Annotated in this window: 100 protein-coding genes and 2 pseudogenes (2 of these 102 running past the window's edge); 38 read left to right on the forward strand and 64 right to left on the reverse strand. The window is 69.6% G+C overall.

Annotation, left to right across the window (positions count from 1 at the left end; genetic code table 11):
- The 3 genes in view from CBM2588_RS21255 to CBM2588_RS21265 are tightly spaced (at most 16 nt apart) and all read left to right on the forward strand, a layout consistent with a single transcriptional unit that may run on beyond the window.
- Positions 1-780, forward strand: partial view of a Bug family tripartite tricarboxylate transporter substrate binding protein gene (locus CBM2588_RS21255; RefSeq protein ID WP_115682347.1) — the 3' portion only. 207 nt of this gene lie to the left of the window's left edge; 780 of the gene's 987 nt are visible here — the last part of the coding sequence; its start codon lies beyond the left edge, outside the window; it ends in the stop codon at positions 778-780.
- 16 nt (positions 781-796) lie between these two features.
- The gene (locus tag CBM2588_RS21260; RefSeq protein WP_115682348.1) at positions 797-1,678 is read left to right on the forward strand and encodes a PhzF family phenazine biosynthesis protein; all 882 of its coding nucleotides are present in this window, start codon (positions 797-799) and stop codon (positions 1,676-1,678) included.
- On the forward strand, positions 1,675-2,142 hold the full coding sequence (locus CBM2588_RS21265; RefSeq protein ID WP_115682349.1) for a RidA family protein: 468 nt from the start codon (positions 1,675-1,677) through the stop codon (positions 2,140-2,142). The genes CBM2588_RS21260 and CBM2588_RS21265 overlap by 4 nt, the downstream gene beginning before the upstream one ends.
- A 26-nt stretch (positions 2,143-2,168) precedes the next feature.
- On the opposite strand, the gene CBM2588_RS21270 is transcribed toward CBM2588_RS21265, so the two are convergent.
- The 14 genes from CBM2588_RS21270 to CBM2588_RS21335 all read right to left on the reverse strand — a co-directional run bounded on the left by CBM2588_RS21270 (position 2,169) and on the right by CBM2588_RS21335 (position 15,349).
- Positions 2,169-2,942, reverse strand: coding sequence for an AraC family transcriptional regulator (locus CBM2588_RS21270; RefSeq protein WP_115682350.1), 774 nt, complete (start codon positions 2,940-2,942; stop codon positions 2,169-2,171).
- Positions 2,943-3,024: 82 nt separating this feature from the next.
- Positions 3,025-3,786: a uroporphyrinogen-III C-methyltransferase gene (cobA, locus tag CBM2588_RS21275; RefSeq protein WP_115682351.1), complete on the reverse strand. Its 762-nt coding sequence runs from the start codon at positions 3,784-3,786 to the stop codon at positions 3,025-3,027.
- Between the two features lie 33 nt (positions 3,787-3,819).
- Entirely contained in the window at positions 3,820-5,319 is a 1,500-nt protein-coding gene (locus CBM2588_RS21280) for a nitrite reductase (protein WP_172583648.1), read from the reverse strand.
- A complete protein-coding gene (nirJ, locus tag CBM2588_RS21285) occupies positions 5,316-6,479 on the reverse strand; it encodes a heme d1 biosynthesis radical SAM protein NirJ (RefSeq protein ID WP_115682353.1) in 1,164 nt (387 codons plus the stop codon). Before nirJ ends, CBM2588_RS21280 begins: the two co-directional genes overlap by 4 nt.
- Complete coding sequence (ahbB, locus tag CBM2588_RS21290) at positions 6,479-7,000, reverse strand: siroheme decarboxylase subunit beta (protein WP_115682354.1); 522 nt, start codon at positions 6,998-7,000, stop codon at positions 6,479-6,481. The genes nirJ and ahbB (CBM2588_RS21290) overlap by 1 nt, the downstream gene beginning before the upstream one ends.
- Positions 7,000-7,488 carry an Lrp/AsnC family transcriptional regulator gene (locus tag CBM2588_RS21295; RefSeq protein WP_115682355.1) on the reverse strand — a complete coding sequence of 163 codons (489 nt, stop codon included), beginning with the start codon at positions 7,486-7,488 and terminating at the stop codon, positions 7,000-7,002. Before CBM2588_RS21295 ends, ahbB (CBM2588_RS21290) begins: the two co-directional genes overlap by 1 nt.
- Complete coding sequence (gene ahbB / locus CBM2588_RS21300; protein WP_115682356.1) at positions 7,485-8,471, reverse strand: siroheme decarboxylase subunit beta; 987 nt, start codon at positions 8,469-8,471, stop codon at positions 7,485-7,487. Before ahbB (CBM2588_RS21300) ends, CBM2588_RS21295 begins: the two co-directional genes overlap by 4 nt.
- A 9-nt stretch (positions 8,472-8,480) precedes the next feature.
- Entirely contained in the window at positions 8,481-9,656 is a 1,176-nt protein-coding gene (locus CBM2588_RS21305; RefSeq protein ID WP_115682357.1) for a cytochrome D1 domain-containing protein, read from the reverse strand.
- Positions 9,656-10,033: a c-type cytochrome gene (locus CBM2588_RS21310; protein WP_115682358.1), complete on the reverse strand. Its 378-nt coding sequence runs from the start codon at positions 10,031-10,033 to the stop codon at positions 9,656-9,658. The genes CBM2588_RS21305 and CBM2588_RS21310 overlap by 1 nt, the downstream gene beginning before the upstream one ends.
- On the reverse strand, positions 10,015-10,338 hold the full coding sequence (locus CBM2588_RS21315) for a c-type cytochrome (RefSeq protein ID WP_439897456.1): 324 nt from the start codon (positions 10,336-10,338) through the stop codon (positions 10,015-10,017). Before CBM2588_RS21315 ends, CBM2588_RS21310 begins: the two co-directional genes overlap by 19 nt.
- Positions 10,339-10,412: 74 nt before the next feature.
- On the reverse strand, positions 10,413-12,089 hold the full coding sequence (locus CBM2588_RS21320) for a nitrite reductase (protein ID WP_115682359.1): 1,677 nt from the start codon (positions 12,087-12,089) through the stop codon (positions 10,413-10,415).
- A 221-nt stretch (positions 12,090-12,310) separates the two neighbouring features.
- Entirely contained in the window at positions 12,311-12,955 is a 645-nt protein-coding gene (gene leuD / locus CBM2588_RS21325) for a 3-isopropylmalate dehydratase small subunit (RefSeq protein WP_115682360.1), read from the reverse strand.
- Positions 12,948-14,366, reverse strand: a complete 1,419-nt coding sequence (gene leuC, locus CBM2588_RS21330; protein ID WP_115682361.1) for a 3-isopropylmalate dehydratase large subunit — start codon at positions 14,364-14,366, stop codon at positions 12,948-12,950. Before leuC ends, leuD begins: the two co-directional genes overlap by 8 nt.
- 20 nt (positions 14,367-14,386) lie before the next feature.
- Entirely contained in the window at positions 14,387-15,349 is a 963-nt protein-coding gene (locus CBM2588_RS21335; protein WP_115682362.1) for a tripartite tricarboxylate transporter substrate binding protein, read from the reverse strand.
- Positions 15,350-15,452: 103 nt separating this feature from the next.
- Between CBM2588_RS21335 and CBM2588_RS21340 the strand changes: the two genes are divergently transcribed.
- The gene (locus CBM2588_RS21340) at positions 15,453-16,379 is read left to right on the forward strand and encodes a LysR family transcriptional regulator (RefSeq protein ID WP_115682363.1); all 927 of its coding nucleotides are present in this window, start codon (positions 15,453-15,455) and stop codon (positions 16,377-16,379) included.
- Positions 16,380-16,400: 21 nt separating this feature from the next.
- Here CBM2588_RS21340 and mobB read toward each other — a convergent pair whose 3' ends face one another.
- The 11 genes and pseudogenes from mobB to CBM2588_RS21395 form a co-directional block, all read right to left on the reverse strand.
- Positions 16,401-16,955, reverse strand: coding sequence for a molybdopterin-guanine dinucleotide biosynthesis protein B (gene mobB, locus CBM2588_RS21345; protein WP_115682364.1), 555 nt, complete (start codon positions 16,953-16,955; stop codon positions 16,401-16,403).
- A gap of 4 nt (positions 16,956-16,959) precedes the next feature.
- Positions 16,960-17,667, reverse strand: coding sequence for a carbonic anhydrase (locus tag CBM2588_RS21350; RefSeq protein WP_115682365.1), 708 nt, complete (start codon positions 17,665-17,667; stop codon positions 16,960-16,962).
- Between the two features lie 15 nt (positions 17,668-17,682).
- A complete protein-coding gene (locus CBM2588_RS21355) occupies positions 17,683-18,435 on the reverse strand; it encodes a peptidylprolyl isomerase (RefSeq protein WP_115682366.1) in 753 nt (250 codons plus the stop codon).
- A gap of 27 nt (positions 18,436-18,462) precedes the next feature.
- Positions 18,463-19,146 (reverse strand): respiratory nitrate reductase subunit gamma, encoded by a 684-nt coding sequence (gene narI, locus CBM2588_RS21360; RefSeq protein ID WP_115682367.1) that lies wholly within the window; start codon positions 19,144-19,146, stop codon positions 18,463-18,465.
- A 46-nt stretch (positions 19,147-19,192) separates the two neighbouring features.
- On the reverse strand, positions 19,193-19,858 hold the full coding sequence (narJ, locus tag CBM2588_RS21365) for a nitrate reductase molybdenum cofactor assembly chaperone (RefSeq protein ID WP_115682368.1): 666 nt from the start codon (positions 19,856-19,858) through the stop codon (positions 19,193-19,195).
- Positions 19,859-19,885: 27 nt separating this feature from the next.
- Positions 19,886-21,436, reverse strand: coding sequence for a nitrate reductase subunit beta (gene narH / locus CBM2588_RS21370; protein WP_115682369.1), 1,551 nt, complete (start codon positions 21,434-21,436; stop codon positions 19,886-19,888).
- Positions 21,433-21,792, reverse strand: a pseudogene (locus CBM2588_RS21375) (molybdopterin dinucleotide binding domain-containing protein); the annotation flags it as partial. The gene narH (CBM2588_RS21370) and the pseudogene CBM2588_RS21375, both read right to left, overlap by 4 nt.
- A 1-nt stretch (position 21,793) precedes the next feature.
- Positions 21,794-22,021, reverse strand: a pseudogene (gene narH, locus CBM2588_RS21380) (nitrate reductase subunit beta); the annotation flags it as partial.
- Positions 22,018-25,758: a nitrate reductase subunit alpha gene (locus CBM2588_RS21385; RefSeq protein ID WP_115682371.1), complete on the reverse strand. Its 3,741-nt coding sequence runs from the start codon at positions 25,756-25,758 to the stop codon at positions 22,018-22,020. The gene CBM2588_RS21385 and the pseudogene narH (CBM2588_RS21380), both read right to left, overlap by 4 nt.
- A 189-nt stretch (positions 25,759-25,947) precedes the next feature.
- On the reverse strand, positions 25,948-27,333 hold the full coding sequence (locus CBM2588_RS21390; RefSeq protein WP_115682372.1) for a NarK family nitrate/nitrite MFS transporter: 1,386 nt from the start codon (positions 27,331-27,333) through the stop codon (positions 25,948-25,950).
- A gap of 53 nt (positions 27,334-27,386) precedes the next feature.
- On the reverse strand, positions 27,387-28,667 hold the full coding sequence (locus CBM2588_RS21395) for an MFS transporter (protein ID WP_115682373.1): 1,281 nt from the start codon (positions 28,665-28,667) through the stop codon (positions 27,387-27,389).
- A gap of 225 nt (positions 28,668-28,892) precedes the next feature.
- Here CBM2588_RS21395 and CBM2588_RS21400 point away from each other — a divergent pair, with 225 nt between their 5' ends.
- Positions 28,893-30,119: an NnrS family protein gene (locus CBM2588_RS21400; RefSeq protein WP_115683681.1), complete on the forward strand. Its 1,227-nt coding sequence runs from the start codon at positions 28,893-28,895 to the stop codon at positions 30,117-30,119.
- Between the two features lie 17 nt (positions 30,120-30,136).
- Here CBM2588_RS21400 and CBM2588_RS21405 read toward each other — a convergent pair whose 3' ends face one another.
- The gene (locus CBM2588_RS21405; protein ID WP_115682374.1) at positions 30,137-31,366 is read right to left on the reverse strand and encodes an MFS transporter; all 1,230 of its coding nucleotides are present in this window, start codon (positions 31,364-31,366) and stop codon (positions 30,137-30,139) included.
- A 106-nt stretch (positions 31,367-31,472) separates the two neighbouring features.
- Here CBM2588_RS21405 and CBM2588_RS21410 point away from each other — a divergent pair, with 106 nt between their 5' ends.
- Positions 31,473-32,393, forward strand: a complete 921-nt coding sequence (locus tag CBM2588_RS21410; protein WP_115682375.1) for a LysR family transcriptional regulator — start codon at positions 31,473-31,475, stop codon at positions 32,391-32,393.
- Between the two features lie 12 nt (positions 32,394-32,405).
- Here the strand turns inward: CBM2588_RS21410 and CBM2588_RS21415 are convergent, their stop codons facing one another.
- Positions 32,406-33,434, reverse strand: a complete 1,029-nt coding sequence (locus CBM2588_RS21415; protein WP_231942227.1) for an AraC family transcriptional regulator — start codon at positions 33,432-33,434, stop codon at positions 32,406-32,408.
- A gap of 529 nt (positions 33,435-33,963) precedes the next feature.
- Here CBM2588_RS21415 and CBM2588_RS21420 point away from each other — a divergent pair.
- On the forward strand, positions 33,964-34,548 hold the full coding sequence (locus tag CBM2588_RS21420) for a hypothetical protein (protein WP_115682377.1): 585 nt from the start codon (positions 33,964-33,966) through the stop codon (positions 34,546-34,548).
- 87 nt (positions 34,549-34,635) lie between these two features.
- Here the strand turns inward: CBM2588_RS21420 and CBM2588_RS21425 are convergent, their stop codons facing one another.
- The gene (locus tag CBM2588_RS21425) at positions 34,636-34,944 is read right to left on the reverse strand and encodes an H-NS histone family protein (protein ID WP_111516681.1); all 309 of its coding nucleotides are present in this window, start codon (positions 34,942-34,944) and stop codon (positions 34,636-34,638) included.
- A 325-nt stretch (positions 34,945-35,269) separates the two neighbouring features.
- Between CBM2588_RS21425 and CBM2588_RS21430 the strand changes: the two genes are divergently transcribed.
- The gene (locus CBM2588_RS21430; RefSeq protein WP_115682378.1) at positions 35,270-35,680 is read left to right on the forward strand and encodes a VOC family protein; all 411 of its coding nucleotides are present in this window, start codon (positions 35,270-35,272) and stop codon (positions 35,678-35,680) included.
- 146 nt (positions 35,681-35,826) lie between these two features.
- Here the strand turns inward: CBM2588_RS21430 and CBM2588_RS21435 are convergent, their stop codons facing one another.
- Complete coding sequence (locus CBM2588_RS21435) at positions 35,827-37,230, reverse strand: NCS2 family permease (RefSeq protein ID WP_115682379.1); 1,404 nt, start codon at positions 37,228-37,230, stop codon at positions 35,827-35,829.
- 468 nt (positions 37,231-37,698) lie between these two features.
- Between CBM2588_RS21435 and CBM2588_RS21440 the strand changes: the two genes are divergently transcribed.
- On the forward strand, positions 37,699-37,920 hold the full coding sequence (locus CBM2588_RS21440) for a hypothetical protein (protein WP_115682380.1): 222 nt from the start codon (positions 37,699-37,701) through the stop codon (positions 37,918-37,920).
- 16 nt (positions 37,921-37,936) lie between these two features.
- Here CBM2588_RS21440 and CBM2588_RS21445 read toward each other — a convergent pair whose 3' ends face one another.
- Positions 37,937-38,560 (reverse strand): N-acetyltransferase, encoded by a 624-nt coding sequence (locus CBM2588_RS21445; protein ID WP_115682381.1) that lies wholly within the window; start codon positions 38,558-38,560, stop codon positions 37,937-37,939.
- Between the two features lie 579 nt (positions 38,561-39,139).
- Here CBM2588_RS21445 and CBM2588_RS21450 point away from each other — a divergent pair.
- The gene (locus CBM2588_RS21450; protein ID WP_115682383.1) at positions 39,140-40,297 is read left to right on the forward strand and encodes a sialidase family protein; all 1,158 of its coding nucleotides are present in this window, start codon (positions 39,140-39,142) and stop codon (positions 40,295-40,297) included.
- 29 nt (positions 40,298-40,326) lie between these two features.
- The gene (locus CBM2588_RS21455) at positions 40,327-40,587 is read left to right on the forward strand and encodes a MoaD/ThiS family protein (RefSeq protein ID WP_115682384.1); all 261 of its coding nucleotides are present in this window, start codon (positions 40,327-40,329) and stop codon (positions 40,585-40,587) included.
- A gap of 7 nt (positions 40,588-40,594) precedes the next feature.
- Here CBM2588_RS21455 and CBM2588_RS21460 read toward each other — a convergent pair whose 3' ends face one another.
- Genes CBM2588_RS21460 through CBM2588_RS21495 form a run of 8 tightly spaced genes read right to left on the reverse strand, consistent with a single transcriptional unit; the run spans position 40,595 to position 47,854 of the window.
- On the reverse strand, positions 40,595-40,858 hold the full coding sequence (locus CBM2588_RS21460) for a gamma-butyrobetaine hydroxylase-like domain-containing protein (protein ID WP_231942228.1): 264 nt from the start codon (positions 40,856-40,858) through the stop codon (positions 40,595-40,597).
- Between the two features lie 8 nt (positions 40,859-40,866).
- On the reverse strand, positions 40,867-41,865 hold the full coding sequence (locus CBM2588_RS21465) for a HEAT repeat domain-containing protein (RefSeq protein ID WP_115682386.1): 999 nt from the start codon (positions 41,863-41,865) through the stop codon (positions 40,867-40,869).
- 26 nt (positions 41,866-41,891) lie between these two features.
- Complete coding sequence (locus tag CBM2588_RS21470) at positions 41,892-42,698, reverse strand: ABC transporter ATP-binding protein (protein ID WP_115682387.1); 807 nt, start codon at positions 42,696-42,698, stop codon at positions 41,892-41,894.
- Complete coding sequence (locus CBM2588_RS21475; protein ID WP_115682388.1) at positions 42,695-43,540, reverse strand: ABC transporter permease; 846 nt, start codon at positions 43,538-43,540, stop codon at positions 42,695-42,697. Before CBM2588_RS21475 ends, CBM2588_RS21470 begins: the two co-directional genes overlap by 4 nt.
- A gap of 14 nt (positions 43,541-43,554) precedes the next feature.
- Positions 43,555-44,976 (reverse strand): ABC transporter substrate-binding protein, encoded by a 1,422-nt coding sequence (locus CBM2588_RS21480; protein WP_115682389.1) that lies wholly within the window; start codon positions 44,974-44,976, stop codon positions 43,555-43,557.
- Positions 44,977-45,016: 40 nt separating this feature from the next.
- Positions 45,017-45,262 carry a 4Fe-4S dicluster domain-containing protein gene (locus CBM2588_RS21485; protein WP_115682390.1) on the reverse strand — a complete coding sequence of 82 codons (246 nt, stop codon included), beginning with the start codon at positions 45,260-45,262 and terminating at the stop codon, positions 45,017-45,019.
- A gap of 13 nt (positions 45,263-45,275) precedes the next feature.
- A complete protein-coding gene (locus CBM2588_RS21490; protein ID WP_115682391.1) occupies positions 45,276-47,054 on the reverse strand; it encodes a fumarate reductase/succinate dehydrogenase flavoprotein subunit in 1,779 nt (592 codons plus the stop codon).
- On the reverse strand, positions 47,051-47,854 hold the full coding sequence (locus CBM2588_RS21495) for a GntR family transcriptional regulator (RefSeq protein ID WP_115683682.1): 804 nt from the start codon (positions 47,852-47,854) through the stop codon (positions 47,051-47,053). Before CBM2588_RS21495 ends, CBM2588_RS21490 begins: the two co-directional genes overlap by 4 nt.
- A 297-nt stretch (positions 47,855-48,151) precedes the next feature.
- Here CBM2588_RS21495 and CBM2588_RS21500 point away from each other — a divergent pair, with 297 nt between their 5' ends.
- Positions 48,152-49,129: a chemotaxis protein gene (locus CBM2588_RS21500; RefSeq protein WP_115682392.1), complete on the forward strand. Its 978-nt coding sequence runs from the start codon at positions 48,152-48,154 to the stop codon at positions 49,127-49,129.
- A gap of 324 nt (positions 49,130-49,453) precedes the next feature.
- Here the strand turns inward: CBM2588_RS21500 and CBM2588_RS21505 are convergent, their stop codons facing one another.
- The gene (locus CBM2588_RS21505; RefSeq protein WP_115682393.1) at positions 49,454-50,110 is read right to left on the reverse strand and encodes a peroxiredoxin; all 657 of its coding nucleotides are present in this window, start codon (positions 50,108-50,110) and stop codon (positions 49,454-49,456) included.
- A 121-nt stretch (positions 50,111-50,231) separates the two neighbouring features.
- Positions 50,232-50,669, reverse strand: a complete 438-nt coding sequence (locus tag CBM2588_RS21510) for a universal stress protein (protein WP_115682394.1) — start codon at positions 50,667-50,669, stop codon at positions 50,232-50,234.
- Positions 50,670-50,885: 216 nt separating this feature from the next.
- On the opposite strand from CBM2588_RS21510, the gene CBM2588_RS21515 reads away from it, so the two are divergent.
- Positions 50,886-52,571: a SulP family inorganic anion transporter gene (locus tag CBM2588_RS21515; protein WP_115682395.1), complete on the forward strand. Its 1,686-nt coding sequence runs from the start codon at positions 50,886-50,888 to the stop codon at positions 52,569-52,571.
- A 2-nt stretch (positions 52,572-52,573) separates the two neighbouring features.
- Here CBM2588_RS21515 and CBM2588_RS21520 read toward each other — a convergent pair whose 3' ends face one another.
- The 7 genes from CBM2588_RS21520 to CBM2588_RS21550 all read right to left on the reverse strand — a co-directional run bounded on the left by CBM2588_RS21520 (position 52,574) and on the right by CBM2588_RS21550 (position 59,225).
- Entirely contained in the window at positions 52,574-52,768 is a 195-nt protein-coding gene (locus CBM2588_RS21520; RefSeq protein ID WP_018006421.1) for a ribbon-helix-helix domain-containing protein, read from the reverse strand.
- 169 nt (positions 52,769-52,937) lie between these two features.
- On the reverse strand, positions 52,938-54,056 hold the full coding sequence (locus tag CBM2588_RS21525) for a dihydrolipoamide acetyltransferase family protein (protein ID WP_115682396.1): 1,119 nt from the start codon (positions 54,054-54,056) through the stop codon (positions 52,938-52,940).
- Positions 54,057-54,101: 45 nt separating this feature from the next.
- Entirely contained in the window at positions 54,102-55,079 is a 978-nt protein-coding gene (locus tag CBM2588_RS21530; protein WP_115682397.1) for an alpha-ketoacid dehydrogenase subunit beta, read from the reverse strand.
- Between the two features lie 67 nt (positions 55,080-55,146).
- Complete coding sequence (gene pdhA / locus CBM2588_RS21535; protein WP_115682398.1) at positions 55,147-56,232, reverse strand: pyruvate dehydrogenase (acetyl-transferring) E1 component subunit alpha; 1,086 nt, start codon at positions 56,230-56,232, stop codon at positions 55,147-55,149.
- 211 nt (positions 56,233-56,443) lie between these two features.
- A complete protein-coding gene (locus CBM2588_RS21540) occupies positions 56,444-57,352 on the reverse strand; it encodes a LysR family transcriptional regulator (protein WP_115682399.1) in 909 nt (302 codons plus the stop codon).
- 75 nt (positions 57,353-57,427) lie between these two features.
- The gene (locus tag CBM2588_RS21545; protein WP_115682400.1) at positions 57,428-58,201 is read right to left on the reverse strand and encodes an SDR family oxidoreductase; all 774 of its coding nucleotides are present in this window, start codon (positions 58,199-58,201) and stop codon (positions 57,428-57,430) included.
- Between the two features lie 202 nt (positions 58,202-58,403).
- Complete coding sequence (locus tag CBM2588_RS21550; protein ID WP_115682401.1) at positions 58,404-59,225, reverse strand: MetQ/NlpA family ABC transporter substrate-binding protein; 822 nt, start codon at positions 59,223-59,225, stop codon at positions 58,404-58,406.
- A gap of 176 nt (positions 59,226-59,401) precedes the next feature.
- On the opposite strand from CBM2588_RS21550, the gene CBM2588_RS21555 reads away from it, so the two are divergent.
- Genes CBM2588_RS21555 through CBM2588_RS21565 form a run of 3 tightly spaced genes read left to right on the forward strand, consistent with a single transcriptional unit; the run spans position 59,402 to position 62,013 of the window.
- Positions 59,402-59,758: a hypothetical protein gene (locus CBM2588_RS21555; protein ID WP_115682402.1), complete on the forward strand. Its 357-nt coding sequence runs from the start codon at positions 59,402-59,404 to the stop codon at positions 59,756-59,758.
- Positions 59,759-59,812: 54 nt separating this feature from the next.
- Entirely contained in the window at positions 59,813-61,045 is a 1,233-nt protein-coding gene (gene clsB / locus CBM2588_RS21560) for a cardiolipin synthase ClsB (protein ID WP_115682403.1), read from the forward strand.
- The gene (locus CBM2588_RS21565) at positions 61,042-62,013 is read left to right on the forward strand and encodes a lysylphosphatidylglycerol synthase domain-containing protein (protein WP_115682404.1); all 972 of its coding nucleotides are present in this window, start codon (positions 61,042-61,044) and stop codon (positions 62,011-62,013) included. The genes clsB and CBM2588_RS21565 overlap by 4 nt, the downstream gene beginning before the upstream one ends.
- 80 nt (positions 62,014-62,093) lie before the next feature.
- On the opposite strand, the gene CBM2588_RS21570 is transcribed toward CBM2588_RS21565, so the two are convergent.
- The 7 genes from CBM2588_RS21570 to CBM2588_RS21600 form a co-directional block, all read right to left on the reverse strand.
- On the reverse strand, positions 62,094-63,368 hold the full coding sequence (locus CBM2588_RS21570; protein ID WP_115682405.1) for an O-acetylhomoserine aminocarboxypropyltransferase/cysteine synthase family protein: 1,275 nt from the start codon (positions 63,366-63,368) through the stop codon (positions 62,094-62,096).
- Between the two features lie 230 nt (positions 63,369-63,598).
- Entirely contained in the window at positions 63,599-64,972 is a 1,374-nt protein-coding gene (locus CBM2588_RS21575) for an LLM class flavin-dependent oxidoreductase (RefSeq protein ID WP_115682406.1), read from the reverse strand.
- 31 nt (positions 64,973-65,003) lie between these two features.
- On the reverse strand, positions 65,004-65,966 hold the full coding sequence (locus CBM2588_RS21580; protein WP_025584257.1) for a TauD/TfdA dioxygenase family protein: 963 nt from the start codon (positions 65,964-65,966) through the stop codon (positions 65,004-65,006).
- Positions 65,967-65,992: 26 nt separating this feature from the next.
- Entirely contained in the window at positions 65,993-66,787 is a 795-nt protein-coding gene (locus CBM2588_RS21585; RefSeq protein ID WP_115682407.1) for an ABC transporter ATP-binding protein, read from the reverse strand.
- 33 nt (positions 66,788-66,820) lie between these two features.
- A complete protein-coding gene (locus tag CBM2588_RS21590) occupies positions 66,821-67,618 on the reverse strand; it encodes an ABC transporter permease (protein WP_115682408.1) in 798 nt (265 codons plus the stop codon).
- Positions 67,619-67,630: 12 nt separating this feature from the next.
- The gene (locus CBM2588_RS21595; protein WP_115682409.1) at positions 67,631-68,467 is read right to left on the reverse strand and encodes an ABC transporter permease; all 837 of its coding nucleotides are present in this window, start codon (positions 68,465-68,467) and stop codon (positions 67,631-67,633) included.
- 4 nt (positions 68,468-68,471) lie between these two features.
- Positions 68,472-69,602 carry an ABC transporter substrate-binding protein gene (locus CBM2588_RS21600; RefSeq protein WP_111516707.1) on the reverse strand — a complete coding sequence of 377 codons (1,131 nt, stop codon included), beginning with the start codon at positions 69,600-69,602 and terminating at the stop codon, positions 68,472-68,474.
- 215 nt (positions 69,603-69,817) lie between these two features.
- Between CBM2588_RS21600 and soxC the strand changes: the two genes are divergently transcribed.
- From soxC to CBM2588_RS21635, 7 genes are all read left to right on the forward strand, one after another.
- Positions 69,818-71,059 carry a sulfite dehydrogenase gene (gene soxC, locus CBM2588_RS21605; RefSeq protein ID WP_115682410.1) on the forward strand — a complete coding sequence of 414 codons (1,242 nt, stop codon included), beginning with the start codon at positions 69,818-69,820 and terminating at the stop codon, positions 71,057-71,059.
- Positions 71,046-71,633, forward strand: a complete 588-nt coding sequence (locus CBM2588_RS21610) for a c-type cytochrome (RefSeq protein WP_025584263.1) — start codon at positions 71,046-71,048, stop codon at positions 71,631-71,633. The genes soxC and CBM2588_RS21610 overlap by 14 nt, the downstream gene beginning before the upstream one ends.
- 153 nt (positions 71,634-71,786) lie before the next feature.
- Complete coding sequence (locus CBM2588_RS21615) at positions 71,787-72,716, forward strand: TauD/TfdA dioxygenase family protein (RefSeq protein WP_172583650.1); 930 nt, start codon at positions 71,787-71,789, stop codon at positions 72,714-72,716.
- Positions 72,717-72,797: 81 nt separating this feature from the next.
- The gene (locus CBM2588_RS21620; RefSeq protein WP_115682412.1) at positions 72,798-73,808 is read left to right on the forward strand and encodes an ABC transporter substrate-binding protein; all 1,011 of its coding nucleotides are present in this window, start codon (positions 72,798-72,800) and stop codon (positions 73,806-73,808) included.
- 2 nt (positions 73,809-73,810) lie between these two features.
- Positions 73,811-74,647 (forward strand): ABC transporter ATP-binding protein, encoded by an 837-nt coding sequence (locus tag CBM2588_RS21625; protein ID WP_115682413.1) that lies wholly within the window; start codon positions 73,811-73,813, stop codon positions 74,645-74,647.
- Between the two features lie 15 nt (positions 74,648-74,662).
- Positions 74,663-75,544: an ABC transporter permease gene (locus tag CBM2588_RS21630; protein WP_115682414.1), complete on the forward strand. Its 882-nt coding sequence runs from the start codon at positions 74,663-74,665 to the stop codon at positions 75,542-75,544.
- Between the two features lie 61 nt (positions 75,545-75,605).
- Complete coding sequence (locus CBM2588_RS21635; RefSeq protein WP_115682415.1) at positions 75,606-76,376, forward strand: class I SAM-dependent methyltransferase; 771 nt, start codon at positions 75,606-75,608, stop codon at positions 76,374-76,376.
- 2 nt (positions 76,377-76,378) lie between these two features.
- Here CBM2588_RS21635 and CBM2588_RS21640 read toward each other — a convergent pair whose 3' ends face one another.
- The gene (locus CBM2588_RS21640) at positions 76,379-76,744 is read right to left on the reverse strand and encodes a helix-turn-helix domain-containing protein (RefSeq protein WP_115683683.1); all 366 of its coding nucleotides are present in this window, start codon (positions 76,742-76,744) and stop codon (positions 76,379-76,381) included.
- 162 nt (positions 76,745-76,906) lie between these two features.
- Positions 76,907-77,140, reverse strand: coding sequence for an IclR family transcriptional regulator (locus tag CBM2588_RS21645; RefSeq protein WP_231942229.1), 234 nt, complete (start codon positions 77,138-77,140; stop codon positions 76,907-76,909).
- A gap of 419 nt (positions 77,141-77,559) precedes the next feature.
- Between CBM2588_RS21645 and CBM2588_RS21650 the strand changes: the two genes are divergently transcribed.
- The gene (locus tag CBM2588_RS21650) at positions 77,560-78,309 is read left to right on the forward strand and encodes an IclR family transcriptional regulator (protein ID WP_115682417.1); all 750 of its coding nucleotides are present in this window, start codon (positions 77,560-77,562) and stop codon (positions 78,307-78,309) included.
- Between the two features lie 207 nt (positions 78,310-78,516).
- Positions 78,517-79,764, forward strand: coding sequence for a GGDEF domain-containing protein (locus tag CBM2588_RS21655; RefSeq protein WP_115682418.1), 1,248 nt, complete (start codon positions 78,517-78,519; stop codon positions 79,762-79,764).
- A 46-nt stretch (positions 79,765-79,810) separates the two neighbouring features.
- Here CBM2588_RS21655 and CBM2588_RS21660 read toward each other — a convergent pair whose 3' ends face one another.
- On the reverse strand, positions 79,811-80,674 hold the full coding sequence (locus CBM2588_RS21660; RefSeq protein WP_115682419.1) for a citryl-CoA lyase: 864 nt from the start codon (positions 80,672-80,674) through the stop codon (positions 79,811-79,813).
- Positions 80,671-81,870, reverse strand: a complete 1,200-nt coding sequence (locus tag CBM2588_RS21665) for a CaiB/BaiF CoA transferase family protein (RefSeq protein ID WP_115682420.1) — start codon at positions 81,868-81,870, stop codon at positions 80,671-80,673. Before CBM2588_RS21665 ends, CBM2588_RS21660 begins: the two co-directional genes overlap by 4 nt.
- Positions 81,871-82,088: 218 nt before the next feature.
- On the opposite strand from CBM2588_RS21665, the gene CBM2588_RS21670 reads away from it, so the two are divergent.
- A complete protein-coding gene (locus tag CBM2588_RS21670; protein ID WP_115682421.1) occupies positions 82,089-83,354 on the forward strand; it encodes an Hsp70 family protein in 1,266 nt (421 codons plus the stop codon).
- A 79-nt stretch (positions 83,355-83,433) separates the two neighbouring features.
- On the opposite strand, the gene CBM2588_RS21675 is transcribed toward CBM2588_RS21670, so the two are convergent.
- The 4 genes from CBM2588_RS21675 to CBM2588_RS21690 form a co-directional block, all read right to left on the reverse strand.
- Complete coding sequence (locus CBM2588_RS21675; protein WP_115682422.1) at positions 83,434-84,126, reverse strand: phosphorylase; 693 nt, start codon at positions 84,124-84,126, stop codon at positions 83,434-83,436.
- Positions 84,123-86,174 carry a squalene--hopene cyclase gene (gene shc / locus CBM2588_RS21680; RefSeq protein WP_115682423.1) on the reverse strand — a complete coding sequence of 684 codons (2,052 nt, stop codon included), beginning with the start codon at positions 86,172-86,174 and terminating at the stop codon, positions 84,123-84,125. Before shc ends, CBM2588_RS21675 begins: the two co-directional genes overlap by 4 nt.
- Before the next feature lie 59 nt (positions 86,175-86,233).
- The gene (gene hpnD, locus CBM2588_RS21685; protein ID WP_115682424.1) at positions 86,234-87,097 is read right to left on the reverse strand and encodes a presqualene diphosphate synthase HpnD; all 864 of its coding nucleotides are present in this window, start codon (positions 87,095-87,097) and stop codon (positions 86,234-86,236) included.
- A 222-nt stretch (positions 87,098-87,319) separates the two neighbouring features.
- Positions 87,320-87,523 carry a cold-shock protein gene (locus CBM2588_RS21690; RefSeq protein ID WP_012356773.1) on the reverse strand — a complete coding sequence of 68 codons (204 nt, stop codon included), beginning with the start codon at positions 87,521-87,523 and terminating at the stop codon, positions 87,320-87,322.
- A gap of 1,103 nt (positions 87,524-88,626) precedes the next feature.
- Here CBM2588_RS21690 and CBM2588_RS21695 point away from each other — a divergent pair.
- The 10 genes from CBM2588_RS21695 to CBM2588_RS21740 all read left to right on the forward strand — a co-directional run bounded on the left by CBM2588_RS21695 (position 88,627) and on the right by CBM2588_RS21740 (position 106,634).
- Positions 88,627-91,392, forward strand: coding sequence for a bifunctional glycoside hydrolase 114/ polysaccharide deacetylase family protein (locus tag CBM2588_RS21695; protein WP_231942319.1), 2,766 nt, complete (start codon positions 88,627-88,629; stop codon positions 91,390-91,392).
- Positions 91,355-95,434 carry a tetratricopeptide repeat protein gene (locus CBM2588_RS21700; protein WP_115682425.1) on the forward strand — a complete coding sequence of 1,360 codons (4,080 nt, stop codon included), beginning with the start codon at positions 91,355-91,357 and terminating at the stop codon, positions 95,432-95,434. The genes CBM2588_RS21695 and CBM2588_RS21700 overlap by 38 nt, the downstream gene beginning before the upstream one ends.
- Before the next feature lie 61 nt (positions 95,435-95,495).
- Positions 95,496-96,068, forward strand: a complete 573-nt coding sequence (locus tag CBM2588_RS21705; RefSeq protein ID WP_439897457.1) for a penicillin-binding protein activator LpoB — start codon at positions 95,496-95,498, stop codon at positions 96,066-96,068.
- Positions 96,069-96,133: 65 nt separating this feature from the next.
- Complete coding sequence (locus CBM2588_RS21710) at positions 96,134-97,573, forward strand: PelD GGDEF domain-containing protein (RefSeq protein ID WP_115682426.1); 1,440 nt, start codon at positions 96,134-96,136, stop codon at positions 97,571-97,573.
- Entirely contained in the window at positions 97,566-98,552 is a 987-nt protein-coding gene (locus tag CBM2588_RS21715; protein WP_115682427.1) for a tetratricopeptide repeat protein, read from the forward strand. Before CBM2588_RS21710 ends, CBM2588_RS21715 begins: the two co-directional genes overlap by 8 nt.
- Positions 98,549-100,144 carry a GT4 family glycosyltransferase PelF gene (gene pelF, locus CBM2588_RS21720; RefSeq protein ID WP_115682428.1) on the forward strand — a complete coding sequence of 532 codons (1,596 nt, stop codon included), beginning with the start codon at positions 98,549-98,551 and terminating at the stop codon, positions 100,142-100,144. The genes CBM2588_RS21715 and pelF overlap by 4 nt, the downstream gene beginning before the upstream one ends.
- Positions 100,145-100,146: 2 nt before the next feature.
- Positions 100,147-101,517, forward strand: a complete 1,371-nt coding sequence (pelG, locus tag CBM2588_RS21725) for an exopolysaccharide Pel transporter PelG (protein WP_115682429.1) — start codon at positions 100,147-100,149, stop codon at positions 101,515-101,517.
- Positions 101,518-101,766: 249 nt separating this feature from the next.
- Entirely contained in the window at positions 101,767-102,492 is a 726-nt protein-coding gene (locus CBM2588_RS21730) for a response regulator transcription factor (protein WP_115682430.1), read from the forward strand.
- Positions 102,485-104,188 carry a FecR domain-containing protein gene (locus CBM2588_RS21735; protein ID WP_439897458.1) on the forward strand — a complete coding sequence of 568 codons (1,704 nt, stop codon included), beginning with the start codon at positions 102,485-102,487 and terminating at the stop codon, positions 104,186-104,188. The genes CBM2588_RS21730 and CBM2588_RS21735 overlap by 8 nt, the downstream gene beginning before the upstream one ends.
- On the forward strand, positions 104,166-106,634 hold the full coding sequence (locus tag CBM2588_RS21740; RefSeq protein ID WP_115682431.1) for a CHASE2 domain-containing protein: 2,469 nt from the start codon (positions 104,166-104,168) through the stop codon (positions 106,632-106,634). The genes CBM2588_RS21735 and CBM2588_RS21740 overlap by 23 nt, the downstream gene beginning before the upstream one ends.
- A 216-nt stretch (positions 106,635-106,850) precedes the next feature.
- Here the strand turns inward: CBM2588_RS21740 and CBM2588_RS21745 are convergent, their stop codons facing one another.
- The gene (locus CBM2588_RS21745; protein ID WP_115682432.1) at positions 106,851-108,248 is read right to left on the reverse strand and encodes a heavy metal sensor histidine kinase; all 1,398 of its coding nucleotides are present in this window, start codon (positions 108,246-108,248) and stop codon (positions 106,851-106,853) included.
- Positions 108,245-108,970, reverse strand: a complete 726-nt coding sequence (locus tag CBM2588_RS21750) for a heavy metal response regulator transcription factor (RefSeq protein ID WP_115682433.1) — start codon at positions 108,968-108,970, stop codon at positions 108,245-108,247. The genes CBM2588_RS21745 and CBM2588_RS21750 overlap by 4 nt, the downstream gene beginning before the upstream one ends.
- A gap of 179 nt (positions 108,971-109,149) precedes the next feature.
- On the opposite strand from CBM2588_RS21750, the gene CBM2588_RS21755 reads away from it, so the two are divergent.
- Positions 109,150-111,045: a copper resistance system multicopper oxidase gene (locus tag CBM2588_RS21755; RefSeq protein WP_231942230.1), complete on the forward strand. Its 1,896-nt coding sequence runs from the start codon at positions 109,150-109,152 to the stop codon at positions 111,043-111,045.
- Positions 111,046-111,071: 26 nt separating this feature from the next.
- Positions 111,072-111,686, forward strand: the 5' portion of a protein-coding gene (locus CBM2588_RS21760) for a copper resistance protein B (protein WP_115682435.1). The gene runs 438 nt beyond the window's last position; 615 of the gene's 1,053 nt are visible here — the first part of the coding sequence; it begins with the start codon at positions 111,072-111,074; its stop codon lies beyond the right edge, outside the window.

A 111,686-nucleotide genomic window follows, 5' to 3' on the forward strand; every position in this document is an offset into this window, starting at 1 on the left:
ATCGACAACCGCAGCGGTGCGGGCGGCACCATCGGCGCTGCGTTTGTGGCGCGTGCCGCGCCGGATGGCTACGTGGTGGGCGTGGCGACCACCAGCACGCATGCGGTCAGCGCCAGCGTCTATCCCAAGCTGCCGTACAAGCCCGCCGCCGACTTTGCCTACGCTGGCTTTATCGGCACGTCGCCATATGTGCTCGCGGTCAATCGCGCACTGCAGGCAGCTGACGTGAAGGCGCTGCTCGACCGGTTGCGCCACGACAAACCTGCGCAGCACAGCTTTGCCTCGGTCGGCGTGGGCACGGTCTCGCACCTGATCGGCGTGCAGTTCCAGGCGTTGGCCAGAGTGCCGCTGACGCATGTGCCGTATCGCGGCGCCGCGCCCGCTTATACCGACCTCATCGGTGGCCAGGTACAGCTGATGTTCGACAACCCCGCGGGACTGGTGCCGTATCTCCGCGCCGGCAAGCTGGCTGCGGTCGCCACGACCGCGCCGACGCCGCTACTGCCCGGCGTGCCGACCTTCGCCAGCCAGGGCGTGCCGGGCTTCGCGCAGCAGCTCTGGTATGGACTGGCGTTTCCGCGCGGGACGCCGGCACCGATCGTTGCGCGCATGAACCAGGCGCTCAACCAGGTGCTGGCGGACAAGGACACCATCCGCGAACTCGCCGACAAGGGCGTGACGGCACGCCCGGGCACGCCTGCGGAGATGCTCGCCACCGTGCAGCACGACTTGTCTTACTGGGGCGAGATTGCCCGGTCCGTGGGAGCGACGATTGAATAAGCCACAGCTGCACACCATGCCCGCGCGCGGCGGCGCGGCGCTAATCGACGTGTTCGTGCGGGGCTCCGGCGGCGGCAACCCGGTACCGCTGGTGGCCGATGCACAAGGCATGTCCGAGGCGGAGATGCAGCAGGTCGCGGCGCGGCATGGCCATGAATCGGCCTTTGTGCTGCCGCCGTCGGCCGATGGGGCGGACCTGCGCCTGCGCTTCTTCGTGCCACGGCACGAGATGGAGATGTGCGGCCATGCCACGGTGGGCGCGTTGTGGGCGCTGCGCCAATGGGGCCGCTGGACCGCGCCGGCCGCGCGCGTCGAGACGCTGAGCGGCATCGTGACGGCGCGCTGGGACGACGCGGCGCAGCGGGTGTGGATTTCGCAGCCGCCGGTGCAGGCAAGCGCGCTGGATGCGGCCTGCCGCCGGTCGGTCGCCGCGGTGCTGGGCCTGCCTGGCGATGGCGGCGGTTATGCCATGACCAACGCCTGCACCAGCCGCGTCAAGACGCTGGTGGCGATGCCGGATGTGGCGGCGCTGGCCGCGCTGCGGCCGGACTTCGCACGGATGGCGGCGTTGTGCGATGCGATCGGGTCCACCGGGCTGTACCCGTATGCGGATGCGGCAACCGACGATCCCCCGGCTCCGCCAGCCACGCGGGCGGTGCATGCTCGGCAGTTTCCGCGTGCTTCCGGCTACCCGGAAGACGCCGCCACCGGCATTGCCGCCGCCGCGCTGTGGGGACACCTTGCCGGCAATGCCGGAGAAAGCGCGCCAGTACTCGCGGTACGGCAGGGCGAAACCATGGGCCGGCCGTCGGAAATCCTGGTGGCGCCGCGCGTGGCGGCCGACGGCACGGCGCAGGGTTGCTGGCTTACCGGCGCGGTCCATTGGAGCCAGCCATGAGCGCCACCACGCCGGAAGCGCGGCTCGCGGCCGCGGGCTTTGCGCTGCCGGACGCGCCCGTCCCGCGCGGCAACTACGCGCCGGCCTGCGCGATCGACGGACGCGTCAGCATCAGCGGCCAGACGCCCCGGCGTGACGGCATTGCCATGGCCGGCTGCTGCGCCACCGAAGCCGATCTGCCGGCCGCTCGCCTTGCCGCCGAGGTGGCGATGCTGAATGCGCTGGCTGTATTGCGGGCAGCCGCCGGTGGCGAACTGGCGGCGGTGCGGCAGGTCACGCGGCTGCGCGGCTTCGTGCGGGCGCACGGCGATTTCACCCGGCATTCGCTGGTGGTGGACAGTGCCTCCGCGCTGCTGACACTGGCTTTCCCGGATCAGGCGCTGCCGGCCCGCACCGCGGTGGGGGTGGCGAGCCTGCCGGACCGTGCCTGGATCGAGATCGAGCTGGAGGCCTACCTGGCGTGACCGGCAGGAATGCCCGGCCGGTGCGCTCAGCGCGCTGGCGGGACCTCGCGCAGCAGGCGCGCGAGATGGCCGCTGCTGGCAAAGCCAAGGCGCTCGCTGACGCGGGACAGCGGCAGCCCTTCTGCCAGCAGGCTGCGCGCATGCGCCGCGAGCACGCGCCGGCGGACCGCGACCGGGCTCGCGCCGAACTCGAGCTGGCAGGCGCGCTGCAGCTGCCGCGCCGAAACGCCCAGGGTGCAGGCCGCGGCATCGATCGACGGCAGCGCCTGGTCGCGCTCCAGCGCCGCGCTGAAGCATCGCACCAGCCGGAGCGCGAGCGAGGCCGGCTCCTGCGGCAGCGCCAGCAGCGGGCTGGCCATGATCTGGCCGACGACGGCGCGCACCAGCAGCTCCGCGCTGGCGGGCGCAAGCCCGGGCGTCAGCAGTGCTTCGAGCATTGCCAGCGCGGCGCCGTCGAGCCGCAGCGCACCGTAAGGCGCGGCGCTGCGCAGCCTGTCGGGAGGCAGGTAGAGTTCGCCGTGATGCTGTCGTCCGGCTTCCGCCGCGGTGAAATGGCGCGTCGACGCCGGCAGCAGCACCGCCCCGCCGCGTACCAGCGTGGCCGCGACCGGGCCGGGCTGCTGCGTGTCGGGCTGGCTTTCCCACACGCTGCGCAGCCGGCCGGCGCGCGTCCACAGCAGCATGCTGCAGTCGTGCGTATGCCATTCGCGCCGGAATCCCGCGTGGCGGCTTTCATGCAGGGCAAAGCCACGCTCGGCGGTCAGGTGCAGCTTGGGGGAGTGATGTGTCAGGGCAGCCACTTTCGGGACGCGTGCGGGTTGATTGGCGCGTGCCGACGATGGTGCCATATCCCGGGCGGGACCGGGGAGTCCCGAGCCAGGACTACGGCGCAGCGCACGACAAGGCCATCACCCGCGGCATCGCCTCGGCCACCACGCCGCCCGCCAGCACCACCGCCGGACTGGCCATCCCGGCGGCCAGCGCATCGGCCAGCGCTTGCACCGTGCCGGCCCAGCAGCACTCTTGCGCGCCGCCCGCATGCATCACTACTGCCGCCGGCGTATCGGCGCGCATGCCGGCCGCCAGCAGCCCGTCGCGGATCGCCGCGAGCCGGCTCATGCCCATGTAGATGACCAGCGTGGTGCCGCCGCGCACCAGCGCGTCCCAGTCCGGCGAGCCGTGTTCGCTGGTGTGCGCGGTGACGAAGGTGACGCCGTGGCAGTGGGCGCGGTGGGTCAGCGCGATGCCCAGGGCCTGCGCCGCCGCGACGCCGCTGCTGATGCCGTTGACCACTTCCACCGGCACGCCGTGCGCGCGCAGGAACGCGGCCTCTTCGCCGCCGCGGCCGAACAGCAGCGGATCGCCACCCTTGACGCGCGCCACGGTGCGGCCGGCCAGCGCGTGCTGCAGCGTCAGCTGCTGGATGCGCGCCTGCGTGACCGAGCAGCGCCCGCCGCGCTTGCCGACCCACTCGACATGCGTGCCGGGCCGGGCATAGCAGGACATCTCCGGCGAGACCAGGTCATCGACCAGCCATACGTCGGCGCAAGAGAGCGCGCGCACCGCGCGCACCGTGACCAGGTCGGGGCTGCCGGGGCCGGCGCCGACCAGCCAGACCTTGCCGGGCTTGAGGGGAGAGTTCATGCGAGGGACTCCTGCGTGCGCGGCGGCCAGGCATCAGTGACTGGTGCCCGCCGAACGCGTGGTCTTGTTGAAGACGTTGTACTTGCCGATGGGCTTGTCCATCGGGATGCGCTTCACTTCCTGCAGTGTGGCGGCGTCGTAGACGACGATCGCGCCGTCGCGCTCCATCAGGCTGACCAACGCATAGCGCCCGTCGCGCGTGAATTCCACATGCGCGGCGGTGCGGCCCGGGCTGGGCGTGACACTGCCGGCGACTTGCAGGGTCTGCTTGTCGATCACCTGCAGCGTGTCGCGCCGCGGGCTCATCATGGCGTCGGCCCACGCGTAGCGGCTGTTCTCGTGGCTGCGCAGGAAGAAGCCGGGCCCGTTGGTGGGGATGGCTGCGACCGTACGCCAGTCCTGCATGTCGATCACCGGGATGCGGCCCTGGCCGAGGTCGGGCGACGCCATCACTGCATGGCCGCCCATCTCCCACGTGATGCCGCTGCCGAGGTGAGGCATGCCGCCAAGGGCCAGCGAGGCCACCTTGCGACCCTGGTCGAGGTCGATCACCTGGCCGCCGCCGTTGCGCGATGCGCCAAGGATGTGGCGGTAAGGCTGGTCGAAGAAGAAATCGTCGAGCACATCGTCCAGCACGATCGCGCGCGGCGCCAGCGACGCCAGTGGCTTGCCGGCGGCGTCGGCATACGGGATCTCCCAGACTTCGGCGATGTCCTTCAGCGCCGCGACAAAGCTGTGGCGCGGCGCCGCGTCATAGACCGCCGATACCCGCGATACGTCGCCATTGCGGCCCCTGACATCGATCACCCGCGCCAGCGACAGGTCGTCGGCGCGCAGCAGCACCAGCGTGCGCGGCAGCGTATTGCCGGCCAGCACCCAGCGCCCGTCATCGCTGACGGCAACGTTGCGTGTGTTGATGCCGACGCGGATCTCGGCGACATAGGCCAGGTTCCACAAGTCGTACTTGCTGACCCAGCCGTCGCGGCTTGCCATGAAGACATAGCGGCCATCGCGGCTGAACTTGGGGCCGCCGTGCAAGGCGAAGCGGGTGGCAAGGCGATGGATCGGCGCCAGCTTGTCGCCGTCGAGCACGGTCATGTGATGGCTGCCTGCCTCGACCACCACGAACAGGTTCTGCGGATCGGCGCTGAACACAGGGCGCGCCGGCAGCGCGCCGGGCGCATGCATGACCACGTGGCTGGCCCGGATCGCTTCGGCGCTCCATTGCGGCGCGGCGGCCGGTGCCGTGCGCAGCCAGCGCGCCAGCGCCTGCAGTTCCGGAGCCGCCAGCGTGGGGCCGAACGCCGGCATCTGCGTCGCGGCGCGGCCGTCGCGCAGCACGCTGTCGAGTTCGCTGGCGCGCAGCCGCTCCAGGCTTTCCGGCAGCAGCGCGGGGCCCATGCCGCCGAGGCGGTCGGTACCGTGGCAGGCGGCGCAGTGCTGGGCGTAGCGCGCAGCAGGATCGACCGACAATGCGGATTGCATTCCGCACGCCAACGCCAGGGACAGCAGCCATCGGGCAATGCGTGTCATGCCGTTACCTCCGGCTGGAGCAGGCTGGCGATTTCGCCGTCGCTGAGGTAGCAGCCCGGATCTTCCGCCCATGCGTTGCCGGTCAGCGCGAGGGCACGTACTCTCGTATTGCCGTTGCAGATGGCACGGTGCGCGCAGTCCGCGCAGCGTCCTTGCAACGGGCGCGGCCGGCTGGCCAGTCCCGCCATCAGCGGATCGGCGCGGCTGGCCCAGATCTCGCCAAAGGGCCGGTCGCGCACGTTGCCCAGCGTGACATGCCACCACATCGTGTCGGGGTGCACATTGCCGAGGTTGTCGATATTGGCAACCCCCACGCCGGTCGCGTTGCCACCCCACTGTTCCAGCCGCTGGCGCATGTCGCCGACGCGGTGCGGGAAGCGCTGCGCAATCCAGTGCAGCAGGTAAACGCCGTCGGCGTCGTTGTTGCCGGTGACGAAGTCGCCGGCATGTCCCGCGCGCGTGCGCTGCCAGACATGGTCGAACAGCCAGTCCAGCGCTGCGCGCGTGCGCGCGTGCCGCGCGTCGTCGGCGCGATGGCTGCGCGCGCGCCCGGCGTAGTTGAAGTGGGACAGGTAGAACTTGTCGATGCCTTCGCGTTCGGCCAGCGCGACGAGCTCGGGAAGCTGTGCGGCGTTGGCTTCGGTCAGCGTCATGCGCACGCCGACGCGCAGGCCGGCGGCGCGCGCCGTGCGCAGGCCGGCCAGCGCCTGTGCGAAGGCGCCGTCGCTGCGGCGGAAGCGGTCGTGCGTGGCGGGCAGGCCGTCCAGGCTGACGCCTACATAGTCGAAGCCCGCCGCGGCCAGTCGCGCGGCATGGCCGGCATCGAGCAGCGTGCCGTTGGACGACAGCGACAGGTGGAACCCAAGCGCGCGCGCATGCGCGGCAATGTCATACAGGTCCGGCCGCAGCAGCGGCTCGCCACCGGACAGAATCAGCGCAGGCACGTGCGCGTCGCGCAATTGCGCCAGCACACGCAGGGCCTCGGCGGTATCCAGTTCGCCCTTGAAGTCGGTATCGGCCGAGGTGGCGTAGCAATGCCGGCAGTTGAGGTTGCAGCGGCGGATCAGATTCCAGATCACGACCGGCCCGGCAGCCTTGCGGGCAGGCGGCACCGGCCCGGCATCGCGCAGGGCTTCCATGAAACGGGACAGGCGGAACATCAGCGTGGCTCCTGTGAGGCAGTGCTGGCCGGCGGCAGGCGCAGGCCGGCTTTCTTCAGGATGCGGGTGGACCACAGCACATCATGCGCGCGGCAGGCGTCGCCCAGCAGTGCGGCGATTCGCTCGATCTGCGGCGCCGCTTCGGCGCGCGTATGCGCGTGGACCATCGCGAACAGGTTGTAGGGCCAGTGCGGCAGGCGGCGCGGGCGCAGGTAGCAGTGGCTGACGAAGGGCAGCGCACCCACGCGTTCGCCGAGCGCCTCGACGCGGGCATCGTTCACGTCCCACACCGTCATGCCATTGGCGCGCCAGCCCAGCCGGTAGTGGTTTGGCACCGCGCCGATGCGGCGCAGCGTGCCGCGCGCCTGCATCGCCGCCAGGCGTGCAATGACTTCGGTCTCGGTCAGGCCAAGCGCGGCGGCGACCGCGGCGAACGGGGCCGATACCAGCGGCAGGCCGGCCTGGGTGGCGCGGATCAGCGCCAGGTCAGTGGGATCGGCAGCGTCGGCAGCGTATGGCATCAGGCGGGCAGATAGAGGTTGACGAAGAACTCGCGTTCCTTGGGAAACGGCAACACCTCGACCCCGGCCGCGGCGGCGATGCGTGCGAGCGCCGGCGCGACCTGCTCCGGCCGCGCCACCGCCAGCACGAACCACAGGTTCAGGTGGTGGGTGCGCGCGTAGTGGTGCGCGACCTCGGGATGGGCGTTGATGGCGGCGATGACTGCTTCCAGCCGCGCCGCCGGCGCATGGCAGGCGCACAGCACGAAGCGGCCGCCCGCGCGCTCGACCTGGTACAGCGGGCCGAAGCGCGTCAGCACACCGGCGGCCAGCAGCGCGCGCAGCCGCTCCAGCAGCACGGCCTCGGTGATGCCGAGCGCCGCGGCGGCTGCGGCGTACGGACGCGGCACCAGTGGCAGGCCGCGCTGCAGGGCGTTGATGATGCGGCGGTCGAGGGCATCGAGCGGTTCGTGCGGATCGGTGGCGTCGCAGGACGCGGTGCCGTTCATGCCGGCACCTGGATGGCATAGCGCGTGCCGCGCTGCTTGTAGCAATGCGTGCCGACCAGGACCGTGCCGGGCACCTGCTCCAGGCCGGCGGCGGCCCGGACCTGGGCCAGCGCGGTCTGCAGGTCCGGCGCGCTGCGGGCGTGGATCATGGCAAACAGGTTGTAGGGCCAGTCCGGCAGCCGCCGCGCGCGGCGGTAGCACAGGGTCACGCGCGGCTGCCGCGCCAGCCGCATGCCGACGGCGTCGACGCGGCCGTCGGGCACGTCCCACACGCACATGGCGTTGTGGCGGTAGCCAAAGCGCCCGTGGCGCAGCACCACCCCCAGGCGCCGGATCACGCCTTGCGCCGACCATTGCGCCAGCCGCTCGAGCACCTGCGGCACGGCCAGGCGCGCCTGCCTGGCCAGCGCATGAAAGGGGCGCGGTGTCAGCGGCAGGCCCGCTTCCAGCGCGGCGACCAGGCGCCAGTCATCGTCGTCCAGCGCCACCGCGGCTGCGGGCACCGCCAGCGCGGACCGGCGCGGGCGGGCGCCGTGCTGGCGCGCCAGCGGAAAACCCAGGTCGATGTGGTACTCGCGCGCCATCGGCAGGTCCAGCGGCGGCAGGCCGGTGAGGTTGCCGATCGACGCGAGCGTGGCATCAAGCATGCCGCGCTCGCGCGCGCCCGCGACAAACCACAGGTTGTAGCGATGGCCGCTGCGCGCGTAGTTGTGACTGACCGCCGCGCAGGCGCTGACGCGCGCCGCCACGCGGTCCAGCTGCGCCGGCGGCACCGACAAGGCGCCCAGCGTGCTGACGCCGATCACGTTCGGCGCGAACACCGCGCCGACGCGGCTGATGCGTCCGCTGCCGAGATCGCGCGCCAGCAAGCTCAGCAGTGCGTGCTCGCACAGCCCCGCTTTCGCCGCCAGCGCCTGGTAGGGGCGCGGCTGCAGCGGGAAGCCGCGCTGCAGCTGGTCATAGAGGGTTTGCTCGTTGAACATGGCGGGGCCCTACATGCCAAAGCGCTGGGCGCGCGCGGTGAAGAAGATGCCGCTGGGATTGTCGGCCGGCAGCGTGGCCAGGCGTTCCAGGGTGGCGGTGTCGTAGACCTCGACGCGGTTGTCGTCGCGGCAGGACAGCCACAGCGCCTCGCCCTTGGGCGTGAATTCCATGTGCAGCACGCCGCGGCACGGGCGCAGCGTGCGCAGCACCTGGCGCGTGGCGGTGTCGATCACCTGCACGGTGTCGTTGTGCGGGAAGGCGAAATTGACCCAGACCTGGCGCCCGTCGGGCCGCGCCATGGCGAACACCGGCTGGCCCGCCAGCGCCACGCGTGCCGCCTCGTGCCATCCGTTGGCAGGATCGGCCACCAGCACTTCATGGCGCCCGACCGCCGGCAGCCACGCCATGCCCTGCGCCATGGCCCAGCCGCGCAGGTGGGGCATCTTGTAGACCGGCAGCGGCGCATTGCCCCGGCCATGGCCGGACAGGATGCGGCGCGCCTGCGGCGGCGCCTGCCACAGGTCGACCAGCGCCAGGCCGTCTTCGCCGAACAGGCCGGCCAGGTACCAGCGGCCGTCCGGCGTGACCAGCCCGTCGTAAGGCTCGCGCCCCGCGGGCAGGCGCGTTACCTGCGGCCGGCGCGGATCGCTGGCGTCGATGATCCAGATTTCGCCGGATTCGAACAGGCTCGCGGCGAAGCGGCGGCCGGGCAGGTCGGCCAGCCCGACCACCTTGGCGCGGCGCCCGTCGCTGCCGATCGCCGGCAGCTCTGCCAGCGGCGCCAGCGTGTGCGCGTCGAACAGCCGGATGCCGCCCGGCGCATAGTTCTGCGCGGCGACCACGCGGCCGTCCTGCGAGATCGCGCCGCCGATGCTGTTGCCGGCCTGCAGCACGCGGTGGGTGATGCGCGCGCCAAGCAGGTCCACACGCGTTAGCCCGCCGTCGCGGCCGAACACATAGGCGTAGCGCGCATCGCGCGAGAACACCACGCTGGCATGGGACAGGTCGCCCAGTCCTTCGACCGTGGCCAGGCGGGTCATGCCGGTGGTTTCCACGATCTGCAGCCGGCCCGCCGCGCGCTCCACCACCACGCCCAGGTCGCCGGTGCCGCGCACGGTGCCGGCGCAACCGGCAGCGAGCATGGCGACGAGCGCGGCGCATGCCGCCGCGGCCAGCCCGCGCATCAGTTGTCTTGCGGCGTGACGGCCGGCGGCTGGCCGGCCTGCAGTCGATCGATCAGCCATCGGGCTTCATCCTGCGTCATGAATGGTTGCCAGGGCGGCATCGCCGTGCCGGGCCGGCCGTACAGCACGGTGGCAACGAGGCCGTCAGGCGGCTTGCCTGCAAGGCTGGCGGGCGTCAGCGGCGGACCCAGCCCGCCGCGCAGGGTCATGCCGTGGCAGGCGCCGCAGTCATCGCGCAGCCAGTGCGCCAGTTGCGCCTGCCGCGCCGGGGCGGGCGGGTCCGCCGCGGCGAGTGCGCCGGCGCAGCCTGTGGTGACGACCAGCGCCGCGGCCGCGGCGCGGCGCCACGCCATGCGGTTCAGAGGGAAAGGATCCATTTCGCCAGCGTGTTGGCGTCGGCCGCGCTGACGGCGTTGGCCGGCATCGGCACCGGGCCCCAGCGGCCGCTGCTGCCTTTCAGGATGGACTGGACCATCTGCGCCTGCGCGTCCTTCCTGCCGGTGTACTTGCCCTTGATGTCCTGGAACGCGGGGCCGACCATCTTCTTGTCGATGGCATGGCACGCCAGGCAGGCCTTGCTCGATGCCAGGGCCTGGCTGGCGTGTGCCGGCATGGCTGTGCCGATCGCCAGCGCGCAGCCGAACGATGCCAGCAGCGCAGTTTGCGCGGATGTTGTTCGCATGATGAATTGCTCCATGGAAGTCACGCGGAGGACTGGCGACCCTCGCCGCGCCCGGGCGCAGCGAGGGTGCCGGCTCAGTAGACGTCGTGCTGCGTGTTGTAGGCGTTGAACTTGCCAGTCGGCGTGATCAGTCGTTTGTCCTTGATCACGGTCTTGAGCGTGCGGGTCTTGTCGTCGACCACCACCAGCGCGGACTCACCGTCCTTGGTGCCCCACACCGAGAACCAGACCTCGTCGCCGGCCTTGTTGTATTCGGCCTGCACCACGCGCCTGGCGCCGCTGCCCTTCAGGTCGGCCCACTCGGCGATGGGAAGCACCTTGAAGCCGGCGTCGAGATTGCGCGTGTCGAACACCGCGACCGACTGGTTGAGCTTGGCATCCGGGTTCAGCGGCGTATCGACCCACAGGTTTGACGACTTGGGATGGGTCTTGATGAAGAGCGAGCCGCCGCCCTGGCCCTTGACCGTCTGCACCACCTTCCACGCTTGCGCGGGGTGCCCGGCGGGGTCGGTGCCGATCAGGCTGATGGTCTCGTCGCCGAGGTGGCTGGTGGCCCAGACCGGGCCGAACTGCGGATGCGTGAAATTGGCGCCGCGGCCAGGGTGCGGGGTCTTGCCGACGTTGACCAGCGCAGCCAGCTTGTCTTCCTTGGTATCGACCACGGCGATCTTGTCGGAGGCGTTGGCGGCGACCAGGAAGTAGCGTCCGGTCGAATCGAAGCCGCCGTCGTGCAGGAACTTGGCCGAATCGATGGTGGTGGTCTTCAGGTTGGCCAGGTCCGAGTAGTTGACCATCAGGATCTTGCCGGTCTCCTTGGCGTTGATCACGAACTCCGGATGGAAATGGCTGGCCACGATCGACGCCACGCGCGGCTCGGGGTGGTATTCGTTGTCGACGGTCATGCCGCGCGTGGACACTACCTTGAGCGGCTTGAGCGTGTCGCCCTCCATGATCACGTACTGCGGCGGCCAGTACGAGCCGGCCACGGCGTACTTGTCCTCGTAGCCCTTGTACTTGGAGGTCTCGACCGAGCGCGCCTCCATGCCGATCTTCACTTCGGCGACGATATCGGGCTTGGGCAGCCACAGGTCGATCAGGTCCAGTCGCGCGTCGCGGCCGATCACGTAGAGGTAGCGTCCCGACGCCGACATGCGCGAGATATGCACCGCATAGCCGGTCTTGACGATATTGATGATCTGCTTGCTGTCGCCGTCGATCAGCGCGACTTCGCCGGCGTCGCGCAGCGTGACCGAGAACAGGTTGTCCAGGTTGTACTGGTTCATCTTCTGCGTCGGGCGCTTGGCCACCGGTACGATGTCCTTGCGGCTTTTCTCGATATCGGCGAGCGAGAACTCGGGCGGCGTCGGCGGGTCGAGCTGGATGTAGCGCGCCATCAGGTCGACTTCCTTGTCGGTGAGGTCGCCCGAGGTGCCCCAGTTGGGCATGCCGGCGGGGCTGCCGTACTTGATGAAGGTCTTCAGGTACTCGGTGCCGCGCGCGCGGGTGATGTCCGGCGTCAGCGCCTTGCCGGTGGCGCCCTTGCGCAGCACGCCGTGGCAGCCGGCGCAGCGTTCGAAGTAGATCTGCCGTGCGTGGTCGAATTCAGCGGTGGTCAGGGTGGGGATGGCGGCCTTCTGTTCAGCCTTCGGCGCGGTCTTGGAGTCGGCCTTGGTGGCGGCGTGAGGCAGGCCAGGCCAGAGCGAGAGCGGCAATGCCGCGATTGCCGGATACAGCCAGTTTTTTGCTTTCATGGGGTGCCGTGGATCAGCGGTGGGAAAGCGATTTAGCGGTACGCAGGCGGGTGTGGCCTGGACCTGTCGTCATGTGGCGATCATGCGCACACACTGCCGACATGGGATTGACTGGCATCAAACGAAGCTGGGAGGTTGGGAACGAAATGCGGAAGGGGGTGACCTTCGTTCCCGGCGGGCAGCGTGTCGCCGTGGCGGCGACACGCTCGAGGTGGTGTGGCTCAGGTGCGGCCGAGGCGCTCGCGCGTGCGCGCGGCCACGTTCTGCGTCCACGGGAACGCGGACCAGTACTGCGCCATGAACTGCTCGATCTCGCCGCGCTGCCGCAGCGACAGGCCGATCATGTCGAGCCCTTCGATAAACATGCGGCGATGGCGTGCCGACAGTTCGAAAGCGTGATCGCCGGCAGGCGTGCGCACGCGCATGGCGTCGAGGTCGATGCTGACGGTGTTGCGGCTGTCCGCGTCCACGGCGTCCATCAGGCGCTCGATGACGTCGCGCGGCAGCATCACCAGCAGCAGCCGGTTGTTCATCGCGTTGGAGTAGAAGATCTCGCCGAAGCTCGGCGCGATCACGGCGCGGATGCCGAACTGCTGCAGGCCCCAGACGGCATGCTCGCGGCTGGAGCCGCAGCCGAAGTTGGCGCCGCCCACCAGGATGCCGGTGCCGGCGTACTCGGGCCGGTTCAGCACGAAGTCCGCGCGCGGCGCGCCGCTGGCGTCGAAGCGATGGTCGTACAGGATGCCTTGCGCCAGCCCGGACTTGTCGATACCGCGCAAAAACTGCTTGGGAATGATCTGGTCCGTATCGAGGTTCTCGAAGCGGATCGCCGCCGCCTTGCCGGCGATGCAGGTCGTTTCAGGCATGGGAAATCTCCATCTGGCGCACGTCGGTGATGGCGCCGGTCACGGCCGCGGCTGCCGCCATGGCCGGGCTCATCAGGTGGGTGATGGCGCCGCGTCCCTGCCGGCCCTCGAAGTTGCGGTTGGTGGTGGAGGCGCAGCGCACGCCGTCGCCGAGCACGTCGTCGTTCATGGCCAGGCACATCGAGCAGCCCGGCTGCCGCCATTCGAAGCCGGCCTCGATCAGGATGCCGGCCAGCCCTTCACGTTCGGCCTGCGCCCTGACCGCACCCGAGCCGGGCACCACCATGGCCCTGACTCCCGCGGCCACCTTGCGGCCACGCGCCACCGCCGCCACCGCGCGCAGGTCTTCGATGCGGCCGTTGGTGCAAGAGCCGATGAAGACATGCTGGATCGCGGTGCCAGCCAGCGCCGCCCCCGGCTGCAGGCGCGTGTACGCCAGTGCCCGCTCGACCGAGCGCTGCCCGGCCTCGTCGATCTGGTCCTCGGCAAACGGGATCGTGCCCGACACCGGCAGCACCTGGTCCGGGCTGGTGCCCCAGGTCACGTACGGTTCGACCTCGCCGGCATCGAAGGCGAACTCCAGGTCGAACGCCGCATCGGCGTCGCTGTGCAGCGTGGCCCAGTGGGCGAGCGCGGCGTCGCGCTGCGGGCCCGCGATGTCCGGCGCGCGGCGCAGCACGTAATCGGTCGCCGCCGCGTCCGGTGCGATCAGCGCGCCGCGCGCGGCCGCCTCGACCGTCATGTTGCAGAGCGTGAAGCGGGCCTCGATGCTCAGCGCGCGAATCGCCGAGCCGCAGTACTCCACCACATAGCCGCGCGCGCCTTGCGCGCCGATCGCGCCGATGATCTTCAGGATCAGGTCCTTGGCGGTGGTGCCGGCGGGCAGCGTGCCGTCGACGCGGATGCGCATGGTGCGCGCCATGCGGTAGACCAGCGTCTGCGTGGCCAGCACGTGTTCGACCTCGGAGGTGCCGATGCCGAAGCCCAGCGCGCCCAGCGCGCCGTAGGTGGTGGTGTGGCTGTCGCCGCAGATCACCACCATGCCGGGACGGATCATGCCGTGCTCGGGGCCGACCACGTGCTCGATGCCCTGCAACGCATCGTTGGTGTCGAACAGCGGGATGCCATGGCGCGCGCAGTTGGCGTGCAGGTTGGTCGCCTGCAACGCCGAGGCCGGATCCGCGATCACGCGGATCGCGCCGGGATGGGTGGGGATGATATGGCTGACCACCGCGACGTTCTGGCCGGGCGCCATCACGCCGCGCTGCTGTTCGTGCAGCCCCGCGAAGGCCTGCGGGCTGGTGTACTCGTTCATCAGGTGCAGGTCGCAGTACAGCAGCACGTTGTCGTCGTCGATCCTGGCGACGGTGTGCGCGTCGACCAGCTTCTGGTATAGCGTTTTCGGGGGCATGGGGCCTGCCTTGTCAGGGGTTACTCGGCGGTGATGCCGCGTTGCTTGATCAGCCTGGCCCACACCGGCATTTCCTTTTCCAGGCGCTGGCGTGCCGCTTCGGGCGTGGTCGGCGTGGGCTCGAAGCCTTCCCTGACCATGCGGTCGCGCGTGGCCGGCGTTGCCAGCGCGATATTCAGGGCGGCGTTGAGCTTGTCGATCACGGGCCGCGGCGTGCCGGCCGGGGCGAACACCATGAACCAGGTCTCGAAGGCATAGCCGGGCAGGCCCGCTTCGGCCGCGGTAGGCACGTTCGGCAGCTGCGCCGAGCGCCGCGGGCCGGTGACGGCGAGCGCCTTGAGCTTGCCGCCCTGCACATGCTGCTGGGCGGCGGAGATGACCGGGAAGCTCATGTCGACCTGGCCCGCGATGGTGTCGACCAGCGCGGGGCCGCCGCCGCGGTACGGCACGTGGACGATGGCGACGTTGGCCACCGACTTGAACAGTTCGGCCGACATATGAAAGGTGCTGCCGTTGCCGGCGGAGCCATAGGTCAGCTTGCCGGGCGCGGCCTTGGCCGCCGCGATCAGTTCCTGCAGGTTGGTGGCGGGCACATTGTTGTTGACCACCAGCACATGCTGCGAACTGGCCACCATGCCGATCGGCGCGAGGTCCTTGAGGGTGTCGTACGGCATGCGCGGGAACAAGCCCGGGTTGATCGCCAGCGACACGGTCTGCAGGCCGATGGTGTAGCCGTCGGCGGCGGCCTTGGCGACGGCGTCGACGCCGATATTGCCGCCGGCGCCGGCGCGGTTCTCGACCACGATGGTGCCGCCCAGGCTTCTGGCCCACGCCTCCGAGACCAGCCGCGCGGCGATGTCGGCGCTGCCGCCCGGGGCGTAGGGCACGACCAGGCGCACCGGGCGTTGGGGATAGTTCTGCGCTGCGGCGGTGCCGATCGACGCGGCGCACAGCAGCAAGGCGGCGAGGCGGGCAACTTTCATGGGTGTCTCCTGTGGTGACGACTTGTTATGGAAGCCATCGTATCATTCACCTGGAGGCACATAATTTAAACTCGGTTACTTCTTTATTTCCTTTATTTCATCAATGGACCAGCTCTCCGACGTCGCGTTCTTTGCCTGTATCAACCAGCACGGCAGCCTCGCCGGCGCGGCGCAGCAGCTGGGCGTGACGCCGCCCGCGGTCAGCAAGCGACTGGCCGCGCTGGAAGCGCGGCTGCGCGTGCGCCTGCTGCACCGGACCACGCGCCGCATTAGCCTGACGCCGGAAGGCGAAAGTTACCTGGTGGAAGGCGCCCGAATCCTGGCCGAGATGGAAGCGCTGGAACGCGCGATTGCGGGCACCGGCAGCACCCCGCACGGCTTGCTGAAGATCGGCGCCACGCTTGGTTTCGGACGCCGGCATATCGCGCCGGCGCTGGCCCGGTTCGCGCGCCGCTACCCAAACATCGAGGTGCAGCTGTACCTCAGCGACCGGCCGCTGAACCTGGTCGAGCAGGGGCTCGACGCGATGATCCACTTCGGCGAGATGCCGGACGTGCGGCTGAGCGCGCGCCTGCTCGCCAACAACCGCCGGCTGCTGTGCGCGGCGCCGTCGTACCTGGCGGCGCATGGCGAGCCGTCAAGCCCGCGTGAACTGGCGCGGCACAACTGCATCTTTATCCGCGAGGCCGACGAGACCTTCGGCACCTGGCACCTGCGCTACGGCGCGCAGCAGGAGACCGTCAAGGTGCGCGGCACCATGAGCACCAATGACGGCGAGTCGGCGCTGGCGTGGGCGCTCGACGGCCAGGGACTGATCGTGCGCTCGGAGTGGGACGTGGCGGAGCACCTGCGCAGCGGTGCGCTGCGCCAGGTATTGCCGCAGTGGCAGTTCGCGCCGGCGGACATCCACCTGGTGTTCCCGGCGCGCAATCATCGTCCCGACAAGGTGCGGGCGCTGGTGGATTTCCTGCTGGAGCACTTTGCCGGCCACCGCGCCGCGGGCAGCGGCAGGGGCGCCAGCGCGTGGTAGGCCGCGGCCAGCTTCAGGCGGCTACAGCGCCAGTTCCGGGACACGCGCAGCGCCGGCGCCCGCGCCGGGCATGGCGGCGGCCCGGTCGCGCAGGGCCAGGATAAAGCCGCCAACCTGCACGATATCGTCCAGCGCCATGCATGGCAGCACGGTGTCCATGCGCGAGTCGGTGACCAGCGCGATGATCGACGGATCGCCCGGATAGTAGGGTGCGCGCCCGTGCGCGGGCCGGTAGACCTCGATGCGCGGGATGGCCTCGCGGCGGAAGCCTTCGACCAGCGTGATGTCGGCCGGGCGCAGGCGCGCGACCTGTTCCACCAGCGTCGGCTCGGCCTCGTCGGCCAGTTCGCGCACGATGGCATAGCGATAGGGCGAGGCCACCATCACCTCGGCCGCGCCGGCGGCGCGAAAGCGTGCGCTGTCCTTGCCCGGTGGCTCGAGTTCGAGCGGATGGTGGCTGTGCTTGACCACGTTGACGGTCAGGCCCTGGGCGCGGAACCAGGGCAGCAGTGCCGTGATCAGAGTGGTCTTGCCGCTGCCGGAGGTGCCGGTGATGCCAAGGATGAAGGGATGCATGGGGTTAGCGTTCGCAGGGTTCGCAGGTTTCTGATTGGGCGGGCAGCGGGCACACCAGCGGCAGGAAGCTGTCGGCGCGCTGCGAATAGGCCAGCAGCGCGCCGGCCTGGAGATCGAAATACCAGCCGTGCAGCGTCAGCGCGCCGGCTTCCAGCGCACGCCGCACGAACGGGAAGGTCTGCAGGTTGCGCAGCGATACCAGGATCGCCGCCTGCTCGCAGGCGCGCTCGCGCTGCGCGGCGCTGGCTGCTGCCAGGGTCTCTTCCACCTGGCGCCGCGCCGGCGCGGCGATACGCACCCAGGCGCCAAGGTAGTCCGGATCGTGGCTGTCGTCGGGTGGATGGTCGCCGGCGTCGGCCGGCTGCGCCAGCAGCGCGCGGATGCCGCCGCAGCCGCCGTGGCCCATCACGATGATGCGGGCCACGCGCAACTGCTGCACCGCGAACTGGATCGCCGCGGACACGCCGTGCAGGCTGCCCTCGTGGCGGCCGGTGCAGGGCGGTACCAGGTTGCCGATATTGCGCACGGTAAACAGCTCGCCCGGATCGCAGCCGAGCAGCAGGCCGGGATCGACGCGCGAGTCGCTGCAGCCGATCAGCAGCGTCGGCGGGCGCTGGCCGGTGCGCAGGGTGTCGAACAGCCCGGGCTCGTCGTCGAAATAGCGTTGCTGGAAGCGCTCGAAACCCTTGAGCAGATGTTCGATGTGATGCACGGCGGCCTCCGCTCGCTACTGCACCAGCGGGCTGTCGGCGCCCTCCAGCTCGATGCCTTCGATGCGCGCGCGGCCGATCAGCAGGCTGGCGTACTGCTTCCAGGCGCGATCGCGCGCGGCGCCGCCCAGCGCGCGGGCAATCTCGTCCCGCACCGCCTCGAACGGCAGGCGCGTGCCCGGGCAACGCTCGAGGATGCGCACGATATGCAGGCCGTAGCGGGACTCAAGCAACTGCGGCAGCACGCCGTCCTGCTGCGCGGCGAACAGTGCGCGCTCGAACTCCGGTGCGGTCTCGCCGCGGAACACGCGGCCCAGCCGGCCGCCGTTGGCGCCGCTGGGGCAGTTCGACAGCGCGCGGGCATGTTGAGCAAAGCTGGTGGGATCGCCGCGCACCAGTGCCAGCGTCTGCGCCGCGACCTCGCGCAGCGCGTCCAGCGGTACGCGCGGCGTGACCTGGAACAGGATATGGTCGGCTTCCACCCATTCGCCTTCGCGGAAGCGCCCGGGGTGGCTGTCGTAGTGGCGGCGGCAGCTGGCTTCGTCGGCTTCGGGCGTGGCCGCCTCGCGCGCCAGCAGCGCCTGCGCCAGCGCGTCGTCGTCCATGGCGTCGGCGTCCAGGCCGATGCGAGAGGCTTCGGCCCGCATCAGCAGCCGCAGGATCGCCGAGATGGTGGCCAGCCGCGCCGGGTTGGCGGCGTCGTGATGATGGTCCAGCTCGCGTTCGATATCGGCGTCGCGCAGTTCCACGCCGTTGACGGTGACAGGCATCGGATTCTCCTTGTGCGGTGATGGCGTTCAGCGGCTGCGCACTAGCTGCCAGGCGCGGCCCAGGTAGCCGAGCGAGGCAAAGCCGCTCCACACATGGACCAGCCGCGTGAACGGGAAGATCACGAACAGGGTCATGCCCATGAACAGGTGCGCCTTGAACAGCAGCGGGGCGTCGGCGATAAAGCCGGCGGCGTCGCCGCGCAGCGTGACGATGTGCTGGGCCCAGTTCATCAGCTGCACCATCATGTGGCCGTCCATATGGCTGGCCGATTCGAAGATGGTGGACAGGCCCAGCAGCAGCGTCGCCAGCAGCCACAGCAGCAGCACCTTGTCGCCGGTGCGGGTCACCGCGGACACGCGCGCGTTGGTCAGGCGGCGGTGCAGCAGGATCAGCAGGCCGGCCAGGCACATGGTGCCCATCACGCCGCCGGCGGCCATCGCCACGCCCTGCTTGAAGCCGTGCGAGACGCCCAGCGCGTCCCACACCGCCACCGGGGTCAGCAGGCCCACCAGGTGGCCGAAGAACAGGCCCAGGATGCCGATATGGAACAGGATGTTGCCGGTGCGCAGGTTGCCGCGGTACAGCACCTGCGAGCTGTCGCTCTTCCAGGTGTATTGCTCGCGCTCGAAGCGGGCCAGGCTGCCGAACAGGAAGATGGCAAGCGCGATGTACGGGTAGATGCCGAAGAGGAATTGGTGGAGGGTTGCCATGGTGTTAGCCCAATGTCTGGTGTTCGGGTTGCCGTGCCAAGTGTTGTCAGCAATGCGTCGGAACCGGCGCCGTGCCCCGCGGATAGAACTTCACCGCCTGCGGCCCGGCCTGAGGTGCCAGCAGCGGTTCCACGCCATCGGCGCCCGGACCGAAGGTCTCCAGCGCCTCGTCCATGTCCCGCACCGGCGGCTCCTGCTGCGGCTGCGGCTGCACGTCGGTCAGTGTGCGCAGCACGGCGAACACGCCGGCATACGGGCTGTGGTTGCGCGCGAGCCGGTCGCCGATCGCGGCCAGCACGTGGATAGCTTCGCCGAGCAGCTGTTCGGCGCGTGCCTCCTTGCCGTCGGCCACGAGCGCGCCGAGGAATTCCAGAAACAACGGCACGTAGTCGGGCAGCTCCGACGCCGCGGGCTCGAAGCCGTCGCGCCGGTACTCGTCGATCAGGTCGACCATGGCCTGGCCGCGGTCGCGGCTTTCGCCGTGCACATGCTCGAACAGGTGCAGCGAGTGCGACGGGTTGCGGTCGAAGGTGGCGACATAGTTCTCCTGCAGCGTGATCAGCGCTTCGCCGCGCAGCATGTCGGTCAACGGCGCCAGCAGGTGTCGCGCCTGCGGCCACTCGGCCAGCGCGGCGTCGATCTCGGGCAGCGCGTCGACCAGTTCCTGCTCGGGATAGCCGAGCAGCGCGCTGAGGATGGGATAGAGGGGCATGTTGTTCTCCGGTTCGTTCGCGGTCGCTCAGCTCATCACTTCCTTCTTGCGCGACCTGGGCATGTCGACGAAATGCACGCTGCCCTGCGGCTTCTTGCCGAACAGCGCGCCATCCGAGGTGCCCCCCGAGCAGCCGTTGCCGAAGGTGAAGCCGCAGCTGGCCTTGTCGTTGAAGCTGTCCTCGACCATTTCCTTGTGCGAGGACGGGATCACGAAGCGGTCTTCGTAGTTGGCGATGGCCATGGTCTGGTACATGTCCTCGACTTGCGCGGGCGTCAGCCCCACCTGCCTGAGCACGTCCAGGTCCTGCACGCCGTCCACCACCTGCGAGCGCTTGTAGGCACGCATCGCCAGCATGCGGTCCAGTGCCGACAGCACCGGCATCACGTCGCCCGCGGTCAGCAGGTTGGCCAGGTACTTGACCGGGATGCGCAGGCTCTTGACGTCGGGGATGATGCCGTTCATGCCCATGTGGCCCGCTTCGGCCGCCGACTGGATCGGCGACAGCGGCGGGATGTACCAGACCATCGGCAGCGTGCGGTATTCAGGGTGCAGCGGGAAGGCGACCTTCCACTCGCACGCCATCTTGTAGACCGGCGACTTGCGCGCGGCGTCGAGCCAGCCTTGCGGAATCCCCTGGCGCAGCGCCTCGGCCTGCACCGCCGGGTCGTGCGGATCGAGGAAGACGTCGAGCTGCGACTGGTACAGGTCGCGCTCATCGGCCACCGACGCGGCCTGCTCGATGCGGTCGGCGTCGTACAGCATCACGCCGAGGTAGCGGATGCGGCCGACACAGGTCTCTGAGCAGACCGTGGGCTGGCCAGCCTCGATGCGCGGATAGCAGAACAGGCATTTCTCGGCCTTGCCGCTCTGCCAGTTGAAGTAGATCTTCTTGTACGGGCAGCCCGAGATGCACATGCGCCAGCCGCGGCATTTGTCCTGGTCGACCAGCACGATGCCGTCGTCCTCGCGCTTGTAGATCGAGCCCGACGGGCACGAGGCCACGCAGGCCGGGTTCAGGCAGTGCTCGCACAGGCGCGGCAGGTACATCATGAAGGTGTTTTCGAAGGTCGAGTACATCTCCTTCTGCACGTCGTCGAAGAGCTTGTCGCGGCCGCGCGAGCTGAACTCGCCGCCGAGGTCGTCTTCCCAGTTCGGGCCCCACTCGATCTTTTCCATCTTGCGGCCGGTCAGCACCGAGACCGGACGCGCGGTGGGCGGGGTCTGCGACAGCGGCGCCTTCTGCAGGTGCTCGTAGTCGTAGGTGAAGGGCTCGTAGTACTCGTCGATCGCCGGCAGGTTGGGATTGGCGAACAGGTTCGCCAGGATCTTCAGCTTGCCGCCCTGGCGCGGCTCCAGCGTGCCGTCGGCATTGCGCTTCCAGCCGCCCTGCCACTTGTCCTGGTTCTCCCATTCCTTGGGATAGCCGATGCCGGGCTTGGTCTCGACGTTGTTGAACCACGCGTACTCGACGCCGTCGCGGCTGGTCCAGACGTTCTTGCAGGTCACGGAGCAGGTATGGCAGCCGATGCACTTGTCGAGGTTCAGCACCATGGCCACCTGGGCGCGGATCTTCATTGCGTTGCTCCTTCCTTCTCAGTCTTTTCCACGAGCGGGCCTTCCAGCCAGTCGACCCTCTTCATCTTGCGCAGGATCACGAACTCGTCGCGGTTGCTGCCCACGGTGCCGTAGTAGTTGAAGCCGTAGGCCAGCTGCGCGTAGCCGCCGATCATGTGCGTGGGCTTGGTCACGGCGCGCGTGACCGAGTTATGGATGCCGCCGCGCATGCCGCTGGTCTCGGCACCCGGCACGTTCACGATCTTTTCCTGGGCGTGGTACATCAGGCACATGCCCTTGGGCACGCGCTGCGACACCACCACGCGCGCCGTCAGCGTGCCGTTGACGTTGAACACCTCGACCCAGTCGTTGTCGCGNCGGCTCCAGCGTGCCGTCGGCATTGCGCTTCCAGCCGCCCTGCCACTTGTCCTGGTTCTCCCATTCCTTGGGATAGCCGATGCCGGGCTTGGTCTCGACGTTGTTGAACCACGCGTACTCGACGCCGTCGCGGCTGGTCCAGACGTTCTTGCAGGTCACGGAGCAGGTATGGCAGCCGATGCACTTGTCGAGGTTCAGCACCATGGCCACCTGGGCGCGGATCTTCATTGCGTTGCTCCTTCCTTCTCAGTCTTTTCCACGAGCGGGCCTTCCAGCCAGTCGACCCTCTTCATCTTGCGCAGGATCACGAACTCGTCGCGGTTGCTGCCCACGGTGCCGTAGTAGTTGAAGCCGTAGGCCAGCTGCGCGTAGCCGCCGATCATGTGCGTGGGCTTGGTCACGGCGCGCGTGACCGAGTTATGGATGCCGCCGCGCATGCCGCTGGTCTCGGCACCCGGCACGTTCACGATCTTTTCCTGGGCGTGGTACATCAGGCACATGCCCTTGGGCACGCGCTGCGACACCACCACGCGCGCCGTCAGCGTGCCGTTGACGTTGAACACCTCGACCCAGTCGTTGTCGCGAATGCCGTTGGCCTTGGCCTCGGCTTCCGAGATCCACACGTGCGGGCCGCCGCGCGACAGCGTCAGCATGCGCAGGTTGTCCGAATACGTGGAGTGGATGCCCCACTTCTGGTGCGGCGTGATCCAGTTCAGCACCAGCTCCGGGTTGCCGTTGGGCTTCCTGCCCAGCATCGGCGCCACGGTCTTGGTGTCGATGGCCGGCTTGTACACGCACGCGCCTTCGCCGAAGTCCAGCATCCAGCGATGGTCCTGGTAGAACTGCTGGCGGCCGGTCAGCGTGCGCCAGGGGATCAGTTCGTGCACGTTGGTGTAGCCGGCGTTGTAGCTGACCTCTTCCGATTCCAGGCCCGACCACGTCGGTGCGGAAATGATCTTGCGCGGTTGCGCCTGCACGTCGCGGAAGCGGATCTTGTCGTGCTCGCGCCCTTCGGCCAGGTGGGTGTGGTCGCGGCCGGTGATCTTCGACAGCGCTTCCCATGCCTTGACGGCGACGTGGCCGTTGGTTTCGGGCGCGAAGGTCAGGATCATCTCGGCGGCGTCGATCGCCGTTTCGAGCTTCGGTCGGCCCTGGCTTACGCCGGGTTCCGTCACCGTGTGGCTCAGGTCACCGATTTCCTTCACCTCATGCTGGGTGTTCCAGTTGATGCCCTTGCCGCCATTGCCGAGCTTGTCGAGCAGCGGGCCGATCGAGGTGAATTTCTTGTAGATGTCGGCGTAGTTGCGCTCGACCACCGTCATCGACGGCGCGGTCTTGCCGGGAATCAGGTCGCACTCGCCGGCCTTCCAGTCCTTCGGCTCGAACGGCTGGCCCAGTTCGCCCGGGGTGTCGTGCAGCAGCGGCGTGCACACCAGGTCCTTGCGCGTGCCGAGGTACGGGCCGGCGATCTCGCTGAACTTCTTTGCGATGGCCTTGTAGATTTCCCAGTCGGTTTTGCTTTCCCACAGCGGCTGCACGGCCTCGGACAGCGGGTGGATAAAGGGGTGCATGTCGGACGTGTTGAGGTCGTCCTTCTCGTACCAGGTTGCCGTCGGCAGCACGATGTCGCCGTACAGGCAGGTGGTGCTCATGCGGAAGTCGAGCACGGTCAGCAGGTCGAGCTTGCCTTCGGCGGCCGGCCGCACCTTGACTTCGCTCGGCGTGATCGCGTCGTTCTCGTCGCCGAATACGGCGTTCTGCGTGCCCAGCAGGTACTTCAGGAAATACTCATGCCCCTTGCCCGAACTGCCCAGGATATTGGAGCGCCACACGAACATATTGCGCGGGAAGTTGGCCGGGTTGTCGGGATCGTCGCAGGCAAACTGCAGGGCGCCCGACTTCAGCTGCTCGACGGTGTAGGCCACCGGATCCTTGCCGGATTGTTCGGCTGCATCGACCACGTCGAGCGGGTTCGCGCCCAGTTGCGGCGCCGACGGCAGCCAGCCCATGCGCTCGGATTTAGCGTTCAGGTCCAGCAGCGACATTCCGTCATAGCGCTTGCGATCGGCGGTCGGCGACAGGATCTCGTCGACGCCCAGCTTCTCGTGGCGCCACTGGCTGGTGTGGTTGTAGAAGAACGAGGTGCCGTTCATCTGGCGCGGCGGTCGCGACCAGTCCAGGCCGAACGCCAGCGGGGCCCAGCCGAACTGCGGGCGCAGCTTTTCCTGGCCGACATAGTGGGCCCAGCCGCCGCCGCTCTTGCCGATGCAGCCGCACATCATCAGCAGGTTGATGATGCCGCGGTAGATCATGTCGTTGTGGTACCAGTGGTTCAGCGCGGCACCGACGATCACCATGCTCTTGCCTTGCGTGCGGTCGGCGTTGTCGGCGAACTCGCGCGCAACCTGGGTCACCAGGCGCGCCGGCACCGAGGTGTGCTTCTCCTGCCAGGCGGGGGTGTAGGGCACGTCGTCTTCATACGACGCCGCCACGTTGGGGCCGCCCAGGCCCTGGTCGACACCGTAGTTGGCCATCTGCAGGTCGTACACGGTCGCCACCAGCGCGCTGCTGCCGTCGGCCAGCGTGATGCGGCGCGCCGGCACGCGGCGGCGCAGCAGTTCGTCATGCTCGCCGCCGAAGTAGGGGAAGCCGACTTCCACCACTTCATCGTGCTGGCTGACCAACGACAGGCGCGGCGCGATTGTGCGGCCGCTGCCGCCGTCCTTCATTTCCAGGTTCCAGCGCCCCATCTTCTCGCCGCCGTTGTGGGCGCCTTCGCCCCAGCGGAAGCCGATCGAGCCGTTGGGCGCGACGATCTCGCCTGTGGCGTCGTCAATCTGCAGGGTTTTCCATTCGGGATGGTTGGCTTCGCCCAGGTTGTCGGCCAGGTGCGACGCGCGCAGGAAGTGGTCGGGCACCAGCGTGCCCTGGTTGTCACGCAGCAGCACCAGCATCGGCATGTCGGTGTACTGCTTCACGTAGTCGCGGAAGTAGGCGGACTTGCCGCTGGCGTGGAATTCCTTCAGCACTACATGGCCCATGGCCATCGCCAGCGCGGCATCGGTGCCTTGCTTCGGCGCCAGCCAGATATCGCCGAACTTGACCATCTCGCCGAAGTCGGACGACACCGCGACGGTCTTGGTGCCCTTGTAGCGCACCTCGGTGTAGAAGTGCGCGTCGGGCGTGCGCGTCTGCGGCACGTTGGAGCCCCACACCATCAGGTAGGTGGAGTTGTACCAGTCGGCCGATTCGGGCACGTCGGTCTGTTCCCCCCAGATCTGCGGGCTGGCCGGCGGCAGGTCGCAGTACCAGTCGTAGAACGACAGGCAGGCGCCGCCGAGCAGGCTCAGGTAGCGCGCACCGGCGGCGTACGAAACCATCGACATCGCCGGGATCGGCGAGAAGCCGATCACGCGGTCCGGGCCGAACTTCTTCACGGTAAAGGCGTTGGCCGCGGCGATCATCTCGGTGGCGGTGTTCCAGTCGGCACGGACGAAGCCGCCCTGGCCGCGCACGCTCTTGTAGCGCGCCGCCTTCTTCGGATCCTGGCTGATCGATTCCCAGGCGGCAATGGGATCCATGGTCTTGCGGGCCTCGCGCCACATCTCCATCAGGCGGCCGCGGATCATCGGGTATTTGACGCGCTGCGCGGAGTAGACGTACCAGCTGTACGAGGCGCCGCGCGGGCAGCCGCGCGGCTCGTGGTTGGGCAGGTCCGGGCGCGTGCGCGGATAGTCGGTCTGCTGCGTTTCCCAGGTGATCAGGCCGTTCTTGACGTAGACCTTCCAGGAGCACGAACCGGTGCAGTTCACGCCGTGGGTGGAGCGCACGATCTTGTCGTGCTGCCAGCGGCTGCGGTAGCCGTCTTCCCACTTGCGGTCTTCGTTCACCACCGCGCCGTGGCCGTCCGCATAGGTGGACTTGACGCGCGACATGAACTTCAGTCGATCCAGGAAATGACTCATTTGCTTGTTCTCCGCGAGGCTATTCTGCGGGGCTCCGGCGGTTGCCCGGGAGCATTTGCAGGGACACCTCGAGCTTATGGGGGAGCGGGGCGGCGGCCAATTCGCTGGTGGAACAGCCGCCGGATGGCGATCGGGGGAGGTGCCCGGCGCGGGCCTAGTTCCGAAGAACTAGGCCGGCCGGCAAGGCGTTCAGCAGGGCATGGGGGCGTTGCGGCGCGCGTAGTACCACCACGTCACCAGCACGCAGCTGACATAGAAGGCGATAAAGCAATACAGCGCGGCGTCGGGCGCACCGGTCAGCTCCAGCGAGGTGCCGAAGCTCTTGGGGATGAAGAAGCCGCCGTAGGCGCCGATCGCACCGGAGAAGCCCAGCACCGCGGCGGATTCCTTGCCGGCGTCCTGCAGCGCCTGGCGCTGCGCGGCGTCGCCCTGGCCCTTGGCGGCGCGCTGGCGCTCGGTCAGGAAGATCACCGGGATCATGCGGAAGGTCGAGCCATTGCCGATGCCGGTCAGCGCGAACAGCGCGATGAAGGCCGCGAGGAAGTACGTGAAGTTGCCGCCGGCGCCGTCATGCGGCAGCGCCGCCAGCACGGCGAACACCGCCACGATCATGCCGACGAAGGTCCACAGCGTGACGCGCGCGCCGCCGAGCTTGTCGGAGATCCAGCCGCCCACGGGACGCGTCAGGGCACCGACCAGCGGCCCCAGGAAGGCATAGGCGGTGGGGTTCACGCCCGGGAACTGCGACTTGGTCAGCAGCGCCAGCCCGGCCGAGAATCCGATGAACGAGCCGAAGGTGCCCACGTACAGCCAGCACATCAGCCAGTTGTGCTTGCGCTTGAAGATCACGGCCTGCTCGGCGAACGACGCCTTCGCATCGGCGATGTCATGCATGCCGAACCACGCGGCCAGCGCCGACACCACGATGAACGGCACCCAGATAAAGCCGGCGTTCTGCAGCCACAGGTCCTGCGTGGCGCCGTCGGCCTGGTACTGCTGCGGCTCGCCGCCGAGCGCGCCGAACACCGCCAGCGACACCACCAGCGGCGTGACGAACTGCACCACCGACACGCCCAGGTTGCCGATGCCGGCATTCAGCCCGGTGGCCAGCCCCTTCTTCGCCTTGGGGAAGAAGAAGCTGATATTGGCCATCGACGAACTGAAGTTGGCGCCGCCCAGGCCGCACAGCAGCGCCAGCACCAGCAGCGTGGGATAGCCTGTGGACGGGTCGCGCAGCGCGAAGCCCATGCCCAGCGCCGGGATCAGCAGCAGCGCGGTGGAGATTGCGGTGAAGCGGCGCCCGCCGAACACCGGCACCAGGAAGGAATAGAAGATGCGCAGCGTGGCCCCCGACAGTGCCGGCAGCGCGGTCAGCCAGAACAGCTGGTTCTTGGTGAACTGGAAGCCGGCGCGGTCGAGGTTGACCGCGACCACGCTCCACAGCATCCAGACCACGAATGCCAGCATCAGCGCCGGGATCGAGATCCACAGGTTGCGGTAGGCGATGCGCTCGCCCTCGCTTTGCCAGAATGCCGCGTTCTCGGGCTCCCAGCGGGTGAGTACGGATGAGGTCATGATTGGTATGCCTTGGTTGAGAGAGCGCGGAGGCGCGCTTGTGAGGTGAGCAATCAGGCTGCCTGCGTGAGACCGACGGCCTGCGCCTTGCGCTGGCGTTCGGCGCGGTGGCTGTAGTGCATCCACACCAGGCTCACGCACACGGTGCCGTACATCAGCATGAAGCAGCTGCTGCGGATGCCGGTCAGGTCGGCCAGCATGCCGAACAGGATCGGCAGCACGAAGCCGCCCAGTCCGCCGGCCAGTCCGACCACGCCGGAAACCGCGCCGATGTTGTGCGTGAAATCGTTGGAGATGAACTTGAAGACCGAGGCCTTGCCGATGGCGAAGGCAATGCCGACCACGAACAGCAGGACGGTGAATACCGTGGGCGTCAGCGCGATGCGGAAGCCTTGCGGGCCGCTGGTGGTCTGGATGATGAAATCGGTCTGCGGATAGCTCAGCAGGAAGAAGCCGACCCAGCTCACCCACATCACCCACCAGGTGGTGCGATGGGCGCCGTAGCGGTCCGAGATCCAGCCGCCGATGGCGCGCAGCACGCCGCCGGGCAGCGAGAAGCAGGCGGCCAGGAAGGCGGCGGTCTTGATGTCGAAGCCGTATTCGCCGATGTAGTACTTGGTCATCCACAGCGACAGGCCGACATAGCCGCCGAACACCACCGAGTAGTACTGCGAGTAGCGCCACACGCGCGGATCGCGCATCACCGCCAGCTGCTCGCGCCAGCCCACGCTGGACTTGACCATGTGCGCCGGATCGCTGCGCGAGAACACCCAGAACAGCAGCGCGGTGGCGAGCATCGCCACCGAATAGACGCGCGGCACGATGGTCCAGGTGCCTGCCGCCAGGATCAGCGCTGGCGCGACGAACTTGGTCAGCGCTGCGCCCGAGTTGCCGGCGCCGAAGATGCCCATCGCCAGCCCCTGGCGCGAGCGCGGGAACCAGCGCGCCACGTAGGGCGTGCCGACCGAGAACGAGCCGCCCGCCAGGCCGACGAACAGCCCCAGCACCAGCAGCTGCCACAGCGTGGTCGCGTACGAGATCAGCCAGATCGGGACCACGGTGGCCAGCATCAGCACGAAGAACACGATGCGGCCGCCGAAGCGGTCGGTCCACAGCCCCAGCGGCACGCGGATCAGCGAGCCGCTCAGCACCGGGGTAGCGGCGAGCAGGCCGAATTCGGTGTCGTTCAGGCCGAGCTGTTGCTTGAGGGGAATGCCGAGGACCGCGAACAGCATCCACACGGCAAAACAGATGGTGAAGGCAAAAGTACTGGACGCCAGTGTCATTGCGGCGCCGGGCGGGATCGGCTCCGGCGCGCGGGGTTGGGTGGCCATGGCCATGCTCCTGTGTCAACTTTGGCGGGGGTGATGCCAGAGTAGGGGCGGGCGCTGGTGCTGCCTATTCGCCGGCCGCACAGCGCAGGCGCGGCGCTGACTGCCTTTGGAAGTAGTTCTACCGGGGGAGGTCGCCGGCGCGGTGGCGGTGCTATCGTGGGGACGACTTGCGGCGCAGTGTTGGCGCCGCCGCGCCCGCTGCGCATCCTCATTGCCCTTGCTGACATGGACACCATCCCCATCCTTCCCGCGCGGCGCACGCCGCCCTCCGGCAAGGCCCCGCCGGGCCCGCCGCCACGTGGCTTTGCCCTGTTTGCGCTGGGCTTCCGGCCGTTCTATCTGGGCGGCGCGGTGTTTGCCGCACTGGCGATCGCGGCCTGGTCGGCAATGCTGGCGGGCATGCAATCGGTCGGTCCGGCACCAGTGCTGCCCGGGATGTTCTGGCATGCGCACGAGATGGTGTTCGGCTTTGCCGCCGCGATCGTGGTGGGATTCCTGTTCACGGCGGGACGTGCCTGGACCGGGCAGCCCACGCCGACCGGCGCGGCGCTGGCTGTGCTGTTCGGGCTGTGGCTGGCCGGACGCGTGGGCCTGTGGGTGGCGCCGGGCACCGTGGCCTTCGCCATCGAAGCCGCGTTCCTGCCGCTGGCGGCGCTGGCCTTCACGCGCACGCTGGTGCGCGGCGGCAATCGCCGCAACTATCCGCTGGCGCTCGCGCTATGGCTGCTGGCGCTGGCCGATATCGCCAGCCTGTGGCTGCAGGCGCGCGGCCATGACGCCGGCGCGATGCTGGCGTGCCGCGCCGGCGTGGCGCTGGTGACGCTGTTCGTGGTGGTGATCGGCGGGCGCGTGATTCCGATGTTCACCACCAATGCGATTCCCGGCTTCCGGTTGCGCCAGTACCGGCAGGTGGATCGGCTGGTGATTCCCGCTGCGGTGCTCGGCCTGGCGGCCGGGCTCCTGCCCGTGCCGGCATGGCTGGCGGCGGCGCTGTCATTGCTGGCGGCGCTGGTGCTGGGCGCGCGCGTGGCGGGGTGGCGCGGTTACGCGGTCGGCAACCGGCCGATCCTGTGGGTGCTGCACCTGGCCTACGCGTGGCTGCCGCTGGCGCTGCTGCTGCAGGCGCTCGGCGCGCTCGGACTGGTGATGGCCGGGCTGGCGACGCACGCGTTCACGGTGGGCGTGCTCGGTGTGGCGATCATTGCCATGATTACCCGCACCGCGCTGGGCCACACCGGCCGCATGCTGGTGGCCGGCCGCGCCGAGACCGCGGCGTACTGGCTGGTGGCCGCGGCGGCGGTGTTGCGCGTGTTCGGGCCGATGGCCTGGCCCGCCGGCTACCTGCATTGGGTGTGGGGCGCGGGGGCGTGCTGGGTGGCGGGCTTTGGCCTTTATGCGCTGACGTATGCGCCGCGGCTGGCGCGCCCGCGCGTGGACGGCAAGCCGGGCTGACGAGACCGCGCTGGCGCTCAGGGGCAGGCCTGCGCCATTGGCGCGCGGTTGCGCGCGCCTTGCTCCAGCTTCACGCTCAGCCAGGCCACCGCCAGCGCCGCCATCGGCGCCAGTGCCGCCACCCAGGGCAGTGCCGTCAGCCCCGGGCCGTGATCGACCACCACCCCGCCCATCCACGCGCCCAGGCCGTTGCCCAGGTTGAATGCGGCGATATTGAAGCTCGATGCCAGGTTCTCGCCGGCGCCGTGGGCGTGGCGCAGCACGCGCAGTTGCAGCGGCGACACCGTGGCAAAGGCCGCGACGCCGAGGATGCCGACGAAGGCCACCACCAGCACCTGGCTGTGGATGGCCAGCGTCATCGCCGCCAGCACCACCGTCAGCGCCGCCAGCGTGGCCAGCACCGCGCGTGTCGGGGCGCGGTCGGCAAAGCGGCCGCCCAGCACGTTGCCGACGATCATGCCGGCGCCGAACAACAGCAGGATCGGCGATACCGCCGCCTCGCCAAAGCCGGACACGCGCGTCAGCAGCGGCTGGACGTAGGTGATCACGGCGAAGATCCCCATCGACTGCAGCACCGTCATCAACAGCCCCAGCAGCACCTGCGGGCGGCCGATGGTGGCCAGCTCGTCGCGCAGCGCCACGCGTGCGCCGTGGTCCTGGCTCTTCTGCACCAGCAGCGCGATCACCGCCAGCGACAGCAGCCCGACCAGCGTCATGGCCCAGAAGGTCGAGCGCCAGCCCAGGTGCAGGCCCAGCCAGGCGCCGGCGGGCATGCCCAGCAGCGTGGCCAGGGTCAGGCCCGAGAACATCACCGAAATCGCCGAGGCACGGCGGTCTTGCGGCACCAGCCCGGTGGCGACCACCGCGCCGACGCCGAAGAAGGTGCCATGGGTGAGCGAGGTCAGCACGCGCGCGATCATCAGCGTGGTGTAGTCGGGCGCCAGCGCGCAGGCGGCGTTGCCCACGGTATAGATCACCATCAGCGCCAGTAGCACCGCCTTGCGCGGCATGCGGCGCGTCAGCAGCGTCAGCACCGGCGCGCCGGCGAACACGCCGAGCGCGTAGCCGGACACCAGCATGCCGGCCGCGGCGATGGTCACCTGCAGGTCGGCGGCGACCTGCAGCAGCAGGCCCATGATCACGAATTCGGCGCAGCCGATGCCGAACGAGCCGGCCGTCAGCGCGTACAACGCCAGCGGCAGCCGGGCCCGGGCGGGAGCGGCGAGGGTGGAAGGGGAGGAAGCCATGGTCGGAGAGGGGCGCAAGGGAGGACGAAGCCCGCAGTCTGGCCCTTTGCGGCTTCAGCAAAAACCGGCATGATCCATAATCAGTTTCAATAAATCATTGAAAATCATGGACCGGATCGGCGATATCGGCCTGTTTCTGCGCGTGCTCGACCTGGGCTCGATCAGTGCCGCGGCGCGCAGCCTGGACCTGTCGGTGGCGGTGGCCAGCCAGCGCCTGCAGCGGCTGGAGCGCGAGCTTGGGGTGCGCCTGCTGCATCGCACCACGCGGCGGCTGCACGCCACACCGGAGGGCGCGGTGCTGGCCGAGCAGGGGCGCGCGCTGGTGGACGATCTGGAGGCGCTGGGGGCGTCGTTGCGGCAGGCCGGCACCGGCATCACCGGCACCTTGCGGGTGACGACGTCGTCGTCGTTCGGGCGGCTTTACGTCTCGCCGCTGCTGCCGGAATTCCTGGCGAGGCATCCGGGGGTATCGCTCAGCGTCAACCTGAGCGACCACGTGCTGGACCTGGTCAGCGCCGGCTTCGACCTGGCGATCCGGATCGGTGCGCTCGACGACTCGGCGCTGGTCGCGCGCCGCTTGGCCAACAACCGGCGGCTGCTGTGCGCGTCGCCCGACTACCTGCGCCGGCGCGGCACGCCGCGCACGCCGCAGGACCTGGCGCGGCACGATTGCCTGCTGCTGGTGGGCAGCCAGGGACGGCAGGATGTATGGCGGCTTGGCGATGGCGCCGGCGGCGAGATTGCCGTGCGCGTGCGCGGCCGGATCGAGGCCAATACCGGCGAGCTGCTGTCCGACGCGGCGCTGGCGGGCTTCGGCATCGCGCTGCATTCGGCCTGGCATGTGTGCGCCGCCCTGCAGGCCGGCCGGCTGGTGCAGGTGCTGCCCGATTACCCGGTGGCCGACACCGGCATCTACGCGGTGATGCCGCAGCGGCGCCTGGTGCCGCCGCGCGTGCGCGCCTTTGTCGATTTCCTGGCTGAACGCTTTGGCGAACACCCGCCGTGGGAACGGCTCCACGGCGGGTGAGCCGGGCCCGCGCTACGCCGCCGGCTGCGGCGCGGCCGTGGCGTGGCGCCGGTAGTCGCCCGGCGTCATGCCGGTCCAGCGGCGGAACGCGCGGAAGAACGAGTTGGCATCGTCAAAGCCGAGCCGGAACGCGATCTCGCCCAGCGACATCGCGCCTTCGCTCAGGTAGTGGCCGGCCAGGTCGCGCCGCGCGTCTTCGCACAGCGTGCGGAAGCTGGTGCCGGCGGCCATCAGCCGGCGCTGCAGCGTGCGCTCGCTGATGTCGAGGTGGCGCGCCACCGCGGCCAGGCTCAGGGCGCGGTCGCCCGCCAGCTGCTGCAGGGCGCTGCGCACATCGCCCAGCGATGCCGCGGCGGGCCGCAGGTCGCGGCTGGCGGCGGGCGCCGAGGGGCCGGAGCGGTCGCGGGCCATCAGCCGCAGCGCCAGGTCGCGGCGGCCGAACACGATCGCGTCTTCGGGCTCGCCAAAGCGCACCGGGCAGTCGAAGGCCTCGGTATAGCGCAGGTGCCAGGCCGGCCGGCCAATGCGCAGCGACACCCGCAGCGGATGCAGCGGCTTGCGCGTAAAGCGCCGGCCGAAGGCCAGCAGCGAGCACAGCTCCATGTCGATGCGCGGCCGGCTGTCGGGCGCCTCGGGATCGCTCGGGCGGATGCAGACCCAGGCTTCGTCGCCCTGGCGTCGCAGCTCGACACGATCGCCGGCCAGCAGCTTCTGGTAGCGCGCGATGCGCCGCAAGGCGGTGCCCAATGATGGGCCGGCCATCGCGGGCAGGCCGGCCAGGCCGAGCAGGTCGGGCGGCATCCGGCTGCCCAGCCACAAGCCGATGGCGGGGTCGCCGGTGGCGTGATAGACGGCCAGCAGCAGGTGGATGGCCTGTTGCGGGTCGGCCGCATGCGCGGCGGGTTGGTGGTCGCAGGAGTCGGAGTCGGAGTCGGATTCCGGGGCAGGCGCGAGTGCCGATACGTCGTAACCGCCTTCACGCAGCGCGTGCAGCAGGTCACGAGGCAACGGCCCGGCCTGGATAGGCTCTTGTTGTGGCATCGTCGTTTTCTGGCTGGCAAGGTGGCGCAAGTGCGCCCGTGCAGCCCCCGGTACGAAAGAGATTACGCGGTGACGATGGCCCCTTCAAGGGCGCGGGGCGGCCGGAAGTGTGTGCCAGGCAGCTTAACGGACGCTCAGGAAGGCATCCATGGATGCCAGGCGACAGGGAGGGCCGCGCCGCTGCTGGCCTGGCGGGTCGCTGCAACCCGTTGCTTAAATTTTGGGCAGTCCGGTGCGGTGGCGCACAGACCGGGGTTTTCGGACAGGGCACGGCAGGATATCCACAGATTCTGTGGATATCACGTCGAAGTTTTCAACATGGGTTTGTGCGGCTGCCGGCGGACGTCGGAAGCGGGTATGCTGGGCCGGTTTGACTGCATGGCGGGGCTCCTGCGGCGCCAGCGGCCACCGGCGGTGGGGGTCGGCCTCGGCGCGATCGGGTCGCATCCATGCGCCATTTCGCATCATCGTGCCGCCAACGCCGCACCAGGCCCGGCATCCCCTTTCGCGAGTCAACCTGCCCGCTGCCATGCGCCATGACCGGTCGTTCGCCTTCCCGCCCCGCCTTGCCGTGTTGCCGCTGCTTGCCGCCGCCGTGGCGCTGTCTGGCTGCGTGGCGCAATACCGGGTACCTGCCGGTGCGCCGTCCGCCAGCGTGCGGCTGGTGACCAGCACCGATGAAAACACCTCGTTCACTGTGGTCGATCCGGCCAGATGCCCGGATCCGGCCCGGCCGCTGGTGCTGGCGGGGATGGGCAGGCAGTTGTCGGCGATGGGAAGGGAGCGCGGCCTGGACATGGCCGGGCGTTCGCCGGAGCCGGCCGCGCGCACGCGTGAGCGGCTGGTCGAGGCGGGAAGGCGCATCTATGTGGCGGTGACGTCGGCGGCAGCGCCGCCGCTGCCCGAGATGCGCTGCGCCGCGGGCGTGTCGTTCGTGCCGGTGGCCGGCGCGCAGTACGAGATCCGCTACCAGCGGGACGAGACCGCCAGCCAGTGTTCGGCGCGGATCCTGCGCCTGCAGCCGCTGGCCGACGGCGGCGCGCGCCTGACGGCCGAGCCGACGCAGCAGGGTTTCAGGGCGCTGCGAAAGGATTATGTCTGCCAGGCGTTGTGAAACCCGTCCGGGCCCCCCGGCTGCGGACGGGTTGGCGGGGCAGCGGGCAACCGGCGCGGCCCGCTGAGGCCCGACGGCAGGACTGGCTTACTGCTCGATCAGGAAGCGCTCCGGACGCTTGCCCAGCCAGGCCGGCGCTCGGCCGCGGCCCGACCAGGTCTTGCCGGTCTTGGGATCCATGTACTTCGGGGGCAGGGCGGCGGCAGTCTTGCGCGCGCTGCTGCCGGCGGGACGGCCGCGCTTGCGCCGGGGCAGGATGTCTTCCGCGGTCAGGCCATATTCGGTCATCAGTTCGCGGATTTTATCGATCACGCCCGCCACTTCGTTCGCGCGCACTTCATTCAGCTTGGCTTCCAGCGCTTCCTTCTCAGCCAGGAGTTGCTTGTATGTCGCCATTTATATCCCCTTTCTGCAATTAGGCCGCTGCATGGTACTAGAAATTCAGGTGTCAGGGCACCTGAAAAAATTTTACAAAAAATAACGCAGATTGCACGGACAGATTGTCGGGGCGCTGGTCGGCATCATTGTCTCGCCGAATGCGGGAACCATTGCCGCTTCCATGGCTGCGACATTGCCCCAGCCAATGGTCGTTTTGCAGTGCGGGTTTCCATTTTCTTGCCCTCATTCCGGGCCAATCGAAATACGCGCGCCGCCCGGCTTTAGCGCCTAGACTGTTTGTCTGCGCCCGCGCAGTGCCACGCCACGACTACCGGAGCCCCCCATGAGTCAGCAGATCTTTGTCAATTTACCCGTGCGCGACCTGCAAAAGTCGATTGCCTTCTTTACCCAGCTGGGCTTTTCCTTCAATCCGCAATTTACCGACGATACCGCGACCTGCATGATCGTCGGCGAGAACATTTTTGTGATGCTGCTCACTGAAGCCAAGTTCCGCAGCTTCTCGCCCAATGACATCTGCGATGCGCGCAAAGCCACCGAAGTGCTGGTTTGCCTGTCGATGGAAACCCGCGCCCGCGTCGATGAAATGGTCAATGCCGCGGTGCTGGCGGGTGGCAATACCTACAAGCCGCCAATGGATCTGGGCTTTATGTATGGCCACGGCTTCCAGGACCTGGATGGCCATGTCTGGGAACTGGTGTACATGGATGTGGCGGCAATGCAGGCGTCGCAGTGAACGCGCCATCGCGCCGGGCCCGCGCCAAAAAAAACAGCCCGGGAAAGCAGGAAGCCCGGGCTTGAAATCCACCTGGATCGCGGTGGAGGAGACATCTGGTTGTCAGCGTCCCGGCAACGTCCGGGACGCGCTCATGCGCAGCGTGGTCAGATCGCCCAGCCGCCGGCGTAGAACGCAGCCAGCACCACCGCGATGGCCACGGTGCCGAGATTGAGCTTGCGCCATTCGCCGGCCACGACGCGGCCCACCACCAGGGTGCAGAAGCCCAGCATGATGCCGGTCACGATATTGCAGGTCAGCACGATGAACACGGCGCAGACCAGGCCGGCCAGCGCATCGACCAGGTCATCCATGTGCAGGCGGCTGACGCTCGACAGCATCAGCAGGCCGACGTACATCAGCGCAGGCGCGGTGGCGTAGGACGGCACCAGCGCGGCCAGCGGCGAGAAGAACATCACCGCCACGAACAGCAGGCCCACCACCACCGCGGTCAGGCCGGTCTTGGCGCCGGCGGCGACGCCGACGGTCGATTCGATATAGGCCGCGGCCGGGGCGCCGCCGAACATGCCCGAGAAGATCGAGCTGACCGAATCGGCGGTCAGCGCGCGCCCGCCATTGTGGATATGGCCGGCGGCATTGAGCTGCCCGGCCTGCCCGGCGACGGCGCGGATGGTGCCGGTGGCGTCGAACACCGCGGTCATCACCAGTGCCAGCACGCTCGGCAGCACGGCGGCGGTCAGCGCGCCGCGCACGTCCATGGCGCCGATCAGCGACTCGTGGCCCGGTGCGCTCAGCGACGGCAGCGCGAACACGCCGGTGAACTTCACCGCCGGATCGAAGGCCAGGCCCAGCGCCGAGATGGCGATGATGACCAGCAGGATCCCGCCCGGCACCTTGCGGCGCTCGAGCCCGAAGATCGCGGCCAGGCCCAGCACCGACATCACCACCGGGAACGAGGTGATCTTGCCCAGCGCCACCGGCAGGCCGGCATGCGTGTTCTTGACCACCAGCCCGACCTCATTCGACGCGATCAGCAGCAGGAACAGGCCGATGCCGATGCCGGTGCCGTGCGCGACGCCGGCCGGCAGGTTGCGCAGGATCCAGGAGCGCACGCCGGTGACCGAGATCGCGGTGAAGATCAGGCCCATCAGGAACACCGCGCCGAGCGCCACCGCCGGCGACAGGCCCTGGCCCAGCACCAGGCCAAAGGCCATGAACGCGGTCAGCGAGATGGCGCAGCCGATGGCGATCGGCAGCTTGGCCCACAGGCCCATCAGCAGCGAGCCGAAGGCCGTGGTCAGGCACACCGCGACGAAGACCGCGCTGGTATCGAAGCCGGCCTTGCCCAGCATGCCCGGCACGACGAAGACGGCGTAGACCATCGCCATGAAGGTGGTGACCCCGGCCACCACTTCCTGGCGCTGCGTGCTGCCGCGCGCGGTGATCTCGAAGAAGGCATCGAGCCGGCCTTTGACTTCCGGCACATGGGGAGCGTGGGGGCGTGCGGGATCGGCCTCCGCCGCGGACGACGGATAGGGTTGTTCGATCATGATGGGCTGTCTCCTTGCGGGCGCTGCAACGTCCGTCGTGCGGAACGTCGTCAGGCGGTCTCACGTGGTTCTGGTCTGGGCTGGAGGCGGAAATCCTGGCCAACCCCGCTGTTATCGGTGTGCCGCTTGTCGGTGCCTTCTGTGGGCGTGATCCGGGCAAGGCTGAAGGCTAGGTGAGGCGGCGCCGGCCATCATCACCGGCGCTCAATGCGCGGCATGTGCGACCGAGAATATCGAATGTGATGCATGCGTATCTCTTGACGGTGAAGCCCCTTCAGGTGGCGTTTTCGGCGGCTGCCATTATCAGGCGGTGAATATACGGCCTATAGGGAATGACCCGAATGCCCGGCAGTCGACTTCTCTATACTAGGGATAACCCTGAATCGTCTCGAGATCCGGGCCGAATCCCGGCCATAAGTGCTTCACGAGACACTAAACCTGTTTCCGAACCGGAAAGGAAGAATCGCCATGCAAGCACTCGCCGACACCCTCTATCGCCAGCCCGCCCAGCCCAAGGCCGCGCAGCCGAAGTCCGCGCAGCCCGCCGCGGAGCCGGCGCGCGATGTCGCCTATTACGCCCGCATGGGCGGCGGCCAGTCGCTGGCCGCGCGCGTGCGCGCCTACTTTGCGCAGGGCTGGGCGCTGTACGCCGCCAATGCCCGCGAAGCCGCGCCGATCCGCTGGCTGTAAAGTCCCACACGCCGCGTCAGTACATGCCGGTGCGGGCCATGAACGCCTCCAGCGTCCAGCCGCGCCCGAGCAGCAGCATGCGCGTATGCAGGCCGTCGCGCGTGGCGGCATCGACATCACCGCCGAGCCACGTCAGCGTCTTGCTGCGCAAATCCACATAGCCCATGGCGTAGTCAGGGGCCAGTGCCTGCCATAGCGCGTGGGCACCCGCCGACTGCCGCGCGCCGCTCAGCAGGCATAGCCCGCCGTCCAGCGCCCAGCGATAGAGCGCCCGCGCCAGGCCGCGGCGCTGGTAAGCGGGCGCAAACTTGGTATGCGGCGCCCGCACCCACGGATCGGCCCGGCGGCCGACTTCGACCAGGCGGTTGAAGACGGTATAACCGGCCAGCCGGCGCTGCATCACGTCTTCCACATACACGTAGTACTCGCCGTCGGCCTCGCGGTAGCGCAGGCGCAGGCCCTGCGCGCCCGCCGGCAGGGCGGGCATCGCATGGAGGCGGTCGCCCGGCCGGCCGATGCGGCCGTGCAGGGCGTCGAGTTCGCGCTCGATCTCGGCGGGGGTCAGTTCAACGTCGATGCGCAGTTCGAGCGCGCGCGGCAGCGCCGGCGCCGGCAGGCGCAGGGCATGGAAAGTCGCCATGGCAGTCTCCGACCCGCTCAGGGATTGAGGAGCAGGTAAAGGGCGGCGAGCGCCACCATGGCGCAGAAGGTATGGCGATAGAGCGGTGACATGTCTGGCTTTCTCCTGGCTGCATGATCGAGCGGGTGCCGGATGGCATCCGCGACATGGGCCGTGCGGGAAAGCTCAGGGCTGGAGGGTGGCGCCCCGAACTGCCCGCACGGCCAGGAAAAGCACGGCGCGGCGGACCGGGTTGCAGGCGGGGAAGTGCCTGGCCAGGTCAGGGGCAAGGCCTTGCTGCGCGGCGCGCGCGCGCACGCCTGCCGCCGGCTGGGCCGGGCGGTTCAGGGTGGCGAAACGGGCGAAGCAAGGCATGGGGGCGGGAGGCGATATGGTTCGGAGGCACATTGCTTATGCCACACTTCATATGGAATGTCCAGCCAAGTCGCCGGCTTCCGCCGTGAACTCCGTTCTACTTCGTACGCCCGCCGGCGGCTGACAGCGCGCGGGGAGGGGCTGTCGCCATCGTTCATTGTGAACACTGTCTACATGTACTAGACTCGGAAACATCGTTCACCCGGCCTTCTTGCAGGAGCCAAGATGACGACTTCCCCCACCCCCGAAACGGATACCGGCCCGGTCCGCCTGCTGGTGGCCACCACCAAGGGTGCCTGGTTCCTGACCAGCGACGCCGCGCGCCGCGGCTGGCAGATCGACGGTCCGACCTTCCTCGGCCATACCATCCACCACATCGTGCAGGACCCGCGCGACCCGTCGCGCCTGCTGATGGCGGCCCGCACCGGCCACCTCGGCCCGACCGTGTTCCGCTCCACCGACGGCGGCCGCAACTGGACCGAGGCGGCGCGCCCGCCCGCCTTCGACAAGGTGCCCGAGGGCGAGGCCGGGCGCGTGGTCGACCACGTGTTCTGGCTCACCCCCGGCCATGCCAGCGAGCCCGGCACCTGGTACGCCGGCACCTCGCCGCAGGGCCTGTTCCGCAGTGCCGACCATGGCGCGACCTGGGAACCGGTGCGCGGCTTCAACGATCATCCGATGTGGCGCGCCTGGACCGGCGGCGAGCAGGACGGCACCCCCGACGGTCCCAAGCTGCATTCCGTGCTGGTCGATCCGCGCGATGCGCGCCACCTGTATATCGGCATGTCCAGCGGCGGCGTGTTCGAGAGCACCGACGCCGGCGCCGACTGGAAGCCGCTGAACCGCGGCAGCATCGCCAATTTCCTGCCCGACCCCAACCCGGAATACGGCCAGGACCCGCACTGCATGCTGCAGCATCCCGCCAACCCGGACATCCTGTACCAGCAGAACCATTGCGGCATCTACCGGATGGACCGCCGCGAAGGCGTGTGGAAGCGGATCGGCGAGGCGATGCCGGCGGAGGTCGGCGACATCGGCTTCCCGATCGTGGCGCACCGCCGCGACCCGCGCACGGTGTGGGTGTTCCCGATGGATGGCAGCGACGTGTGGCCGCGCGTGAGCCCGGGCGGCCGGCCCGCCGCCTATGTCACGCGCGATGGCGGCGAGACCTGGCAGCGCCAGGACCGCGGCCTGCCCGCCGAACAGGGCTGGTTCACGGTCAAGCGGCAGGCCATGGCCACCGACGGCCATGCTCCGGTGGGCGTGTACTTCGGCACCACCGGCGGCGAGCTGTGGGCCAGCGCGGACGAAGGCGAGGCCTGGCAATGCATCGCCCGCAACCTGCCGCAGATCTACGCGGTCAGCGTGGCACGTCCGGCCTGAGCGCCGGCCGCCGCGCCGGAGGATTTAACATGCAGGTCCGTATCGCGACGCCGCTGTTTTCCTATACCGGACAGCGCGAATATGTCGAGGGCCGCGGCGCCAGCATTGCCGAGCTGCTCGACGACCTTGACCGCCAGTTTCCCGGCATGCGTTTTCGCATCGTCGACGAGCAGGGCAAGCTGCGGCCGTATATCCGCGTCTTCGTCAATCGCGCACAGCTGATGCGGCTGGATGCGCCGTTGCGGGAGACCGACGAGGTGCATATCCTGCAGGCGCTGGCAGGCGGGTGAGACCCGGCTATAGCGCCTGCAGGTACTGCCATGGGTAGATGCCGCGGTCGTGCCCGTCGCTGAACACGATCTGAACGCCGTAGCCCATGTCCCCGAGGGCGACGATTTGCAGGTCGCGCATGCCGCCCTCAGCCGGCTTGCCGCGGCAGGCGGCGCAGCGGCATGCCGCGCGCAAGCGGGCCGGGTCCAGCGACTGGCGCTTTCCGTCCGGCCAGCAGATGCGCAGCGCGCCTTCGCTGCGCGACAGCTCCAGGCGCGTGGGGATGACCATGCCGCGGCTCATGCCGGTCCCGGCGGCGAGCCGATCTGCGCCAGCGCGATGCGCGCGGCCTTGCGTACCTCCGGATCGGCATCGTCCGCCGCAACGGTCAGGGCCGGCAGCGCCGCCGTATCCTGCAGGCTGCCCAGCGACAGCGCGGCCTCCTTGCGCAGGTTGCTGATGGCGTGGGTCAGTTGCACTGTCAGCGGCGCCGTCGCGGCGCGATCGCGCAGCTTGCCGAGGGCCCTGGCGGCCTGCAGGCGGACTTGCCAGTAGGGGTCTTCCAGCGCGTCGATCAACGGGCGCACGGCGTCGGGGAACTTCAGTTTTCCCATGGTCCGCGCAGCTTCTTCCCGCACCTGCCAGGCCCTGTCGCGCAGCGCCGCAAGCAAGGCGTCGCATGCCGACGGGTCGGCTGCCAGGCCGAGGGCCCCGGCGGCGGCGCGCCGCACGTCGGTGTCGGTGTCGCCGGTGGCGGCCTGGGCCAGCGCCGGCAGGGCTTCGTTGCGCTTGAGCCAGCCCAGCACGGCCACGGCTTCGCGCCGCACCGGCGCGGCCGCATCGGACAGCGCGGCCATGGCCGCATCGAAGCCTGGCGCATGGCGCAACTCGCGCAGGCCGCGCCACGCGGACGCCCGGACAAAGGGGTCTTGGTGCGTGACCCACGGCAGCAGGGCGGCGCCGGAAGCCGGGTCTTTCAACTCTGACAGCCCTTGCGCCGCGGCGTCCGCCACTTCGCGGCTGGGATCGGCCAGGGCGGCGGCCAGGGCCGGCACGACCTCTGCCTGTTCCCAGCTGGCCAGCGTGCGCGCGGCTTCGGCGCGCACGGTCTCGGCAGGGTCGGATTGCAGCCGCTGCAGCAGCAGCGGCACGCCGTCCTCGTCCTCCAGGTCGGCTAGTTGCAGCACGGCCACGCGGCGCACGGCGGGGTCGGGGTCGGCCAGGCGGAGCGCCAGCGCGCGGATGGCGGGATCGAGGCCAGGCTGGGCGTGGTCAGGCAAAGCGGAAGCGTGCGGCATGGATGGCAGTCGGGTCGATATGGCAGTCAGGCGGCAGTCGCGAGCGCGCCGGCCTGGGTGTGGTCATGGAGCAGGTCGCGGCAGCGGCGCTTGAGCCGGATGAAATCGTCGTCGGTCATCAGCTCGGCGCGGCGTGGCCGCTCGAAGGGGATGGCGATGTCTTCCAGGATGCGTCCGGGCCGCTGCGACATCACCAGCACCCGGTCTGCCAGGAACAACGCCTCGTCGATGTCATGGGTGACAAAGACCACCGTGGTGCGCATCTGCGTCCAGATGTCGAGCAGCAGCGCCTGCATGTGGGCGCGGGTCTGCGCGTCGAGCGCGCCGAAGGGCTCGTCCATCAGCAGCACGCGAGGCCGGTTGATCAGCACGCGCGCGATCTCCACGCGCTGCTGCATGCCGCCGGAGAGCTCGGCTGGATATCGCCGCGCGAAACTGCCCAGCCCGACCAGGTCCAGCAGGGCCTGCGCCTCGCGCTTGCGCTCGGCGGCGGCAACGCCCTGCATCTTCAGGCCGAAGCCGACGTTGTCGAGCACGCGCTTCCACGGGAACAGCGAGTGCTGCTGGAACACCAGCCCGCGCTCCGGGGCGGGGCCGCGCACGGGTGCCCCGTCGAGCAGGATCTCGCCCGCCGCCGCCGGCAGGTGGCCGGCGATAGCGCCCAGCAGCGTGGATTTGCCGCAGCCCGACGGCCCCAGGATGCAGACGAACTGCCCGGCGGGAATGTCGATGGAAAGCTGGTGCACGGCGGTAAAGCCGGACTCGCCGTGGCCCAGCGCCACGTCCAGGCCGCGCACCTGCAGGCGGCCCGCGCGGATCGGTTGGCTGGTCATGCGCGCACCTGCTGCAGGCGGGTCCATGGCATCAGCCATGCGCCGGTTCGCTTGATCAGTGCGCTGCTGCCCATGCCGAAGGCGCCGATCAGCAGCATGCCGACGACGATGTCGGCATAGTTCTGCAGGTTGTAGGCCTCCCACGTGTAGTAGCCAATGCCGTACTGGCCCGCGATCATCTCGGCGGTGACCAGGCAGAACCACGACGTGCCCATGCCGATCGCAAGGCCCGTGACGATGCTGGGCAGCGCCGCGGGCAGCAGCACTTCGGGGAAGAGCGTCCAGCGGCGCGCGCCCAGGCTGCGGGCCGTGGCGATCAGCCGGGGATCGGTACGCTCCACGCCGTGGATGGTGTTGAGCAGGATCGGAAAGAGCGCCCCGATGAAGGTGATGAAGATCATGCTCAGCTCCGACGAGGGGAACATCAGGATTGCCAGCGGAATCCACGCCACGCCCGGGATCGGGCGCAGCACCTCCAGCGGCGGCAGCAGCAGGTCTTCCAGCCAGCGCGAGCGGCCGATCGCCATGCCGAGCACGATGCCCGCCACGGCCGCCGCGCCGAAGCCGGCAAACACGCGGTAAAGGCTGTTGCCCAGGTGCAGCACCAGCTTGGGCGACTGCAGCAACTGCCAGGCCGCGGGCACCACGTCGCTGGGCGCCGGCACGTTGGCGAACGTGACAATGCCAAGATGGGCCCGGTGCGACGAAGCCAGTTGCCACAGCACGATGCAGGCCGCCAGCGCGGCCAGGCGCACCAGCCAGTGCGCCAGCCGCCCGCGTGCCGCGCCCGACGCGGCCGGCGCCACCGGGGACGGCCCGGCTTCAAGCGTGATTGCGGTCATCGCTGCGCTCCGCGTCAGTTGCTGGCGACGGCAACGGCTGCGCCGCTGACCGCGGCGAAGTCGCGCACATTGCCACCATTGGCCTTGGCCCAGCCATCGGCGGAGCCCTTGAGCAGGAAGGCGCTGACCTGTCCCTTGCCGTCCTGCACGTACCACGCCTTGTTCGCGAGCAGCTTCAGGCCGGTATTGCGGTCATGCACATACAGCACGCGCGCCTGCCTGCCCTCCTTTGCAGCCTGCCTGAGCGCGGCGAACGCTGCCGCCGGCGAGGCATAGGCGCGCACCCTGGGCTCGCCGCGCAGCCAAAGTTGCGCGGCCAGCTTCGGTTCCGCGATGGGCTTGCCGCTGGCCGCATCCCTGGCGGCGAGGGGCTGCTTGTCGTAGGCCTTCAGGCGCGCCTCGTAGTCCAGGCCCTCGAGCCTGAAGGCTTCGCGGATGTAGCGGTCGTCGATCACGGTGTCGGCGCTCAGCTCGGCATCGGTACGCTTGAGCAGCTTCAAAGTCTCGATCGAGGTCCGCAGCGCCTGGCGGTATTCCGGCTTCCAGGTGTAGTCGCGGTTCTGCAGGCCGAGCGGGCCGTGGAACAGGTAGTCCACCTCGGCGTCGATGCCGGTCACCTTGGCAATCAGTTCGCTGTATTTCTCGGGCTCGGCCGCCATCAGCCGGTCGGCCTCGATGGCGGCGCGCAGGTACGCCACCACGATCTCCGGATATTTCTGCGCATAGTCCGCGCTCACCAGCGCGCCGTGGAAGGTGGGCGCCTCGGCCTGCGAGCCGTCATAGATCTTGCGGGCAAAGCCGCGGAAGGCGAACAACTCGGGGAACGGCACGAAGTTGGCATGGCCGTCGACCTTGTGCGCCTGCAGCGCCGAGCCGCCGACCTCGGGCGACTGCGACACCAGCGTCACGTCCTTGTCCGGGTCCCAGCCCTGGCGCTTGATCGCGCGCAGCAGCATGCCGTGCGCGGTCGAGCCGAACGGTACCGAGATGGTCTTGCCCTTGAGCTCCGCCAGCGACTGGACCGGGGAATCGGCGGGGACCACGATGCCGTTGCCGGTGCCGATCGCATTGCCCGACAGGGGCGCGATAAACAGGCTCTTCTTGCCGGCCTTCTGGAAGGCCGCGGCATTGAGCGAGCCGGGGAAATCCGCCATGGCGCCGATATCGAGCTTGTCCGCCACCATCTCGTTGGTCAGCGGCGGGCCGGAGGTGAAGTTCTTCCATTGCACGTCGTAAGTGACGTCCTTGTACTTGCCGGTGCGTGGCAGGTATTTGTCGAGCAGCTTCAGTTCGCGAATCAGCAGGCCGCCGGTGGCGCAGTTGATGGTGGTGTCCTGCGTGCCGATGGCGACACGGATGGTTTCGGCGCTGGCTGCGCCGCCGAGGCTGGCGGCGGCCAGCGCCAGGAACAGGTGGAGGCTGGTGGAGGCTTTCATGGGGCTATCTCTGTGGTGCTGTGGTCATGAAGCGGGGCCATCAACGCAGCAGGTACGGGATCTCGACCCGGACCGCGCCCGTCGGGCAATCCTTCTCGCAAGGCATGCAGTACCAGCACTCGTCGAACTGCATATAGGCCTTGCCCTTGGCCAGGTCGATAGCCAGCAGGTCCATCGGGCAGACATCGACGCAGACCGTGCAGCCCTTGTCGGCAATGCATTTGTCTTCGTCGATGGTGACGGGTGCGCTGCTGCGCTGGGTGATTTCATGCGGGGTGTAGGCCATGGCGTGGGTTCCTTCAGACGGCAGCCAGGGTGGCCGGTCCGGACATTGCGGCCGTGGCGGCCGGGGCGGGAGCGTGGCCGCGGCCGACGCGCAGCCGCTGGTAGGCGGTGGCGTCGTCGCCTTCCACCGGCACGATGTACGGTTCGATCTCGCGCTTGTGGCTGACCATGCGCCCGGCGTGATCCTTGCTGAGGTGCGTATGGCAGAACCATTCGGCGTCATTGCGCTGCGGATAGTCGACGCGATGGTGGTAGAGGCCCCAGCGGCTCTCGGTGCGGAACAGCGAGGCGCGGGCCGCCATCTCCGCGCAGTCGCGGATCGCCATCACCTCGACCGCGCGCATCAGCTCGTGCGGATTGGCGGCGCGGATCTGGCCGATGTCCTCGGCGATGGCATCGAAGCGCTGCAGGCCGATTTCCATCTTGCGCGTGACCTTGGGCGGCTGCAGGTAGTCGTTGACCATGCGGCGCAGCTTGTATTCCACCTGCGCGGGCGGCAGGCCGCTCGCGCGTGCCAGCGGCGCGAACACGCGCGCGCGCTCCGCCCCGACCTGGGCCGCATCGGCTTCGGGCAGGGCGCGGCCCGCAACGTAATCGGCGGCGTTCTGCCCGGCAAACCAGCCATAGGTGAAGGCGCCCAGCATGTAGTTGTGAGGCACCGCGGCCATGTCGCCGGCGGCATAGAGGCCCGGCACCGTGGTTTCGGCGCGCTCGTTCACATGCACGCCGGAAGCACTGTGGCCGCTGCAGAAGCCGATCTCGGAGATATGCATCTCGACCATCTGCTTGCGGTAGTCGGTGCCGCGCCCGGCGTGGAACTGTCCGCGGCTGGGGCGTTCGTTGGTGTGCAGGATGGTCTCGATGGTCTGGATGGTTTCTTCGGCCAGGTGGTCCAGCTTCAGGAACACCGGGCCGTTGCCGCCTTGCAACTCCTGGTAGAACTCCCACATCATCTGGCCGCTCCAGTAGTCGCATTCGATAAAGCGCTCGCCCTTGCCGTTGGCGGTATAGCCGCCCAGCGGGCCGGTTACGTAGGCGCAGGCCGGTCCGTTGTAGTCCTTGATCAGCGGATTGATCTGGAAGCACTCGAGGTTGGCCAGCGCCGCGCCGGCGTGATAGGCCATGGCGTAGCCGTCGCCGGCATTGGTGGGGTTCTCGTAGGTGCCCATCAGGTAGCCGGACGCGGGCAGGCCCAGGCGGCCGGCCGCGCCGCAGCACAGGATCACGGCGCGGGCGCGGATCACGTGGAAGTCCGCGGTGCGGCAGTCGAAGCCCATCACGCCGCTGGCGGCACCGGTGGCGTCGGTCAGCACGCGCGTGGCGACGATGCGGTTGGTGATCTCAACCCGCGCGCGCTTGAGCTGGCGGTACAACACCTTCTTGACGTTATGTCCTTCCGGCATCGGCAGCACGTAAGAGCCCATGTGATGGACCTTTTTCACTGCGTAGTCGCCGGTCTCGTCCTTCTCGAACCGCACGCCCCAACGGTCCAGTTGCTCGATGGTGGCGAAGCTGTGGCGCGCGTAGGCATAGACGGTGGACTGGTCGACGATGCCGTCGTTGGCCACGGTGATCTCGCGCGTGTACTGCTCGGGCGTGGCGTGGCCGGGGATCACGGCGTTGTTGAGCCCGTCCATGCCCATCGAGATGGCGCCGCTGCGCTTGACGTGCGCCTTGTCGAGCAGCAGCACGCGCAGCGCGGGGTTGCGTTCCTTGGCCTTGATCGCGGCCATCGGGCCGGCGGTGCCGCCGCCGACGACAACGATGTCGTATTCGTGAGTCAGGGTGTTCATGCGGAGGGCTTCCCCTTGCTGGCTGGTTTGCGGGGCCGCGCGCGGCCTGCGGTGTGGTTGACGTGGGTGGCAGGCGCCGCCTTGTGCCGGTCTGCACGCAGCCGGTACTGGAACGCGTCGCCGCGGAAGTAGAGAAACTCGTAGTCGATCGGCGTGCCTTGCGCGTCGTGGGTCAGGCGTTCGATGCGCAGCACCGGCGCACCGTCCTGGATGCGCAGCGCCCGGGTCAGGTCGTCGTCGGCGAGGATCGCGTCGACGCTCAGGTCGGCATGGCCGAGCTTTACGCCGCAGTCGTTTTCCAGGATCAGGAAGATGTCGCGCGTGGCGAGGTCGGCATTGAGCAGGCGGCGGCCGACGGCCGCCGGCACCCAGGTCAGCTCCAGCGACACCGGTTCGCGGTTGAGCAGGCGCACGCGCCGGATCTCCACCACCGGGTCGCCTTCGCGCAGATGCAGTTGCGCGGCAACGTGACGGCTGGCGGGCACGCGTTTGCAGCTGCGCACCTGGTTCAGGATTTCATAGCCCATGCTCGACATCGCTTCGGCAAAGCCTTGCAGCGAGGTCACGTTCTGGAAGGCGCGGGGCTTCGAGACGAAGGTGCCCTTGCCGTGGATCCTGAAGATCAGGCCCTCTTTCTGCAGGTCGCCCAGCGCCTGCCGCACGGTGATGCGGCTGGCGCGGAAGCTCTCGCCCAGCTCGCTCTCCGACGGCATCTGGTGGTGCGGCGGATAGGTGCCGTCGAGGATGCGGGCGCGCAAGGCATCCTTGATCTGCGTGTAGAGCGGCAGCGGGATCGGCATGGTGGCCGGCAATGCCGTGGCGCCGAGGGTGGGTACCGCGTTGGTCCGGGAGGTCATCGGATCGACATAGCGTGTTATGACAAGTTGGGAATCACTATATGGACGACGCCGTGCCGGAGGAACGAAGCAATCCGGATATGCAAGGATGAAATCCGAACTTGCGCTGGCTGCGCCACTCAACTCCCGATGCCGCTCGCCGATATCCAGTCATGGACCCTGCCGTGCGCCATCCGCCGCGGCCGCGGGCAGATGACAACGATGGCGGCAACACACACACGCACGGCACGGGAGCAACGCATGAGCAGTTCCATGAGGGACATCGACGAACGGACTAACCTCACCAACAACAACCAGTTCGAGCTGCTGCTGTTCCGGCTCGGCGAGGCGGAGCATTCCGGCCAGTCGGAGCTGTTCGGCATCAATGTCTTCAAGGTGCGCGAGATCCTGGTGATGCCGCCGGTGACGACCGTGGTCGGTGCCGGCCCGTCGATCCTGGGCATGGCCGATATCCGCGGCCAGGTGATTCCGGTGATCGACCTGCCGCGGCTGGTAGGTTGCAAGCCGCGCGGCGGCCTGGGCATCCTGCTGGTGACGGAATACGCCCGCTCGACCCAGGGCTTCGCGGTCGAGGCCGTCGAGGAAATCGTGCGGCTGGAATGGAACCAGGTGCATTCGGCCGAAGGCAGCGTGCGCACCGGCCATGTGACCAGCATCGCCAAGCTGGAAGGGGGCGCGGATGGCGCCGGGGGCGGTGCGGACGCGGCACGCCTGGTGCAGGTGCTCGACGTCGAGCAGATCCTGCGCGACGTGCTGCCGACGCGCCAGCCTGATGTGGATCCGGGCGAGGTCGGGCCGCAGCTGCAGCTGCGGCCGGGCGCCAGGGTGATCGCCGCCGACGACTCCGCGCTGGCGCGCGGGCTGATCGAGCAGGGCCTGAAGGCCCTGGGCGCGCCGGTGGTGATGACCAAGTCCGGCAAGGAAGCCTGGGAACTGCTGGACCGCATCGCGACCGAGGCCGCCAGCCAGGGCCGCCCGGTCCAGGACGACGTGGCGCTGGTACTGACCGACCTGGAAATGCCCGAGATGGACGGCTTTACGCTGACCCGCAAGATCAAGGCCGACAGCCGGCTGAAATCGCTGCCCGTGGTGATTCATTCATCACTGTCGGGGGAGGCCAGCGAAGAACATGTGCGCAAGGTGGGGGCCGATGCCTATGTGGCCAAGTTCGTGGCCAAGGAGCTGGCCGACACCATCCGCGCGGTGCTGACCCGTTAGGCACGCTGCCGCGGATCCGAGTCGGCAGGCACAAAATGCAAGCGCCCGCAACCATTCCCGTACGCCGGTTGGTTGCCTATAAAACGGGCACTCCAGCGCGTTCCAGCACGGACGCGCCCTTCGCGGTTGTCAAGAGGGGGGATATCCACTGTTCCTGTGGATATTTTCTGTGGACAAGTCGGAGCCGCCGGTGCCCTCCCGGCCGGCATCGCGCGATGCCGGCCGGGAAGCCCCAGCCGCGGCCCGGCGCGGGCTCCGCGCCGCCGCGCTCCCTGGTGCCGCCGCTCCTCGCTCTCCCTGTTCTCGCCTCCCTGCGTCGTTGCGCTACTTGGGCTGGGCCACCGTGCGCAGGTAGGGCTTCAGCGTCTTGAAGCCCTGCGGGTATTTCTTGCTGGCTTCCTCGTCCGAGACCGAGGTCGGGATGATGACGTCCTCGCCCGGCTTCCAGTTGACCGGCGTGGCCACGGTGTGCTTGGCGTTGAGCTGCAGCGAATCCAGCAGCCGCAGCACCTCGTCGAAATTGCGCCCCGCGCTCATCGGATACACCAGCATCGCCTTCACCTTCTTGTCGGGGCCGATGATGAACACCGAACGGATGGTGGCGTTGTCCACCGCGGTGCGCGGACCGCTGCCGCTGGCCTCCGGGTGGATCATGTCGTAGAGCTTGGCCACCTTCAGGTCGGCATCGCCGATCATCGGGTAGTTGACGGTACAGCCCTGCGTTTCCTCGATGTCCTTGACCCAGCGCTGGTGATCCCCCACCGGATCGATGCTCAGTCCGATGATCTTGGTATTGCGCTTGTCGAACTCGGGCTTGAGCCGGGCCATGTAGCCCAGCTCGGTGGTGCACACCGGCGTGAAGTCCTTGGGATGCGAGAACAGGATGGCCCAGCCGTCGCCGATCCACTCATGGAAGCTGATCTGGCCTTCCGTGGTCTCGGCGGTGAAATCAGGGGCTTGCTCGCCCAGTCGAATCGCCATGGTTGCGCTCCTTGCAGTTGGCATGGTTTGGAATCGCGCGTTGCCGCGCACTGTTGCCCGCTATCCCCGCTATCCCCGCTATCCCGCTATCTCCGCCACCCCGTCTTGGCGCTGTCTCCCGTCAGCGGAACACCAGCACCGGGATCGTGCTGTGGGTCAGCACCTTGTGCGTCTCGCTGCCGATCAGCAGCGCCTGCAGCCCGCGCTTGCCATGCGACGACATCACAATCAGGTCGCACTCGCGCTCCTGCGCGCACGCGATGATGGCCTGCCAGGGATGGTCGTCGGTGGCGGTGATGGTGTCGCAGGGCACGCCGGCCTGTGCCGCGCTGTGGCTCAGCGCGGCCAGGAAGGTGTCGGCGTGGCGCGCGGCTTCGGCGGCGAAGTTGCTCTTGGTGTCTTGCAGGCTGGTGAGCCGGTAGGTCAGCACGTGGTACTCGGGGAGCACATGCAACCCGGTCACGCGGGCGCCGATGCGGCTGGCGAATGCCATCGCACGGCCCACCATGGCATCGGCGCGCGCGGAGCCGTCGGTCGGTACTAGCAGGTGCCTGTACATGATGAGCCTCCGCTTGCAGAGAGATACCGCGCCAGCCCGGCGCTGTCCGCGCACTGGCGGGCGAGCCAATCCAGTATAGGAATTGCGCGGCATAAGGAACAGGACGCCCGACGCCCCGGCGCGCGGCCGCCAACCCGGCCGGAGCCGGGGCAAGCATTAACATGCTGTTATCATTCGATTCACCTTTGCCCCCGCACCGATGGAAGGGACTGAAGCATGATTGCGCTACGCGAAGCCTGGCTGGCCGGATTGTTCCAACGCGGCAACTGGCTGCCGAACGTGGTCTCGGGCGTGATCGTGGGGGTGGTGGCGCTGCCGCTGGCGATGGCGTTCGCGATCGCCTCGGGCGCCAAGCCGGAGCAGGGCCTGTACACGGCCATCGTCGCCGGGCTGGCGGTATCGCTGCTGGGCGGCAGCCGGCTGCAGATCGCCGGGCCCACCGGCGCCTTTATCGTGGTGCTGTCCGCGGTGACGGCGCGCCACGGCATCGACGGCCTGCAGATCGCCACGCTGATGGCGGGCCTGATCCTGCTGGCGATGGGGCTGACGCGTCTGGGCAGCGTGATCCGCTACATTCCCGCGCCGGTGATTGTCGGCTTCACCGCCGGCATCGGCGTGATCATCTTCGTCGGCCAGTGGCGCGATTTCTTCGGGCTGCCACCGGTGGCCGGCGCGCATTTCCATGAAAAGCTCTGGCACCTGCTGCAGGCGCTGCCGCAATGGCACCCCGCCACCACCGCGCTGGCGCTGGGGAGCCTGGCGCTGGTGGTGGGCGCGCCGCGCGTGCGCTGGCTGCGGCGCGTGCCGGGGCCGCTGGTGGCGCTGGTGGCGGCCACCGCGGCGCAGGCGCTGTTCGGCTTCGACGGCGTGGCCACCATCGGCACGGCCTTCGGCGGCCTGCCGCGCGGGCTGCCGGTGCCGGCGCTGCCGGAGATCACGCTGGCGCGCGTGCTGGAGCTGGCGGGGCCTGCCTTCACCATTGCCATGCTCGGCGCGATCGAGTCCCTGCTGTCGGCCGTGGTGGCCGACGGCATGGCGGGCACCCGGCACGACTCCAACCAGGAACTGGTGGGGCAGGGCATCGCCAATGTGCTGGCACCGTTGTTCGGCGGGTTTGCCGCCACCGGCGCGATCGCGCGCACCGCCACCAATATCCGCAACGGCGGCAACAGCCCGCTGGCCGGCGTGGTGCATGCGCTCACGCTGGTGCTGGTGCTGCTGTTCCTGGCGCCGCTCGCGGCCAGCGTGCCGCTGGCCGCGCTGGCCGCGATCCTGTTCGTGGTGGCCTACAACATGAGCGAGATGCGCCAGTTCGCCCGCATGGTGCGGCGCGCGCCGCGCGCCGATGTCGCGATTTTGCTGATCACCTTTACGCTGACGGTGTTGACCGACCTGGTGGTGGCGGTCAATATCGGCGTGATCCTGGCCATGCTGCAGTTCCTGCGGCGCATGTCGGCATCGGTGGAAGTGGCACCCCAGGCCGCCGAGGCCGTCGCGCGCGAACTGGGCGATGCAGGCACCGGCGCGGTGGCGCCGATGCCGCCGGGCGTGATGGTCTATGTCATCGACGGTCCGTTCTTCTTCGGTGCCGTCGAAGCGTGCGAGCGTGCCCTGGTGCAGACCCATACCGAGCCGCGCGTGCTGCTGATCCGCCTGGGCCGCGTGCCCTTCATGGACATGACCGGGCTGCAGACGCTGGAGGCGGTGATCGTCACGCTGCAGAAGCGCGGCGTCGCCGTGGTGCTGGCCGAGGCCAACGCGCGGGTCCGGGAAAAGCTGGCGCGCGCCGGCGTGCTGGCGGCGCTGGGCGAGGGCAACTACGCGGATTCGCTGGCGCAGGCGGCGCAGCGCTGCGCGGTGCTGGCGGGAGACGGAGACGGCGAGGCCAACGCCCCGCCCTGAACTTACTTCTTCTGGCGCGTGCTGCCCGCCGGTTTGGGCTTGGTGGCGTAATCCACGCCATGCTGCGCCAGGTAATCGCGGATCAGCTGGCGCACCACCTGCGACGGCGTCAGGTCCTGTGCGGCGCACAGCGTTTCAAAGGCCTTCTTCTTGACCGGATCGATCAGGATGGTAAGGCGGGCGGTCTTGGATTCCATGAGGGTGTGCGGCGCTCCGGGCCGGAGATGGCGGCGGCGATTGGATGGGCATTATATACAGCGCTGCCGCGGGGCTTTGGCGGCCGTGTGCATGCTGGTGGCTTGCTCCCCTCTCCCGCGTGCGGGAGAGGGAGCACACAGCTGGTGCTGGCAAAACCAGTAGTCTTCCCTATTCCGCCATCTCCAGATCCGCAATCACCGCCGCCAGGAACCGCGCCGCTTCCCCGCCCGTGACCACGCGGTGGTCGAAGGTCAGGCTCAGCGGCATGACCCGGTGCACCGCGGGCACGCCGCCGGCCGCGACCACTTCATCGCGCACGCGCCCGGCGCCCAGGATCGCCACGGTGGGCGGCACCACGATCGGCGCCGCATAGCGCCCGGCGATCATGCCGAAGTTGGACAGCGTGATGGTGTTGCCGCGCATCTCCTCGGGGGCGATGGTGCGCGCGCGGATATCGGCGCGCATGCGGTCGAGCCCGCGGCGCAGGTCGGCGGCGTCGCGGTTGCCGACATCGCGCAGCACCGGCACGAACAGGCCCTCGGGCAGGTCGGCGGCAATGCCGACGTCGATCTTCTTCAGCACGTGGCGGCGCCCGGTCTGTCCTTCGTACCAGGCGTTGAGCCCGGGCTCGGCGCGGCAGCCGGCCACCAGCGCGCGCACCAGCCGGATGGTGACGTCGGCGCCGGCGTGCCAGGCGTGGATATCGGCGTCGTCCATCACGGTGGCGGCGGCCACTTCCGCCTGCGCGCGCGCCATGTTCTGCGCCATCGCGCGGCGCACGCCGCGCAGTTCTTCCGGCGCGCCAAGATCCTTCAGCGTGGCGGCGACCCGTTCCACGTCGGCGGCGGTGACGATGCCCTCGGGGCCCGATGCGGTCGCCATCGCCAGGTCCACGCCCAGCCGGCGCGCCAGCGCTCGTACCGCCGGCGTGGCCTTGACGCGCGCGGCCATGCCCGCCGCGGGCGCCGCCGTGCCGGGCGGCGCGGCTTCGCTGGCCACGTGCGTGCCGACCTGGACCGAGCCCACCACGGTGCCGGCGTCGGCATCCTCGCCGGCGCCCTCGAAGCCCACCAGCGGCGCGCCCAGGTGCACGATGTCGCCCGGCTGCGCAAACAGCTTGCCGATGCTGCCGGCATAAGGCGAGGGGATTTCGACGATCGCCTTGGCGGTCTCCACCGACAGCAGCGGCTGGTCGGCCGCCACCGTGTCGCCGGTCTTGACGTGCCAGGCCACGATCTCGGCCTCCTGCAGGCCTTCGCCCAGGTCGGGCAGCTTGAAGACTCGCATCGGTCCTCCTTGGCTAGCTTGAACGGTCCGGTTGCGGCCGGCGGCCTACGCCGCCAGCGCCCTGCGCGCGGCATCGACGATGCGCGCGACGCCGGGCAGGTAGGTGTACTCCAGCCGCGCCAGCGGCACCACGGTATCGAAGCCGGTCACGCGCTGCACCGGCGCGGCCAGCGAGTACAGCCCCGCGTCGGCCAGCTGCGCCGCGATCTCGGCGCCGAAGCCGGCGGTGCGCGGTGCCTCGTGCACGATCACGCAGCGGCCGGTGCGCGCGACCGCCTCCAGGATGGTCTGCATGTCCAGCGGCTTGAGCGTGGCCACGTCGATGACGGTCGCGGTGACGCCTTCGGCGGCCAGCGCGTCGGCGGCGGCCAGCGTCTCCTGGACCATCGCGCCCCAGCTCACCAGCGTGATGTCGCTGCCTTCGCGCAGCGTGAAGCAGGTGTCGAGCGGCAGCGCCGCGCCGTCATCGGCCACCTCCTGGCGGAACAGCCGGTACAGCCGCGTGGGCTCGAGGAAGATGACCGGATCGGGATCGGCGATTGCCGCCAGCAGCAGCCCGTACGCGCGTGCCGGCGATGACGGCACCACCACGCGGATGCCCGGCATGTGCGCGAACATCGCCTCCGGGCTTTCGGAATGATGCTCGGGCGCGTGGATGCCCGCGCCGCACGGCGAGCGCACCACCAGCGGGCAGGCGAGCCGCCCGCGCGTGCGGTGCCGCATGCGCCCGGCGTGGTTGATGATGTGATCGACCGCCGGGTAGATAAAGCCGGTGAACTGGATCTCGGCCACGGGTTTGAGCCCCATCGCCGCCATGCCGATCGCCGCGCCGACGATGCCGCCTTCGGCCAGCGGCGTATCCATGACGCGCGCGGCGCCGAAGCGCGCCTGCAGGCCCACGGTGGCGCGGAACACGCCGCCGTTGACGCCGATGTCCTCGCCCAGCAGCAGCACATCGGGGTCGTGGTCCAGCGCATGGGCCAGCGCCAGGTTGACTGCTTCGACCAGATTGATTTCCGCCATGGTTCGCTCGCTGTGGGACCGGGTCGGGGAAGGAGTGCGCGGGCAGCGCCGGCGGCGCTGGCAGCGGCTAGCCGTGCTGCGCCGGGAAGCGCCGCGCGATCTCCAGCTGCGCCTGCAGCTCGGCCGGCATGGCCGCGTACAGGCAGTCGAACATCGCGGCCGGGTCCGGCGGCGGCATGGCCAGATAGGTTTCGACCGCCTGCGCCACTTGCTGCGAACACGCCCTGACCAGCGCTTCCTCGCGCGCCGCGTCCCAGGCATGCAGGGCCAGCAGGTGGGTGCGCAGCCGCAGCAGCGGCTCGTGCTGCCAGTGCGCCTTGACGCTGGCTTCGTCGCGGTAGCGCGAGGCATCGTCGGCGGTGGTGTGGTCGCCCAGCCGGTAGGTGATGGCCTCGATCAGCGCGGGGCCGCCGCCATCGCGGGCGCGCGCGATCGCTTCGCCGACGCGGTGGCGCACCGCGACCACGTCGTTGCCGTCGACCTGCTCCCCCGGGATGCCCGCGGCAATGGCCTTCTGCGCCAGCGTCTGGGCCGCGGTCTGGCCGCTGCGCGGCATCGAGATCGCCCACTGGTTGTTGTTGATCACGATCACCAGCGGCGCGCGCCACGCGCCGGCCATGTTCATGCCTTCATAGAAGTCGCCCTTGGAGGTGCCGCCGTCGCCCAGCAGGCAGACCGCCACGCGCGGCTCGCCGCGCAGCTGGAACGCGTAGGCCGCGCCGGCCGCGTGGCACACCTGCGTGCCGATCGGCACGCAGTTGGCAAAGTCATGCGGCGCCGCGGCAAAGCCGCTGCCGCGCTCGTCGCCGCCCCAGTAGAGCAGGCTCTCGGTCATCGTGACGCCGCGCACAAACTGCGCCGCGTGGTCGCGGTACGAGGGCACCAGCACATCTTCCGGTCGCATGGCGTAGGCCACGCCCACGCCGATGGCCTCCTGGCCCAGGGCCGACGCGAACGTGCCGATCTTGCCGGTGCGCTGCAGCGCGATTGCCTTCAGGTCGAACTGGCGCGTCAGCACCATGGCCTGGTACAGCGGTACCAGCGCGTCAGGGTCGCTGCCGAACGGGGGAGGGGGAGCAGTGGTGGGAGTGGTGTCGCCCGGTGGGGCAAGGTAGCGGGTATAGCCGATCTCAAAGCGCGCAACCGTGGACATGGCAGGTCTCTCGATGCGGTTGTCTCGACAGGATCCGCGCGGACCGGGGCGAGGATCTTCGCAGCCCTCCGCGGCAATGATCGCGTTGTGATCCCTGCCGTGCTTTTTGGGCGCGGGGGACTTGAGCTTGAGTGTAGGGCATTTGCGCGGCCGGCGCCGCGCGAAATTGTCTTGCTGCGCACAATGCGGCAGTGCGCGCGCGAGCCGCCGCTCAGCCTTCCAGGTGCGGCTGCATCAGCGCGCGGAACCACTCAAGGAACACCGCGAGCCGTTGCGAACGCTGGCGCCGGTGCGGGTAGAGCAGCGAGACCGGCATGGTGGGTGGGCGCCAGTCGGGCATGACTTCCAGCAACTGTCCGCTGTCGAGCAGGTGCTGCACGTCGAAGCGCGGAATCTGGATCAGGCCGATTCCGCCGAGGCAGCAGGCGATATAGCTCTCGGCATTGTTGACCGAGACGCGCGTTGCCACTTCGGCCTCGTGCGCGCTACCCTCGGCATCCAGGAATTCCCACGGCAGGTCCCGGCCGGTGCGGGGGCTGGCGTAGCCCACCGCGAGATGGCCGCGGCGCAGCTCGCTCGGCTCACGGGGCTCGCCGTGTTCGCGGAGGTAGGCCGGGCTGGCGCAGTTGACCAGCGCGATCCGGCCCAGCGGCCGCACTACCAGGCTGCTGTCGGCCAGCACGCCGAAGCGCACCGCGCAGTCGACGCCTTCCTGCACCAGGTCGATCGCACGGTCGCTGGAGCCCAGCGACAGCTGCAGCCGCGGATGGCGCCGCAGCAAGGCGGGCAACGCAGGTGCCACCAGCCGGCGCGCGATGCGGCTGGGCATATCGACGTTCAGTCGGCCGCTGGCCTGGCGCTGGCCGGCCTGGAACAGCTGGTCGATATCCTCGACCTCGGCCAGCAGCGGGCGCAATCGTTCGAGCAATTGCGCGCCGTCGGCGCTCAGCCGAACCTGGCGCGTGGTCCGGTGCAGCAGGCGCGTGCCAACCTGGGCCTCCAGGCCCTGCACCGCCGCCGACACCGAGGCGCGCGGCAGCCCAAGCGCATGGGCGGCCTTGATGAAGCTCCCCATCTCGGCCACCTGCAGGAATACGCGGTACTGGTCGAATCTGTCCATGCGCCTCGCTCGTCGATGGCGCAAGCATACCTGCAATGCGTGCGGGTACCGGCGCCTGGCGGGCTGGCCTATGGCTTATTTGGTCGTGTATCCGCCGTTGATGAGCAGGGTCTGGCCGGTGATCCACCAGCCGTCGCTGACCAAGTGGCGGATCAAGGGCACCACATCCTCGATATGCGTCAGTCCCGTCGGCGAGAACGGCGACAGCGCCGCCGCGCTCTTGTGATAGGCCACGGCATCGTCGCCCTCCTGGCCGTAGAAGAACGGCGTGTCCATCGGGCCCGGACCCACCGCCGTCACCGAGATGCCGCGCGCGCCGAACTCCTTGGCCGCGGCGCGGGTAAAGTGTTCGACCGGCGCCTTGGTGCCGGCATAGGCGGCATAGAAGGGCGTGAACGCACCCAGCAGCGAGGTCACCAGCGTGACGATCTTGCCGTGGTCGTTGACGTGGCGGCCGGCTTCCTTGAGGAAGAAGAAGGCGCTCTTGGCGTTGACGGCCGACATCTCGTCGTACTCGGCCTCGCTGATGTCGGCGAACGGCTTCTTCAGCACCTTGCCCACCGTGTTGATGGCGATATCGGGACGGCCCACCGCGGCCACGGCATCGGCAAACAACCGCTCGACCGCGCCCGCGCTGGTCAGGTCCGCCTGCAGCGCCACGGCCTCGGCGCCGCTTGCCTGGAGCGCCCGGACCGTGGCATCGGCGTCGGCGCGCGAGGCCGCGCTGTTGTAGTGGATGGCGATAGCGCGGGCGCCCTGGGCGGCCAGGTCGCGCGCGATCAGCCCGCCCAGGTTCTTGGCGCCGCCGGCGATCAGCGCGACCTTGCCGCGGATGGAATGGTCAGCCATGAAACTCTCCTGTGGATGCGTCGAAGGAGGCTTCAGCTTAGGCGGGCAAGAGGTGGGAATAAATCGGCGGCGACTGGATAGATCATCCAGAAAACCAGAACAATGCGGGGCGGCATCGGACGCGGCGGCGGTGCCGTGCCGGCCCGTAGAAGTCAAAGCGAAGGCGCGCCCCGTGGCGCGCCTTGCGGGCCGGGCGCAGCGTTCAGCGCTGGTACGGCGGCGGCACGAAGCCGGCGAAGCGCTGCTGCGTCACCGCCTTGAACTCCGCGGACTGGTAGGCCTCGCGGATGTCCTTGACGAAGGGCTTGTTCAGGTCGGCGGTCTTCACCGCGACCAGGTTCATGTAGTAGTCCGGAATCTTCTCCAGCGCCAGCGCCGAGGTCAGCTTCAGCCCCGAGGCCAGCGCATAGTTGCCGTTGACGAAGGCATAGTCGACATCGTCGAGCGAGCGCGGCAGCTGCGCGGCTTCGAGCTGGACCAGCTTGAGCTTGTGCGGGTTGGCGTCGATATCGCGTTCGCTGGCGCGGATCGGGTCGGTGCCTGGCTTGAGCGTGACCCAGCCGATCTGCTGCAGGATGGCGATGGCGCGCGCCAGGTTGGTCGGATCGTTCGGCAACGACACGGTGTTGCCCGGCTTCACCTCGGCCAGCGCCTTGTGCTTGCGGCTGTAGATGCCGATCGGCGCGGTCGGCACCTGGACCACGTCGCTCAGGGCCAGCTTGCGGTCGGCCGAAAATTTCTTCAGGTAGGCCACGTGCTGGAAGGCATTGGCGTCGATGGCGCCGTCGGCCAGCGCCAGGTTGGGCTGCACGTAGTCGCTGAACTCGACGATGGTGACCTTGTAGCCGCGCTGTTCCAGCAACGGCTTGACGCCATAGCGGATCTGGTCTGCGTACGGGCCCGCGGTGGCCCCGAAGCGGATTTCCTTCTTGTCCGGATCGGCCGCGGCGGCGCCATGGACCACGCCCAGCGCCAGCACGACTGCTGCCAGCCGCGCGGCCAGGCCGAATTTCCCGTATTGCATCGGATGCTCCCCTTTGATGTGGTTGTTGCTCGCGGCGTCGCGCCGTGGCATCGGCCCATTGTATGGAAAAGCAGCCAAAGGACGAACGAGCGATTACGCATGGCGATATGCCCGGGCGGAATAAGGCCTACGCTGTAGGAACGCGTCACCCGCTTGCCCTGCCCTGGGAGGCTGCCATGCCCGAACAACTGACCAAGCATCCCGACGTCACCCTGCAGGTGCTGCGCAGCGCCGGCGCCCGCTGCGGCGAGGGCGAGACCCAGGCCATTCTGCGCAGTTGTCCGCCGGCGCGCTTTTGCAAGCTGCCCGGCGGCGAGGTCTGCGTGTACGGGCTCGATGGCGCGCCCGCGATGACGCAGTTCACCGCCGCCGACTGGCAGTCGCTCGCCCCCCTGGCTCGCGGCAGCGCCGACGCCGACGCCGCGGGCCCGTGGAGCGGCATGACGGTGGCGATCTTCGTTGCCGGCGTGGCGGCCGGTGCGCTGGCCGCCGCGGTGCTGGGCCGCTGGCGGCGCGGCCGTCGCCGGGGTTAGGAGCGGCCGGCCTCGGTTTTTCGCTGGCATGGTGTTTGCGGCGATTTCCCGGCCATGACACAGTTGCCGACCGCTTCCGACCGCTTCCGCCTGCTGGAGAACGGCGAGGAGTATTTTCCGTGCGTGTTCGACGCCATTGCGCGCGCGCGCCGAAGCGTACTGTTGGAAACTTTTATCCTCTTTGAAGACGAGGTAGGTCACAAATTGCACGCAGCCCTGCTGGCGGCGGCGCGCCGCGGCGTGCGCGTGGCGCTGACGGTGGACGGCTTCGGCTCGCATGACCTGTCGCCGGCCTTCATCACCAGCCTGGTCGATGCAGGCGTGCAGTTCTGCACATTCTCGCCGCGGCCGCGGCTGTTCGGCGTGCGCACGCATATCTTCCGGCGCATGCACCGCAAGCTGATCGCCATCGATGCCGAAGTCGCGTTCGTCGGCGGCCTCAATTTCTCCGCGGAACACCTGTACCAGTTCGGGCCGCTGGCCAAGCAGGACTATGCGGTGGAAATCCGCGGGCCGGTTGCGCGCCAGGTCCACGACTTCCTGGTGCGCGCGATGCCAGGCGCGTGCCCGCCGCCGTCCCTGGCCGGGCCGCAGGCCGGGCGCGAGGAGCGGGATCCGTGCACGCATCCCGCACGCGCTTGCCTGGTCACGCGCGACAACCATCGCCACCGCAACGACATCGAGTTTGCCTACCTGGACGCGATCCGCGCGGCGCGGCGCGAGGTCATCATCGCCAACGCGTACTTCCTGCCGGGCTACCGGCTGCTGCATGCGCTGTGCGAGGCCGCCGCGCGCGGCGTGCGGGTGCGGCTGCTGTTGCAGGGCAAGCCCGACATGCCGTGGGTGGCGCGCGCCGGCGGCCTGCTCTACGCGCAGCTGCAGGACGCCGGGGTGCAGATCCTCGAATACGTCGAGCGGCCGTTCCACGGCAAGGTCGCGGTGGTCGATGACGACTGGGCTACGGTCGGCTCAAGCAACCTCGACCCGCTGAGCCTGTCGCTGAACCTCGAGGCCAATCTCGTGATCCGCGATGAAGCCTTTGCACGCCACCTGCGCAGCCGGCTGGAAGCGCTGATCGGCGCGCGCTGCCGCGCGGTGCCGCCGGGGCTGAAGTCTCCGCGCAACCGCCTCGATGCGCTGGGCGCGACGCTGATGTTCCACTTCCTGCGGCGCTTCCCGTCCTGGGCGGGCTGGCTGCCGGCGCATGCGCCCCGGCTGGTGCAGCCGATGCCGGGCGGGCGGCGCAACGCGCGGCGCGTGGTGGTGTTGCGCGGAGGCGCGGAATGACGGGCGCCGAGGCCCTGACCGCCATCCGCCAGCACGCGCACTGGCCGGCCTGGCGCCGTGCCATCGGCATCCTCTTCATTGCCGCCGTGCTGGCGCTGATCGCGCGCAAGCTGGGCACCATCGACTGGAACGCGGTGCTGGAAGCGCTGCGCGGCTTCAACGCGCGCACACTGCTGCCGGCGGCCGGCTTCGTGGCACTGAGCGGGCTGCTGTACAGCCAGTTCGACGTGCTCGGCTGTCGCTATGCCGGGCACCCGCTGCCGCTGCGCCGGGTGATGGCGATCTCCTATGTCAGCTACACGCTCAGCCTCAACCTGGGCGCCACGCTGGGCGGCGCGGGCGTGCGCTACCGGCTGTACTCGCGCGCGGGACTGAGCGCGCCGCAGATCTGGAGCCTGTTCGTGGTGGTGGTCACGACCAACTGGCTCGGCTATGCGGTGCTGGCGGGCACCATCCTCGCCGGCGAACTGGTGGTGCTGCCGCCGGAGTGGGGCATTCCCGCGGCGCTGACGCGGATGCTCGGCGTGCTGATGCTGGCCATACCGGCCGCCTACCTGGCCGCGTGCGCGCTCTGGCACGGCCGCCACCGTACCGTGCGCGACCACGACATCTACGTGCCCACGGTACGCTTCGCCGCGTTGCAATGCGTGCTGTCGGCCGCTCACTGGATGTCGATGGGGGCGATCCTCTATGCGCTGCTGCATACGCATGCGACCTACTTCACGGTGCTGGGCGTGCTGCTGGCTTCCGGGCTGGCGGGCGTGGTGGTGCGCATCCCGGGCGGCCTCGGGGTGATCGAGACCGTGTTCCTGACGATGCTGGGCGACCAGGTGCCGCACGGGCTGCTGCTCGCGGCGCTGATCGCGTATCGGGCGCTGTATTACCTTATTCCGTTGATGATTGGGGCGGTGAGCTATTTCGTGCTGGAGGCGCGGGGCAAGCGCGGTGACGAGGAAGAGGTGAGGTGATCGGCTAGTGCATGCGCCTACCCTCTCCCCCGGCCCCTCTCCCGCGAGCGGGAGAGGGGAGAAAAACCGCGGGCAGGAGGTCAGGCCGCGGCCAGCGCGCGGTCCAGGTCCTCGATCAGGTCGTCGATATGCTCGATGCCGATCGACAGCCGCACCATGTCTTCACTGACGCCGGCCGCGTGCAGTTCTTCGGCATTGAGCTGGCGGTGCGTGGTCGACGCAGGGTGCGTGGCCAGCGACTTGGCGTCGCCGATATTGACCAGCCGCGTGAACAGCTGCAGCGCATCGAGGAAGCGCGCGCCGCCCTCGCGGCCGCCCTGCTTCAGGCCGAACGACAGGATGCCGGGCCCGCGGCCGCCAAGGTATTGCTGCACCAGCGCGTGGTCGGGGTGGTCCGGCAGGCCGGCAAAATTGACCCACGCCACCTTGGTGTGCTGCTGCAGGTGGCGCGCGATCGCCAGGGCGTTGTCGGTGATCCGGTCCAGCCGCAGCGCCAGCGTCTCGATGCCCTGCAGGATCAGGAACGCGTTGAACGGCGACAGCGCCGCGCCGGTATTGCGCAGCGGCACCACGCGCGCGCGGCCGATATAGGCGGCCGGCCCCAGCGCTTCCGTATAGACCACGCCGTGATACGACACGTCCGGCTCGTTCAGGCGGCGGAAGCGCTCCTTGTGCTGCGCCCACGGGAACTTGCCGCTGTCGACGATGGCGCCGCCGACGCTGTTGCCGTGGCCGCCCAGGTACTTGGTCAGCGAATGCACGACGATATCCGCGCCATGCTCGAATGGCCGGCACAGGTAGGGCGACGGCACCGTGTTGTCGACGATCAGCGGCACGCCGTGGTTGTGCGCCACGCGCGCGATCGCGGCGATATCGACCACGTTGCCTAGCGGGTTGCCCACCGACTCGACGAATACGGCCTTGGTGCGGGCATCGATCAGGTCGCCGAAGCTGGACGGATTGCGGCCGTCGGCAAAGCGCGTCTGGATGCCGGACTGCGGCAGCGTGTGCGCCAGCAGGTTGTAGGTGCCGCCATAGAGCTGGCTGGACGAGACGATGTTGTCGCCGGCCTCGGCAATGGTCTGGATCGCATAGGTGATCGCCGCCATGCCCGACGCCAGCGCCAGCGCGCCCACGCCGCCCTCGAGCGCGGCCAGGCGCTGCTCGAGCACGTCGTTGGTCGGGTTCATGATGCGGCTGTAGATGTTGCCGGCCACCTTCAGGTCGAACAGGTCGGCGCCATGCTGGGCGTTGTCGAAGGCGTACGCCACCGTCTGGTAGATGGGCACGGCCACCGCGCGCGTGGTGGGATCGGGCGAATAGCCGCCGTGGACGGCCAGGGTTTCGAGTCTCATCTTCTTCTCTCTTCTTCTCGCTGTTGGGTGCCGGACCGGCGCGCGGGGGCAGTGCCTGCCCTGGCGCCGGGCATGCCGAGCAGTGCGCCGCACGGGCGCACCAGGCCGTGCGATGGTACCAGCCGCCCCGCGCACGCCCCTGCGGCGTGGCTGCTATGGTTGCCGACGGCGCTCGCGCGAGGCAAGGAAACTTATTGCATTTGGATATGCGCGGTGCCGCAGCGCAGCGCTCATGCCCCGACCGCGAGCGGCGGTTCGAGCTGCTGCCAGCGCAGGTTCTCCGGCCGGCGCAGCCCCAGGTGCTCGCGCAGCGTGGTGCCCGTATAGCGCTCGCGGAACAGCCCGCGCCGGCGCAGCTCCGGCAGCACCAGTTCGATGAAATCATCGAGCCCGCCCGGCAGCCAGGGCGGCATGACATTGAAGCCGTCGGCGGCCTCGCCCTCGAACCACGCCTGCAGCTGGTCGGCGATGGACTGCGGCGTGCCGTGGATCGACCAGTGGCCGCGCGCGGTGGCCACGCGCAGGCACAGCTGGCGGATGGTGAGCCCCTCGCGCCGGGCCAGGCCGGTAACCAGCTGGAAGCGGCTCTTGGCGCCGTTCGGCTCGGCCAGGTTGTCGGGCAACGGGCCGTCCAGCGGATAGCCGCTCAGGTCGATCCCGCCCAGGTGCTGCGACAGCAGGGCCAGCCCCACCGACGGATGGATCAGGTTTTGCAGCGCTTCGAATTTCTCGTGCGCCTCGGCCTCGCTGCGGCCCACCACCGGGAACACGCCGGGCAGGATCTTGAGCTGGTCGGGCGTGCGGCCATAGCGCGCGAGCCGCGCTTTCAGGCCGCGATAGAAGGCCTGCGCATCCGCCAGCGACTGCTGCGCGGTGAAGATGACCTCGGCGGTGCGTGCGGCCAGCTCCTGCCCGGCCTCGGACGAGCCGGCCTGCACGATCACCGGATGGCCCTGCGGCGGGCGCGGGACGTTGAGCGGCCCGCGCACCTGGAAGTGCGCGCCGCGATGGTCCAGCGTGTGCAGCTTGTCCGCATCGAAATGCCGGCCGCTGTCCTTGTCGTACAGGAAGGCATCATCCTCCCAGGTGTCCCACAGCCCGGTGACCACGTCGACGAACTCCTCGGCACGGGCGTAGCGGTCAGCGTGCGCGGGATGACGCTCGAGGCTGAAGTTGCGCGCCTCGGCATCCGACCACGACGTCACCACGTTCCAGCCCGCGCGGCCGCCGCTGAGGTGGTCGAGCGAGGCGAACTTGCGCGCCACATGAAAGGGCTCGTTGTAGGTGGTGGAGACGGTCGCCACCAGGCCGATGCGCTGCGTCACCGCCGCCAGTGCCGACAGCAGCGTCAGCGGCTCGAAGGTGGCGGCGCGCGCGGTGCGCGGCAGGGTGGCATCGTCCATGCCGCGGATGGCAACGCCGTCCGCCAGGAACAGCGCATCGAACCCCGCGGCCTCGGCGCGCTGCGCCAGTGCGATGTAGTGCGCCAGGTTGCGCCCGGCATCGGCCTGCGCGCCGGGATGGCGCCACCCGGCGACATGGTGCCCGGTGGCCTGGAGAAAGGCGCCCAGATGCAACTGGCGCGGCGGCTTTTGCTGTGACATCGATCGTGCTCTCCGGAAGAGACTGGCTGGATCAGGCCGCTTGCCGTTGCGCGGCACCGGCGGACTGGTTGGCCGGCGCCGCGCCCTCGCCGCGCACGCCCGCCTTCACCGCCTTGCTGCGGCGGCCATCCACACCGACCGGAATGTCGCCGGCGACGGTGGCGCGGCGCACCACGCGGTGCGCGTCGCCATAGTCGTTGATGGCGTAGTGCTGGGTGGCGCGGTTGTCCCAGATGGCGACGTCGCCCGCGCGCCAGCGCCAGCGCACGGTGTTCTCCAGCCGGTGCACATGGCCCTGCAGCACGGCAATCAGGTGCGCCGAATCGGCCGACGCGTAGTCCAGCAGCTTCTTGACGAAGTGCCCCAGGACCAGCGTGCGCTCACCGGTTTCCGGGTGCACGCGCACCACCGGGTGTTCGGTCTCGTAGAGCGCCGAGGTGAAGACTTCGCGGTAGCGCTTCAGCCCTTCGTCGCTCGGATTGACGCGCGTGGCCGCGTAGTCGTAGTCGTTGGTATGCAGCGCCCACAGCTTGTCGGCCAGTTCGCGCAGCGGCTCGGGCAGGTCCTGGTAAGCGGCGGCGGTGTTGGCCCACACCGTGTCGCCGCCGGCGGCGGGAACGGTCACGGCGCGCAGCACCGAGACCGCGGGATAGGCCAGGTCGAAGGTCACGTCGGTATGCCAGGAGTTGGCGCGGCCGCCGTGCTGCGAGTCCAACTCAAGCAGCTGCGTGCCGTCGCGCGAAGGCACGGTCGGGTGCGGCACGGTGTCGCCGAACAGGCGCGCAAAGCCCTGCTGTGCGGCATCGTCCAGATGCACCTGGTCGCGGAAGAACAGCACCTTGTGCCTGAGCAAGGCTGCGCGGATGGCGGCGAAGGTGGCGGGCGGCAGGTCGCCGTGCAGCGCGACACCGCGGATCTCGGCGCCGATGCGGCCGGCAACCGGGTGGATGTCGAGCTGGACGGGCTGGTCTTGCGTGGCGTTGGCTTGGGTCATCACGAAGCTCCGGGGAGAGGGTTGGGTCAGGCGAGTTCAGGTTCAGGAGCCCGCTGCACGACGGGCTCCTGCCCCGCGAATTCGCGCAGCACGGCATCGCGCGCCCGCGCGAAGGGAAGTCCGGCGCGTTCGCGCGGATGCGGCAAGTCCACCGGCAGGATGCGGCGGATGCGGCCGGGCCGGGGTTCCATCACCACCACGCGGTCGCCCAGGAAGACGGCTTCCTCGACGTCGTGGGTGACCAGGATCATGGTGATGCCCTCGGCCTGCCAGATGCGCTGCAGCTCCTGCTGCAGGTAGGCACGCGTCATCGCGTCGAGCGCGCCGAAGGGCTCGTCGAGCAGCAGGATCTCCGGCCGCGTCACCAGTGCCCGCGCAATCGCCACGCGCTGCGACATGCCGCCAGAGAGCTGGTGCGGATAGGCCTGCTCGAAGCCGCGCAGGCCAACCAGCGCGATATGCTGGGCAACGTTGCGGTCTTTCTCCGCGTCGCTGCCCGGCGTGTTGAGCAGCGCCAGCCGGATGTTCTGTTCCACCGTCAGCCAAGGGAACAGGCGATGCTCCTGGAACACGATGCCGCGCTGCAGGCTGGTGCCCGATACGCGCTTGCCGTCCAGCAGGATCTCGCCGCGGAAATCCTGTTCCAGCCCCACCACCAGCCGCAGCAGGGTAGACTTGCCGCAGCCGCTGGCGCCGACGATGCTGACGAACTCGCCCGGGGCGATGGTCAGCGTGATGTCCTCGAGCACGGGCAGCGCCCGGCCCTCGACTTCGTACTGCTTGTGCAGGTGCGCGATGCTTAGCGTGCCGGCATGTGGCATTTTTTCTCTCCGTTCAGTAAGGGGCAGCGCGGCTCAGCCCGCGGCCACAGAGCGCCCGCGCCAGGCGAGCAGGCGGGATTCGATGCGGCTGGCGATCCAGTTCAGCGTGAAGCCGACCAGGCCGACCACGATCACGCCGAAGATCACCAGGTCCATCCAGAAGTTTTCGCGGCCGTCGGTCATGGTGTTGCCGATGCCCTTGCCGGATACCAGCAGGTACTCCGCGCCGAGCGTCGCCAGCCACGCATAGATCAGCCCCAGGTGGATGCCGGCGAAGATCGACGGGGCCGCCGACGGCAGCACCACGCGCCAAAGCACCTGGGTGCGGCTGAAGCGCAGGACACGCGCCACCTCGATCAGGTCGGCCGGCACGGCGCGGATGCCTTCGAAGGTGTTCAGCACCACCGGGAAGAATGCGGCCAGCGACAGGAACACCACCTTGGCGGCATCGCCCAGCCCGAACCAGACCGAGATCAGCGGGATCCATGCAAACAGCGAGATCTGCTTGACCGTGTGAAAGCTCGGGCCGACCAGGCGTTCGAACAGGCGCGACAGGCCCAGCGCCGTGCCGAACACCAGCCCGGCGCTGGCGCCGATGGCAAAGCCGGCCAGGTCGCGCCACAGGCTGGCGGCCAATGCCGTGGCCAGCGCGCCGCTCTGCAGCTGGCGCACCGCTGTGTCCCAGACGCTGGAGACTGGCACCAGCAGCGGCGAAGTGGTCCAGCCAAAGCGCACGGCGGCCCACCACAGCGCGAGCAACGCGAGCGGCAGCACCCAGCCGCGCAGGGCGCGGGGCAGGCGGATACGGGGGCGGATTACAGAAGTGGTCATCGCGGCCTCGCCTCAGAAGCCCGGCTTGCGCCAGCGCAGCACCGCGCCTTCGGCCAGCGCCAGCGTCTTGTCCAGCGCAAAGCCCACCACGCCCACCACCACCACGGCGGCCAGCACCATGTCGAGCTGGAACAGCTGGCGCCCGTAGACGATCATGTAGCCCAGCCCCTCGGACGAGGCCAGCAGCTCCACCACCACCAGCGCGAGCCACGCGTGCGTCAGGCCGTAGCGCACGCCGTTCCACACCGGCGCGGCCGCGGCGGGCAGCACCACGCGCGACAGCGTCTGCCAGCGCGTGAGCTGCAGCACCCGCGCCACTTCCAGGTAGCGCGTCGGCACGCTGCCGATGCCCTTGTACGTGTTCAGCGCCACCGGCACGAAGGCGGCCTTGGCGATCAGGATCACCTTGAGCGCTTCGTCGATGCCGACCAGCAGCATCAGCAGCGGCAGCCAGCCCAGCACCGGCACCTGGCTGAAGGCCTTGAAGGTCGGGTAGACGTAGTCGCGCAACGTCGGCGACAGGCCCATGGCCGCGCCCAGTGCCAGCCCGCCGGCCAGCCCCACGGCAAAGCCGCCGGCCACGCGCAGCGCGCTGATGGCCAGGTTGGCCTGCAGTTCACCGCTTTGCCAGAGGTCGGCCAGCGTGCGTGCTACGTCTTCGGGTGCGGGCAGCACCTGCGGCGGAATCCAGGCATTGCGCGCGGCCACGTACCAGACCAGCAGCAGCGCCAGCGGCACCGGCCAGGCCAGCAGCCAGCGGGTGGCATCCTGCCAGCGCAGCGGCTTGCGCGGCGCAGCCACGCGTGGCGCCGCGGTGGCGGGCAGTGAAAGCGAATCGGCGACGGACATGATGTCAGGCTCCCAGGATCTTGCCGTTGGGTTGGTAGACGGGCCAGTAGCTCTGCAGGCTCAGGTCGTTGAGCGCAGCCTTCAGGAAGCGCTGGTCGATCCACTGGTCCACGTCAAAGCGCGCACGGCTCAGCTTGAAGCGATAGGCCTGCTCGACCGCGTCCTTGTAGCGGCTGACCAGGAAGGGGTCGAAATTCGGGTTCAGCCGCACTCGCAGCGGCTCGCCGTCGAAGTCTTCCTTCCAGTGGTCATAAGGCGTGCCCGCACGCGCCCAGGTGCGCAGCACCTCCTCGCGATGGCTCTCGTCCGAGGCCCACCGCGCCGCCTCGACCGCGGCCTTCACCAGGTGCTGCGTGGCCTCCGGATAGCGCCCGGCGAATTCGTCGCTCACCAGTACGTGGCTTTGCCGTGTGTAGATCGGCGACTGGTTCTTGCTGGAGTAAAGGATGCGCACCGCGCCCTTGTCGCGCAGGCGCAGGATGTCCATGGCGCCGATGGCGGCGTCGATGTCGCGCGTGGACAGTGCCGCCAGGTAGCCGGCCGTGTCCAGGTTCAGCAGGCGCAGGTCCTTGTCCGACAGCCCGTTCGCTTCCAGCAGCCGCAGCGCGGGCAGATGCATGTTGGTGCCCTTGAACAGCGACACGCGCTTGCCGCGCAGGTCGCTGACCGTCTTCAGCGGCGAATCGGGTGGCACCCCCACGTAGATGTTGGCGCGCACGCCGGTAGCCAGCACCAGCCGCGTCTTCAGTCCGGCGGAGCGCGCCACGATGGACGGCAGGTCGCCCTGCAGCGCAAAGTCGAGCTGGCGGTTGGCCAGCGCCTCGTTGACGGCGGGGCCGGCGCCCTTGAAGAAGAACCACTCCACGCGCGTGCCGGTCGGCTTGAACGACTCCTCCAGCCAGCCGCGCGCATGGGCAATCGCCAGCGAGCTGCCGGCAAAGCTGGGCGGGGTGCCGGTGGCGGGCTGGGCCACGCCGACGCGGATCACGTCGGGACGCGCGGCCGGGCTGGCGCTGAACGCGGACAGCGGCGACAGCGAAGCCGCCATGCCCAGTCCGGACCAGGCCGCGCAGCGCAGCAGCTCGCGGCGGGTCAGCGTGGGTGCAGCGGTGGCATCGGGGCGCGGGGTCGTCATGATGCAGACCTTCTTGAAGTTGAGGACGGCTCCACGATAAGCGGCGCTGCGCGCGGACCTGAACGAATGATTCCGGCTTTGGTTATCGGCACCGCGCATATGGCGCGCAGCGCGGCGTTGGCATATCGGCATGCATTCTTCTTCGTTGGCCGAGCGCCGGTGCTGTCCTACAGTCTGCGCATTTTGATCGTTACCAGACTGGCCACGTCCTCACGATGAGCAATGACCTGACTTCCGGCCGCCGGCGCTTCCTGCAGCGCGGGGCGGTGCTGGGCGCCGCCGCGGCGGGCGCCGCCACCGCGGCGCGCGCTGAACCCCTGACGGTTGCGCCGTGGACGCGCGCGCCGGGCGAGCCCGTGCTGTGGCATGCCTACGGCCAGCCGTCCCCGTTCGAGAAAGACGTGGTGCGGCGCAGCCGCAGCGCGGCGCCGCTGCCTGGCGCCAACTCGTCGATGACGCCGCTGCAGGACCTGCGCGGCATCATCACGCCGACCGGGCTGGTGTTCGAGCGCCATCACGCCGGCATCCCGCTGATCGACCCGGCGCAGCACCGGCTGGCGGTGCACGGGCTGGTGGCGCGCCCGCGCATCTTCACCATGGACGACCTGGTGCGCCTGCCGTCGGTGTCGCGCATCCATTTCCTGGAGTGCTCGGGCAACACCGGACGCGAGTGGAAGGCGCCCGGTGCGAAGTCGGTGCAGATCAGCCATGGCCTGCTGTCTTGCTGTGAGTGGACCGGCGTGCCGTTGTCCGTGGTGCTGGACGAAGCCGGCGTGGCGCCCGATGCGGCCTGGGTGCTGGCCGAGGGCGCCGATGGCGCAGCCATGACGCGCAGCGTGCCGCTGGCCAAGGCACTGGAAGACGCGCTGCTGGTCTATGCGCAGAACGGCGAAATGCTGCGCCCGGAGCATGGCTATCCGCTGCGGCTGTTCCTGCCGGGCTATGAGGGCAACATGTCCATCAAGTGGCTGCGGCGCCTGAAGCTGGGCCGCGCACCGTTCATGTCGCGCGAAGAGACTTCGAAATACACGGATTCCCTGCCCGACGGCAGCGCGCGGCAGTTCACCTTCCTGATGGATGTGAAGTCCGTGATCACCTTCCCCGCGCCGGACCACAGGCTGCGCGAACGTGGCTTCTACGAGATCTCGGGCCTGGCGTGGTCGGGCCACGGGCGGATCCGCCGCGTCGAGGTGTCGGTCGATGGCGGCCGCAGCTGGCGCGAGGCGCAGCTGCAGGAGCCGGTGCTGGACCGCGCGCTGGTGCGCTTCCGCCTGCCGTGGCGCTGGGACGGCGCCCCGGCTGCGCTGGAGAGCCGCGCCATCGATGAAGCCGGCAATGTCCAGCCCACGCCGGACCAGCTGGTGGCCGCGCGCGGCGTGGCTTCCACCTATCACTACAACGCGATCCAGCGCTGGCGCGTGGCCGCGGACGGGAGCATTGCCAATGCGCGCGCTTGAACGAATCAGTGGTGCCGCCGCCGTGCTGGCACTGGCTTGCGCTGCCCAAACGGTCCTTGCGCAGACCTACGGCATAGGCCGCGCCGCCAGCGAGCGCGACCTTGCCGCGTGGAATATCGACGTGACCCCGGACGGCACGGGCCTGCCGCCAGGCAGCGGCACGGTCGCGCGGGGCCAGCAGGTCTATGCGCAGCACTGTGCCGCATGTCACGGCGTCAATGGCGAAGGCAAGCCGGCCGATGCGCTGGTGGGCGGGCAGGGTACGCTGAAGGACGCCGCCAGCGGCAAGAACCCCGTCAAGACCATCGGCAGCTTCTGGCCCTACGCCACCACGGTATTCGACTTCATCAACCGCGCCATGCCCTACAACGCGCCGCAGAGCCTGGCGCCGGACGAGGTCTATGCGGTGACCGCGTGGCTGCTGCACAAGAACGGCATCCTGCCCGCAGATGCGGTGCTGGACGCGCGCACGCTGCCGCAGGTGAAGATGCCGAACCGCGACGGCTTTGTCGCCGACGCGCGCCCGGATACGGCCAACGTGCCATGCCGCAGCGGCTGCCCCGGCAAGCCCTGAGGGCCCGCCAATGTCGAGACATGGATATGCGATAAGCGGATAAGGGCCAGCGATATGATTCGTTGACCGTGCAGTGGCCGGCTCTCTACAGTGCAAGCTTGTACGCGGCATCCCGGATGCCGCATCGGCTTCCCCCGTATGCCAGAGCTTGCCATGACGACCGCAACCGCCCACGCCAGTGTTTCGCGCCAGAAGAGCGCGCCGCATTCCACCGCATCTTCCGCAGACGCAGGCAACTTTGAGATCCGCCCGCTGGACGCGCCGCTGGGCGCGGAAGTGATCGGGCTCGACTTGTCGCAGCCGCTGTCCGACGCGGATTTTGCCCGCATCCATCGCGCCCACCTCGACCACCACGTGGTGGTGTTCCGCGACCAGCAGATCACGCCCGCGCAGCAGATTGCCTTCAGCCGCCGCTTCGGCCCGCTGCAGATCCACGTGCTGCACCAGTTCCAGCTGCCTGGCCATCCGGAAGTGCTGGTGGTCTCCAACGTGGTCGAGAACGGCAAGCCGATCGGGCTCGGCGATGCCGGCCACTTCTGGCATTCGGACCTGTCGTACAAGGAAAAGCCCAGCCTTGGTTCGCTGCTGCATGCGCGCGAGCTGCCCGCCGAGGGAGGCGACACGCTGTTCGCCAACATGCACCTGGCCTGGGACACGCTGCCGGCGGCGCTGCAAAGCGCCGTCGATGGCCTGCAGGCCGAGCACACCTACCTGGCGCGCTATGCCGAGCTGCAGCAGCGCAGCCCGTGGCGGCCCAACCTGACGCCGGAGCAGATTGCGCAGGTCAGGCCGGTGCTGCAGCCGGTGGTGCGCACCCATCCGGAAACGGGGCGCAAGGCGCTGTTCGTCAGCGAGCACTTCACCACCCGCATCGTCGGCCTGCCCGAAGATGAAAGCCGCGATCTGCTGGACCAGTTGTTCGCGCACAGCGTCAAGCCCGCTCACATCTACCGCCACCAGTGGCAGCCGCACGACCTGGTGTTCTGGGACAACCGCTCGCTGCTGCATCTTGCCGCGGGCTGTCCGCCGGAGCTGCGGCGCGTGATGTACCGCACCACCATCGAAGGCGACGTGCCGCGCTGAAGGCGGCAGCGGTTTCGCAAGTCATCCCAGGGCGCTCGCAGTGGCGAGCGCCAATCCACCGTATCCTCCGGAGTCCTGATCATGTTTTCTCGTCTTTCCCGCAAGCTCGGCCTGCTGGCGCTGAGCGCCGGCCTGGCCATCACCGGCAGCGCGCACGCCGAAGGCAAGCTGCGCATCGCTGAACAGTTCGGCGTGGTCTACCTGCTGCTCAATGTCGCGCGCGACCAGCAGCTGATCGAGAAGCACGGCAAGCAGCAGGGTGTCGACATCAAGGTCGAATGGACCCAGCTGTCGGGCGGCGCCGCGGTCAACGACGCGCTGCTGTCCGGCGCCATCGATATCGCTGGCGCCGGCGTGGGCCCGCTGCTGACGCTGTGGGACCGCACCCACGGCAAGCAGAACGTGCGCGGCGTGGCGTCGCTGGGCAACTTCCCGTACTACCTGGTCAGCAACAACCCCAAGGTGAAGTCGATTGCCGATTTCACCGAGAAGGACCGCATCGCGCTGCCGGCGGTGGGCGTATCGGTGCAGTCGCGCGTGCTGCAACTGGCTGCGGCAAAGCAGTGGGGCGACAAGGAATACAACCGACTCGACAAATGGACCGTGGCGGTGCCGCATCCGGATGCCGCCGCAGCCATCATCTCCGGCGGCACCGAGATCACCGGCCACTTCGGCAATCCGCCGTTCCAGGAGCAGGAACTGGTGGGCAACCCCAACGCGCGCATCGTGCTGAATTCGTATGACGTGCTCGGCGGTCCGAGTTCTTCCACGGTGCTGTACGCGACCGAGAAGTTCCGCAGCGACAACCCCAAGACCTATCGCGCCTTCGTCGATGCGCTGGCCGAGGCCGCGGCCTTTGCCACTGCCAATCCGGAAGCGGCCGCCGATATCTACCTGCGCCAGAGCAAGGCCAAGACCGACCGCGCGCTGCTGCTGCGCGTGCTGAAGAACCCGCAGGTGCAGTTCCGCGTGGCGCCGCAGAACACCTTTGCGCTGGCCTCGTTCATGCATCGCGTCGGCGCGATCCGCAACCAGCCGAAGTCCTGGCAGGACTATTTCTTCGCGGATCCGGTGACCGCGCAAGGGAGCTGAGCATGGCCACCCACAGCCTGCGCGTGGTTTCGGACCGGCCCGCGCCCCTGCTTCAGGTGGACGGGGTGTCGCTGGAATACCGCACGCCCGAGCGAATCGTGCGCGCCACCCATCGCGTCAGCTTCGACGTGCATGCCGGCGACCGCTTCGTGCTGCTGGGCCCGTCCGGCTGCGGCAAGTCCACGCTGCTGAAGGCGGTTGCCGGATTCGTTCCGCCCAGCGAAGGCGAGATCCGGCTCGAAGGCCGGCGTGTGCTGCAGCCCGGCCCGGACCGCATCGTGGTGTTCCAGGAGTTCGACCAGCTGCCGCCGTGGAAGACGGTGGTGCAGAACGTGATGTTCCCGCTGCGGCAGGCGCGCAGGTTGTCGCGGGCGGAGGCGCGCGAGCTGGCGCTGGACAGCCTGCACAAGGTCGGGCTGGCCGATTTTGCCGAGGCCTACCCGCATACGCTGTCGGGCGGCATGAAGCAGCGCGTGGCGATCGCGCGCGCGCTGGCCATGCGCCCCAAGGTGCTGCTGATGGACGAACCCTTTGCCGCGCTGGACGCATTGACGCGCCGGCGCATGCAGGAAGAACTGCTGGCGCTGTGCGACGACGCCGCGCTCACGCTGCTGTTCGTCACGCATTCGATCGAAGAGGCGCTGGTGGTGGGCAGCCGCATCCTGCTGCTGTCGCCGCACCCGGGCCGCGTGCGCGCGGAGCTCAACAGCCACCAGTTCAGCCTGGCGAGCCAGGGCGGCGCCGAATTCCAGGCCGCGGCGCAGCGCATCCACGGCCTGCTGTTCGACGCGCCCGCCACCATCGACCCGCCGCCGGCGCGCAGCGCGGCGGCACGCTGAAACCGACATCGCATCATGACGCAAACGACGCTGACCCTGGCCGACCCGCTGCGGCCCGAATACGAGCGCGAGCCCGAGCCGTTCACCGAGGCCCCGCTGGCGCGCGCGTTGCCGTGGCACCAGCGCGCGTGGCAGCAGGACTGGCTGCGCAAGGCGCTGATCCTGCTGGCGCTGGGACTGATCTGGGAAGCCGTGGCGCGCATCCAGGACAACGACCTGCTGCTGCCCTCGTGCCTGGCCACGCTGCGCGCCTTTGGCGCGGCGGTGGCCAGCGGCGAGCTGCCGGGCAAGGCGGCGATCTCCCTTTCGGTGCTGCTGCGCGGCTATGCCGCCGGCATCGTGCTGGCGTTCGTGCTGACCTCGCTGGCGGTATCGACGCGCCTCGGGCGCGACCTGCTGGACACGCTTACCGCGATGTTCAACCCGCTGCCGGCGATTGCGCTGTTGCCGCTGGCGCTGCTGTGGTTCGGGCTTGGCACCGGCAGCCTGGTGTTCGTGCTGATCCATTCGGTGCTGTGGCCACTGGCGCTGAACATGTACGCGGGCTTTCGCGCGGTGCCGCCGACGTTGCGCATGGCGGGGCGCAACTACGGCCTGCGCGGGCTGCGCTATGTCGCGCTGGTGCTGGTGCCGGCGGCGCTGCCCGCGATCCTGTCCGGCCTGAAGATCGGCTGGGCCTTCGCCTGGCGCACGCTGATCGCCGCCGAACTGGTGTTCGGTGCGTCGTCGGGGCAGGGCGGGCTGGGCTGGTTCATCTTCCAGAACCGCAACGAGCTCTATACCGACCGCGTGTTCGCCGGGCTGGCCGCGGTGATCCTGATCGGATTGCTGGTCGAGGGGCTGGTGTTCACCACGCTGGAGCGGCTGACGGTGCGCCGCTGGGGCATGCAGCATTAGCCTTGCCCGATGCCGCGCGGGCGCGTAGGCTACGGCTCCGGTAACGAACCGGAGCCTGCCCATGACCGCCATCCACCAGGCCGCCGCCCAGGGATTCGCCAGCCAGGCCGAAACCTACGCGCGCGGCCGACCCGAATACCCCGCCGAGACCGACGCCTGGCTGCGCGGCGCGCTTGGCTTGCATGCCGGCCGAGTCGTGCTCGACCTCGGCGCGGGCACCGGCAAGTTCACGCGCCGGCTGGTGCAGACTGGCGCCGCGGTGATCGCGGTGGAGCCGGTGGCGCAGATGCGCGCGCAGCTGGCAGCCGCGGTGGCGCCGGTGCAAGCCCTGGAGGGCAGAGCCGAGGCGATCCCGCTGGCAGACGCTAGCGTCGACGCCGTGGTCTGCGCGCAGGCGTTCCACTGGTTTGCCAACGCGCGCGCGCTGGCGGAGATTCGCCGCGTGCTGCGCCCCGGCGGCCGGCTCGGGCTGGTATGGAACGTCCGGGATGAAAGCGTGGACTGGGTGGCGCAGCTGACCGCCATCATGACGCCGTATGAAGGCGACGCCCCGCGCTTCCACAAGGGCGACTGGAAGCGGCTGTTTCCCGCCGAGGGCTTCGGGCCGCTGGCGCTGCAGAGCCTGCCCTACGCGCATGCGGGGCCGCCACGGCAGGTGATCGTGGATCGCGTCATGTCGGTCAGCTTCATTGCGTCGCTGCCCGAACCGGAGCAGGCACGCGTGCGCGCGCGCCTGCACGCCCTCATCGACCAGCATCCGGCGCTGTCGGACCGCGCCGAGATCGCCTTCCCGTACCGCACCGAGGCCTATCACTGCGAACGGCTCGCCTGAGCCTACATGGTCGCCTGCCTTACCCAGAATGCCGCGCCGACGCGTACCGCGCAGCGCTCGCGCTGGCGCTCCGCTTCGGCACGGCGCCGCGCGCGGGTGCTGGCCTGGATCTGCTCCCAGATCTCGAGCATGGCGCAGATCTTGGGCAAGGCATTGAATCCGGCCGCGGTGGGCAGCCAGGCGGCGCCGCACGGCTGGAACAGCGGCATCCCGAGCGCGGTCTCGAGCTGGCGCAGCTGGTAATGGAGCCGTTGCGACTGGATCCCGAGCGCCTGCGCGGCGCGGCCGGCGTCGCGATGCTGCATCAGCGCGACAAAGACACGCAGGGAGAGGAACGAGACGCGCCGGTTGATGAGTCGGTAAGCCATGCCCATGTCATGGCCGGGGGGCGGTTTCGCGCTCGCGCGCTGCTACGGGTCCCCGGCGGATCGAAGTGGATCGATCGTAGCGGGGCGGCGCGGGGCAGGTGGGCAGCCGGATTCAGAAATGCAGTGCGGAATCTTCCGGCGAGGCGTGCGGCAGCGACGCAGTCAGTGCATCGGCAGCTGGCCGATCGCGGTCAGTGCCAGCACCACATCGGGCGACAGGCGGCGTTCGCTGCACGGCACGCCGGCGGTTTCGAGCGTGGTCCACAGGTCGGCGTCGCCGGTGACGATGCGTAGCCGCAGCTGGGCCAGGTATGCATATTCCGCGGGGGTCAGCGGCCGCGGGGCGCTGCGCAGGTCGTCCAGGATGGCACCAAGCGAGAGTGCGGGAACGGTCATACCAAGGTCGGGAATAGCACGGCGATGAGACATTGCGGCGGAAACAGCAGGATGGTGCGGAGTTGAGCAACGCATGATTCTATCCATCCGCTGTAGCGGCCGCTAAAGCAAAAGCCGGGGCAATTTACCCCGCTGATTTCGCTTGCAAAGCCAGGAGTGGCGAATAGGCTAAGCGCGGGGCGCGCGATGTGGCGCATGCGGTGTCAAAGGGGCGCAGAACGCGCTTGCGCAACCGCGCAATCGGGCCAGGCAACCGCGTATGGGTGTTGCAGAAAAACGCCACCATGCTGGCGTGCATGCGTTGACTTCACCGCACACGGCCCCGCCCGGCAGCGCGGATTGACAACCCCCCGACCGTTCTATACGGTGGCGCATCGTTCCGACCCAACGCCTTCGCCGTTCATCACCCGCCGCCCGCCATGCCGCGCAAAGCCGCTCAGGTTTCCGAAGCCGACAAGCACGCCGCCGCCGGCGGCGCCATCGCCGTGGACCGGGCGCTGTTCGTGCTGTCGGTGTTCCGGCAGGGCGATGGCGCGCTGGCGCTGGCCGAACTGGCGCAGCGCAGCGGCCTCTACAAAAGCACGCTGCTGCGCCTGCTGGCATCGCTGGAACACGCCGGGCTGGTGCTGCGCCACGCCGATGGCCGCTACGGCCTGGGTCCGGAGGTGGCGCGGCTGCACGCGGTCTACGCGGCATCGTTCTCGCTCGAGGCGGTGGTGATGCCGGCGCTGCGCGAACTGGTCAACGTCACGCGCGAGAGCGCGGCCTTTCATGTCGAGCAGGGCGGGCACCGGCTGTGCCTGTACCGCGTCGATTCGCCACAACCGGTGCGCGACCACGTGCGCGCGGGCGAGCTGCTGCCGCGCGACCGCGGCGCCGGCGCGCGCGTGCTGCGTGCCTTCGCCGGCGAGCCCGGCGAGCTCTATGACCGGATCCGGCAAGACGGCGTGGCGGCGCTGGTCGGCGACCGCAGCCCCGATCTGGCCGGCGTGTCCGCGCCGGTGTTCGGCCCGGGCGGTGTGCTGGCCGGGGCGCTGACGCTGACCTGTCCGGCGGCGCGCTACCGCGAGGCTTTCCGCGACGATGTGCTGCAGGCAGCGCGTTCGCTGACGCGCGCGCTCGGCGGCACGGCGCCGCAGGCTACCCCGGCATCGGTCGTCCCGGACTGACCGTAAACCGCGGCGGGCAGTGCACCCGACCCGGCTTGCAGGGGGTGCCAAGCTGGCGCCGGCACGGGCTATCATGCGGCTGGCATGAAAAACAGCGACGTCACATCTGGTGAAATCAGCGCCCGCATGCCTCGCGTCGCGCCCCCGTGGCCCGATGCCCGCCGATCGATGTTGACGGCAGGCGGACGGCATCCTTGAGGAAATCCCTTGCACCTGGACCAGCAGACCATTGCGGTGGTGATGATGGTGTTTTTCTGCGGCACGCTGATCATTGCAGCGGGGCTGGTGTTTGCGCTGCGCGCGAGCACGGCGGGGCGGCTATGGGCCTTCGGCCATGTGCTGGTGTCGGCCGCGGGCCTGGCGCTGGCGGTCAGCGCGGCCAGCGGCACCGGCCAGCTCGGCACGCTGGGCGCGTTCGCCTTCGTCGCCGGCTGGCTGCTGATCTACCGCGGCGTGCGGGTCTACTACGGCGTGCCGGCGCATCCGGGTGCGCTGGTGGGGGCGGGCGCGATCGTGCTCGGCCTGATGGTGGCCTCCAGCGGCCTGCCCGAAGGCCCGCAGCTGGTGCTGCGCATCGTCTATGGCGTGCTGGCGCTGGTGTCGCTGGCCACTTTCGCCACGCTGGCGCGCGCCGGGCGCGGGCGCCGCAGCATCGGGGCGCCGCTGGTGCTGGTGGCCAGCCTGGTGCAGCTGGCCACGCAGCTGGCGGGCTTCAGCCATGCCATGAGCCTGCCCGCGGGCGGCACGGCCGCGGCGCCGCTGACCCTGTTCTTCGCCGGCCCGGCCGATTCGGCCTGGGTGCTGGCGCCGCTGATCGCCACGCTGCTCGGGCTGTTCGGCTTTACCGTGATGGCGATGGAGCAGATCGTCGCGCACAACGAAAGCGGCGCGCGCATCGACGCCCTGACCGGCCTGCTCAACCGCGGCGCGCTGGAGATGTCGGCGCTGTCGCTGGTGGCGCGCTGGCAGCGCGATGGCCAGCCGCTGTCGTGCCTGGTGATCGATATCGACTACTTCAAGCAGGTCAACGATACCTGCGGCCACCACGCCGGCGATGCGGTGCTGCGCGAAGTGGCGCAGGCGCTGGACAACTCGCGCCGCGCCTCGGATGTGGCCGGGCGCTACGGCGGCGAAGAGTTCTGCGTGCTGTGCCCGCATACCGACGAGCAGCAGGCCTCGGCACTGGCCAACCGCGTGCTGCGCAAGGTGCATGCGATCGCCTTGCCCGCCGGGCGCGGCCATGCCAGCGTCAGCATCGGCGTGGCGCAGCTGCGCGGCGGCGCGGGCAGCCGGGAGGCGCTGTGGCGGACCCTGTTCGCCGATGCCGACCGCGCGCTCTACCACGCCAAGGCCCATGGGCGCGACCGCTATGTGCTGGCGTCGTCGATGGCGCAGCCCGCCGCCGGCGCGGCGGCTGCGCCGCTGCTGCAGCCGCAACCGGACCTGGCCGGCTGAGCGCGCGATCCGGCCTGCCGGCGGGTGTTGCCGCTGATGCGGACTTTTATGTGGGCTTGTGCGGTTCCGGTACGTCGCGCGGCGGCGCGCCGTCATAGCGCCACAGGAACTGGCGCGGCATCGGGCCCTTGTTGCGCCCGCCCTCGCACTGCTGCTCCCACGCGTGCGCGAGGATGCCGACCGAGCGCGACAGGCAGAACAGCCCGCGCGCCAGCGGCGCGGCAAAGCCCAGTTCGGCGTAGATCACCGCGGTGGCGCCATCGATGTTCATCGGGATCGGCTTGCCGCGCCCGGCACCGAGCGCAGCCTCGATCGCGCGCGCGATGCCCGCGTAGCGGCCGCTCACCACGCCGTCCTGCGCCGCCCGCGCGACCAGCGCCAGCAGCCGCGGCGCGCGCGGATCGACCGGATGGAAGCGGTGGCCGAAGCCGCCGACGTACTTGCCGTGCAGGTCGCGGTAGTGCCGCAGCGCGTCTTCGACCGCCAGCGCCATCGTGCTGCCGGCGTCCAGCCGCTGCGCCACGTCGTGGTACAGCGCCACCGCCTGCTCGCCCGCGCCGCCATGCACGTCGCCCAGCACGTTGACGGCCGATGCCATGGCATTGTTCAGCCCCACGCCGCACGTTGCGGCCATGCGCGCGATGGCGATGCTGGGCGCCTGCGGGCCATGGTCGACCGCGGCCATCAGCGCCGCGTCCAGCAGTTCGCCCTGGCCCGGCCCGGGCAGCTCGCCGCGCAGCATCAGCCAGATCATCTGCGCGAACGACACCCGGCCGATCAGCTGCTCGATCGGGTAGCCACGGTAGCGGATCTCGCCCGGGCGCATGTCGATGATGCCGGTGCGCCACCAGTCCTGCGACAGTTGCTGGCCCGCATCCATGCCGTCGTCCTGTGTCTGGCTGCCGCTCATATCGCACCCTCCCGGTTCAGTGCATCGATGTCCGCATCGCTGTAGCCCAGGCTGCCCAGCACCTGGCGCGTGTGCTGGCCCAGTTGCGGCGGCGGCGTGTCGACCGCCGGCGCTTCGCGGTTGAGCTTGAAGCCGGTGCGCACCACGCGGATGTCGCGGCCCACCCCGGGGGCGTCGGCAAAGTCGCCGATCATGCCGCGCTCGCTGACCTGCGGATGGGCCAGCGTCTGCGGCACGTCCAGCACCGGGCCAGCGGGCACGCCGGCCGCGGTCAGCAGCGGCCACCACTCGGCGGCCGGCCGGGTCGCCAGTTCGGCTTCGAGCGCCTGCGTCAGCGCGGCCCGGTTGGCCAGCCGCGCCTGCCGCTGCGCGAAGCGCGCATCGTCAGCCAGCGCCGGGCGGCCCACTACGCGGCACAGCGCTTCGAACTGTTCCTGCTTGTTGGCGGCGATATTGAGCAGGCCGTCGGCGGTCCGGAAGGTGCCGGACGGGCTCGCGGTCATGTTCTCGTTGCCCATCGGCGTGGGCGCCCGGCCCGCGATCAGGTGGTTGGATACCGCCCAGCCCATCGTGGCCAGCGTCGCCTCGAGCATCGAAACATCGATGAAATAGCCCTCGGTGCGCCCGGTATCGGCCAGCGCCGCCGACACCGCGAGCGCCGCGGTCAGCCCGCCGATGGTGTCGGACACCGGATAGCCCACCCGCAGCGGCGCGCTGAGCGCGTCGCCGGTGATCTGCATCACGCCGGCCATGCCCTGGATGATCTGGTCATAGGCCGGCAACCCCGCGAGCGGCCCGTCCTGGCCGAAGCCCGAGATCGCGCAGTAGATCAGCCGCGGGTTGTCCTGCTTCAGGGTTTCATAGCCCAGTCCCAGGCGTTCCATCACGCCCGGCCGGAAGTTCTCGACCACCACGTCGGCGCTTTGCACCAGCCTGCGGAACACGGCCTTGCCGCTGGCGTGCTTCAGGTTCAGGGTGACCGACTGCTTGCCGGGGTTCTGCGCCAGGAACGACACGCCCATCAGGCGCTGGTTCAGCTCCGGGTCGGCGCCCAGCTGGCGCGCCAGGTCGCCGCTGCCAGGGGTTTCGACCTTGATCACTTCGGCGCCGAGGTGGGCCAGCTGGTGGCAGCAGAACGGCCCGGCCAGCACATTGGTGAGGTCGAGCACGCGAACATGGCGTAATGGTTTTTGCATGGCAGGGGTCCGTATCCGTATTCTGTACAACAGAACAACGATCTCTTATAAAGAACAGACGCAGCATAGGAGCCGCTCCGCATCCCTGTCAAGGTTGCCTCGGACGCGCCGCCGGCATGGCGTTCGGAGCCGACAGGCACGCACCCGGTGACTGCCCTACAATAGCGCCCCCGCCCGCAACGGCCTTGCGCCGCGCGGGCCACTTTGCTGGCAGGAAAATGGAATCGAAGATGTCAAACGCATGCGGCCTGGATTTCGGCACGTCCAACTCGACGGTGGGCTGGAGCCGCCCGGGCAGCGCGGCCGCGCTGCTGCCGCTGGAGGATGGCAAGGCGACGCTGCCGTCGGTGATCTTCTTCCATGCCGAGGATCCGCTGGTCAGCTACGGCCGCGCCGCGCTGGGCGATTACCTGGCAGGCTACGAGGGCCGGCTGATGCGCTCGCTCAAGAGCCTGCTGGGCACCTCGATGATGGACGACAGCACCGAGGTGATGGGCCAGGCCATGCCGTTCCGCAAGCTGCTGGCGCATTTCATCGGCGAGCTCAAGTCGCGCGCCGAGCAGGCCGCCGGTACCGGGTTCTCGCGCGCGGTGCTGGGGCGTCCGGTGTTCTTTATCGACGAGGACCCGGTGGCCGACCAGCTGGCCGAAGACACCCTGGCCGGGATCGCGCGCGACGCGGGCTTCAGCGAGATTGCGTTCCAGTATGAGCCGATCGCGGCGGCCTTCGACTACGAGGCCGGCATCACGCGCGAGGAGCTGGTGCTGGTTGCCGATATCGGCGGCGGCACCTCGGACTTCTCGCTGGTGCGGCTGTCGCCCGAGCGCGCCGCGCGCAGCGACCGGCGCGACGACATCCTGGCCAACGGCGGCGTGCACATCGGCGGCACCGACTTCGACCGCGCGCTCAGCCTGGCGCGCGCGATGCCGCTGCTGGGCCTGGGCAGCGCGCTGCGCAACGGCAAGGCGATGCCGTCGAGCCAGTATTTCGACCTGGCCAGCTGGCACACCATCAACCTGCTCTATACGCGCAAGGCGTGGTCGCTGGTGATGGACAACTATCGCGACGCCGCGGACACGGTCAAGCTCGACCGTCTGGTGCGGCTGATCCGCGAGCGCGCCGGACACTGGCTGGCGATCCAGGTCGAAGCCGGCAAGATCGCGCTGTCGGACACGGGCAGCACCGAGGTGGACCTGCACCGGCTGGAACCGGGCCTGTCGCTGACCATCACGCGCGACGAGTTCGATGCGTCGATCGACAAGCTGGTGACGAAGACCGAGCAGACCGTGCACAAGCTGCTGGCCGACGCCGGCGTGCGCGGCGCCGCGGTCGACACCATCTTCTTTACCGGCGGCTCCAGCAGCGTGCCGCTGCTGCGCCAGCGGCTGGCAGCGCTGCTGCCCGAGGCGCGCTGCGTGGAAGGAGACCGCTTCGGCAGCATCGGCAGCGGGCTGGCGCTGGATGCGGCGAGGAAGTTTGGATGAGGGACGGGCGCGCGGGGGTGTAGTTCGCTGCGTGTTTGCTCCCCGCTTGCGTGGAGAGGGAGCACCCCCATCAGCCGCCTCAAGAGTCAGCGTGCTGCGAGCGCATGTCGCGCAGGCCAAATACATCCCCCAGCGCCAGCCTTGCGGCTCGCAGCGCCCCGCGCGCGGCCGCAGCATCGCCAGCGAGGCGCAACAGCGCTGGCAGTTCCTGCGGCGCGCGCAGCAGCCCGCCCAGCACCGCGGCCACATCGGTCTTGCCGTCATCGCCCATGCCAGCCGCGGCAGCGGCCGGCACGGCGCGAGAAGCCGGATCGACGACCACCCGGCATGCCGCGAACGGCAGCCGGCACGCCGACGCCATGCGCGCGGCCAGGTGCGATTCCATGTCGACGCACAGGCCCCCCGTGGCCCGGTGCAACGATGCCTTGGCGGCCACCGTCAGGACTGGCTGGTCGGCCCCGGCCGCGGTGCCGATGCGGGCGTGCGGCAGTGCCGCGTGCATGGCGCGCGTCCACGTCGTGTCGGTGTCGTAGCGCTCGCCGGGCGCGCACACCGCATCGGCCAGCACCACATCGCCCGGCGCCAGCGCCGGCTCCAGCCCGCCCGCCACGCCAAAGCTGAGGATGCCCATGCAGTGCCGGCTGGCCATTGCCGACACCTCTTGCTCCAGCGCCAGGCCGCGCACGCCGTGCACCACGCGGCAGTGCGGACCGGCCGCGATGCGCGCCTCGAACGCCATGCCGGTGACGACCAGCACGAACGGCGCCGTCACAGACCCCACGACACCTGGCCGCTGTGGCCACTGTGATCGGCATGGCCGCGCTGCAGGTTGCGGTAGCGCGCCAGAGCCCACAGCGGAAAGTAGCGCGCATAGCCGTGGTAGCGCAGGTAGAACACGCGCGGGAAGCCCACCGCGGTAAAGCGGGGCTCATGCCACAGGCCGCCGGGCTGCTGCGTGCGCAGCAGGTAGTCGATGCCGCGTGCCACCGCCGCATGCTGCGCGGCGCCCGCCGCCATCATTGCCAGCAGCGCCCACGCGGTTTGCGAGGCCACGCTGGGCGCGGGTTCGTAGCCGCGGTAGTCGAGCCGGTAGCTGCTGCCGTCCTCGCCCCAGCCGCCGTCGGCGTTCTGGATCCGCGCCAGCCACGCCACCGCGCGCTGCAGTTCGGGCGCAGCAGGCGGCAGGCCGGCGGCGTTCAGCGCGCACAGCGCGCTCCAGGTGCCGTAGATGTAGTTGGTGCCCCAGCGGCCGAACCAGCTGCCGTCGGGCATCTGCTCGGCCAGCAGGTAGCGCAGCGCGCGCGCGGCGGGCTCGCTCTTGCCGGGGGTGGCGCCGGTCTGGCACAGCATCGACAGGCAGCGCGCCGACACGTCCGCGGTGGGCGGGTCCAGCAGCGCGCCGTGGTCGGCGAAGGGAATGTTGTTCAGGTACAGGTGCGTGTTCTCGGGCTCGAATGCGCCCCAGCCGCCGTTGCCGCTCTGCATGCCGACGATCCACTCGGTGGCGCGCGCCACCGCTTCGCCGTAGCGCCCCGGCGCATCGTGCGCGCGCATGAAGCGGTCCATGGCGGCGGCCACCACCGCGGTGTCGTCGACGTCGGGGTAGTAGGCGTTGGCGTACTGGAAGGCCCAGCCGCCGGGGCGCACCAGCGGGCGCCGCACCGCCCAGTCGCCGCGCAGGTCCAGCACCTGCAGCGGCCTGAGCCAGTCCAGCGCGCGCCCGGCGGCTTGCGCCGCGCGCACTTCGCCGGTTTCCATCAGCGCGTGCGTGGCCAGCGCGGTATCCCACACCGGCGACAGGCAGGGCTGGCAATAGGCCTCGTCGCCGTGCTCGACCAGCAGGCGCTCGAGCGAACGCCGCGCCACCGCGCGCGCCGGATCGTCGGGCGGCACGCCCAGCACGTCGAACATCATCACGCTGTTGGCCATCGCCGGGAAGATCGCGCCCAGCCCGTCCTCGCCGTTGAGTCGCTCGCGCACGAAGCGCTGTGCCGCGGCAATGGCGCGCCGGCGCAGCGTGCGCGGGAGCAGCGGCTCGGCCACGCGCAGCAGCGCATCGAGCCCGCGGAACACCGTGTACCAGCCGGCATGCTGGTGCGGTGCGCGCGGCGGCAGGCCCACCGTGTGGCAGTTGCCGACAAAGAGTTCGTTGATGCCGATGCCGCGCGGGTTGCGCGCCTGCGGGCGCAGGCTGTTGAGCACCAGCAGCGGCACGATTACCGTGCGGGCCCAGTACGAGATCTTGGACAGGTGGAACGGGAACCAGCGCGGCAGCAGCATGATCTCGACCGGCATCATCGGCACCGCCTTCCATGGCAGCACGCCGTACAGCGCCAGCAGCGTGCGCGTGAACACGTTAGTGGCCTCGGCGCCGCCCATGGCGTGGATGGCCTGGCGCGCGCGCTGCATCGGCGCGGACTGCGGATCGTCGCCCGCCATCTTCAGCGCGAAATACGCCTTGACGCTGGCACTGACGTCGGAGCGGCCCTGATGGAACAGCGGCCAGCCGCCATCGGGGTTCTGGATGCGGCGCAGGTAGCGCGCCATGCGCGCTTCCAGGTCGAGGTCGGGCGCTTCGCCGAGGTAGTGCACCATCAGCACGTATTCGGCGGGGATGGTGGCGTCGGCCTCGAGTTCATAGATCCAGTGGCCGTCGGGGCGCTGCTGGTGCAGCAGTGCGTCGAGGGCGCGGCCGATGCCATGGTCTAGCGCTGGCGCGGACAAGCGTGTCGCCGGCGCTTGCGCCGGGCCGGCCGGCTCACGCTGCGCCGCATCGGTGTGCGGCGCGGCGTTGGCAAGGGCGGTCTCGTTCATCGACATGCAACCTCCTTGTGCCGGCGACCGGCATGCCGGCCCCGGCGTGCATCGACATGCCGCGCTCAGCCAATGGCGTGGCGCAGCACGATCCAGAGCAATTGCGCGCGCGGCAGGCGTACGCGCTGGCGCGGCGCCCGCCAGGCCTGCGCGCACAGCCGCGCCAGGATGCGGTGATAGACCTCGGCCATGATGCGCGGCGAACGCACCTGGCGTGCCGGGCAGCGCGCCATGATGGCCTGGGCCTGGTCGTAGTGGGCCTGGGCCTCGCGCGCCACGGCCGCGCATGCCTGCCCGAGCGCCGGGTGCGCGGCCACGGCCGCGGGCGTGGCGGTCGCGATGCCGGCCGCCGCCAGCGCCTCGGCCGGCAGGTAGAGCCGGCCGATGGCGGCATCCTCGTCGATATCGCGCAGGATATTGGTCAGCTGCAGCGCACGGCCCAGGTGGTGCGCCAGCGCAATCCCGCAATCCGTCTCCAGCCCGAACACGCGCACCGCCAGCCGGCCCACCGCGCTGGCCACGCGGTCGCAGTACAGGTCGAGGGTGGCGGCATCGGGTGCGCGGATATCCTGCACCACGTCCATGGTCATGCCGTCGAGCACGGCGAGGAAGTCCGCCTGCTGCAGGTCGTAGGCGCGGATCTGTTCGCACAGCGGCTGCAGCGGCGCGGGCGGGTTGCCGGCGTAGCAGGCGTCGATGTCGCGGCGCCAGGCATCGAGCGCGGCCAGGCGCTCGGCATGCGGCGCGTCGCCGTCGGCGATATCGTCGACGGCGCGGCAGAACGCGTAGATCTGGAACATGGCCTGGCGCTGTGCCGCCGGCAGGATGCGCAGCGCGGCATGGAAGGAGCTGCCCGACGAGGCGGCGGGACCAGCCTGGGCGCCGATGCCGGAGCGGCTGTCTGAAGCTGCGATCTGAGTACCGGCCACGTAACTCCTCGACACGCTGCTTACCGTCCCGCACTGGCCGCGCGGCGTTGGCGCGCGACTCGTCCGGGAGGTGGTTGTGGGTCGGGCGATTATAGCAATTTCACCTGCAACGGCGCGGGCGCGACCGTGCTGCAGCATGGTTGCGCCCAAACAAAAAGCCCCGCAAATCTGCGGGGCTTTCGTGCCGGCCGGCCCGTCGGGCCAGCCGGAGCCTCACCGGTATCAGAGGGCCTGAATCTTGGTGGCTTGCTCGCCCTTCTGGCCCATGGCCTTGACGTAGCGCACCTTCTGGCCTTCCTTCAACGACTTGAAGCCCGAGCCTTCGATGGCGGAGAAGTGCGCGAACAGGTCATTGCCGCCTTCGTCCGGCGTGATGAAGCCGAAGCCCTTGGCGTCGTTGAACCACTTAACGGTACCGGTTTCCATATCTATCTCAACCTTGAATTTCAAAATGAGCGAAAACGCTCGTTATACACCGTGTGCAAGCACCCGGCGGATCTGTTTTATCTTCCCCGCCAGCGCATTCCATATGACTTCGATATGTCGCTGTCGTGACAACCGAAACCGTCACGGAACGACAACACCAAATGACACACCGAATGGGCGCTGCACAAGTGGGAATCATTCTGCCGAATTTTCCCGGTGTGTCAATCAGGCTAAGCGCCTAATCATGATGAGAGGTTCCGACAGGAGATATTAGCGTTTTCTACTTCAGTACCGATTCAGTGAATTCCCTGATTTTTTATTGTTGCGTTTGCCTGTGCATGCACCGCAGCCGGGCCGCGTGCCACGTAGTCGTGCATAATGGGTTGCCGCCCGCTGCAAGCTGGTGCCATCTTTTTTACAAATTTTTACGGCACCGTTCCTACCGCGTTCGGGTGAGGCCAGTCCAGCGCGGATATAACATTATGCGGATAAACCACAATACCCGTGACAGCAGGCAGGCTATCCATGCCAATACATGAGTCAACGGCCTGCATGCGCGTCCATACATAAGAGAATGAACGCAAAGATTTCATGTGGTGGCAAAGCAGCTGTCCGGAAATTCGCTAACGGACAGCGACCTCGCCGGGCGTAGCGACGCTGTTCTTTCGCTGGCTGGCAGCCCGCGGTCCCAAAGCATCGACGGCCCACGCGCGCTGCCTGAGGCGCAAGTCGCCTCCATGTCTCCTTTTCGGGACAATTGTTGACAATACGGGGCCGGTGCCTGCTCTAGCATGCGGATGCCGGATACCATCGCACTTTTCCGAATTGACGGTCAGAACCAGGCGCCACGCGGTCGCGAACCGCCTCTAAAATGTCTGGCACCGTGCACTTCGGGTGCGCAAAAATAAAGGAAGCACGCTGTGAATCGACTGGGGGAAGCGCAAGGCAGCCGGCACGGCTGGTGTGGCCGCACGCCACGCCGGCCGGGATGGCTGGCCTTGCTGGGGCATCTGGCCCAGTGCGCTGCGCTGGCGCTTGCCCTCGGAGCGGCTGGGGCTGCCGCGGCACAGCCGGCGGCCGGCGCTGCGGCATCCGCGCCGGCAATGCCGTCGATCGCGCTGCACTACGGCGCCAAGCCGCCGGTCGACGCGCTGCAGGCATTCGATATCGCCGTGGTCGAACCCGACAGCGGCTTCGACCCACGCCGGGTCGCCACCCCCGCGACCGCCTGGTTTGCCTATGTCAGCGTGGGCGAGGTGCTGGAAGGCCGCCCGTATTTCAAGGACATCCCCAAGAGCTGGTTCGTCGGCCGCAACGACGCGTGGAACGCGCCGGTGATCGACCAGGCGGCCGACGGCTGGCCCGCCTTCTATGTCGACAAGGTGATCGCGCCGCTGTGGGCGCGGGGTTTCCGCGGCTTCTTTCTGGATACCCTGGACTCGTACCAGCTCGCCGCCAAAACCGACGCCGAGCGCGCGCGGCAGGAAGCCGGCCTGGTGCGCGTGGTGCGCGCGATCAAGGCGCGCTACCCCGATGCCCGGCTGATCTTCAACCGCGGCTTCGAGATCCTGCCGCAGGTGCATGGCCTGGCGTATGCCGTTGCCTTCGAGTCCCTGTTCCGCGGCTGGAACCAGGCCCAGGGCCGCTATGTCGAGGTGCCGCAGGCCGACCGCGACTGGCTGCTGGCGCAGGCGCGCACCATCCGCGAGCAATACCGGCTGCCGGTGGTGTCGATCGACTACTGCCCGCCGGCGGACCGCCGCTGCGCGCGCGACACCGCGCGGCGCATCCGCGCGCTGGGCATCACCCCCTATGTTGCCGACCCCGGCCTGCAGACCATCGGCATCGGCCAGGTCGAAGTGCTGCCGCGGCGCGTGCTGGTGGTGCAGGAGCGCGGCCCGGGCGTGGCGATCGACCAGTCCGAGGGCGTGCGCTTTGTCTCGATGCCGCTCAACTACCTGGGCTACCGCGTCGAATTTGCCGACACCAGCGAGGAGCTGCCCGAGATCGGCCCCGACCGTTATGCCGGCGTGGTGATGTACCTGACGGGCAAGGTCACGGCGCAGCCGGGCCGCTTCCATACCTGGGTGCAGGCGCGCATGGCGCAGGGCATGCCGGTGGTGTTCCTGAACGACTTCGGCACCAGCGTCAGTGGCGCGGTGGCGCGCGGCTTCGGCCTGAAGGCGGTCAGGGGGCGCGTGTCGGGCCCGGTCGAGGTGCTGGCCAAGGACCCGATGATGGGTTTCGAGATGCCGGTGGCGCCCGACCGCAACCAGGCCGAGGCGATCCAGGTGCCGGACGGCGACGGCTTCCGCACGCTGCTGCGCCTGCGCTCCGGCACCCTGACCTATGACGCCGCGGCCATCACGCCGTGGGGTGGCTATGTGCTGGGCCCGTATGCGGTGCACGAGAGCGGCATCGGCACCGCCGACAGCCGCTGGGTGGTGCAGCCGCTGGACTTCCTGCGCGAGGCGCTGCGCCTGCCCGCGATGCCGGTGCCCGACGTCACCACCGAGAACGGCCGGCGCCTGCTGACCATCCATATCGATGGCGACGGCTTTGCCTCGCGCGCCGAGATTCCCGGCGGCGGCTTCTCCGGCGAGGTGCTGTTGCGCGAGATCTTCGACCGCTACCGGCTGCCGATGACCATGTCGGTGATCCAGGGCGAGGTCAGCCGCGACGGCATGTACCCGAAGCTCAGTGCCCAGCTCGAGCCGATCGCGCGCAAGATCTTCGCCCAGCCCTATGTCGAGGTGGCCAGCCATACCTTCTCGCACCCGTTCGAGTGGGCGCGCACGGTTCCGGCTCAGGGCGGCAAGGCCGCCGCGGGCGCGGGCGACGCGGCCTTCCACCTGAACATCCCCGGCTACACCATGGACCTGAACCGCGAGATCGGCGGTTCCATCGACTACATCAACCGCAGCCTGGCGCCCGCCGGCAAGCCGGTCAGCCTGCTGCTGTGGTCGGGCGACTGCCAGCCGCCGGCCGAGGCCCTGCGCCTGACCGACCAGGCGCGCGTGTTCAACATGAACGGCGGCGACACGCTGATCACGCGCAGCAATCCCAGCTGGACCGCGATCGCGCCGCTGGGCATCAACAAGCCGGGCGGCACCTTCCAGGTGTTCGCGCCCAACCAGAACGAGAACGTCTACACCAACCTGTGGCATGGCCCGTTCTACGGCTTCGAGCGCGTGATCGAGACGTTCGAGCTGACCGACCGGCCGTATCGCTTCAAGCCCGTCAACATCTATTACCACAGCTACTCCGGCACCAAGGCGGCGTCGCTGAAGGCGCTGCGCAAGGTCTACGACTACGTGCTGGCGCAGCCGCTGCTGCCGCTGCATTCGACCGATTACGTGCGCAAGGTGCTCGACTGGCAGGAGATGGCGGTGGCGCGCGAAGTGGGCGACGGCAGTGCCGGCAGCAGCGCCACGCAATGGATCGTGCGCGGCGACGGCAACCTGCGCAACCTGCGCTGGAGCGGCGCGGGCCTGCCCGACGTTGCCGCGGCGAAGGGCGTGACCGGAACCTCGCCGGCGCCCGGCGGCGGCGTCTACCTGCACCTGGACGGCGGCGATGCGCGCTTTGCCATGCGCGAGGCCGCGGCCCCGGCGCCGGCCACGCCGCAGCTGGCCGAAGCCAGCGGCATCGTGCGCGACTGGTCGCAGCGCGACGGCGTCACCCGTTTTGCCTTCAGTGGCTACTTCAAGCCGTTCTTCCGCCTGGCCAACGCCGGCCACTGCCGCGTCAGCGTCGATGGCAAGGCCGTGGCGACGGTGCGCGAACGCAACACGCTGCGCGTCGATACCGCACCCGTGACCGACCCCAATCATGTCAGGCAACAAGTCGAAGTCCGCTGCGCCGGCTGAGCGCGAGCGGCTGCTGCCGCCGACGCTGGTGCTGACCTTTACCGCGATCGTGGGCATCGGCCTGGCGCTGATGTTCCCGCGCGAAACCCTGCGCGAACGGCTGCTGGGGCAGGGCCGCACCATCGACGGGCTGACCATGGCCTACCTGGAAGCCTGGTGGAAGGTCACGCCCGACGATCCCGCCTTCATGGGCGTGCTGGCCGAGCAATACGCGCGCACCGGCCGCCTGGAAGACGCGCAGGCGATGCTGGAGCGGATGCAGGCGGTGCAGGGCATCGACCTGTCGGGCCAGGTGCTGCGCACGCGCATCGAGATCGCGCAGCAGCGCGCCTGGGCCGCGCAGCCGGAAACCGCCGAGCGCGAACAGAATTTGGTGCAGCTGCGCAGCCTGCTGGACCAGGCCGCCGGCCGCCGCTGGAGCGTGGCCGACCTGCAGGCACTGGCCACGCAGGCGCGCCAGGCCGGCGCGGATGCCGCGATGCGCCGTTTCTATACCGCGCTGGCGAGCCAGGACCGCAACAACGCGGCCTTCTGGAACCGCCAGCTGGCGGAGATGGCGATTGCCGGCGGCGACTACCGCGACGCCGCCAACGCACTGTTCGCGCAGCAGGCGGCCGCGACCACGCTGGCCGAGCGGCGCGCGCTGTTCCTGAAGGCGGTGCAGACCCTGCAGTCCGGCAACCTTCTGGACGAGGCGCTGGCGCAGGCCGAGCGCCACGGCGGCAAGCTGCTCGACGACCCCGAGGTGCTGCGCTACCTGACCCGGCTGGCGCTGGCGGCCAACAAGCCGGAGCAGGCCAGCCGCTATGTCGAGCGGCTGCTGAAGGTGTCGGCGCGGCTGCGCGATGCCGCGCGTACGAGCCTGGCCGCGCTGGAATCGCAGCAGGCCGAGGTGCGGCGCATCGCCGCCACCCAGCCGTGGCATGAGCGCGGCGTGGTGTTTCTCGACGGGCCGCGCGGGCTGGCGCTGCGCGAGGCGCTGGCCGCTTCCGGCCAGCTCGGCGTGCGCAGGATCGCGGCACAGGAAGCCGCGCCGGCGCAGCCGGATGATACGAAGTTCAATGCCGACGACTACGAGCTGGCCTATCGCGTGTTCCTGGCCGCGGGCAAGCTCGACCAGGCCCAGCGCGTGGCCGAGACCGCGGTGCGCCGGCTGCCGGCCGAGCCGGTCTGGCGCGAGCGGCTGGCGCAGGTGGCGGAATGGAACCGCCAGCCGGCGGTGGCGCTGAAGAGCTGGCTCGACTATGCCCGCGCCACCAACGACGAGCGCGCGTGGGATGCGGTGATGCGGCTGGCGCCGGGGCTGTCAGACGATCGCGCCTACCTGGCCGCGCTGCGCCACCGCGCGGGCGGCTCGGACCTGAAGACGGTGGACGAGGTGGTGGCCGCCTACGAGCGCCTGGGCGAGCCGGAAGAGGCCATGCGCTTCCTCGAAGGCCTGAGCCGGGGCCCGAAGGCGCGCGAGATCATGGAGCGCCACGCCGCGCTGGCCGAACGCGCCGGCAAGGACGAGCGCGCCTTCCAGCTCTATACGCAGCTGCAGCAGCGCTTCGGCCCGCGCCCCGCCTACGCGCTCAAGCTGGCCAACCTGCACTATGTGCGCGGCCGGCTGCCCCAGGCGCTGGACGCGATGCTGCCGGCGCGCGCCGCCGCGGGTCCGCGCGACCTGCTGTTCTGGCGCACGTTCACCGAGCTGGCGCGGCTTAACCAGCGCGACGACCTGCTGCAGGACGGCTATCGGCATCTGATGATGGCGGCCGCGCAGACCCGCGACGAGCACTGCCGGCAGCTGCCGGAGGGCCCGGCGCGCAACGACTGCACGGCCGAGGTCCGCGCCACGCAGCAGGCGGACTTCTCCAACCTGATCGCCTACTACGACAGGACCCCGATCGACGCCGGCCGCATCGCCGAGGCCGACTGGCGCCGCAGCGCCAGCCCGGCCTCGCTGGAGCTTGCGCTGTACTACTACACGCGCGCCCACGCCTACCGCCGCATCGAGCGGCTGCTGCAGGACATGAGCGCCGAGCAGCGCCGCGCCGCCTGGCAGTCGAGCCGCTTCCTGATGCGGCGCGCCGAGTACTACCGCGTCACTGGCCAGCGCGAGCAGGCCCTGGCTGACCTGCGCCATGCCGCGGGCCTGCCTGACGCCGACAGCGAAACGCTGGCGGCGCTGCTGTGGACGCTGGTCGACCAGGGCACCGATACCGAGGTGCGCGCGGTGATGCGCCGCCTGCAGGACCAGGCCGAGGACAATCCCGAGCTGTGGGGCGCCTTCGCCGCCGGCCATATGCGCTTCCACGACGGGCGCGCGGCGCTGCATTACCTGCGCAGGCTCAACGACGGCAAGAGCGCCGATCCGCTCTGGCTCAGCCTGCTGGCCGACGCCTATGAAGCCGTCGGCCAGACCGACATGGCCTGGCGCGTGCGCCGGCAGGCGTGGATCGACCTGCATCGTGGCCGGGCCCGGCGCGGCGCTGGCGATGCGCGCATGCGCCCGGACCATGCCGACGGCGACGAAGAGCGCGAGAACGCCTCGGGCGCGCCGTCGCGCGCGGACCTGCGCCGCCAGACCGTGGCGCTGGGGCAGATCTTTGCCTCGGGCGAGGTCTCGCGCGCGCTGGTGATCCAGATGCTGCGCGCCGACCGCGCTTCCACGGCGGCGCGCGAACTAGGCCCGCCCGACGCGGACGCGGCGTCGCAGCTGGGCGAGATCGCAGGATTGCCGCCGCTGCGCGAGCCCGTGCCTGCCGAGGTCGTGCGCGACGCGGCGCGGCGCGAGGCAGCATTGTCGGCCGCCGGGCGCGATGCCGCGCTGGCGTGGGCGATGTCGGCGGAATCGAACGAACTGGCGCGCGGCTGGCTGGCACGCCAGTACGCCAGCCGGCTGCAGCGCCCGGCGTATGCCGAGGTGGCGATCGCGCTGGACCGGCAGGACCTGAACAGCCTGGACCGCATCCTGGAGCGCCAGGCCGGCCGCGTGCCGGTGGCGAGCCAGATCGAGGCCAACCAGCGGCTGGACCGCCTGGGCGCGGCGCAGACGCTGGCCTTCGAAACCCAGGAGCGGGCCCGCTCCGACGACGCGCTGCAGGAAACCCTGCGCGACACGCTGCTGTTCAACGCCCAGGCGATCGAGCCGCGCGTGCGCTTCCTGCACCAGAAGCCGCTGGAGTTCACCGAAGGCAGCCTGGCCGGCGGCGTGCGGCTGTGGGACGGCTATGACCTGAACCTGCGCGGCACCTGGCGCGACCAGCGCAGCACCGATCCGCGGCAGCTGGCCAACGTGCCAGCATCGGACCGGAGCGCCGACCTGTCGCTGGGCTACCGCGACAGCAACCAGCGCTGGCGCGCCACCGCGGGCTACCGCGAGGGCCTCGACACCATGGCCACGGCGCGCTTCTTCGGCGAGTGGAACCAGCAGGGGCGGCTGCAGTTCAGCACGCTGGCCGGGCTCAACCAGCCGGCCGACGAGTCCGCGCCGCTGCGCGTGGGCGGCGCCAAGGACGTGCTGGGGCTGGGCGCGACGTGGCGCTTCAGCCTGCGCGAGTTCGTCGGCGCGCGCATCGAGTACAGCCGCTTCCGCGGCCAGGACCGCAGCACGCTGGGCCACGGCATGGTGTATGACGTCGAGGCCGGCTACAAGATCCGCACCGCGTATCCGGACTACACCGTGCGCGTGGTCGCCACGCATGCCAGCTACAGCACGCAGGGCGGCAGCCTGACGCCGCGCCAGGCCGCGCTGGTGCCGGCCGGCGACGCCGCGACGCCGGCGTTCTACATGCCGCAGGGCTTCACGCAGGCTGGCGTGCTGTTCGGCTTCGGCACCGAGCTGCTGGACGAATACACCCGCAAGTGGCGGCCGTTCGGCGAGATCGGGTTGTTGCACGACACCCGCGCGCGGCAGAACTTCCGGGTGCAGGGCGGCGTGGCGGGCTCGGTGTTCGGCAACGACCACCTGGCGCTCTATGTCTCGCACGAGACCGCGGCGCGCAACGGCGGGCGGCCGATGACGGAACTGGGGCTGCGCTACCGCTGGCTGTACTGAGCGCGCGGCGCATGGCGGGACAGGCGGGGCATCAACAGATATGGCAATACGGAAAAAGGGGATGAAAATGGACAAGCAAGGCACGGGCATGACGGGCAAGACGGTGGCGAGGCGGCTGGCGGCATGGTGCGGCGCGCTGGGCGCGGCGCTGTGGCTGGCGGGCTGCGCGGTGACGGACGTCGGCCGCGCGCCGGCGCTGGCGCGCGGCGAGACCATCGCGGTGCTGCCGATCGTCAACTACACCGAGACGCCGCAGGCCGGCCTGCGCGCCGAAGCCATCGCCGAGAGCCTGCTCAAGACCGGCGGCGTGGCCAGCCTGAAGCGCTATCCGGCCGCGCTGAACCCGGAAACGCTGTTCGAGCCGGCCGAGCGCGAGGCGGTGGGCAAGGCGCTGGAATGGGCGCGCGCCGAGAAGGCCCGCTATGCGCTCACCGGCGCGGTGCAGGAATGGCGCTACAAGGTGGGCGTGGACGGCGAGCCGGCGGTCGGCATCTCGCTGCAGCTGCTCGACGTGAACAGCGGCGAAGTGGTGTGGTCCGCCACCGGCAGCGACAGCGGCTGGAGCCGCGCCTCGCTGTCGGGCACCGCGCAGAAGCTGCTGCGCCGCCTGCTGGCGCCGCTGATGCAGGGCTGAGGTGAGGGTGGCGTTGATCGGCACGGCGCCGCGCCAGCGCGGCGATGGATGGTTGGAGCAAGGGGATGAGCGTGGCCAAGACGGCTGACAACACCTATCGCGCGCGGCAGGGACAGGGCATCGGCCTGGGCGGGCGCTATGCGCGCCTGCTCGCGCCCGCGGTCACCGGGCCGGCCGCCGTGGTGGAACTGGTGGTGGCAATGCTGGCCGCGCTGGGGCTGGCCTGGCTGGTGCTGCCGCAGAACCCGCTGCTGCTGGGCATGGGCTTTCCGTGGGCCTGGCTGCTGCCGGTGGTCCTGGCGCTGCGCTACGGCACGCTGATCGGCGTGGGCAGCGTGCTGATGCTGCTGGGCGCCTGGTATGTGTACCACCAGACCGGCGTGATGCCCGGCCCGTTCCCGCGCCTGTTCTTCCTGGGCGGCCTGCTGCTGGTGCTGGTGGCGGGGCAGTTCGGCGATGTCTGGGGCACGCGCCTGGCGCGCGCGCGCGCCGTCAACCGCTACCTGGACGAGCGCCTGGCGGCGCTGACCAAGAACCACTACCTGCTGCGCATCTCCCACTCGCGGCTGGAAAACGACCTGCTGGCGCGGCCCACCACGCTGCGCGACACCCTGTCGCAGTTGCGCGGCGTGGCGCTGGAAGAGGCCGCCCGCGGCGGCCACGTGCTGGCCGGCGCGCAGCCGGTGCTGCAGGTGGTGGCGCAGGCCTGCCAGGTCGAGGCGGCCGCGCTCTACGCCTGCAACGGCGAGCGCGTCGACGCCGAGCCCGCGGCCAGCATTGGCCCGGCCTTCACCCTCGACCCCACCGATCCGCTGGTGCGCCACTGCCTGGACACGCGCCAGCTGGCCCACCTGCGCGCCGAGGGCCTGCAGCACGATGCGCGCACGCGCTACGTGGCGGTGGCGCCGGTGCTGGCGGGCTCCGACCACCTGATTGGCCTGCTGGTGGTGGAGCGCATGCCGTTCCTGTCGCTCAACTACGAGAACCTGCAGATGCTGATGGTGCTGCTGGGCTACTACGCCGACGGCGTCGAGCATGTCGGCGCCACCCGCACCATCCTGGCGGCGCTGCCGGCATGCCCGTATCCGTTTGCGCTGGACTATGCGCGCCTGTCGCGGCTGCAGCGCGAGACCGGCATCGACAGCTCGGTGGTGGCGCTGGTGTTCGACACCGATCCCGAGCGCGATGCGCTGTTCGAGCAGGTGGTGCGCAGCCGGCGCGCGCTGGACGTGGCCTGGCCGCTGGTCAATCCCCACCACCGCGCCATGCTGACGCTGATGCCGCTATCCGATGCGCAGGCCGTGGCGGCCTACCTGGTGCGCATCGAAGACATGCTGCGCGCGCAATTCGGCACCGATTTCACCAGCGCCGGCATCGGCGTCTACTCGCTGGCGGTGCCCGCGACCGGCGCGGAAGAGGCGCTGGTCAAGCTGCTGCGCCGGGCTCAGGTCGACGGCACGGCGGCGCGGTCGGCACCGGCGGCCGGGGAAGCGCCCCATGTTTAAGTTCGGCGCCGGCGGCCTGGCCGCCCAGATCGCCGCGCTGGCGCTGCTGGCGCGCGCCGGCAACAGCACCGCGCTGCTGCTGGCGTTCCTGGGCATGCAGGCGGTGGCCGCGGCGCTGACGGCGCTGCTCCTGTGGCGCCTGCTGCCGCGGCGCATGCGCGTGCCGTTCGCGTGGAGCTACGGCTTCCTGGCGCTGTTCTGCTTCTTCGTGCCGCTCGGCGGCGCGCTGGTGTGCGTGGGCAGCTACCTGCTGTCGAAGCTGTTCCCGCGCCGCATCGACACCAGCGGCATCGGCACCGTGGGCCTGCCCGAGTTCGTCACGCACCTGATGTCGCGCGTCACGCACGGCGGCGGCGCGCGGCTGCGGGCGCAGCTGGGCAATGCGCGCGCGCCGCTGCCGGAGCGCATGACCGCGCTGGTGGCGATGCAGTCGATGCCGGCGCGCACCGTCAGCCCGGTGCTGCGCGAGCTGCTGGCCGACAGCGCCGACGATATCCGGCTGCTGGCCTACGGCATGCTGGACGGCGCCGAGAAGCAGCTGACCCAGCAGATCCTGGCCGAGCTGCCGCGGCTGGAAACCGCCTACAGTCCGAGCGAGCGCGCCGAGATCAGCAAGCGCCTGGCCGACCTGTACTGGGAACTGATCTACCAGAACCTGGTGCAGGGCGACGTCTACCGCTATACCGCCAGCCAGGTCGAGCGCTACGCCAGCGCGGCGCTGTCGCACGACGACGGCATTGCCTCGCTGTGGTACATGCGCGGGCGCCTGGCGCTGGCGCGCAACGCCCCGCGCGAGGCGCGCGCCTGGCTGCAGCGCGCCGAGGCGCTCGGCTTCGCGCGCGAGCGCGTGCTGCCGCACCTGGCCGAAGCCGCCTACCTGGAGCGCGACTACGCCGCGGTGCGACAGCTGATGGCATCGTTTGACAGCCCCTCGCCGCTCCCGCTGGTGCGGCCCCTGCTGCGGTACTGGCAATCATGAGCGAGATCCTGTTGAAAGCGGCATCCGCCGACGTCATGCTGCTGCTCGAAGGCACCTTCCCGTACGTGAGCGGCGGCGTGTCGAGCTGGGTCAACCAGATGATCCGCGCGTTCCCCGAGCTGCGCTTCGGCATCGTCTTTATCGGCAGCCGGCGCGAGGACTATGGCGATATGGCCTACCAGCTGCCGGCCAACGTGGTGCACCTGGAAACGCACTATCTCTATGACTTCCCGCCGCCGCCGCTGGCGCAGGGCCGCAGCGGCGACGCGAAGGCGTTCGACGCCGCCGACCGCCTGCACGACCTGCTGCGCGAGCCGGGCCGCGAGGCCGAGGCCGGCGCGATGATCCGCGAGCTGATGCCGGCGCTGCGCGAAGGCGGCGCGCTGGGCGAGGACGCATTCCTGTATAGCCGCCGTGCCTGGCAGACCATCACCGACCAATACCGGCGCTTCTGCACCGACCCGTCGTTCACCGATTACTTCTGGACCGTGCGCATCATGCACAAGCCGCTGTGGCAGCTGGTGCGGATTGCCGACGGGCTGATCCCGGCGCGCGTCTACCACACCGTTTCCACCGGCTATGCGGGTTTTCTGGGCGCGCTGCTGCGCCACCGCAACCAGCGCCCGCTGCTGGTGTCGGAGCACGGCATCTATACCAAGGAACGCAAGATCGACCTGTTCCAGAGCCAGTGGATCCGCGACAACCGCAATGTGTTCGAGCGTGACATCTCCCAGATCAGCTACTTCCGCGAGCTGTGGGTGCGCTTTTTCGAAACCCTGGGCCGGGTCTGCTACGACGCCGGCGACGACATCGTCGCGCTGTACGAAGGCAACCGCCGCCGCCAGGTGCAGGACGGCGCGCCCGAGGCGCGCACGCGCAGCATCCCCAACGGCATCGACCTGCCGCGCCTGGCGCCGCTGCGCGCGCGGCGCCAGCCGGGGGTGCCGCCGGTGCTGTGCCTGATCGGCCGGGTGGTGCCGATCAAGGACGTCAAGACCTTTATCCGCGCGATGCTGACGGTGGTGCGCGAATACCCCGAGGCCGAAGGCTGGATCGCCGGCCCGGAGGACGAAGACCCGGAATACGCGCGCGAATGCCGCAGCCTGGCCGAAAGCCTGGGCCTGGGAAAGAAGGTGAAATTCCTCGGCTTCCAGCGCATCGACGCGCTGCTGCCGCAGGTGGGCGTGCTGGTGCTCAGTTCGATCAGCGAGGCGCTGCCGCTGGTGGTGCTGGAGGGCTTTGCCGCGGGCGTGCCGTGCGTGACCACCGACGTGGGCTCGTGCCGCGAGCTGCTGTTCGGCCTGCCCGGCGAGGACGCCGCGCTGGGCCAGGCGGGCGAGGTGGTGCGCATCGCCGACCCCGCCGCGCTGGCCGCGGCCGCGCTCGGGCTGCTGCGCGAGCCGGCGCGCTGGCAGGCGGCGCAGGCCGCGGGCGTGGCGCGCGTGGAGCGCTACTACACCCAGGAGCGCATGGTCGGCAGCTACCGCGAACTGTATCAACGGCTGATGGCGCAGCCCGACGGCGCCGGGCATGACGGACCAGCACGGCACGGCGGCAATCCCGCGCGCTGCCCGGTCCACCGAGGAGCCTGAGCATGGCTGGGATTGGATTCGAGCTGCGCAAGATGCTGCGGCGGGACAACCTGTCCGGCATGCTGAGCGCCTACGCGTATGCCGGCATCATCAGCTCGGGGCCGTGGATCCTGTCGATCGTCGGCATCCTGCTGATCGGCATGCTGAGCCTGCCGTTCGTGGTGCCGGGCACGCTGATCACGCAGTTCCAGGTCTCGGTGACCTACCTGATCGCGGGCAGCCTGATCCTGACCGGGCCGATGCAGCTGTCGTTCACGCGCTTTACCTCGGACCGGCTGTTCGAGAAGCGCGACCACCTGATCCTCAGCAACTACCACGCCGTGGCGCTGCTGGCCACGGTGCTGTCGGGCGGCATCGGCGTGGCGTGCGCGGCGTTCAGCTTCGGCGAGCAGTCGGTGCTGTACCGGCTGCTGATGGTGGCGGGCTTCGTGGTGCTGAGCAATATCTGGATCGCCGCGATCTTCCTGTCGAGCATGAAGCAGTACAAGGCCATCGTCTGGACCTTCCTGCTGGGCTACGCGGTCTCGGTGGCGGCCGCGCTGGGGCTGCGCCGCTACGGCATGGAAGGGCTGCTGGGCGGGTTTGTCGCGGGCCAGCTGTGCCTGCTGACCGGCATGGTGACCCTGATCTACCGCAACTACACCAGCCGCCAGTTCATCTCGTTCGAGGTGTTCCGGCGCCGCTATGCCTACCCCAGCCTGGTGGCGATCGGGCTGCTCTACAACCTGGGCATCTGGATCGACAAGTTCATGTTCTGGTACGCGCCGTCCACCGGCCACCAGGTGATCGGGCCGCTGCGCGCGTCGATCATCTACGACATCCCGGTGTTCCTGGCCTACCTCGCCATCATTCCCGGCATGGCGGTGTTCCTGGTGCGAATCGAGACCGATTTCGTCGAATACTACGACGCGTTCTACGATGCGGTGCGCGGCGGCAGCTCGCTCGAGCATATCGAGGACATGCGCAACACCATGGTCCAGACCATCCGGCTGGGGCTGTACGAGATCGTCAAGGTGCAGGCCATTGCCGCGCTGCTGCTGTTCGCGGTCGGTACCTGGGTGCTGCGGCTGCTGGGCATTTCCGAGCTGTACCTGCCGCTGCTGTACGTCGACGTGATCGGCGCCAGCCTGCAGGTGGTGCTGCTGGGCGTGCTCAACATCTACTTCTACCTGGACCGGCGCCGCGAGGTGCTGCTGTTGACCGCGCTGTTCGTGGTGCTGAACTGCGCCCTGACGCTGGTGACGCTGCAGCTGGGGCCGGCCTGGTATGGCTATGGCTTCGCGGTGTCGCTGCTGGTGGTGGTGGCGCTGGCGCTGGCGATGCTGGACCACAAGCTCGAGCGGCTGGAGTACGAGACCTACATGCTGCAATAGCGTGCGCAGGGTGCAATGGTGCCAGGTGGGCACGCCGGCGCACCCCACCTCGGGGCGTCTCGACGGAATGGGCCGCGATTGGGTAACATGGCGGCAGCCGGCGGGCTTCGGCCTGGCCCGCCGGTTCAGATCGACGGCCGCGCCCCCTTGCCAGGGTGAAATACAAAGAATGACTTGCCGGCCGAGCCGTCGACACGCCGTGGCAGAGACCGCAGTTGCAGTCGGAAGCTGGCAGAAGGGTGTAGAGGTATGCGAATTGCATCCGTGGAGGATGATCCGGATCAGGCCGAACTGATCCGGCAGATTTTGGGCGAAGCCGGTTTCGAATGCGAATCCTTCGCCAACGGGGCCGACTTGCTGCGCGCGCTGCGCGAGCGCGCCTACGACCTGCTGCTGGTCGACTGGCAGCTGCCCGGCACCAGCGGCTATGAGCTGGTCAGCTGGGTGCGGCAGAAGTCCGGCAACATGCCGCCGATCCTGTTCGTCACCAGCCGTACCGCCGAATCCGATATCGTCGACGGCCTGACGGTGGGCGCCGACGACTACATGCTCAAGCCCATCCGCGCCGGCGAGCTGGTCGCGCGCGTGCGCTCGCTGCTCCGCCGCGCCTACCCGGAGGCCGCGCAGGAAGTCGAGCTGATCCGGCGCGGCAACTATACCGTCGATACCCACGCGCGCACCATCACCGTCGGCGGCGAAGCCGCGGTGCTGTCGCCGCGCGAATATGAGCTGGCCCTGTTCCTGTTCCGCAATACCGGGCGCCTGCTGGCGCGCGAGGTGATGGAGCAGGCGGTGTGGGGCCGCGCCATGGGGGCGGGCTCGCGCACGCTCGACACGCATATTTCCCGCTTGCGCCTGAAGCTGGGGCTGCGCCCCGAGAACGGCGTGCGGCTGACCTCGGTGTATTCGCACGGCTATCGTTTCGAGGAGATTTCCGCCGCCGAAGCGCAGGCGGATGAGGACCGCGATGCGTAGGTTCGTGCTTAGGGCCGTGCGTGGTATCGCGCTGGCCGTGCTGGCCGGTGCAGCAGTGCCGGCGCAGGCCGGGCCCGCGGGCGCGCAGGGCGCCGACTTCATCTACGTGGTGGAACCGGGCGATACGCTGATCGGGCTGGCCTCGCGCTACATGGCATCCGAGCAGGGCTGGCGCACGCTGCAGCGCCTGAACGGCGTGGCCGATCCGTACCGGCTGGTGCCGGGGTCGCGCGTGCGCATCCCGCTGAGCCAGATCCCGGAGCAGGCGGCGTCGGCGCGCGTGGTTTACGTCAGCGGCGAGGTGCGCGCCAACGGCCGGCCGGTGCAAATGGGCATGACCCTTGACGAGGCAGCGCGCATCGAGACTCCTGCCGGCGGCTCGGTCACGCTGGAGCTGCCGGACCGCACCCGCGTCACCTTGCCGCCCGCGACCACGGTGGCGGTGAACCGGCTGCGCACGTTCGCGCGCAGCGGCCTGGTCGACACCGTGATCCGCCTCGACAAGGGGGCCGCCGAGACCCGCGTGGCGCCCGAGGGCGGTGGCGTCGGCCGCTTCGAGATGCATACGCCGATGATGGTGACCGGCGTGCGCGGCACCCGTTACCGGGTTTCGGCCGATGCCGGCGGCAGCCGCAGCGAGGTGCTGCAAGGCCGTGTCGGCGTCAGCGCCGCGCGCGCAAGATCGACAGCGGCAGCGGCACCGGAGCGCGCGATGACCGCGGCGGCGTCGCTCGAGGCCGGCTTTGGTATCGGCGTGTCGGCCGGCGGCAAGCTGTCGCAGCCGGTGGCGCTGCTGCCGGCGCCGGTCTTGCTGCCGCCGAATGAAACCGTGCTGGGGCCCTCGTTCGAGGCGGCCTGGCAACCGGTGCCGGGCGCCGTGGCCTACCGCGTGCGGGTGGCGCGCGATGCGGCGCTGAGCGAACTGGTCTGGACCGGCACCGCCAGCGGCGCCGATGCCGTCCGGGTGCGGGTCGATGGCCTGCCGGAAGGCACGCTGTACCTGAGCGTCAGCGCCATCGACCGGCACCAGCTGACCGGCCATGACGCGCAGGCGCCGGTCTCGGTGCGGCTCAACCCGCCGGCACCGTTCACGCAGCAGCCCGCCGCGGATGCGGTGCGCTATGCCGATGCCGTGAGCTTCGAATGGGCCACGGTCCCGGGCGCGGCCAGCTACGAGCTGGCGCTCGCCACCGATGCCGCCTTTACCCGCGACGCCGCCGTCCACGCCGCCGCCGCGTCGCCCGCCGCGCAGGCGCTGGCGCCGGGCCGCTGGTGGTGGCGCGTGCGCAGTGTCGATGCGGCGGGCCTGCCGGGCCCGTGGTCGGACGCGGTGCCGTTCCGCGTCGAGCCCAAGCCGCCGGTGCCCACCCTGCAGGACGACGGCGGCGCGCTGCACATCGGCTGGCCCGATGGCGGCAGCGGCCCCGGCTACCGGGTGCAGCTGGCGGCCGATGCGGGCTTTGTCACGCTGCTGGCGGACGAGCACACCGCCACCAACGCCATCGACCTGCCGCGCCCCGCGCCGGGGGTCTATTTCATCCGCGTGGCGCGCGCCGCGCCCGGCGTGGCGCCCGACCCGGCCGCGTTCTCGGCGCCGCAGCGCATTGAAGTCATCGCCATGCTGCGCGACGGGCAGGGCGGCGCAATCGGTTCGGGCGACCGGCCGGACGGCGGTGGCCGCATCCGGCTCCACTGACGCAACCCGCGCGCCGGGCGCACGCGCGGAGCCGCGTGCGGCTGGGCGCGCCTTCGGCCAGCGCACGCTGGTGGAATGGTGCCTGCTGGCCGCCGCGGTGCTGGCGCTGGTAATGCTCGCGGCGCGCCAGGGCTGGACCGAACGCGCCGACCTGGCCGCCTACGACATCGCCATCGGCGCCCAGCCTCATCCCGCCCGCAACGACATCGTCATCGTCGGCATCGACGACGCCAGCATCACCGCCATCGGCCGCTGGCCGTGGCGGCGCGCGGTGCTGGCGCAGCTGATCGAACGCATCGCCGCCGGCGGGCCGCGCGTGATCGGCGTCGACGTGATCCTGTCCGAGCGCGATACCCGCTATCCGCAGGACGACGCCGTGCTGGCGCGCAGCATGGCGCTGGCCGGCAACGTGGTGCTGCCGGTGCTGGCCGAGCCCGGTCCCGCCGGGATGCTGGTGCGCTACCCGCTGTCCGGACTGGGCGCTGCCGTCGGCCATATCAACATGGTGGTCGATACCGATGGCGTGGCGCGCCAGGTCTACCTGCGCGAAGGCCCGCATCCGGTCGCCGCCGCTGGCGTGCCGCACCTGGCCGCGGTGATGGCTGGCTTCGGCCGCGCGGGCGCGCTGCCAGAGAACGTGCGCCACGAGCCCGCCGTGGTCGCCGAAGCCAATGGCTGGGAACGCAGCGGCCGCCTGCGCATCCCCTACGCCGGCCCGCCCGGCACCTTCGCCCGCGTGTCGGTGCGCGACGTGCTCGATGGCCGCGTCGATCCGGCCAGGTTTGCCGGCAAGGCGGTGCTGATCGGCGCGCTTGCCACCGGCATGGGCGACGTGCTGCCGACACCGGTCTCGCGTGACGGCCGCGGCATGAGCGGCGTCGAGATCCTGGCCAACACGGTGCAGGCGGTGAGCGACGGCGATGCCATTGTCGCGGTGTCGCCGGCATGGCAGGCGGGCGGCACGGTGCTGGCGGTGCTGCTGGCGGCGCTGGCGGCGCTGCGGCTGCCGCCGCGCGGCGCGCTGGTCGCCACCGGGCTGCTGCTGGCCGGCCTGCTGCTGGGGTCGCTGGCGCTGCTGGCGCTGGCGCGGCTATGGTTCGCGCCGGCCGCCGCGGTGCTGGGCTGCGTGCTGTTCTATCCGTTGTGGAGCTGGCTGCGCCAGGAAGCGGCGCTGCGCTTTCTCAGCGACGAGCTGGCGCGGCTGGAGCGCGAGCCCGGCGTGATGCCCGCGCCGCGCCACCCCGGCGCCACGCTCGACAGCCGCATGCGCGCGGTCTACGGCATGAGCGCGCAGCTGCGCGGCCTGCGCCGCTTCCTTTCCGACGGGCTGGAAAGCCTGCCCGATGCCACCGCCATCTGCGACCTCGACGGCGGCGTGCTGCTGGCCAACCGGCGCTGCGTGGGGCTGGCCCCGGCGCTGCTGGCGCGCGTACCGGAAGGGCCGGTGGAGCCTGGCCTGTCGCGTCCCGGCATCCGCGCGCTGATCGAGGCGGTGTGCCCGGCACCGGCACCGGCGCTGGCCTACTGGCAGGCGCTGCACGATCGCTACGCCGGCGCACCGGCGGCGTGGACCCAGGCTGCGGCGCCGGTGCCTGAGGGCGGCATCGAAGTGTCCGGGCGCGGCGACCGCCGCTACCTGCTGCATGGCGCGCCGCTGCATGGCGAATCCGGCGCCGTGGCGGGCCTGATCGTCAGTGTGATCGACATCACCGCGATCCGCCTGGCGGAGCGCCAGCGCGAGCAGATGCTGCGTTTCCTGTCGCACGACATGCGCTCGCCGCAGGCGTCGATCCTGGCGCTGATCGAACTGGAACAGCGTCGCGCGCATCAGGCGGGCTCCAGCACCGGCGATGCCGCCGCAGGCAGCGGCGTGCTGGCCCGCATCGGCGCGCATGCGCGCCGCACGCTGACGCTGGCCGACGATTTCATCAGCGTCGCGCGCGCGGAGTCGAAGGCGCTGGCGTTCATGGAGGTGGAGCTCGGCGGGCTGGTGCTCGACGCCACCGACCAGCTGTGGGCGCTGGCCAGGGCGCGCGAGGTGTCCTTGCAGATCGACCTGCCCGACGACCCCGCGGTGCTGCAGGGCGAACCCGCGTTGCTGGTGCGCGCCATCGCCAACCTGGTCAGCAATGCGATCAAGTTCAGCCCCGCGGGCGGGACCGTGACGGTGTCGCTGACGCGCGCGCCGGAGCGCTTCGTGGTGGCCGTGCAGGATCATGGGCCGGGCATCGCCGAGGCTGACCAGGCGCGGCTGTTCGAGCCATTTGCGCGGCTGCACGAAGGCCAGCAGGGCGCGCCGGAAGGGACCGGCCTGGGCCTGGTGCTGGTGCGCGCCGTGGCCGAGCGGCATGGCGGCCAGGCCAGTGTGCGCAGCCAGCCCGGCATGGGTGCGGTGTTCCGCATCGAGCTGCCGTTTTCCGCGACCTCGCAGCCTGCCTCGGCATGACCTGATCGCGGCCCGGCACGCGTTTCAGGGCACTGCCTGTTACGGCCGCCGACACAATTGTTGGCAGTCGCAAACGGGGGATTTGCGTAGCATCGGAGCACCGCTGGAGCCGCATCCGGCGGTCTTCACGCCCACGCCAGCTCCCCCACGGCTGTAACTGGCGTGGGCGGCTTTTTTGCCCAAGGCACGAAACGAAGCGCAAAACCAAGCGCAAAACTAAGCGGGGAACGTCAGGGTAAAACGCGTCTTGCCCGCCTCCGACGACACGCCGATTGCGCCACCGTGCGCGGTTACGATGGCCTGCGTGATCGCCAGCCCCAGCCCCAGTCCCGCGCCATCCGACTCGGGCCGCGCGCGCGACTTGTCGGCGCGGAAGAAGCGGTCGAACAGCGCGGGCAGCAGGTCCGGCCGGATGGTCTCGCCTTCATTCTCCACCACCACCTGCACCGCGTCGGCGCCCGGCGTGATCTCGACCACGATGCTCTTGCCCGCGGGCGTATGCCGCAGCGCATTCGACAACAGGTTGCTCAGCGCCCGGCGCAGCATCAGCCGGTCGCCGGTGATGCGCCCGCGGCCGCGCAGCGTGAGCCGCACGCCCTTGTCCTCGGCGAGCGCATCGTAGAAGTCGAACAGCGCCTCGACTTCATCCGCCACCTCGATCGGTTCCGCGCTGGGCAGCGTGATGCCATGCTCGGTCTTGGCCAGGTACAGCATGTCCGAGACCATGCGCGACAGCCGCTGCAACTCTTCCACGTTCGAGGCCAGCACGTCGCGGTAGCGCGCCGCATCGCGCGGCTGCGACAGCACCACCTGGGTCTGCGTCATCAGGTTGGTGATCGGCGTGCGCAGCTCGTGCGCCAGGTCCGAAGAGAATTCCGACAGGCGCGCGAAGTCGCGCTGCAGGCGCTCCAGCATCGCGTTGAGGTTGGCGGCCAGGTCAGCCATTTCCACCGGCACGGTCTCGACCGGCATGCGCGCGTCGAGCTTGTGCGCGGTGACGGCGCGCGCGCGTGAGGCCATGGTGCGCAGCGGCGACAGCCCGCGGCGCGCCGCCCACCAGCCCAGCAGCCCGCTCGCCAGCGCCGCCAGCGTGCCGTAGAAGGCCAGCGTGTTGCGGAACGCGTGCAGGAAGTGGTCATGCAGTGCCGTGTCCATGCCGACCAGCACCTGCAGCGCGCCCGGCTGGCCGCCCGACTGTGCACCAGCATGCGCCAGCGCCAGCTGCGCGCGCAGGCCGCGGTAGGTCTGGCCCTGCTGTTCCCAGGCAAAGGCGTCGTTGCCTGCCGGCGCCTGCGCGGCGGCAGCCAGCGCCGGGCGGAAGTCGAAATCCCGCGTGGCGTACAGGCGCTTGCCGTCAGCGCCACGCACTTCGGCGACGAAGCCGGCATGGTGTTCCAGCGCCGGCCCCAGCCGTTGCGGCAGTGACGCCGCCGGGCCGTCGGCGGCGATCTTCTCGATCAGCCGCACGTTGTCAGCCAGCACCGCGTAGTCCTCGTCGGCGAAATGGTCGTCGATCGCCAGCCAGATCAGCACCCCCAGCCCCAGCAGCACCGCCGCCGACGACAGCGAGAACAGGATGGTGAGCCGTGCCGTCAGCGACAGCCGGGGCGTCATGTGGGCTGCCCGTCGTGTGCCGGCGGCGCGCCTGCTTCATCGGCGGCTTCGGGCGCTTCCAGCACATAGCCCATGCCGCGCACGGTCTGGATCAGGCGTGCCTCGAAGCCGTCGTCGATCTTGGCGCGCAGGCGCCGGATCGCGACGTCGATGACATTGCTGTCGCTATCGAAGTTCATGTCCCACACCTGCGAGGCGATCAGCGAGCGCGGCAGCACCTCGCCGCGGCGGCGCGCCAGCAGTTCCAGCAGCGCAAATTCCTTGCTGGTCAGCGTGATGCGGCGCCCGGCGCGCGTGGCGCGGCGGCGGGTCAGGTCCAGCACCAGGTCGGCCACCTGGATCCGGTCCAGCGTCATCTGCGCGGTGCCGCGGCGCAGCAGCGTGCGCACGCGCGCCAGCAGTTCGGAGAAGGCGAACGGCTTGACCAGGTAGTCGTCGGCACCCAGCTCCAGCCCCTTGACGCGGTCGGCCACGCTGTCGCGCGCGGTCAGGAACAGCACCGGCACCGGGTTCTGCCCCGCGCGCAGCGCCTGCACGATGCGCCAGCCATCGACGTCCGGCAGCATCACGTCCAGGATGATCAGGTCATAGGGCTCGGTCATGGCCATGTGCTGGCCGTCCAGCCCGTTGCGCACCAGGTCGACGACGAAGCCCGCCTCGGTCAGCCCCTGTCGCAGGTATTCGCCGGTCTTGGACTCGTCCTCTACCACAAGCAGTTTCATCAGCACTTTCCTTATGCGATCGGGCCGGCCGATCGCTTCTTATTACGGCCAGCCAACTCTACGCCGGCGTTGCCGGCGTCAACATGACCGCAAGATTACCGGATTGTCATGTTCCGGTCAGACCTCGGTAGGGTGGAGCTGGCTACGCTTGGGGTGCCGACTAACCGAACCGATGTGACATGCGACGCCATCCAAGCCCCGGCCGCCCCGCGCTGCCTCTTTTGCTGCCTGATCCGCTCTCCGGATTGCCGGACCTCCGGCGCCGCCGCTTCGTGCAGGGGCTGGCCGCCGGAGGCGTGGTCGCCGGCCTGGCCGGGTTTGGCGGCAGCGCGTGGGCGCAGCATGCGGGGCACGCCGGCGGCGTGCGCGAGGGACAGCCCGCCCCGGCGACCAGCGGTGCCGGCCCGGTGCTGCGCGGCACCGAGTTCGACCTGGTGATCGGCGAAGCGCTGGTCAACTACACCGGCAAGCCGGCCATCGCCACCACCATCAACGGCATGCTGCCCGGCCCGACGCTGCGCTGGCGCGAGGGCGACACCGTCACCATCCGCGTGACCAACCGCCTGCGCGAGGCCACCTCGATCCACTGGCACGGCATCATCCTGCCCTACCAGATGGACGGGGTGCCCGGCATCAGCTTCCCGGGCATCCCGCCCGGCGAGACCTTCACCTACCGCTTCAAGGTCGCGCAGACCGGCAGCTACTGGTATCACTCGCACTCCGGCTTCCAGGAGATGACCGGCGTGTACGGCGGCATCGTCATCGATCCGGCCTCCGGGCACGAGCGCGCGCACGCCGACCGCGACCATACCGTGCTGCTGTCGGACTGGACCGACGAAGACCCGATGCGGGTGCTGAACAAGCTCAAGATCCAGGGCGACTACTACAACTACAACCAGCCCACGGTGGTCGACTTCTTCCGCGACGTGTCGCGCGACGGCCTGAAGCAGGCGCTGGACAAGCGCCGCATGTGGAACCAGATGCGCATGAGCCCGACCGACCTGGCGGACCTGTCCAGCGCCACCCTGACCCACCTGGCCAACGGCGTCACGCCGGCGGGCAACTGGACCGGCCTGTTCCGCCGCGGCGAGACCGTGCGCCTGCGCTTTATCAACGGCTCGGGCAACACCTTCTACGACGTGCGCATCCCCGGCCTCAAGCTGCGCGTGGTGCAGGTCGACGGCCAGGACATCGAACCCGTCAGCGTCGACGAATTCCGCTTCGGTCCCGGCGAGACCTGCGACGCCATCGTGACGCCGCAGGACGACGCCTACACCCTGTTCGCCCAATCGATGGACCGCACCGGCTATGCGCGCGGCACGCTGGCGGTGCGCGAAGGCCTGTCGGCGCCGGTGCCCGCGCTGGACCGCGCCGAATGGCTGACCATGACCGACATGATGGGCGCGATGACCGGCCATGGCGGCCATGGAGCAGATGGCGGCCACGGTGCTCACGCCGGCCATGGCGCGATGCCGATGGCGGGCATGGACCACGCCGGCATGGATCACAGCCAGCACGCGATGGCGCCCGCCGATGCGCTGCGGGTCCCCAGCAAGACCGCGCGCCATGCCCGCACCGAATACGGCGCCAGCACCGACATGCGCGTCGACATGGCCCGCACCAACCTCGACGACCCTGGCATCGGCCTGCGCAATAACGGCAGGCGCGTGCTGACGCTGGCCGACCAGCACACCATCGGAGGGCCCATGGATGCACGCGGGCCGGGGCGCGAGGTCGAGCTGCACCTGACCGGCAATATGGAGCGCTATACGTGGTCGTTCGACGGCGTCGAGTTCGGCAAGTCCACGCCGATCTACTTCAAGCATGGCGAGCGGCTGCGCGTGATCCTGCACAACGACACCATGATGACCCACCCCATGCACCTCCACGGCATGTGGAGCGAGCTGGAGGCGCCCGACGGCAGCTTCCAGGCGCGGCGCCACACCATCCCGGTGCAGCCGGCGCAGCGCATCAGCTTCCTGGTCACGGCCGATGCCCTGGGGCGCTGGGCCTGGCATTGCCACCTGATGCTGCATATGGATGCGGGCATGTTCCGCGAAGTGGTGGTGGCTTGATGAAGCAAGCTGAACTCTCGATTGTCATGCCCGGATACAAGAAGACCATGCTCGCCGCGGCGCTGGCGCTGGGCGCCATCGGCGCAGCCTTTGCGCAGGACCCGCATGCCGGCCATGCGCACGGCCATGGCCAACAGGCCGCGCCGGCCGCGCCTGCCGCGATGCAAGGGATGGACCATAGCCAGATGCAGGGCATGGACCACAGCCAGATGCAAGGGATGGACCACGGCCAGGTGCAAGGCATGGACCAGCCGGAGATCCAGACCATGGACGGCGCCAACGCGCCGCCGCAAGAGTCGGCCCCGGCGATGGACCATGGCGACATGAAAATGCAGGGCGGCAGCGCGCCGCCCGACGCGCGCGACCCGCACGCCTATTCCGGCGGCTACCAGCTCGGCGTCGGCCAGTATGCGCTGGGCGACAAGCGCCAGCTGGTGATGGCCGACGAGCACCTGTTCGCGTCGGTGCTGGTCGACCGCCTGGAATGGGCCCATGCCAACGGCCACAATGCCGCCGCCTACGAGGCGCAGGCATGGTTCGGCAACAGCTTCGACAAGCTGGTGCTCAAGGCCGAGGGCGAGGCCTCGAAGGGCAAGCTGCACGAAGCCCGCACCGAGCTGCTGTGGGGCCACGCCGTGGCC

Source organism: Cupriavidus taiwanensis, assembly GCF_900250075.1.
GTDB classification, from domain to species: Bacteria; Pseudomonadota; Gammaproteobacteria; order Burkholderiales; family Burkholderiaceae; genus Cupriavidus; species Cupriavidus taiwanensis_C.

Coding starts and splice junctions, on each gene's coding strand:
- CBM2588_RS21260 (WP_115682348.1), top strand. CDS start 797: ATGCCCGCGCGCGGCGGCGCGGCGCTAATCGACGTGTTCGTGCGGGGC.
- CBM2588_RS21265 (WP_115682349.1), top strand. CDS start 1,675: ATGAGCGCCACCACGCCGGAAGCGCGGCTCGCGGCCGCGGGCTTTGCG.
- cobA (WP_115682351.1), bottom strand. CDS start 3,786: ATGAACTCTCCCCTCAAGCCCGGCAAGGTCTGGCTGGTCGGCGCCGGC.
- CBM2588_RS21280 (WP_172583648.1), bottom strand. CDS start 5,319: ATGACACGCATTGCCCGATGGCTGCTGTCCCTGGCGTTGGCGTGCGGA.
- nirJ (WP_115682353.1), bottom strand. CDS start 6,479: ATGTTCCGCCTGTCCCGTTTCATGGAAGCCCTGCGCGATGCCGGGCCG.
- ahbB (WP_115682354.1), bottom strand. CDS start 7,000: ATGCCATACGCTGCCGACGCTGCCGATCCCACTGACCTGGCGCTGATC.
- CBM2588_RS21295 (WP_115682355.1), bottom strand. CDS start 7,488: ATGAACGGCACCGCGTCCTGCGACGCCACCGATCCGCACGAACCGCTC.
- ahbB (WP_115682356.1), bottom strand. CDS start 8,471: ATGTTCAACGAGCAAACCCTCTATGACCAGCTGCAGCGCGGCTTCCCG.
- CBM2588_RS21305 (WP_115682357.1), bottom strand. CDS start 9,656: ATGCGCGGGCTGGCCGCGGCGGCATGCGCCGCGCTCGTCGCCATGCTC.
- CBM2588_RS21310 (WP_115682358.1), bottom strand. CDS start 10,033: ATGGATCCTTTCCCTCTGAACCGCATGGCGTGGCGCCGCGCCGCGGCC.
- CBM2588_RS21315 (WP_439897456.1), bottom strand. CDS start 10,338: ATGCGAACAACATCCGCGCAAACTGCGCTGCTGGCATCGTTCGGCTGC.
- CBM2588_RS21320 (WP_115682359.1), bottom strand. CDS start 12,089: ATGAAAGCAAAAAACTGGCTGTATCCGGCAATCGCGGCATTGCCGCTC.
- leuD (WP_115682360.1), bottom strand. CDS start 12,955: ATGCCTGAAACGACCTGCATCGCCGGCAAGGCGGCGGCGATCCGCTTC.
- leuC (WP_115682361.1), bottom strand. CDS start 14,366: ATGCCCCCGAAAACGCTATACCAGAAGCTGGTCGACGCGCACACCGTC.
- CBM2588_RS21335 (WP_115682362.1), bottom strand. CDS start 15,349: ATGAAAGTTGCCCGCCTCGCCGCCTTGCTGCTGTGCGCCGCGTCGATC.
- CBM2588_RS21340 (WP_115682363.1), top strand. CDS start 15,453: ATGGACCAGCTCTCCGACGTCGCGTTCTTTGCCTGTATCAACCAGCAC.
- mobB (WP_115682364.1), bottom strand. CDS start 16,955: ATGCATCCCTTCATCCTTGGCATCACCGGCACCTCCGGCAGCGGCAAG.
- CBM2588_RS21355 (WP_115682366.1), bottom strand. CDS start 18,435: ATGCCTGTCACCGTCAACGGCGTGGAACTGCGCGACGCCGATATCGAA.
- narI (WP_115682367.1), bottom strand. CDS start 19,146: ATGGCAACCCTCCACCAATTCCTCTTCGGCATCTACCCGTACATCGCG.
- narJ (WP_115682368.1), bottom strand. CDS start 19,858: ATGCCCCTCTATCCCATCCTCAGCGCGCTGCTCGGCTATCCCGAGCAG.
- narH (WP_115682369.1), bottom strand. CDS start 21,436: ATGAAGATCCGCGCCCAGGTGGCCATGGTGCTGAACCTCGACAAGTGC.
- CBM2588_RS21385 (WP_115682371.1), bottom strand. CDS start 25,758: ATGAGTCATTTCCTGGATCGACTGAAGTTCATGTCGCGCGTCAAGTCC.
- CBM2588_RS21390 (WP_115682372.1), bottom strand. CDS start 27,333: ATGACCTCATCCGTACTCACCCGCTGGGAGCCCGAGAACGCGGCATTC.
- CBM2588_RS21395 (WP_115682373.1), bottom strand. CDS start 28,667: ATGGCCACCCAACCCCGCGCGCCGGAGCCGATCCCGCCCGGCGCCGCA.
- CBM2588_RS21400 (WP_115683681.1), top strand. CDS start 28,893: ATGGACACCATCCCCATCCTTCCCGCGCGGCGCACGCCGCCCTCCGGC.
- CBM2588_RS21405 (WP_115682374.1), bottom strand. CDS start 31,366: ATGGCTTCCTCCCCTTCCACCCTCGCCGCTCCCGCCCGGGCCCGGCTG.
- CBM2588_RS21410 (WP_115682375.1), top strand. CDS start 31,473: ATGGACCGGATCGGCGATATCGGCCTGTTTCTGCGCGTGCTCGACCTG.
- CBM2588_RS21415 (WP_231942227.1), bottom strand. CDS start 33,434: ATGCCACAACAAGAGCCTATCCAGGCCGGGCCGTTGCCTCGTGACCTG.
- CBM2588_RS21420 (WP_115682377.1), top strand. CDS start 33,964: ATGCGCCATGACCGGTCGTTCGCCTTCCCGCCCCGCCTTGCCGTGTTG.
- CBM2588_RS21425 (WP_111516681.1), bottom strand. CDS start 34,944: ATGGCGACATACAAGCAACTCCTGGCTGAGAAGGAAGCGCTGGAAGCC.
- CBM2588_RS21430 (WP_115682378.1), top strand. CDS start 35,270: ATGAGTCAGCAGATCTTTGTCAATTTACCCGTGCGCGACCTGCAAAAG.
- CBM2588_RS21435 (WP_115682379.1), bottom strand. CDS start 37,230: ATGATCGAACAACCCTATCCGTCGTCCGCGGCGGAGGCCGATCCCGCA.
- CBM2588_RS21440 (WP_115682380.1), top strand. CDS start 37,699: ATGCAAGCACTCGCCGACACCCTCTATCGCCAGCCCGCCCAGCCCAAG.
- CBM2588_RS21445 (WP_115682381.1), bottom strand. CDS start 38,560: ATGGCGACTTTCCATGCCCTGCGCCTGCCGGCGCCGGCGCTGCCGCGC.
- CBM2588_RS21450 (WP_115682383.1), top strand. CDS start 39,140: ATGACGACTTCCCCCACCCCCGAAACGGATACCGGCCCGGTCCGCCTG.
- CBM2588_RS21455 (WP_115682384.1), top strand. CDS start 40,327: ATGCAGGTCCGTATCGCGACGCCGCTGTTTTCCTATACCGGACAGCGC.
- CBM2588_RS21460 (WP_231942228.1), bottom strand. CDS start 40,858: ATGGTCATCCCCACGCGCCTGGAGCTGTCGCGCAGCGAAGGCGCGCTG.
- CBM2588_RS21465 (WP_115682386.1), bottom strand. CDS start 41,865: ATGCCGCACGCTTCCGCTTTGCCTGACCACGCCCAGCCTGGCCTCGAT.
- CBM2588_RS21470 (WP_115682387.1), bottom strand. CDS start 42,698: ATGACCAGCCAACCGATCCGCGCGGGCCGCCTGCAGGTGCGCGGCCTG.
- CBM2588_RS21475 (WP_115682388.1), bottom strand. CDS start 43,540: ATGACCGCAATCACGCTTGAAGCCGGGCCGTCCCCGGTGGCGCCGGCC.
- CBM2588_RS21480 (WP_115682389.1), bottom strand. CDS start 44,976: ATGAAAGCCTCCACCAGCCTCCACCTGTTCCTGGCGCTGGCCGCCGCC.
- CBM2588_RS21485 (WP_115682390.1), bottom strand. CDS start 45,262: ATGGCCTACACCCCGCATGAAATCACCCAGCGCAGCAGCGCACCCGTC.
- CBM2588_RS21490 (WP_115682391.1), bottom strand. CDS start 47,054: ATGAACACCCTGACTCACGAATACGACATCGTTGTCGTCGGCGGCGGC.
- CBM2588_RS21495 (WP_115683682.1), bottom strand. CDS start 47,854: ATGCCGATCCCGCTGCCGCTCTACACGCAGATCAAGGATGCCTTGCGC.
- CBM2588_RS21500 (WP_115682392.1), top strand. CDS start 48,152: ATGAGCAGTTCCATGAGGGACATCGACGAACGGACTAACCTCACCAAC.
- CBM2588_RS21505 (WP_115682393.1), bottom strand. CDS start 50,110: ATGGCGATTCGACTGGGCGAGCAAGCCCCTGATTTCACCGCCGAGACC.
- CBM2588_RS21510 (WP_115682394.1), bottom strand. CDS start 50,669: ATGTACAGGCACCTGCTAGTACCGACCGACGGCTCCGCGCGCGCCGAT.
- CBM2588_RS21515 (WP_115682395.1), top strand. CDS start 50,886: ATGATTGCGCTACGCGAAGCCTGGCTGGCCGGATTGTTCCAACGCGGC.
- CBM2588_RS21520 (WP_018006421.1), bottom strand. CDS start 52,768: ATGGAATCCAAGACCGCCCGCCTTACCATCCTGATCGATCCGGTCAAG.
- CBM2588_RS21525 (WP_115682396.1), bottom strand. CDS start 54,056: ATGCGAGTCTTCAAGCTGCCCGACCTGGGCGAAGGCCTGCAGGAGGCC.
- CBM2588_RS21530 (WP_115682397.1), bottom strand. CDS start 55,079: ATGGCGGAAATCAATCTGGTCGAAGCAGTCAACCTGGCGCTGGCCCAT.
- pdhA (WP_115682398.1), bottom strand. CDS start 56,232: ATGTCCACGGTTGCGCGCTTTGAGATCGGCTATACCCGCTACCTTGCC.
- CBM2588_RS21540 (WP_115682399.1), bottom strand. CDS start 57,352: ATGGACAGATTCGACCAGTACCGCGTATTCCTGCAGGTGGCCGAGATG.
- CBM2588_RS21545 (WP_115682400.1), bottom strand. CDS start 58,201: ATGGCTGACCATTCCATCCGCGGCAAGGTCGCGCTGATCGCCGGCGGC.
- CBM2588_RS21550 (WP_115682401.1), bottom strand. CDS start 59,225: ATGCAATACGGGAAATTCGGCCTGGCCGCGCGGCTGGCAGCAGTCGTG.
- CBM2588_RS21555 (WP_115682402.1), top strand. CDS start 59,402: ATGCCCGAACAACTGACCAAGCATCCCGACGTCACCCTGCAGGTGCTG.
- clsB (WP_115682403.1), top strand. CDS start 59,813: ATGACACAGTTGCCGACCGCTTCCGACCGCTTCCGCCTGCTGGAGAAC.
- CBM2588_RS21565 (WP_115682404.1), top strand. CDS start 61,042: ATGACGGGCGCCGAGGCCCTGACCGCCATCCGCCAGCACGCGCACTGG.
- CBM2588_RS21570 (WP_115682405.1), bottom strand. CDS start 63,368: ATGAGACTCGAAACCCTGGCCGTCCACGGCGGCTATTCGCCCGATCCC.
- CBM2588_RS21575 (WP_115682406.1), bottom strand. CDS start 64,972: ATGTCACAGCAAAAGCCGCCGCGCCAGTTGCATCTGGGCGCCTTTCTC.
- CBM2588_RS21580 (WP_025584257.1), bottom strand. CDS start 65,966: ATGACCCAAGCCAACGCCACGCAAGACCAGCCCGTCCAGCTCGACATC.
- CBM2588_RS21585 (WP_115682407.1), bottom strand. CDS start 66,787: ATGCCACATGCCGGCACGCTAAGCATCGCGCACCTGCACAAGCAGTAC.
- CBM2588_RS21590 (WP_115682408.1), bottom strand. CDS start 67,618: ATGACCACTTCTGTAATCCGCCCCCGTATCCGCCTGCCCCGCGCCCTG.
- CBM2588_RS21595 (WP_115682409.1), bottom strand. CDS start 68,467: ATGTCCGTCGCCGATTCGCTTTCACTGCCCGCCACCGCGGCGCCACGC.
- CBM2588_RS21600 (WP_111516707.1), bottom strand. CDS start 69,602: ATGACGACCCCGCGCCCCGATGCCACCGCTGCACCCACGCTGACCCGC.
- soxC (WP_115682410.1), top strand. CDS start 69,818: ATGAGCAATGACCTGACTTCCGGCCGCCGGCGCTTCCTGCAGCGCGGG.
- CBM2588_RS21610 (WP_025584263.1), top strand. CDS start 71,046: ATGCGCGCGCTTGAACGAATCAGTGGTGCCGCCGCCGTGCTGGCACTG.
- CBM2588_RS21615 (WP_172583650.1), top strand. CDS start 71,787: ATGACGACCGCAACCGCCCACGCCAGTGTTTCGCGCCAGAAGAGCGCG.
- CBM2588_RS21620 (WP_115682412.1), top strand. CDS start 72,798: ATGTTTTCTCGTCTTTCCCGCAAGCTCGGCCTGCTGGCGCTGAGCGCC.
- CBM2588_RS21625 (WP_115682413.1), top strand. CDS start 73,811: ATGGCCACCCACAGCCTGCGCGTGGTTTCGGACCGGCCCGCGCCCCTG.
- CBM2588_RS21630 (WP_115682414.1), top strand. CDS start 74,663: ATGACGCAAACGACGCTGACCCTGGCCGACCCGCTGCGGCCCGAATAC.
- CBM2588_RS21635 (WP_115682415.1), top strand. CDS start 75,606: ATGACCGCCATCCACCAGGCCGCCGCCCAGGGATTCGCCAGCCAGGCC.
- CBM2588_RS21640 (WP_115683683.1), bottom strand. CDS start 76,744: ATGGCTTACCGACTCATCAACCGGCGCGTCTCGTTCCTCTCCCTGCGT.
- CBM2588_RS21645 (WP_231942229.1), bottom strand. CDS start 77,140: ATGACCGTTCCCGCACTCTCGCTTGGTGCCATCCTGGACGACCTGCGC.
- CBM2588_RS21650 (WP_115682417.1), top strand. CDS start 77,560: ATGCCGCGCAAAGCCGCTCAGGTTTCCGAAGCCGACAAGCACGCCGCC.
- CBM2588_RS21660 (WP_115682419.1), bottom strand. CDS start 80,674: ATGAGCGGCAGCCAGACACAGGACGACGGCATGGATGCGGGCCAGCAA.
- CBM2588_RS21665 (WP_115682420.1), bottom strand. CDS start 81,870: ATGCAAAAACCATTACGCCATGTTCGCGTGCTCGACCTCACCAATGTG.
- CBM2588_RS21670 (WP_115682421.1), top strand. CDS start 82,089: ATGGAATCGAAGATGTCAAACGCATGCGGCCTGGATTTCGGCACGTCC.
- shc (WP_115682423.1), bottom strand. CDS start 86,174: ATGTCGATGAACGAGACCGCCCTTGCCAACGCCGCGCCGCACACCGAT.
- CBM2588_RS21690 (WP_012356773.1), bottom strand. CDS start 87,523: ATGGAAACCGGTACCGTTAAGTGGTTCAACGACGCCAAGGGCTTCGGC.
- CBM2588_RS21695 (WP_231942319.1), top strand. CDS start 88,627: ATGCCGTCGATCGCGCTGCACTACGGCGCCAAGCCGCCGGTCGACGCG.
- CBM2588_RS21700 (WP_115682425.1), top strand. CDS start 91,355: ATGTCAGGCAACAAGTCGAAGTCCGCTGCGCCGGCTGAGCGCGAGCGG.
- CBM2588_RS21705 (WP_439897457.1), top strand. CDS start 95,496: ATGAAAATGGACAAGCAAGGCACGGGCATGACGGGCAAGACGGTGGCG.
- CBM2588_RS21710 (WP_115682426.1), top strand. CDS start 96,134: ATGAGCGTGGCCAAGACGGCTGACAACACCTATCGCGCGCGGCAGGGA.
- CBM2588_RS21715 (WP_115682427.1), top strand. CDS start 97,566: ATGTTTAAGTTCGGCGCCGGCGGCCTGGCCGCCCAGATCGCCGCGCTG.
- pelF (WP_115682428.1), top strand. CDS start 98,549: ATGAGCGAGATCCTGTTGAAAGCGGCATCCGCCGACGTCATGCTGCTG.
- pelG (WP_115682429.1), top strand. CDS start 100,147: ATGGCTGGGATTGGATTCGAGCTGCGCAAGATGCTGCGGCGGGACAAC.
- CBM2588_RS21730 (WP_115682430.1), top strand. CDS start 101,767: ATGCGAATTGCATCCGTGGAGGATGATCCGGATCAGGCCGAACTGATC.
- CBM2588_RS21735 (WP_439897458.1), top strand. CDS start 102,485: ATGCGTAGGTTCGTGCTTAGGGCCGTGCGTGGTATCGCGCTGGCCGTG.
- CBM2588_RS21745 (WP_115682432.1), bottom strand. CDS start 108,248: ATGACGCCCCGGCTGTCGCTGACGGCACGGCTCACCATCCTGTTCTCG.
- CBM2588_RS21750 (WP_115682433.1), bottom strand. CDS start 108,970: ATGAAACTGCTTGTGGTAGAGGACGAGTCCAAGACCGGCGAATACCTG.
- CBM2588_RS21755 (WP_231942230.1), top strand. CDS start 109,150: ATGCGACGCCATCCAAGCCCCGGCCGCCCCGCGCTGCCTCTTTTGCTG.